At 64.7% G+C, this 106,490-nt stretch carries 137 protein-coding genes and 1 pseudogene (2 of these 138 running past the window's edge); 60 read left to right on the top strand and 78 right to left on the bottom strand.

All coding sequences use genetic code 11. The annotated features are described in order from the left end of the window. Positions 1-14, bottom strand: the 5' end (the start) of a protein-coding gene (locus tag AC3WTE_RS14820) for a Crp/Fnr family transcriptional regulator (protein ID WP_165682380.1). The gene continues 724 nt to the left of window position 1, outside the view; only the first 14 of its 738 coding nucleotides appear in the window; its start codon is at positions 12-14; its stop codon lies off the left edge, out of view. Positions 15-131: 117 nt separating this feature from the next. Here AC3WTE_RS14820 and AC3WTE_RS14815 point away from each other — a divergent pair, with 117 nt between their 5' ends. Beyond that, complete coding sequence (locus tag AC3WTE_RS14815) at positions 132-686, top strand: hypothetical protein (RefSeq protein ID WP_205895720.1); 555 nt, start codon at positions 132-134, stop codon at positions 684-686. 366 nt (positions 687-1,052) lie between these two features. On the opposite strand, the gene AC3WTE_RS14810 is transcribed toward AC3WTE_RS14815, so the two are convergent. From AC3WTE_RS14810 to AC3WTE_RS14800, 3 genes are all read right to left on the bottom strand, one after another. Continuing rightward, positions 1,053-2,282, bottom strand: a complete 1,230-nt coding sequence (locus tag AC3WTE_RS14810) for an acyltransferase family protein (RefSeq protein WP_165682381.1) — start codon at positions 2,280-2,282, stop codon at positions 1,053-1,055. A gap of 96 nt (positions 2,283-2,378) precedes the next feature. Next, complete coding sequence (locus AC3WTE_RS14805; protein WP_205895721.1) at positions 2,379-2,786, bottom strand: hypothetical protein; 408 nt, start codon at positions 2,784-2,786, stop codon at positions 2,379-2,381. Next, a complete protein-coding gene (locus AC3WTE_RS14800) occupies positions 2,783-3,130 on the bottom strand; it encodes a DUF427 domain-containing protein (protein WP_165682382.1) in 348 nt (115 codons plus the stop codon). Before AC3WTE_RS14800 ends, AC3WTE_RS14805 begins: the two co-directional genes overlap by 4 nt. Positions 3,131-3,364: 234 nt before the next feature. Between AC3WTE_RS14800 and AC3WTE_RS14795 the strand changes: the two genes are divergently transcribed. From AC3WTE_RS14795 to AC3WTE_RS14785, 3 genes are all read left to right on the top strand, one after another. After that, positions 3,365-3,916, top strand: a complete 552-nt coding sequence (locus AC3WTE_RS14795) for a carboxymuconolactone decarboxylase family protein (protein ID WP_165682383.1) — start codon at positions 3,365-3,367, stop codon at positions 3,914-3,916. Between the two features lie 98 nt (positions 3,917-4,014). Next, positions 4,015-5,592 carry a radical SAM protein gene (locus AC3WTE_RS14790; protein ID WP_205895722.1) on the top strand — a complete coding sequence of 526 codons (1,578 nt, stop codon included), beginning with the start codon at positions 4,015-4,017 and terminating at the stop codon, positions 5,590-5,592. Further along, positions 5,589-6,431: a class I SAM-dependent methyltransferase gene (locus tag AC3WTE_RS14785; protein ID WP_205895723.1), complete on the top strand. Its 843-nt coding sequence runs from the start codon at positions 5,589-5,591 to the stop codon at positions 6,429-6,431. Before AC3WTE_RS14790 ends, AC3WTE_RS14785 begins: the two co-directional genes overlap by 4 nt. A 31-nt stretch (positions 6,432-6,462) precedes the next feature. Here AC3WTE_RS14785 and trxA read toward each other — a convergent pair whose 3' ends face one another. Both trxA and trxB read right to left on the bottom strand, forming a co-directional pair. Further along, positions 6,463-6,798: a thioredoxin gene (gene trxA / locus AC3WTE_RS14780; protein ID WP_165682384.1), complete on the bottom strand. Its 336-nt coding sequence runs from the start codon at positions 6,796-6,798 to the stop codon at positions 6,463-6,465. 40 nt (positions 6,799-6,838) lie between these two features. Continuing rightward, entirely contained in the window at positions 6,839-7,804 is a 966-nt protein-coding gene (trxB, locus tag AC3WTE_RS14775) for a thioredoxin-disulfide reductase (protein ID WP_165682385.1), read from the bottom strand. A gap of 333 nt (positions 7,805-8,137) precedes the next feature. Here trxB and AC3WTE_RS14770 point away from each other — a divergent pair, with 333 nt between their 5' ends. Beyond that, complete coding sequence (locus AC3WTE_RS14770; protein WP_165682386.1) at positions 8,138-9,190, top strand: alpha/beta hydrolase; 1,053 nt, start codon at positions 8,138-8,140, stop codon at positions 9,188-9,190. 121 nt (positions 9,191-9,311) lie between these two features. Further along, a complete protein-coding gene (locus AC3WTE_RS14765) occupies positions 9,312-9,800 on the top strand; it encodes a methyltransferase (protein WP_165682387.1) in 489 nt (162 codons plus the stop codon). A gap of 60 nt (positions 9,801-9,860) precedes the next feature. Here the strand turns inward: AC3WTE_RS14765 and AC3WTE_RS14760 are convergent. Next, positions 9,861-10,061 (bottom strand): annotated as a pseudogene (locus AC3WTE_RS14760) (leucine zipper domain-containing protein); the annotation flags it as partial. A 189-nt stretch (positions 10,062-10,250) separates the two neighbouring features. Continuing rightward, the gene (locus AC3WTE_RS14755; RefSeq protein WP_165682388.1) at positions 10,251-12,254 is read right to left on the bottom strand and encodes an APC family permease; all 2,004 of its coding nucleotides are present in this window, start codon (positions 12,252-12,254) and stop codon (positions 10,251-10,253) included. Between the two features lie 137 nt (positions 12,255-12,391). Between AC3WTE_RS14755 and AC3WTE_RS14750 the strand changes: the two genes are divergently transcribed. Both AC3WTE_RS14750 and AC3WTE_RS14745 read left to right on the top strand, forming a co-directional pair. Beyond that, complete coding sequence (locus AC3WTE_RS14750) at positions 12,392-12,745, top strand: methyltransferase family protein (protein ID WP_459368300.1); 354 nt, start codon at positions 12,392-12,394, stop codon at positions 12,743-12,745. Positions 12,746-13,126: 381 nt separating this feature from the next. Then, complete coding sequence (locus AC3WTE_RS14745) at positions 13,127-13,972, top strand: patatin-like phospholipase family protein (RefSeq protein WP_165682390.1); 846 nt, start codon at positions 13,127-13,129, stop codon at positions 13,970-13,972. Positions 13,973-14,117: 145 nt separating this feature from the next. Here AC3WTE_RS14745 and merT read toward each other — a convergent pair whose 3' ends face one another. Then, entirely contained in the window at positions 14,118-14,405 is a 288-nt protein-coding gene (merT, locus tag AC3WTE_RS14740) for a mercuric ion transporter MerT (RefSeq protein ID WP_459368299.1), read from the bottom strand. Continuing rightward, positions 14,402-14,794 carry an ArsR/SmtB family transcription factor gene (locus tag AC3WTE_RS14735; protein ID WP_165682416.1) on the bottom strand — a complete coding sequence of 131 codons (393 nt, stop codon included), beginning with the start codon at positions 14,792-14,794 and terminating at the stop codon, positions 14,402-14,404. The genes merT and AC3WTE_RS14735 overlap by 4 nt, the downstream gene beginning before the upstream one ends. Before the next feature lie 197 nt (positions 14,795-14,991). Here AC3WTE_RS14735 and merA point away from each other — a divergent pair, with 197 nt between their 5' ends. Together merA and AC3WTE_RS14725 are read left to right on the top strand one after the other, a co-directional pair. Continuing rightward, positions 14,992-16,419 carry a mercury(II) reductase gene (merA, locus tag AC3WTE_RS14730; RefSeq protein ID WP_165682391.1) on the top strand — a complete coding sequence of 476 codons (1,428 nt, stop codon included), beginning with the start codon at positions 14,992-14,994 and terminating at the stop codon, positions 16,417-16,419. A gap of 710 nt (positions 16,420-17,129) precedes the next feature. Continuing rightward, on the top strand, positions 17,130-17,540 hold the full coding sequence (locus tag AC3WTE_RS14725; protein WP_205895727.1) for a hypothetical protein: 411 nt from the start codon (positions 17,130-17,132) through the stop codon (positions 17,538-17,540). 158 nt (positions 17,541-17,698) lie between these two features. Here AC3WTE_RS14725 and AC3WTE_RS14720 read toward each other — a convergent pair whose 3' ends face one another. The 8 genes from AC3WTE_RS14720 to AC3WTE_RS14685 all read right to left on the bottom strand — a co-directional run bounded on the left by AC3WTE_RS14720 (position 17,699) and on the right by AC3WTE_RS14685 (position 22,930). Next, entirely contained in the window at positions 17,699-18,589 is an 891-nt protein-coding gene (locus tag AC3WTE_RS14720; protein ID WP_165682392.1) for a cytochrome c biogenesis CcdA family protein, read from the bottom strand. Next, positions 18,586-19,134: a redoxin domain-containing protein gene (locus tag AC3WTE_RS14715; RefSeq protein ID WP_165682393.1), complete on the bottom strand. Its 549-nt coding sequence runs from the start codon at positions 19,132-19,134 to the stop codon at positions 18,586-18,588. Before AC3WTE_RS14715 ends, AC3WTE_RS14720 begins: the two co-directional genes overlap by 4 nt. Continuing rightward, the gene (locus tag AC3WTE_RS14710) at positions 19,131-19,709 is read right to left on the bottom strand and encodes a peroxiredoxin-like family protein (protein ID WP_205895728.1); all 579 of its coding nucleotides are present in this window, start codon (positions 19,707-19,709) and stop codon (positions 19,131-19,133) included. Before AC3WTE_RS14710 ends, AC3WTE_RS14715 begins: the two co-directional genes overlap by 4 nt. A gap of 229 nt (positions 19,710-19,938) precedes the next feature. After that, positions 19,939-20,139, bottom strand: coding sequence for a type II toxin-antitoxin system prevent-host-death family antitoxin (locus tag AC3WTE_RS14705; RefSeq protein ID WP_165682394.1), 201 nt, complete (start codon positions 20,137-20,139; stop codon positions 19,939-19,941). 49 nt (positions 20,140-20,188) lie between these two features. Next, the gene (locus tag AC3WTE_RS14700) at positions 20,189-21,175 is read right to left on the bottom strand and encodes a hypothetical protein (protein WP_492438564.1); all 987 of its coding nucleotides are present in this window, start codon (positions 21,173-21,175) and stop codon (positions 20,189-20,191) included. Then, positions 21,162-21,809, bottom strand: a complete 648-nt coding sequence (locus AC3WTE_RS14695; RefSeq protein ID WP_492438562.1) for a DUF6932 family protein — start codon at positions 21,807-21,809, stop codon at positions 21,162-21,164. Before AC3WTE_RS14695 ends, AC3WTE_RS14700 begins: the two co-directional genes overlap by 14 nt. Continuing rightward, positions 21,760-22,494: a hypothetical protein gene (locus AC3WTE_RS14690; RefSeq protein WP_492438561.1), complete on the bottom strand. Its 735-nt coding sequence runs from the start codon at positions 22,492-22,494 to the stop codon at positions 21,760-21,762. Before AC3WTE_RS14690 ends, AC3WTE_RS14695 begins: the two co-directional genes overlap by 50 nt. Continuing rightward, positions 22,484-22,930 (bottom strand): helix-turn-helix domain-containing protein, encoded by a 447-nt coding sequence (locus AC3WTE_RS14685; protein WP_205895730.1) that lies wholly within the window; start codon positions 22,928-22,930, stop codon positions 22,484-22,486. The genes AC3WTE_RS14690 and AC3WTE_RS14685 overlap by 11 nt, the downstream gene beginning before the upstream one ends. A 20-nt stretch (positions 22,931-22,950) precedes the next feature. On the opposite strand from AC3WTE_RS14685, the gene AC3WTE_RS14680 reads away from it, so the two are divergent. From AC3WTE_RS14680 to AC3WTE_RS14645, 8 genes are all read left to right on the top strand, one after another. Further along, entirely contained in the window at positions 22,951-23,880 is a 930-nt protein-coding gene (locus AC3WTE_RS14680) for a tyrosine-type recombinase/integrase (protein ID WP_205895731.1), read from the top strand. Between the two features lie 7 nt (positions 23,881-23,887). Next, the gene (locus AC3WTE_RS14675) at positions 23,888-25,312 is read left to right on the top strand and encodes a hypothetical protein (RefSeq protein ID WP_205895732.1); all 1,425 of its coding nucleotides are present in this window, start codon (positions 23,888-23,890) and stop codon (positions 25,310-25,312) included. 269 nt (positions 25,313-25,581) lie between these two features. Next, complete coding sequence (locus AC3WTE_RS14670; RefSeq protein WP_492438558.1) at positions 25,582-25,905, top strand: hypothetical protein; 324 nt, start codon at positions 25,582-25,584, stop codon at positions 25,903-25,905. Positions 25,906-25,924: 19 nt separating this feature from the next. After that, on the top strand, positions 25,925-26,302 hold the full coding sequence (locus tag AC3WTE_RS14665; RefSeq protein WP_492438557.1) for a hypothetical protein: 378 nt from the start codon (positions 25,925-25,927) through the stop codon (positions 26,300-26,302). Continuing rightward, positions 26,299-26,706 (top strand): hypothetical protein, encoded by a 408-nt coding sequence (locus AC3WTE_RS14660; protein WP_492438555.1) that lies wholly within the window; start codon positions 26,299-26,301, stop codon positions 26,704-26,706. Before AC3WTE_RS14665 ends, AC3WTE_RS14660 begins: the two co-directional genes overlap by 4 nt. Positions 26,707-27,092: 386 nt before the next feature. After that, positions 27,093-27,329: a hypothetical protein gene (locus tag AC3WTE_RS14655; RefSeq protein WP_492438553.1), complete on the top strand. Its 237-nt coding sequence runs from the start codon at positions 27,093-27,095 to the stop codon at positions 27,327-27,329. Positions 27,330-27,370: 41 nt separating this feature from the next. Further along, positions 27,371-27,595 (top strand): hypothetical protein, encoded by a 225-nt coding sequence (locus AC3WTE_RS14650; protein WP_492438551.1) that lies wholly within the window; start codon positions 27,371-27,373, stop codon positions 27,593-27,595. Continuing rightward, complete coding sequence (locus tag AC3WTE_RS14645; RefSeq protein WP_492438549.1) at positions 27,592-27,912, top strand: hypothetical protein; 321 nt, start codon at positions 27,592-27,594, stop codon at positions 27,910-27,912. The genes AC3WTE_RS14650 and AC3WTE_RS14645 overlap by 4 nt, the downstream gene beginning before the upstream one ends. Positions 27,913-27,961: 49 nt before the next feature. Here AC3WTE_RS14645 and AC3WTE_RS14640 read toward each other — a convergent pair whose 3' ends face one another. Both AC3WTE_RS14640 and AC3WTE_RS14635 read right to left on the bottom strand, forming a co-directional pair. Next, positions 27,962-28,648 (bottom strand): DUF2510 domain-containing protein, encoded by a 687-nt coding sequence (locus AC3WTE_RS14640; protein ID WP_492438548.1) that lies wholly within the window; start codon positions 28,646-28,648, stop codon positions 27,962-27,964. A gap of 45 nt (positions 28,649-28,693) precedes the next feature. Then, on the bottom strand, positions 28,694-28,882 hold the full coding sequence (locus AC3WTE_RS14635) for a hypothetical protein (protein ID WP_492438546.1): 189 nt from the start codon (positions 28,880-28,882) through the stop codon (positions 28,694-28,696). 149 nt (positions 28,883-29,031) lie between these two features. Here AC3WTE_RS14635 and AC3WTE_RS14630 point away from each other — a divergent pair, with 149 nt between their 5' ends. Further along, entirely contained in the window at positions 29,032-29,262 is a 231-nt protein-coding gene (locus AC3WTE_RS14630; RefSeq protein ID WP_492438544.1) for a hypothetical protein, read from the top strand. Between the two features lie 175 nt (positions 29,263-29,437). Here AC3WTE_RS14630 and AC3WTE_RS14625 read toward each other — a convergent pair whose 3' ends face one another. Continuing rightward, positions 29,438-29,788 carry a histone-like nucleoid-structuring protein Lsr2 gene (locus tag AC3WTE_RS14625; RefSeq protein WP_492438542.1) on the bottom strand — a complete coding sequence of 117 codons (351 nt, stop codon included), beginning with the start codon at positions 29,786-29,788 and terminating at the stop codon, positions 29,438-29,440. Between the two features lie 117 nt (positions 29,789-29,905). Here AC3WTE_RS14625 and AC3WTE_RS14620 point away from each other — a divergent pair, with 117 nt between their 5' ends. From AC3WTE_RS14620 to AC3WTE_RS14595, 6 genes are all read left to right on the top strand, one after another. Next, positions 29,906-30,049 (top strand): hypothetical protein, encoded by a 144-nt coding sequence (locus AC3WTE_RS14620; protein WP_492438540.1) that lies wholly within the window; start codon positions 29,906-29,908, stop codon positions 30,047-30,049. Between the two features lie 68 nt (positions 30,050-30,117). Then, a complete protein-coding gene (locus tag AC3WTE_RS14615) occupies positions 30,118-30,369 on the top strand; it encodes a type II toxin-antitoxin system ParD family antitoxin (RefSeq protein ID WP_492438539.1) in 252 nt (83 codons plus the stop codon). Further along, a complete protein-coding gene (locus tag AC3WTE_RS14610; protein ID WP_492438537.1) occupies positions 30,366-30,665 on the top strand; it encodes a type II toxin-antitoxin system RelE/ParE family toxin in 300 nt (99 codons plus the stop codon). The genes AC3WTE_RS14615 and AC3WTE_RS14610 overlap by 4 nt, the downstream gene beginning before the upstream one ends. A 122-nt stretch (positions 30,666-30,787) precedes the next feature. Continuing rightward, a complete protein-coding gene (locus tag AC3WTE_RS14605) occupies positions 30,788-31,021 on the top strand; it encodes a hypothetical protein (RefSeq protein ID WP_492438536.1) in 234 nt (77 codons plus the stop codon). Further along, a complete protein-coding gene (locus tag AC3WTE_RS14600) occupies positions 31,018-31,281 on the top strand; it encodes a hypothetical protein (RefSeq protein ID WP_492438535.1) in 264 nt (87 codons plus the stop codon). Before AC3WTE_RS14605 ends, AC3WTE_RS14600 begins: the two co-directional genes overlap by 4 nt. 19 nt (positions 31,282-31,300) lie before the next feature. Then, positions 31,301-31,972: a nitroreductase family deazaflavin-dependent oxidoreductase gene (locus tag AC3WTE_RS14595; RefSeq protein ID WP_492438534.1), complete on the top strand. Its 672-nt coding sequence runs from the start codon at positions 31,301-31,303 to the stop codon at positions 31,970-31,972. On the opposite strand, the gene AC3WTE_RS14590 is transcribed toward AC3WTE_RS14595, so the two are convergent. Then, complete coding sequence (locus AC3WTE_RS14590) at positions 31,920-32,402, bottom strand: hypothetical protein (protein ID WP_492438533.1); 483 nt, start codon at positions 32,400-32,402, stop codon at positions 31,920-31,922. The genes AC3WTE_RS14595 and AC3WTE_RS14590 overlap by 53 nt on opposite strands. Before the next feature lie 280 nt (positions 32,403-32,682). Continuing rightward, positions 32,683-33,432, bottom strand: a complete 750-nt coding sequence (locus AC3WTE_RS14585) for a hypothetical protein (RefSeq protein ID WP_492438532.1) — start codon at positions 33,430-33,432, stop codon at positions 32,683-32,685. 1,011 nt (positions 33,433-34,443) lie between these two features. Here AC3WTE_RS14585 and AC3WTE_RS14580 point away from each other — a divergent pair. From AC3WTE_RS14580 to AC3WTE_RS14570, 3 genes are all read left to right on the top strand, one after another. Continuing rightward, positions 34,444-36,144 carry a YncE family protein gene (locus AC3WTE_RS14580; protein ID WP_492438531.1) on the top strand — a complete coding sequence of 567 codons (1,701 nt, stop codon included), beginning with the start codon at positions 34,444-34,446 and terminating at the stop codon, positions 36,142-36,144. Between the two features lie 283 nt (positions 36,145-36,427). Further along, positions 36,428-36,655 (top strand): antitoxin MazE family protein, encoded by a 228-nt coding sequence (locus AC3WTE_RS14575; protein ID WP_492438530.1) that lies wholly within the window; start codon positions 36,428-36,430, stop codon positions 36,653-36,655. Beyond that, positions 36,652-36,978, top strand: a complete 327-nt coding sequence (locus AC3WTE_RS14570; RefSeq protein WP_492438529.1) for a type II toxin-antitoxin system PemK/MazF family toxin — start codon at positions 36,652-36,654, stop codon at positions 36,976-36,978. The genes AC3WTE_RS14575 and AC3WTE_RS14570 overlap by 4 nt, the downstream gene beginning before the upstream one ends. A gap of 80 nt (positions 36,979-37,058) precedes the next feature. Here the strand turns inward: AC3WTE_RS14570 and AC3WTE_RS14565 are convergent, their stop codons facing one another. The 4 genes from AC3WTE_RS14565 to AC3WTE_RS14550 are packed head-to-tail and all read right to left on the bottom strand — an operon-like array spanning position 37,059 to position 41,149. Continuing rightward, the gene (locus AC3WTE_RS14565; protein WP_492438528.1) at positions 37,059-37,226 is read right to left on the bottom strand and encodes a hypothetical protein; all 168 of its coding nucleotides are present in this window, start codon (positions 37,224-37,226) and stop codon (positions 37,059-37,061) included. Further along, the gene (locus AC3WTE_RS14560; RefSeq protein WP_492438527.1) at positions 37,204-37,935 is read right to left on the bottom strand and encodes a DUF6338 family protein; all 732 of its coding nucleotides are present in this window, start codon (positions 37,933-37,935) and stop codon (positions 37,204-37,206) included. Before AC3WTE_RS14560 ends, AC3WTE_RS14565 begins: the two co-directional genes overlap by 23 nt. Before the next feature lie 57 nt (positions 37,936-37,992). Continuing rightward, on the bottom strand, positions 37,993-40,467 hold the full coding sequence (locus AC3WTE_RS14555) for a hypothetical protein (RefSeq protein ID WP_492438525.1): 2,475 nt from the start codon (positions 40,465-40,467) through the stop codon (positions 37,993-37,995). 19 nt (positions 40,468-40,486) lie between these two features. After that, a complete protein-coding gene (locus AC3WTE_RS14550) occupies positions 40,487-41,149 on the bottom strand; it encodes a hypothetical protein (RefSeq protein WP_492438523.1) in 663 nt (220 codons plus the stop codon). Between the two features lie 166 nt (positions 41,150-41,315). On the opposite strand from AC3WTE_RS14550, the gene AC3WTE_RS14545 reads away from it, so the two are divergent. From AC3WTE_RS14545 to AC3WTE_RS14530, 4 genes are all read left to right on the top strand, one after another. Continuing rightward, a complete protein-coding gene (locus AC3WTE_RS14545; RefSeq protein ID WP_492438522.1) occupies positions 41,316-41,573 on the top strand; it encodes a FitA-like ribbon-helix-helix domain-containing protein in 258 nt (85 codons plus the stop codon). Further along, positions 41,570-41,989 carry a type II toxin-antitoxin system VapC family toxin gene (locus tag AC3WTE_RS14540; RefSeq protein ID WP_492438520.1) on the top strand — a complete coding sequence of 140 codons (420 nt, stop codon included), beginning with the start codon at positions 41,570-41,572 and terminating at the stop codon, positions 41,987-41,989. Before AC3WTE_RS14545 ends, AC3WTE_RS14540 begins: the two co-directional genes overlap by 4 nt. Before the next feature lie 130 nt (positions 41,990-42,119). Continuing rightward, entirely contained in the window at positions 42,120-42,920 is an 801-nt protein-coding gene (locus tag AC3WTE_RS14535) for a hypothetical protein (RefSeq protein ID WP_492438519.1), read from the top strand. Positions 42,921-42,980: 60 nt separating this feature from the next. Continuing rightward, positions 42,981-43,472, top strand: coding sequence for a hypothetical protein (locus AC3WTE_RS14530; protein WP_492438518.1), 492 nt, complete (start codon positions 42,981-42,983; stop codon positions 43,470-43,472). Positions 43,473-43,533: 61 nt separating this feature from the next. On the opposite strand, the gene AC3WTE_RS14525 is transcribed toward AC3WTE_RS14530, so the two are convergent. The 4 genes from AC3WTE_RS14525 to AC3WTE_RS14510 form a co-directional block, all read right to left on the bottom strand. Then, complete coding sequence (locus tag AC3WTE_RS14525; RefSeq protein WP_492438517.1) at positions 43,534-44,088, bottom strand: hypothetical protein; 555 nt, start codon at positions 44,086-44,088, stop codon at positions 43,534-43,536. Between the two features lie 230 nt (positions 44,089-44,318). Beyond that, a complete protein-coding gene (locus AC3WTE_RS14520; RefSeq protein ID WP_492438516.1) occupies positions 44,319-44,576 on the bottom strand; it encodes a Txe/YoeB family addiction module toxin in 258 nt (85 codons plus the stop codon). Further along, positions 44,573-44,860, bottom strand: a complete 288-nt coding sequence (locus tag AC3WTE_RS14515; RefSeq protein ID WP_492438514.1) for a type II toxin-antitoxin system Phd/YefM family antitoxin — start codon at positions 44,858-44,860, stop codon at positions 44,573-44,575. Before AC3WTE_RS14515 ends, AC3WTE_RS14520 begins: the two co-directional genes overlap by 4 nt. 439 nt (positions 44,861-45,299) lie before the next feature. Beyond that, entirely contained in the window at positions 45,300-46,559 is a 1,260-nt protein-coding gene (locus AC3WTE_RS14510) for an RNA-guided endonuclease InsQ/TnpB family protein (protein WP_492438512.1), read from the bottom strand. Between the two features lie 41 nt (positions 46,560-46,600). On the opposite strand from AC3WTE_RS14510, the gene tnpA (AC3WTE_RS14505) reads away from it, so the two are divergent. From tnpA (AC3WTE_RS14505) to AC3WTE_RS14490, 4 genes are all read left to right on the top strand, one after another. Next, complete coding sequence (tnpA, locus tag AC3WTE_RS14505; RefSeq protein ID WP_492438511.1) at positions 46,601-47,029, top strand: IS200/IS605 family transposase; 429 nt, start codon at positions 46,601-46,603, stop codon at positions 47,027-47,029. Between the two features lie 118 nt (positions 47,030-47,147). Continuing rightward, complete coding sequence (locus AC3WTE_RS14500; protein ID WP_492438509.1) at positions 47,148-47,375, top strand: ribbon-helix-helix protein, CopG family; 228 nt, start codon at positions 47,148-47,150, stop codon at positions 47,373-47,375. Continuing rightward, entirely contained in the window at positions 47,372-47,674 is a 303-nt protein-coding gene (locus AC3WTE_RS14495) for a toxin (protein ID WP_492438508.1), read from the top strand. Before AC3WTE_RS14500 ends, AC3WTE_RS14495 begins: the two co-directional genes overlap by 4 nt. Positions 47,675-47,763: 89 nt before the next feature. Next, entirely contained in the window at positions 47,764-49,014 is a 1,251-nt protein-coding gene (locus AC3WTE_RS14490; RefSeq protein WP_492438506.1) for a hypothetical protein, read from the top strand. Positions 49,015-49,019: 5 nt separating this feature from the next. On the opposite strand, the gene AC3WTE_RS14485 is transcribed toward AC3WTE_RS14490, so the two are convergent. Genes AC3WTE_RS14485 through AC3WTE_RS14475 form a run of 3 tightly spaced genes read right to left on the bottom strand, consistent with a single transcriptional unit; the run spans position 49,020 to position 50,634 of the window. Continuing rightward, positions 49,020-49,460 (bottom strand): hypothetical protein, encoded by a 441-nt coding sequence (locus AC3WTE_RS14485; RefSeq protein ID WP_492438504.1) that lies wholly within the window; start codon positions 49,458-49,460, stop codon positions 49,020-49,022. Beyond that, on the bottom strand, positions 49,457-50,002 hold the full coding sequence (locus AC3WTE_RS14480; RefSeq protein ID WP_492438502.1) for a hypothetical protein: 546 nt from the start codon (positions 50,000-50,002) through the stop codon (positions 49,457-49,459). The genes AC3WTE_RS14485 and AC3WTE_RS14480 overlap by 4 nt, the downstream gene beginning before the upstream one ends. Next, the gene (locus AC3WTE_RS14475; protein ID WP_492438500.1) at positions 50,002-50,634 is read right to left on the bottom strand and encodes a hypothetical protein; all 633 of its coding nucleotides are present in this window, start codon (positions 50,632-50,634) and stop codon (positions 50,002-50,004) included. The genes AC3WTE_RS14480 and AC3WTE_RS14475 overlap by 1 nt, the downstream gene beginning before the upstream one ends. 166 nt (positions 50,635-50,800) lie before the next feature. Here AC3WTE_RS14475 and AC3WTE_RS14470 point away from each other — a divergent pair, with 166 nt between their 5' ends. Beyond that, on the top strand, positions 50,801-51,097 hold the full coding sequence (locus AC3WTE_RS14470; RefSeq protein ID WP_492438498.1) for a type II toxin-antitoxin system Phd/YefM family antitoxin: 297 nt from the start codon (positions 50,801-50,803) through the stop codon (positions 51,095-51,097). 60 nt (positions 51,098-51,157) lie between these two features. Here AC3WTE_RS14470 and AC3WTE_RS14465 read toward each other — a convergent pair whose 3' ends face one another. Next, a complete protein-coding gene (locus AC3WTE_RS14465) occupies positions 51,158-51,880 on the bottom strand; it encodes a hypothetical protein (RefSeq protein WP_492438496.1) in 723 nt (240 codons plus the stop codon). Positions 51,881-52,147: 267 nt separating this feature from the next. Between AC3WTE_RS14465 and AC3WTE_RS14460 the strand changes: the two genes are divergently transcribed. Then, on the top strand, positions 52,148-52,762 hold the full coding sequence (locus tag AC3WTE_RS14460) for a hypothetical protein (RefSeq protein ID WP_492438494.1): 615 nt from the start codon (positions 52,148-52,150) through the stop codon (positions 52,760-52,762). 4 nt (positions 52,763-52,766) lie between these two features. On the opposite strand, the gene AC3WTE_RS14455 is transcribed toward AC3WTE_RS14460, so the two are convergent. Genes AC3WTE_RS14455 through AC3WTE_RS14445 form a run of 3 tightly spaced genes read right to left on the bottom strand, consistent with a single transcriptional unit; the run spans position 52,767 to position 54,547 of the window. Then, complete coding sequence (locus AC3WTE_RS14455) at positions 52,767-53,582, bottom strand: phosphotransferase family protein (RefSeq protein WP_492438492.1); 816 nt, start codon at positions 53,580-53,582, stop codon at positions 52,767-52,769. Between the two features lie 22 nt (positions 53,583-53,604). Continuing rightward, positions 53,605-54,213 carry a hypothetical protein gene (locus tag AC3WTE_RS14450; RefSeq protein ID WP_492438490.1) on the bottom strand — a complete coding sequence of 203 codons (609 nt, stop codon included), beginning with the start codon at positions 54,211-54,213 and terminating at the stop codon, positions 53,605-53,607. A gap of 22 nt (positions 54,214-54,235) precedes the next feature. Then, complete coding sequence (locus AC3WTE_RS14445; protein WP_492438488.1) at positions 54,236-54,547, bottom strand: hypothetical protein; 312 nt, start codon at positions 54,545-54,547, stop codon at positions 54,236-54,238. A 97-nt stretch (positions 54,548-54,644) separates the two neighbouring features. On the opposite strand from AC3WTE_RS14445, the gene AC3WTE_RS14440 reads away from it, so the two are divergent. The 9 genes from AC3WTE_RS14440 to AC3WTE_RS14400 all read left to right on the top strand — a co-directional run bounded on the left by AC3WTE_RS14440 (position 54,645) and on the right by AC3WTE_RS14400 (position 63,840). After that, positions 54,645-54,803 carry a hypothetical protein gene (locus tag AC3WTE_RS14440; protein WP_492438486.1) on the top strand — a complete coding sequence of 53 codons (159 nt, stop codon included), beginning with the start codon at positions 54,645-54,647 and terminating at the stop codon, positions 54,801-54,803. Between the two features lie 75 nt (positions 54,804-54,878). Then, complete coding sequence (locus AC3WTE_RS14435) at positions 54,879-56,372, top strand: site-specific integrase (RefSeq protein WP_492438484.1); 1,494 nt, start codon at positions 54,879-54,881, stop codon at positions 56,370-56,372. Positions 56,373-56,512: 140 nt separating this feature from the next. After that, complete coding sequence (locus AC3WTE_RS14430) at positions 56,513-58,207, top strand: hypothetical protein (protein ID WP_492438482.1); 1,695 nt, start codon at positions 56,513-56,515, stop codon at positions 58,205-58,207. Next, positions 58,204-60,342, top strand: coding sequence for a site-specific integrase (locus AC3WTE_RS14425; protein ID WP_492438480.1), 2,139 nt, complete (start codon positions 58,204-58,206; stop codon positions 60,340-60,342). Before AC3WTE_RS14430 ends, AC3WTE_RS14425 begins: the two co-directional genes overlap by 4 nt. Then, positions 60,335-60,733 carry a hypothetical protein gene (locus AC3WTE_RS14420; protein WP_492438478.1) on the top strand — a complete coding sequence of 133 codons (399 nt, stop codon included), beginning with the start codon at positions 60,335-60,337 and terminating at the stop codon, positions 60,731-60,733. Before AC3WTE_RS14425 ends, AC3WTE_RS14420 begins: the two co-directional genes overlap by 8 nt. A gap of 155 nt (positions 60,734-60,888) precedes the next feature. Next, the gene (locus tag AC3WTE_RS14415; protein ID WP_492438476.1) at positions 60,889-61,449 is read left to right on the top strand and encodes a hypothetical protein; all 561 of its coding nucleotides are present in this window, start codon (positions 60,889-60,891) and stop codon (positions 61,447-61,449) included. A 319-nt stretch (positions 61,450-61,768) separates the two neighbouring features. Further along, a complete protein-coding gene (locus AC3WTE_RS14410) occupies positions 61,769-62,395 on the top strand; it encodes an MspA family porin (protein ID WP_492438802.1) in 627 nt (208 codons plus the stop codon). Positions 62,396-62,410: 15 nt separating this feature from the next. Further along, positions 62,411-63,697 (top strand): hypothetical protein, encoded by a 1,287-nt coding sequence (locus AC3WTE_RS14405; RefSeq protein ID WP_492438800.1) that lies wholly within the window; start codon positions 62,411-62,413, stop codon positions 63,695-63,697. Further along, the gene (locus AC3WTE_RS14400; RefSeq protein ID WP_492438474.1) at positions 63,694-63,840 is read left to right on the top strand and encodes a hypothetical protein; all 147 of its coding nucleotides are present in this window, start codon (positions 63,694-63,696) and stop codon (positions 63,838-63,840) included. The genes AC3WTE_RS14405 and AC3WTE_RS14400 overlap by 4 nt, the downstream gene beginning before the upstream one ends. Here AC3WTE_RS14400 and AC3WTE_RS14395 read toward each other — a convergent pair. Beyond that, a complete protein-coding gene (locus AC3WTE_RS14395; RefSeq protein ID WP_492438472.1) occupies positions 63,837-64,349 on the bottom strand; it encodes a hypothetical protein in 513 nt (170 codons plus the stop codon). The two genes, AC3WTE_RS14400 and AC3WTE_RS14395, sit on opposite strands and share 4 nt — an antisense overlap. Before the next feature lie 101 nt (positions 64,350-64,450). Between AC3WTE_RS14395 and AC3WTE_RS14390 the strand changes: the two genes are divergently transcribed. Together AC3WTE_RS14390 and AC3WTE_RS14385 are read left to right on the top strand one after the other, a co-directional pair. Then, on the top strand, positions 64,451-65,575 hold the full coding sequence (locus AC3WTE_RS14390; protein ID WP_492438470.1) for an AAA family ATPase: 1,125 nt from the start codon (positions 64,451-64,453) through the stop codon (positions 65,573-65,575). A gap of 1,432 nt (positions 65,576-67,007) precedes the next feature. Beyond that, positions 67,008-67,280, top strand: coding sequence for a hypothetical protein (locus AC3WTE_RS14385; protein ID WP_492438468.1), 273 nt, complete (start codon positions 67,008-67,010; stop codon positions 67,278-67,280). A gap of 123 nt (positions 67,281-67,403) precedes the next feature. On the opposite strand, the gene AC3WTE_RS14380 is transcribed toward AC3WTE_RS14385, so the two are convergent. From AC3WTE_RS14380 to AC3WTE_RS14275, 22 genes are all read right to left on the bottom strand, one after another. Next, positions 67,404-67,955 (bottom strand): hypothetical protein, encoded by a 552-nt coding sequence (locus AC3WTE_RS14380; RefSeq protein ID WP_492438466.1) that lies wholly within the window; start codon positions 67,953-67,955, stop codon positions 67,404-67,406. Between the two features lie 214 nt (positions 67,956-68,169). Next, positions 68,170-68,343, bottom strand: coding sequence for a hypothetical protein (locus AC3WTE_RS14375; RefSeq protein ID WP_492438464.1), 174 nt, complete (start codon positions 68,341-68,343; stop codon positions 68,170-68,172). After that, on the bottom strand, positions 68,343-68,483 hold the full coding sequence (locus AC3WTE_RS14370; RefSeq protein ID WP_492438462.1) for a hypothetical protein: 141 nt from the start codon (positions 68,481-68,483) through the stop codon (positions 68,343-68,345). The genes AC3WTE_RS14375 and AC3WTE_RS14370 overlap by 1 nt, the downstream gene beginning before the upstream one ends. 79 nt (positions 68,484-68,562) lie before the next feature. After that, positions 68,563-69,036 (bottom strand): hypothetical protein, encoded by a 474-nt coding sequence (locus AC3WTE_RS14365; protein ID WP_492438460.1) that lies wholly within the window; start codon positions 69,034-69,036, stop codon positions 68,563-68,565. A 1-nt stretch (position 69,037) separates the two neighbouring features. After that, positions 69,038-69,544, bottom strand: coding sequence for an ASCH domain-containing protein (locus AC3WTE_RS14360; RefSeq protein ID WP_492438459.1), 507 nt, complete (start codon positions 69,542-69,544; stop codon positions 69,038-69,040). Between the two features lie 5 nt (positions 69,545-69,549). Continuing rightward, entirely contained in the window at positions 69,550-69,882 is a 333-nt protein-coding gene (locus AC3WTE_RS14355) for a hypothetical protein (RefSeq protein ID WP_492438457.1), read from the bottom strand. A 199-nt stretch (positions 69,883-70,081) separates the two neighbouring features. Continuing rightward, positions 70,082-70,471, bottom strand: a complete 390-nt coding sequence (locus tag AC3WTE_RS14350) for a hypothetical protein (RefSeq protein ID WP_492438455.1) — start codon at positions 70,469-70,471, stop codon at positions 70,082-70,084. Beyond that, positions 70,468-70,785, bottom strand: a complete 318-nt coding sequence (locus AC3WTE_RS14345) for a hypothetical protein (protein ID WP_492438454.1) — start codon at positions 70,783-70,785, stop codon at positions 70,468-70,470. The genes AC3WTE_RS14350 and AC3WTE_RS14345 overlap by 4 nt, the downstream gene beginning before the upstream one ends. Further along, on the bottom strand, positions 70,782-71,189 hold the full coding sequence (locus AC3WTE_RS14340; protein ID WP_492438452.1) for a hypothetical protein: 408 nt from the start codon (positions 71,187-71,189) through the stop codon (positions 70,782-70,784). The genes AC3WTE_RS14345 and AC3WTE_RS14340 overlap by 4 nt, the downstream gene beginning before the upstream one ends. Before the next feature lie 109 nt (positions 71,190-71,298). Further along, positions 71,299-71,589: a DUF7446 family protein gene (locus AC3WTE_RS14335; RefSeq protein ID WP_492438450.1), complete on the bottom strand. Its 291-nt coding sequence runs from the start codon at positions 71,587-71,589 to the stop codon at positions 71,299-71,301. A gap of 1 nt (position 71,590) precedes the next feature. Further along, complete coding sequence (locus AC3WTE_RS14330; RefSeq protein WP_492438448.1) at positions 71,591-72,838, bottom strand: hypothetical protein; 1,248 nt, start codon at positions 72,836-72,838, stop codon at positions 71,591-71,593. Beyond that, entirely contained in the window at positions 72,819-74,048 is a 1,230-nt protein-coding gene (locus tag AC3WTE_RS14325) for an RNA-guided endonuclease InsQ/TnpB family protein (RefSeq protein ID WP_492438446.1), read from the bottom strand. The genes AC3WTE_RS14330 and AC3WTE_RS14325 overlap by 20 nt, the downstream gene beginning before the upstream one ends. 3 nt (positions 74,049-74,051) lie before the next feature. After that, the gene (tnpA, locus tag AC3WTE_RS14320) at positions 74,052-74,465 is read right to left on the bottom strand and encodes an IS200/IS605 family transposase (protein WP_492438444.1); all 414 of its coding nucleotides are present in this window, start codon (positions 74,463-74,465) and stop codon (positions 74,052-74,054) included. A 130-nt stretch (positions 74,466-74,595) separates the two neighbouring features. Beyond that, positions 74,596-74,898, bottom strand: a complete 303-nt coding sequence (locus tag AC3WTE_RS14315) for a hypothetical protein (RefSeq protein ID WP_492438442.1) — start codon at positions 74,896-74,898, stop codon at positions 74,596-74,598. 68 nt (positions 74,899-74,966) lie between these two features. Beyond that, complete coding sequence (locus AC3WTE_RS14310) at positions 74,967-75,470, bottom strand: DNA N-6-adenine-methyltransferase (RefSeq protein ID WP_492438440.1); 504 nt, start codon at positions 75,468-75,470, stop codon at positions 74,967-74,969. 67 nt (positions 75,471-75,537) lie between these two features. Further along, positions 75,538-76,497 carry a hypothetical protein gene (locus AC3WTE_RS14305; RefSeq protein ID WP_492438438.1) on the bottom strand — a complete coding sequence of 320 codons (960 nt, stop codon included), beginning with the start codon at positions 76,495-76,497 and terminating at the stop codon, positions 75,538-75,540. 102 nt (positions 76,498-76,599) lie between these two features. Further along, positions 76,600-76,827, bottom strand: a complete 228-nt coding sequence (locus AC3WTE_RS14300; protein ID WP_492438437.1) for a hypothetical protein — start codon at positions 76,825-76,827, stop codon at positions 76,600-76,602. 370 nt (positions 76,828-77,197) lie between these two features. After that, a complete protein-coding gene (locus AC3WTE_RS14295) occupies positions 77,198-77,617 on the bottom strand; it encodes a helix-turn-helix domain-containing protein (RefSeq protein ID WP_492438435.1) in 420 nt (139 codons plus the stop codon). A gap of 481 nt (positions 77,618-78,098) precedes the next feature. Beyond that, entirely contained in the window at positions 78,099-78,407 is a 309-nt protein-coding gene (locus tag AC3WTE_RS14290) for a hypothetical protein (RefSeq protein ID WP_492438433.1), read from the bottom strand. 44 nt (positions 78,408-78,451) lie between these two features. Then, positions 78,452-79,105 (bottom strand): hypothetical protein, encoded by a 654-nt coding sequence (locus AC3WTE_RS14285; RefSeq protein ID WP_492438431.1) that lies wholly within the window; start codon positions 79,103-79,105, stop codon positions 78,452-78,454. Positions 79,106-79,190: 85 nt separating this feature from the next. Further along, positions 79,191-79,619, bottom strand: coding sequence for a hypothetical protein (locus AC3WTE_RS14280; protein ID WP_492438430.1), 429 nt, complete (start codon positions 79,617-79,619; stop codon positions 79,191-79,193). A 140-nt stretch (positions 79,620-79,759) separates the two neighbouring features. Continuing rightward, positions 79,760-81,037 (bottom strand): RNA-guided endonuclease InsQ/TnpB family protein, encoded by a 1,278-nt coding sequence (locus tag AC3WTE_RS14275; RefSeq protein ID WP_492438429.1) that lies wholly within the window; start codon positions 81,035-81,037, stop codon positions 79,760-79,762. A 23-nt stretch (positions 81,038-81,060) separates the two neighbouring features. On the opposite strand from AC3WTE_RS14275, the gene tnpA (AC3WTE_RS14270) reads away from it, so the two are divergent. Then, positions 81,061-81,489: an IS200/IS605 family transposase gene (tnpA, locus tag AC3WTE_RS14270; RefSeq protein WP_492438428.1), complete on the top strand. Its 429-nt coding sequence runs from the start codon at positions 81,061-81,063 to the stop codon at positions 81,487-81,489. A 58-nt stretch (positions 81,490-81,547) separates the two neighbouring features. On the opposite strand, the gene AC3WTE_RS14265 is transcribed toward tnpA (AC3WTE_RS14270), so the two are convergent. The 11 genes from AC3WTE_RS14265 to AC3WTE_RS14215 all read right to left on the bottom strand — a co-directional run bounded on the left by AC3WTE_RS14265 (position 81,548) and on the right by AC3WTE_RS14215 (position 88,026). After that, the gene (locus AC3WTE_RS14265; RefSeq protein WP_492438427.1) at positions 81,548-82,156 is read right to left on the bottom strand and encodes an exonuclease domain-containing protein; all 609 of its coding nucleotides are present in this window, start codon (positions 82,154-82,156) and stop codon (positions 81,548-81,550) included. A gap of 49 nt (positions 82,157-82,205) precedes the next feature. Further along, positions 82,206-82,616, bottom strand: a complete 411-nt coding sequence (locus AC3WTE_RS14260) for a hypothetical protein (RefSeq protein WP_492438425.1) — start codon at positions 82,614-82,616, stop codon at positions 82,206-82,208. 312 nt (positions 82,617-82,928) lie between these two features. After that, the gene (locus AC3WTE_RS14255; RefSeq protein WP_492438424.1) at positions 82,929-83,069 is read right to left on the bottom strand and encodes a hypothetical protein; all 141 of its coding nucleotides are present in this window, start codon (positions 83,067-83,069) and stop codon (positions 82,929-82,931) included. 10 nt (positions 83,070-83,079) lie between these two features. After that, on the bottom strand, positions 83,080-83,778 hold the full coding sequence (locus AC3WTE_RS14250) for a hypothetical protein (RefSeq protein ID WP_492438423.1): 699 nt from the start codon (positions 83,776-83,778) through the stop codon (positions 83,080-83,082). Positions 83,779-83,815: 37 nt separating this feature from the next. Then, positions 83,816-84,085, bottom strand: coding sequence for a hypothetical protein (locus AC3WTE_RS14245; protein ID WP_492438422.1), 270 nt, complete (start codon positions 84,083-84,085; stop codon positions 83,816-83,818). Then, positions 84,082-84,759, bottom strand: coding sequence for a hypothetical protein (locus AC3WTE_RS14240; protein ID WP_492438421.1), 678 nt, complete (start codon positions 84,757-84,759; stop codon positions 84,082-84,084). The genes AC3WTE_RS14245 and AC3WTE_RS14240 overlap by 4 nt, the downstream gene beginning before the upstream one ends. Further along, a complete protein-coding gene (locus AC3WTE_RS14235) occupies positions 84,752-85,882 on the bottom strand; it encodes a hypothetical protein (protein ID WP_492438420.1) in 1,131 nt (376 codons plus the stop codon). The genes AC3WTE_RS14240 and AC3WTE_RS14235 overlap by 8 nt, the downstream gene beginning before the upstream one ends. Continuing rightward, positions 85,879-86,295 (bottom strand): hypothetical protein, encoded by a 417-nt coding sequence (locus AC3WTE_RS14230; protein ID WP_492438418.1) that lies wholly within the window; start codon positions 86,293-86,295, stop codon positions 85,879-85,881. The genes AC3WTE_RS14235 and AC3WTE_RS14230 overlap by 4 nt, the downstream gene beginning before the upstream one ends. Positions 86,296-86,362: 67 nt before the next feature. Then, positions 86,363-86,578, bottom strand: a complete 216-nt coding sequence (locus AC3WTE_RS14225; RefSeq protein ID WP_492438416.1) for a hypothetical protein — start codon at positions 86,576-86,578, stop codon at positions 86,363-86,365. Positions 86,579-86,586: 8 nt separating this feature from the next. Then, on the bottom strand, positions 86,587-86,766 hold the full coding sequence (locus AC3WTE_RS14220; RefSeq protein WP_492438415.1) for a hypothetical protein: 180 nt from the start codon (positions 86,764-86,766) through the stop codon (positions 86,587-86,589). Between the two features lie 123 nt (positions 86,767-86,889). Next, positions 86,890-88,026 carry a hypothetical protein gene (locus tag AC3WTE_RS14215; protein ID WP_492438414.1) on the bottom strand — a complete coding sequence of 379 codons (1,137 nt, stop codon included), beginning with the start codon at positions 88,024-88,026 and terminating at the stop codon, positions 86,890-86,892. A 199-nt stretch (positions 88,027-88,225) separates the two neighbouring features. Between AC3WTE_RS14215 and AC3WTE_RS14210 the strand changes: the two genes are divergently transcribed. From AC3WTE_RS14210 to AC3WTE_RS14165, 10 genes are all read left to right on the top strand, one after another. Then, positions 88,226-89,839: a ParB/RepB/Spo0J family partition protein gene (locus tag AC3WTE_RS14210; RefSeq protein ID WP_492438412.1), complete on the top strand. Its 1,614-nt coding sequence runs from the start codon at positions 88,226-88,228 to the stop codon at positions 89,837-89,839. 5 nt (positions 89,840-89,844) lie between these two features. After that, positions 89,845-90,228 (top strand): hypothetical protein, encoded by a 384-nt coding sequence (locus tag AC3WTE_RS14205; RefSeq protein WP_492438411.1) that lies wholly within the window; start codon positions 89,845-89,847, stop codon positions 90,226-90,228. Next, positions 90,225-91,091, top strand: a complete 867-nt coding sequence (locus tag AC3WTE_RS14200) for a ParA family protein (protein ID WP_492438409.1) — start codon at positions 90,225-90,227, stop codon at positions 91,089-91,091. Before AC3WTE_RS14205 ends, AC3WTE_RS14200 begins: the two co-directional genes overlap by 4 nt. Continuing rightward, the gene (locus AC3WTE_RS14195; protein WP_492438408.1) at positions 91,091-91,306 is read left to right on the top strand and encodes a hypothetical protein; all 216 of its coding nucleotides are present in this window, start codon (positions 91,091-91,093) and stop codon (positions 91,304-91,306) included. Before AC3WTE_RS14200 ends, AC3WTE_RS14195 begins: the two co-directional genes overlap by 1 nt. 1,055 nt (positions 91,307-92,361) lie before the next feature. After that, positions 92,362-92,604 carry a hypothetical protein gene (locus tag AC3WTE_RS14190; RefSeq protein ID WP_492438406.1) on the top strand — a complete coding sequence of 81 codons (243 nt, stop codon included), beginning with the start codon at positions 92,362-92,364 and terminating at the stop codon, positions 92,602-92,604. Next, positions 92,597-93,424 carry an ESX secretion-associated protein EspG gene (locus tag AC3WTE_RS14185; protein WP_492438404.1) on the top strand — a complete coding sequence of 276 codons (828 nt, stop codon included), beginning with the start codon at positions 92,597-92,599 and terminating at the stop codon, positions 93,422-93,424. Before AC3WTE_RS14190 ends, AC3WTE_RS14185 begins: the two co-directional genes overlap by 8 nt. Before the next feature lie 31 nt (positions 93,425-93,455). Then, entirely contained in the window at positions 93,456-94,949 is a 1,494-nt protein-coding gene (locus AC3WTE_RS14180) for a MinD/ParA family ATP-binding protein (protein ID WP_492438402.1), read from the top strand. Between the two features lie 4 nt (positions 94,950-94,953). Continuing rightward, a complete protein-coding gene (eccD, locus tag AC3WTE_RS14175; RefSeq protein ID WP_492438400.1) occupies positions 94,954-96,366 on the top strand; it encodes a type VII secretion integral membrane protein EccD in 1,413 nt (470 codons plus the stop codon). Beyond that, positions 96,363-97,745 (top strand): type VII secretion-associated serine protease mycosin, encoded by a 1,383-nt coding sequence (mycP, locus tag AC3WTE_RS14170; RefSeq protein WP_492438398.1) that lies wholly within the window; start codon positions 96,363-96,365, stop codon positions 97,743-97,745. The genes eccD and mycP overlap by 4 nt, the downstream gene beginning before the upstream one ends. A 46-nt stretch (positions 97,746-97,791) precedes the next feature. Further along, positions 97,792-99,363 (top strand): hypothetical protein, encoded by a 1,572-nt coding sequence (locus AC3WTE_RS14165; RefSeq protein ID WP_492438396.1) that lies wholly within the window; start codon positions 97,792-97,794, stop codon positions 99,361-99,363. A gap of 69 nt (positions 99,364-99,432) precedes the next feature. Here AC3WTE_RS14165 and AC3WTE_RS14160 read toward each other — a convergent pair whose 3' ends face one another. The 6 genes from AC3WTE_RS14160 to eccB form a co-directional block, all read right to left on the bottom strand. Beyond that, positions 99,433-99,720 (bottom strand): WXG100 family type VII secretion target, encoded by a 288-nt coding sequence (locus tag AC3WTE_RS14160; RefSeq protein ID WP_492438394.1) that lies wholly within the window; start codon positions 99,718-99,720, stop codon positions 99,433-99,435. A gap of 48 nt (positions 99,721-99,768) precedes the next feature. Beyond that, positions 99,769-100,086, bottom strand: coding sequence for a type VII secretion protein EsxS (locus AC3WTE_RS14155; protein ID WP_492438392.1), 318 nt, complete (start codon positions 100,084-100,086; stop codon positions 99,769-99,771). An 83-nt stretch (positions 100,087-100,169) separates the two neighbouring features. Further along, positions 100,170-101,504, bottom strand: a complete 1,335-nt coding sequence (locus AC3WTE_RS14150; RefSeq protein WP_492438390.1) for a PPE family protein — start codon at positions 101,502-101,504, stop codon at positions 100,170-100,172. A gap of 16 nt (positions 101,505-101,520) precedes the next feature. Beyond that, positions 101,521-101,835 (bottom strand): PE domain-containing protein, encoded by a 315-nt coding sequence (locus AC3WTE_RS14145; protein WP_492438388.1) that lies wholly within the window; start codon positions 101,833-101,835, stop codon positions 101,521-101,523. Positions 101,836-102,019: 184 nt separating this feature from the next. After that, positions 102,020-106,183, bottom strand: coding sequence for a type VII secretion protein EccCa (gene eccCa, locus AC3WTE_RS14140; protein WP_492438386.1), 4,164 nt, complete (start codon positions 106,181-106,183; stop codon positions 102,020-102,022). A 15-nt stretch (positions 106,184-106,198) separates the two neighbouring features. Next, on the bottom strand, positions 106,199-106,490 hold the end of the coding sequence (eccB, locus tag AC3WTE_RS14135) for a type VII secretion protein EccB (protein ID WP_492438384.1). It continues 1,217 nt past the right edge of the window; the window shows 292 of its 1,509 coding nt (coding positions 1,218-1,509); its start codon lies beyond the right edge, outside the window; its stop codon occupies positions 106,199-106,201.

The raw sequence follows: 106,490 nt of genomic DNA, 5'->3' as shown, positions 1-106,490 counted from the left end.
TGTTCGCTACCCATAATGTCTCCTCGTTTCTTGTCATCCTGCTGACACATCGCGGGTGCGCGCAAGAACAACCCGGTTGTGTGGGGTGCGCACACACCTGCTTGCACCCACCAACACGGAGGAGAATCGATATGACAACCGCAGCAGCCTCAACCGCCAGCGGCAGCAGTATCGTTCGTAGTCTAGTGCGCGGCGCCGTCGCCGGCGTCGTGGCTTCGATGGCGATGGCGATGGTCGCGATGTTCGTGTCCACTGCGATCAAGCACACCGGCTTTTTCACCCCGCTCTATCACATTGGCGCTACATTCTGCGGCCCCGACGCCATGATGCAATCCGCGCATGCCGCCATGGCCGGCGATTCGTTTACCTTCATCTGGGGTCCTGCCGTGGTCGGCGCCATGATCCACATGATGGTCGGCGCCATGTACGGCGCGATGTTCGCCGTGCTGGCCCAGATGGCGCGGCTGCACGGCGCCGTCCTGATCGGTGCGGCCATGATGTGGGGTCTGGTGGTGTTCGCGATCAGCTCCTGGATCGGGCTGCCCATCGCGGCCGCGCTGTTCGGCGGCGGCGACACCGTGAGCAACATGGCGCAAATCGTCGGCTACGGGCCCTTTGCCATCGAACACCTGATGTACGGGGCGGCACTGGGCCTGGCGCTCCTGCGGCCCGCCAAGACCCGATAACCAGCCGAATCGACCATCCCCCTCCGAGAGGGGCCAGGTTGCCGTGGCCTGGCCCCTCTCCCCCATCAGGGGCAAATACCTTGCCTGACAACGTGTTTTGCCCACCCGAACACTCCATCTGCCCGGTTGGCGGACTTCCAGCACTCAGATCGTTCCGGCACCTGCAACGACCGCGACTCACCGGGCCACGCCCCACGCGCGGGCCGCATTGTTGCGTCGCGTCCTCATCGAACATGTTGACCTGCAACGGCAATCACCATTTTCGTGATCCGGGTAACCACCCGCGGCGCACCACCGCTCATACCAGCACCGCCATCACGAGGAGCACCGGGCGATCGCGGCACCCCACTGGATCGCACGACGCATTCAGGACCACCTGGTGCGGTACCGCTTGGCGAATTTCATCACCGGCTCTTCCACTGTGTAGTACGTGACGGCCGAGACCGCCAAGGTCACCGCGAGGACGAGCGCCACGTTGCGCAGCATGCCGGGCAGGGTGTCGCCGGCCATCAGGCCCCACCGGCCCGCCAGCAGCATGAGCGGGAAATGCCAGAGATACGCCGACAGCGAGACCTTGCCGACGAACCGGAAGGGCGCGGTGTCCAGCAGCTCGGCCAGCCCGGACCGCTCCGCGCGGAACAGCGGCGCGACGATCACCAGGATCCCCAGCGCGCACAGCACGGCCAGTGCCGATGTGGCATAGGGATTGGCGAGCGCGATCAGGCCCAGCATCACCACGCCGACCGGGAACATCGCCAAGAAGCTGTACAGCCGGACGCGGCGGCTGAGCTTCTCGCGAATCACCTTGTGCTCCATGGCCACGACCAGCACCGCGGCGGCCATGCCGAACGCGAAGGTGTCCGAGTTCGTCAGGAAGGTCTTCGTGTAGACGGCGACCCAGTTGGCGCCCCAGTTGATCTGGGTCGGATCGGTCAGGTGCAACGCCGAGATCATCCACGGTACGAAGGCCCGCCCGATGAATCCGAGGGCGATCAGCAGCGCCGGCCCGAGCGACACGATCAGCCACGGCCGCATCGTGGCGCGCCGGCCGAGGGCGAACAGCAGCATGCCCAGCAGCGGGATCGACAGGTAGAAGGCATATTCCAGCGTCAGCGACCACGACGGGTTCAGCCCCGTCTGGAAGTACTTCGGGATGTACGACTGGGTCAGGGTGAGGTTGGCGATCAGCTGCCACGGGTCGGTGATCATGCCGGTGCCGTCTTCGGTGCGGGTCGGCTGCAGCGACGCGTTCTGCACGTAGACGATCTGCAGCAGGTAGTTGCAGAGCAAGAAGATCACCAGGTAGCCGGGCAGAATCCGGGCGATCCGGTGGACGGCGAAGTTCGCGGTGCTCGGCAGTTCGCGCTGCTCGATCAGGTTGCGCACGTACGGCAGGAACAGCAGGAACCCGCTGAGTGCGTAGAAGAAGATCAGCGACAGCCCGACCAGGTTGGTCTTCCAGTGGTAGGCGGTCAGGGGTGAGTAGTGACCGGTGACGTGCATGACGGCGACGCCCAGGGCTGACAGTCCGCGGGCGCCGTCCAGCCCGATAATTCGGGCCCGGAACCGGGTCGCCGTGGCCACGGGCGCGTTCACTGCTGAACTCTCGGGGTCAGTGCGGGCATGCCGCCAATGACGCAGGGCTATCGGCGGCCGAACGAAGGGCCACGCCACGGCCGGCCATCGAGGCGGTCAGTGCCGAGCGCCGGCGAAGGTGCCCAGCCAGGTGGTCAACGCGTACAGCGCCGCGTAGGTGCCGACCGCGACGGCCACGGTGGCCGCCAGCCGCCCACGCCAGCGGCGGACACCGCCGATTGTGCAGTGATCGCGCCGGCGCAACGCGATCGCTGTCAGCGCGACCAGCATCCCCAGTCCGCCGAGGCGGAACCACCATGCGTAATGGTCATAGAGTTTATCGCCCCAGGCCAGCGCGGTGGCACCACTGACGACGCCGAACAGTGCCAGCACGGTGGGACCCACGCAGCACAGCAGGCCGAACGCGCCGCTGGTGATTCCGATCCGCCAGATCGGCAACGCTCGATCCGCCGTGGTGGCCGCCGGCTCGTGACCCGGTTCGGCGCCGGTAACCGCCCGTTTCATCGGGTGCCGCCCAACCAGCGTGGTAACCGTTCGGCCACGGTAGGGCCCGGCCCCTCGGGCTCGCCGTGGATTTCGACGCCATGCCAGAACGCGACATGGTTTTTGATCCGCCGCGCCAGCGGGCTGGGCTTGGGGTAATACCAGGCGGCGTCGATGTTGGCGATGCCGTCGACCTCGAGGGTGTAGTAGCGGGCCATGCCTTTCCAGGGGCACACCGACTTGGTGCGGCTGTCGCTGAAGTACTCCCGCCGTACCGACTCCGGCGGGAAATACTCGTTGCCCTCCAGCCGCACGGTTCGCGGTGCCTCGGCCACCACCACCCCGTTCCACACTGCTCGCATCACGGCCCGAACTCCTCACTAATTGTTGCGGTTCTACCGTTCAAGGACATCACCGGTGGGCGCCGGAGTCCACGACACTGTCATCGCGGTGACAACCCCGGTAGCCGGGGATGACGGGCGCACACCCTCGGTGCCGAAACGGGCGTGTCAGCGCGCTGACAGTTGGGCTGCCTGGGCGGCCCGTTCGCAGCACTGTGGGAACCGATACCACTATTTGCAATGCGATGAGGAGCCGTGATGGTCGAGTTCACCGTGCACACCCCCGACACCGCCCCGCAGGAGGCCCAAGCACTGTTGGAGCAGGTGAAAAAGCACACCGGATTCATCCCCAACGTCTACGGCGTGCTTGCCGAGTCCCCTCAGGCGTTGGCGGCCTATCAGGGCCTCTCGGAACAGTTCGGGCGCAGTTCGCTGTCCACCGCGGCCAAGCACGTGGTGTGGCTGACCGCCAGTGAACGAAACGGTTGTCGCTACTGTGTGGCCGCACATTCGGCCGCGGCGGCCGCCGCCCGCGTCGGTCAATCCGTCATCGACGCGATCCGCCACGAGAAGCCGATCGATGACCCTCAGTTGGAGGCGGTGCGCCAATTCACCGCCAGCCTGGTCGACGACACGGGCTGGGTCAGCGAGGACAAGGTACAGGCCTTCCTCGACGCCGGCCACACGCGCCGTCACGTCCTGGACATCATTACCGGGGTAGCGCAAAAGACCTTGTCCAATTACACCAATCATCTCGCGCACACACCGCTCGATGAGGTGCTGGCGCCGCTGGCCTGGACGCCGGCCTAGCCGCCTGTCCAGCGTTTCTCGCCCGCCGACGGCGCACTCCTGCGACGATGCCCGTGTCGTCTCCGCGCCACCCCGCAATGAGAGGTCACACCCCAGCCATGGCTGATGCCAAAAAGGAACGTGACGAGGTGTTCGTCGAATACACCAAGTCCATCTGTCCGGTATGCAAGGTGGTCATCGATGCCCAGGTCAACATCCGGGCCAATAAGGTGTATCTGCGTAAACGCTGCCGCGACCACGGGCCGTTCGAGGCGCTGGTGTACGGCGATGCCCAGCGCTACGTGGACAGCATGCGGTTCAACAAGCCGGGCTCGATCCCGTTGCAGTTTCAAACCGAGATCGCCGAGGGTTGCCCGTCGGACTGCGGCCTGTGCCCGGAGCACAAACAGCACGCCTGCCTGGGCCTGATCGAAGTGAATAGTCACTGCAATCTGGACTGCCCGATCTGTTTCGCCGACTCCGGGCACCACCGCGACGGCTTCGCCATCACCATGGAGCAGTGCGAACGGATGCTTGATGCGTTCGTGGCCGCCGAGGGTGAACCTGAGGTGGTGATGTTCTCCGGTGGCGAACCGACTATTCACCGCCACCTTTTGGACTTCATCGACGCCGCCCAGGCCCGCCCGATCAAATCAGTCATGATCAATACCAACGGGATTCGGTTGGCCACCGATCGGCAGTTTGTCGCCGAACTGGCCGCCCGCAACGTCGGCCGTTACGTGGGGATATATCTGCAATTCGACGGCTTCGATGAACGCACCCACCGCGAGATCCGGGGCAAGGACCTGCGTGAGATCAAGCGCCGGGCGCTGGACAACTGCGCTGAGGCGGGCATCATCGTGAACCTGGTGGCGGCCGTCGAGCGCGGTGTCAACGACCACGAGGTCGGTGCGATCATCCAATATGGCATCGCGCATCCGGCGGTGCGGTCGGTGGTGTTTCAGCCGGTGACCCACGCGGGCCGGCACCTGCAGTTCGATCCGCTGACCCGCCTGACCAATTCCGATGTGATCGAAGCGGTCGCCGCTCAGCTGCCTGACTGGTTCGGCATCGATGATTTCTTCCCGGTGCCGTGCTGTTTCCCGACGTGTCGCTCGGTCTGTTACCTGCTGACCGATGGTGAGCACGTGCTGCCGATTCCCCGTGTGCTGGAGGTCGAGGACTACCTCGACTATGTGTCCAACCGGATCGTGCCCGATGCCGCGATCCGCGAGGCACTCGAAAAGCTGTGGAGTGCTTCGGCATTCATGGGGACTGCCAGTACGACCGAGTACCTGGCCCGCGCCGCGAAGGCCCTCGATTGCGCCAACGCCTGCGGTATCAATCTGCCCGAGGCGCTCGCTGAGCTGACCGACCGCGCGTTCGCGGTCGTGGTCCAGGACTTTCAGGATCCGTACACCCTCAACGTCAAGCAATTGATGAAGTGCTGCGTCGAGGAAATCACCCCGGATGGGCGGCTCATCCCGTTCTGCGCCTACAACTCGGTCGGCTATCGCGAACAGGTTCGGGCGTCACTGACGGGGGCCGACGTCCCCGATGTCGTGCCCAACGCCACAGTGTTGCAACCGATCCTGGTGTCGACGCCGCACGGGTCCAAGAGTGTGCCTGGTGCCGTCCGCGGGCAGGCCATTTCCCCCGACACCACCAACGTGGGGCAGCGGGCGGTGCAGCCGTGAGCACACCTGAGGAGATCAAATCCTGCTGCGCGCAGTTCTATTCGTCGGACGCGGTCGCGGCGCTGCTGGGTGAGTCTTACCATCCCGGCGGTGCCCGGCTCACCGGCCGGCTCGCCGATCTACTGCAGCTGCGGCCCGGTCAACGGGTTCTTGATGTGGCCAGCGGGCCCGGCGCGACCGCCCGGCTGCTGGCTGCCGAGTATGGCGTCCGCGTCGACGGGGTGGACCTGGCCGCGCCGATCGTGCAGCAAGCCCGTGAGCGGACCGCCGCCGGGTTCGCCCAGCGGGTGAGTTTTCATCTCGGCGATGCCGAACACCTGCCGCTGCCCGACGGCAGTGTCGACGCGGTGATCAGTGAATGTGCCTTCTGCACCTTCCCCGGCAAGCCCTCTGCCGCTGCGGAATTCGCTCGCGTGTTGCGTCCCGGTGGGCGGCTGGGGCTGGCTGACGTCATCACCGCTCCCGACGGACTGCCCGGCGAGCTGCGCACCCTGGCCGGATGGGTGGCCTGCGTCGCTGACGCTCGCCCGCGCCAGTACTACACCGACCTGTTCGCCGCGGTCGGGCTGCGCACCATCCACGTCGAAACCGGCGACGACGCGCTGCTGCGGATGATCGATCACATCGAAGCGCGAATTCGCCTGCTGCACATCACCCGCGCACTCGACCGCGTCGGAATCGACGCCGACCAAGTGCTGCGCTACACCGCCATCACGCGACGCGCCGTCGCCGACGGGCTGCTGGGCTACACGCTCATCGTCGCCGAAAAATCCACCGGCGCCGGGAGTCAGCAGGCCGCCCCGCCAACAACTGCCGGCGATATCGTCGGCACGTCCTGAATTCTGGCCTCGCCTAGCGTGGGGCCAGAATTCATGAGAGCTCTTCGGCGATCTCGCGCAGCAGGGCTGCCTTGCCCTTGGCGCCGACGATGCGCTTGACCGGTCCGCCGTTCTTGAACAGGATCAGGGTCGGGATCGAGACGACCTGGAAGTTACGGGCGGTCTCGGGGTTGGCGTCGACGTCGAGCTTGGCGACGGTCAGCTCCCCGGCCTTCTCGCCGGCCAGTTCCTCGAGCACCGGGGCGATCATCTTGCACGGCCCGCACCAGGTCGCCCAGAAGTCGACCAGGACCGGGGTGCTGCTCTTGATGACATCGCTGTCGAACGAACCGTCGGTGACGGCCAGCGTTGCGCTGCCCTCGCTCATGTAATGCTCCTCTCGGGTGAACTCTGTGGGGGAAGGACGATCAGCTGTGGTCGGCCAGCCAGCGCTCGGCGTCGATGGCAGCCGCACAGCCGCTGCCGGCCGCGGTGATGGCCTGGCGGTAGGTGTGATCCACCAGATCGCCGGCGGCGAACACACCGTCCAGCGATGTGTTGGTGGTGCGACCGTGCACCTGGACGTAGCCCTCGTCATCGAGGTCGACCAGGCCGCGCACCAGGTCCGACCGCGGGTCGTGCCCGATGGCGACGAACACACCGGTAACCGGAAGCTTGGTCTCCTCGCCGGTGACGGTGTTGCGCAGGCGCAACCCGCTGACCTTCGAATCACCTTCCACCTCAACAATTTCGGTGTTGGTGACGAAGTTGATCTTCTCGTTGGCCTGGGCGCGCTCGAGCATGATCCGCGATGCGCGGAACTCGTCGCGGCGGTGGATCAGCGTGACCGAACGGGCGAAGCGGGTGAGGAACGTCGCCTCCTCCATCGCGGAGTCGCCGCCGCCGATGACGGCGATGTCCTGGTCGCGGAAGAAGAAACCGTCGCACGTGGCGCAGGTGCTGACGCCCTGGCCGATCAGCTCCTGCTCGCCCGGCACGCCGAGGTGACGGGCTGCCGCGCCCATCGCGAGGATGACCGCGCGGGCCTGATAGGTGTCGTCGCCGACTGTGACGGTCTTCACCGGACCGTTGAGGGATACCGCGTCGACGTCCTCCATGCGCAGGTCGGCGCCGAACCGCAGCGCCTGCTCGCGCATTTCGTCCATCAGCTCGGGGCCGGTGATGCCCTCCTTGAAGCCCGGGTAGTTCTCGACCTCAGTGGTGGTCATCAACGCGCCGCCGAACTGGACACCTTCGAAAACCAGCGGCTTGAGCTGGGCACGGGCCGTGTACACCGCTGCGGTGTAGCCGGCCGGGCCGGAGCCGATGATGATCACGTCGTGCACAGCCGGGGAGAGCGAAGCGACGGGGGAATCGGTATCTGGGGTGGTCATGGCCGCCTTTCATATGGCTCTGGTCAGGCTCATACCTGAAGTAGCGTCGTGCCGGGAGTCGGTACGAGGCCACCGACGCTGGGCTTGCGCGTAACGACCAATCCAGGTCGATGATGATGCGGACACGATGACGTGGCATCCACAGTGTCATTCTGCTGACACCTATGGCGAGTGGTGTTGGCTTCGACCCGGTTTCGGCCTTCAGGAGGTGTTCGATCGCTGACAATGTCGGCGGCGGGCCGTTTGCGCGATCGCTACCGTCCGCTCATGCCGTCAACGATGCAACCCCACGATGCCGCAACCCGCCGCACCCTCGGTCAGCGGATACGTCGAATGGCCTCCGCCGCCCAGCGCGATGCAAGGTCCCCGCAGCCATCGCCGTTCGGGTTCCCGTCCCCGAGTGTCACGCCGGCGCGGGCCACCAGGCGGGGTCGTTGGCGTCGACGGCTGGCAGCGGGCGCGGCGGCGGCCACCGTCCTGCCTGGCCTGATCGGAGCCATCGGCGGCTCGGCGACAGCGTCGGCCTTCTCCCGACCGGGTCTACCCGTCGAGTACCTCGATATCCCGTCCGCGGCGATGCACCGCACCATCCGGGTGCAATTCCAGGGCGGCGGTGCGCACGCGGTGTATCTGCTGGACGGCCTGCGCGCGCAAGACGACTACAACGGCTGGGACATCAACACCGCCGCGTTCGAATGGTTCTACCAGTCCAGCTTGTCCATCGTGATGCCAGTCGGCGGCCAGTCCAGCTTCTATAGCGACTGGTACAAACCGGCGTGCGGTAACACTGGCTGTCAGACCTACAAGTGGGAAACCTTCCTGACCACTGAGCTCCCGCAATGGCTCGCCGCCAACCGCGGTATCTCGACAGCGGGCAATGCGGTCGTCGGCTTGTCGATGGCGGGCAGCTCGTCTCTCACCCTGGCCGAATACCACCCCGACATGTTCACCTACGCCTCCTCGCTTTCGGGTTTTCTGAACCCGTCAGAGGGCTGGTGGCCGTTCCTGATCAACATCTCGATGGGTGACGCCGGTGGCTTCAAGGCCGACGATATGTGGGGCCCCTCGAGCGACCCGGCCTGGCAACGCAACGACCCTATGGTGCAGATCCCCCGCCTGGTCGCCAACAACACGCGCATTTGGGTCTACTCCGGCAACGGCACACCCAACGAGCTGGGTGGCTCTGACCTGCCGGCCACTTTCCTGGAAGGTCTGACGGTGCGCACCAACCTGACCTACCGCGACAATTACGTCGCCGCCGGCGGCCACAACGGCGTATTCAACTTCCCCGACAACGGCACGCACACCTGGGCTTACTGGGGCCGCGAGCTACAAGCGATGAAACCGGACCTGCAACGCACCCTGGGTGCCACCCCCACCACCTGACCGGCCAGTGACGCGATGACGCGCCCGCCGGGTCTCGGTACTGCACCGTCGGCGCGCCGCGACACCACTGCAAAAGGCCACCAACGTCCCCAGTGACGCCGCACGGAAACGGTTGCCGAATATGGCATTCATGCTCATCACCTGTTTCAGCCTGCTACTGGCCGTAGCGGTGAATTCCTGCAGTGTCTACCTGCAAAAGCACCGCCACATATACGACAAGTACCAGCACGGGTTGCTGCTGCACGCGCTCATCATTCTGCCGTTCTGGCTGCTCTTTGGGTTCTTCGCCGGGACATTGGACCGCAACTACCGGCTACCCACGGTATCCCTGCCAGCCTTAGGATATGCGTTGGCGGCCGCAGCTACATTCATATTCATTGCGGCGGTGAGCACGCTCGGGCCCGGGTCACTCATAAATAGCAACTTCTTCACGCAGACGATCGTCGCACAAAAAGGCATCTATAAATTCTTGAGGAACCCGATCTACGACAGCTACTGGTTGTTATTTTTCGCGTTAGGTCTCATCGCGTCCAACGCAGCATTTTTCATTATTTCTGGACTGAGCTTTATTGGCCTGAATGTTATCGAAAGTCGGATTGAGAGAATTTGACTGGGGCTATCGTCAGGATGCCCACGATCGGTGACGGACCTGTCGCAGGCGAATTCACTCAGGACCTGGGTGCCGTAGTGAACTGCGATCGGCCATCCAGGCCGGCCCTCGGATCGATAACGATCCGCCCGTTTCCGGGCAGTGTGGGCCGAGACTATGAACATTTTGGCTAACTGTCGCATACGTCCAACCGGATTCTACGACCAGGCGAGCAAGACACAATCGAGCACGCGGGGTCAACGCCGCGTTGGCGTGGGAAATGAAGGCCTCCTAATTGGCGAAGCGGTTCCTAGACAGCTCCCACGCCACAACCGGAGACCCTCGTCTGTCTCGTCGGCAGGGCCAATTCAAAGGCAAGCGGGAACAACGTCTCTGGACATCTAGTTAGGGCGCTACGCGGGCAACATCCATACCGCGGTTGAGTCGGCGAGGAAACCGTTGCCGTAGAATTCAGCCGGTTGCGGAGGGGTCGATTCCTCTGCGGATTTCGCCGGGCGCGTGTTCGGGGGCGGTGAGGTCGCGGTGTGCCGAGGAGTGCAGCTGCCAGGGCACGCTGGTGACCATCACGTCGGGCTCGAATAGCAATCTGCCCTTGAGTCGCAAGGAACTCTGGTTGTGCAGCAGGTTCTCCCACCAGCGGCCGACGACGTATTCGGGGATGTACACGTTGATAGCGTCGCGGGGACCGCTTTGCCTCTGTTTCTTGATGTAGTTCAAGACGGGACGGGTGATTTCACGGTAAGGCGACTCGATGACCTTGAGCGGAATATCGATGTTGAGTTCTTCCCATTCGCGCGCCAGCGCTCTGGTTTCGGTGTCGTCGACGTTGACGGTGAGCGCGGTCAGAGTGTCAGGCCTGCTTGCCCGTGCAAACAGCAGAGCGCGTTGAGTTGCCTTGTGCCAGCCCGATATGAGCACGATGGTGTGGATCCTGCTGGGCAGCGTCGGCTCGTCGTCGTCTGCGGTGCGTAGCTCGGCGCGCACCGCCGCGTAGTGCCGGTGAATGCTTTGCATCAGAACGCACAGCACCGGAATGGCGATCACCACCAGATAGGCGCCATGGGTGAACTTGGTGATCATGACCACCACCAGGACCACACCGGTGAAACAGGCGCCGAACGCGTTGATGGCCCGTGCGCGGTGGATCCTGTATCGCTGCGCGCGCGTGGTGGCATCGGCCAGCTGTCGGTTCCAATGCCGGACCATGCCCGCTTGGCACAACGTGAACGAGGTAAAAACGCCGACGATGTAGAGCTGGATCAACCGGGTAGCCGAACCGTCGAAGGCGTAGATGAGGCCGCCGGCGATCACGGCAAGCAGGAGGATGCCATTGGAGTACGCCAGCCGGTCACCGCGGGTGTGTAGTTGCCGGGGCAGATATCGGTCTTGGGCCAGGATCGAGCTGAGCAATGGGAAGCCGTTGTAGGCGGTGTTCGCGGCCAGGATCAGGATCAGCGCCGTAGCGGCCTGCATATAGAAGAACATGATGCTGTTGTTGCCGAAAACAGCGGCCGCGATCTGGGCGATCACCGTGCGCTGCGGATCGGTGTTGCAGTCGCCGGGGAACCCGACGAGGTCGCAGGTGTTTTCGACGACCCGGGTATGTGCGATCAACGCCAGCGCGGTCACGCCCGCGAACATTGTGATTGAGATCACGCCCATCGCTGCCATGGTCCGGGCGGCGTTGAGCGCCTTGGGTTTCCGGAAGGCTGGTACTCCGTTGGAGATGGCCTCCGCGCCGGTGAGGGCGGTGCAGCCCGACGAAAAGGCACGCAGTACCAAAAACGCAACGGCGACCGACGTCAGACCGACCTGCTCGGCGTGAATGCCGTAGTTCGCGCTCTCGGCCTGCGGCGCATTTCCGATCAGCGTCCGAAACAAGCCGATTGCAATCATCAACATCACGCCGGCGACGAACGCGTAGGTCGGAACGGCGAATGCCTGCCCGGATTCACGCACCCCGCGCAGATTCATCGCGGTCAGCAACACGATGAAGCCGAGATTGATTGCGACGCGATACGGATTGAGTTCGGGGATCGCCGAGATGATGTTGTCAACGCCGGCAGCGACGGACACAGCAACTGTCATCACGTAGTCGACGAGTAATGCCGCGGCCACAATCAACGCCGGCAGCGGCCCCAGATTCATGGAAACGACCTCATACGACCCACCCCCACTGGGGTAGGCCTGCACCACCTGCCGGTAGGACAGGACCACCACGGCCAGAAGCACCACGACCGCGGCGGCGATCCAGGGCGCCAGGTGCAGATAGGCCAGCCCGCCAAGCGTCAGGATGAGCAGGATCTCTTGAGTCGCATAGGCGACCGAGGACAACGGATCACTGGCGAATACCGGCAGGGCGATGCGTTTGGGCAGCAGGGTGTGGCCGAGTCGGTCACTGCGGAACGGTCGACCGACGACCAATCGCTTGAGCACTGATGTCGGTGACGGCACGACATCGGAGCCTACTGTTGATCAACCAACATTGATGTCGCCGCAGACGTATGGATTCCGTAAAAGTCCAGGTAGCGGATGTATGGATTCCGTAGGGCCTCTTCAACCTCACCGCCTGGCCCCTTAGTGTGCGTCGAATGCCGTCCCCAGGTGAATCCGACTCCGTGCCGAGCTTGCGGGAGTTGGTGAGTCATCGGCACGTCGTCGAGCTACTCGACGCGCTCGCGCACGGGCCGATGACCCTGGCAGAAATCAGGTCGAATGTCCCCACCGGGCGGCGCGGATTGGCGGCGGCGTTGCGGCTCGTTGCCGCGCGTGGACTGGTGGCCAGAAGCGACAACGGAAGCTGGGACACCGACGCGCCCATGAGCGTGGTCTATCGACCCACCGAAGTCGGCCGCCGGGTGATCAACGCGCTATCCCGCTTCTCGGTCTGGACGGCGATGCTCGAGAGTGCAGACGCTCAGGAAGATCGTGCCTGGAATCGGTAACCCAGGCCGGCTTCGGTCAACAAATGGACGCGGTGGGCCCGCCGTGAGCAGTTCCACGTGGCCGACCAGCTTGCCGCAGTTGCGCATCAGCAACGCGAGCATGCCGGCTACGACGGGCGACATTTCGCCGTGAATCTCGAGGACAGCGACGAGCGCGTCGTTGGAATGTGACACGGGAAGGGTTTCGTCAAACTCACAGCCCACCAGGCGAGCCGAATTCTGGTCGGCGCCGCCTCCATCGGGCAACGTGGACGGCAAGGTGCTCGCCATCCTGGCGCACGCGACACACGCTCACGTTCTGCTTCGAGTAGCCCGGTGCGGCAGTGTCACCACGGAGACAGTGTACGGATATTGGCGGCACGCCTCGGTGTTGACTCAGCTATGACAACGGCATTCGTGCTCTCCGGTGGCGCGAGCCTGGGTTCAGTCCAGGTCGGCATGCTGCTCGGTCTGGCCGAGGCCGGAATCATCCCGGATCTGATCGTCGGCACCTCTGTCGGCGCGCTCAACGGCAGCTGGGTCGCCGCACGGCCCGACATCGCGGGGGTCGGCGCGCTTGCCGACCTCTGGCGATCGCTGTCGCGCAACGACGTGTTCCCCACCCGCCCGATCATCGGATTGCTGGGATTTCTCGGTCTGCGCTCAAGTCTGGTACCCGATGCGGCCCTGCGGCGACTGCTCACCGACCACCTCGCGTTCACTCGGCTCCAGGACGCGTCGATCCCCTTCCATGTGGTCGCCACCGACGTGCTCTCGGGCCAGGACGTGTTGCTGTCGTCTGGAGATGCGGTCGACGCGATCACTGCCAGCGCTGCCATTCCCGCTGTCTTCCCACCGGTGAACGTCAACGGGCGCGACCTTTTCGACGGTGGCGTCGCGAACAACACCCCGATCTCGCATGCGGTTGCGCTGGGCGCTGACGTGGTGTGGGTGCTGCCCACCGGCTATGCCTGCGCACTGCGCAAGTCGCCCCGCGGCGCTCTGGCGATGGCGCTGCATGCGGTGACACTGGCGGTCAATCAGCGGCTCGCTGCCGATGTCGCCCGCTTCGAAGCGGCGGCCGATTTGCGGGTCATCCCACCACTGTGCCCGATCGCGATCTCACCCGTCGACTTCTCGCACTCGGCGTCTCTTATCGAGCGGTCGCACGCGGCGACGCGCCAATGGCTGGCCGCCGGCCATTGTATTGTCGGCCAGGCAGCACTCCTGGAACCGCACCGTCATTGACAGACGTTGCCCAGCAATGCAATTGACGAATCCAAGCTAAGACCCCTTCAGCGAGCCTGTGCGCACCGTCTAGGAGCGGCCGTCGCGTCGGTGCGCGAGAATCCAGGGCTGATGCGAAATACCTTGTGCACCACCAACCTGCGTATCATCGCCTCCATCGATCCGGTCGGTGAGCTTCGCCGTCTTGGAGGGTGCTTGCGCACCGGCGACGACGCACGGCGACTGCTGTCGCCGAGATCGCGGTGACAGTCCCAGCGGCGACCACCCAGGGGTTGGTCAGCCAGGAACCGAGTGCAGTCAGCACACCGCCGGCCAGCAACGCCGGTCCCGCGCAGCACAGGGCCGTCAGCGCCACGGCACCAGCCGCCAGACCCGCTACGCCCGCCCCGTGCTCGCCGGGGCGGCGGCGTCGCGACCGTGTAGAGATGTTCACCGCATGTCCTTCGCAATAGCAGGTGTTCCAGCGCCTCCTTGGTCGCAGCGGTCCGTGATGCGGGGACAGCACGACAGGGCCGCGGCGTTGTCGGCGGCCAGTGCTCGCGCGAGGTGCACCAGTTCGGCCACGCGGACATCACCGACCGAATACCGCAACTTGCGGCCATCGCGGCGCGCGACCACGTACCCGCAGTCGGTCAGACACGACAGGTGCACCGAGACGCGTGGCTGCGAAATCCCTACGTGCTCCACGCATTCGGCGACCGTTCTCTCGCCCGGCAGGATGAACTCCAGGAGCCGCAACCGAGTCGGGTCCGACAGCGCCCGGAAGAACCGGGCTGTGGTGTCCGAATGTCGGCACGCACCCTCAAGCGCCCCGTCGCCCACGTGGCCGGTGTGCGCCTTGGGAACTAACGCCTGGGAGGCGGCCACCGCGTCTCCTTTCCTCCAACTATTCGGCTATGCATATAGTATCGGTAGGTGTTGCTATTCGCCATAGCGAATAGCAACACCGGTCGGATCAAGCCCGGCCTCGGCCACCCCACCGCGAGTCAGCGGATCGGCATCAGCAACGGAGGCACGTCATGGAGCACCGACGGTCAGGATTCGATCTGGCGATTGTCGGGTCCGGGTCGGCGGGATTCGCTGCCGCGATCGCCGCCCGCGGGAAGGGCGCATCGGTGGTGATGATCGAATCGGGCACCGTCGGCGGCACCTGCGTCAACAATGGATGCGTGCCGTCGAAGGCATTGCTAGCCGCCGCCAGCGCCCGGCACACCGCCGCGACCGCCGACCGGTTCCCTGGCCTGGGCGCCACCACGATCCCGGTCGACGTCGGCGCGCTTATCGCCGGCAAGGACACGCTCGTGCGGCAGTTACGTGATGCCAAGTACCTCAACCTAGCTGCGACGCATGGATGGGAAATCCTTGCCGGTACAGCGAGATTCGTCGACGGCCCGGCCCTGCTGGTGAGTGGACACGACGGCCAGCAGACCCACATCGAGGCGACGCGGTATCTCGTCGCCACCGGATCGGCGCCGTGGGTCCCCTCGATCGATGGGCTCACCGAATCCGGCTATCTCACCTCGACGACGGCCATGGCCCTCGACGCCGTGCCGGGGTCCATGGTTGTCGTGGGCGGCAACGCCGTCGGCCTGGAACAGGCCCAGCTGTTCGCGCGGCTCGGCACCCGCATCACCGTGATTGAGGCCCGCGAGCGCCTCGCCCCCTTCGACGACCCGGCCCTGTCAGCCGCGCTCGAGCAGAACTTGGCGGCAGAAGGCATGACCATTCATACCGGTGCCACCCTCACCCGGCTTGACCGTGACGGCGAGCAGGTGCGCGCCACCGCCACGATTGCCGACGCATCCGTGAATTTGACCGCCGAACACGTACTCGTCGCTACGGGCCGGCGCCCCGTCACCGCAGGATTGGACCTAGATACGGTCGGAGTGAAGACCGGTCCCGTCGGTGAAGTCATCGTCGACAAGTATCTGCGCACCAGCAACAACCGCATCTGGGCGGCCGGGGATGTCACCGGCGGGCCCCAGTTCGTTTACGTCGCCGCAGCCCAAGGAACCCTGGCCGCCGACAACGCCTTCAGCGACACAGCACGCGTCCTCGACTACACCGCCCTTCCCCGTGTGACATTCACCAGCCCCGCCCTCGCCGCCGTCGGGCTCACCGAAGCCCAAGCCACCGCCGCGGGCATCCCCACAACCGCACGCACACTGCCGCTGACACACGTTCCGCGCGCGCTGGCCGACCACGACATCCGCGGTCTGATCACCCTCGTCGCACACGCCGAGACCGCACAGCTCATCGGGGCCCACATTCTGGCCGAAGGAGCCGACGAGATCATTACCGCCGCCACCTACGCGCTCGCCGCCGGGCTCACCGTCGACCAGATCGCCACCACCTGGCACCCCTACCTCACGATGTCCGAAGGCTTGAAACTGGCCGCCCAGACCTTCACCCGCGACGTCGCGACACTGTCGTGCTGCGCATCCTGAACACAATCCCGATGCCCGATGGCGCACACTCAACCCGCCAAGCCGACCTGCCGGTGCTGCCCGCCAACCTACTCACGACCCGCCGGACCGTCGACACCGCATCGGGGCAGACAGCGCCACACCTGCGATGCCATCATCGAGAACTCAGCCCGCACCTGATCAGCGGATATTGTTGTCACGCCGCGTGATTCGCCGCCCTCGGCACCGTCTCTGCACCCCGACCACGTCACCCGCACGCGGCCGTTCCCGATTCGATCTCCGCCGTCAACTCTGCTGACGAACCTGAATCGTCAGAGTGCCCGTCGTCCGGTCAAACCGGCCCGTCGCGGCTGAACTGTCGGCGCCAGGCGAGTCACCGGCCTGCGGTGAAGAATTCGCAAGCCTGCCCGGACAGGAGAATGCGCGCACCCACAGCTGTGTTCGCGAACATCCCCTACGACAGTTCGGCGTGTTGCCGCCGCGTCTGTGCAATGAGCCTTGTCAGCGGGCAGACACTTCGCTGGTGACGAGCCGGCATGGCTGATGCACTCGGTTATCGCCCCGCGAGGAGGGTCACCGCCGTGATACCGAACATGCTCTACCCCAGATCGACTGAACCGACGTCCGGTTGGTGGGTATCCCCGGACCACAACCCCATTCCCGTGGACGCCACACGCGGACTCTACCGAGCAGTGTCGCACTGTCAATGCCGCACGCTGTGAGGGCTTAACATGAACGGACGCAGCATTTTTCACCTGGCAATCAATGCGTTTGTGGCCGCCACGATGGGCACGCTGGCGACTCCTGCCATAGCAGCGGGTTCGCCGTCGTGCGACGACGCGCACTGTGTTCCCTACGTCGCCCACAATGTCACGGCCGGCACCGCGTGCACATTTCGCAGTGCCTACGTCTTCGGCTTGGACGCCGCCGGCAACACTGTGGTGTGTACGTCAGTGAACACCTGGTTTGCGTCCCCGCCGCTCATCGGTGTGCGCCTTTTGACCAGCCCCTGCGATGGGACGGCTGCAGCGCAGGCGCCCGATGGAATGCCATTGGCGTGCAACGCTCGCAGCTGGACCGATGACTCCGGCCTGCTCTACGCCCGTCAGGCCATTCCGACGTTCGCTCCGATCCTTCGGTAGTCCCGATACAAACGGTCAGCGGACGCCGCCGCTGGCCCCGCGGTCGGCGGGTGGTCTGATTTCCGGTCGTGAGATTCAGATGTGGTGGGCTGCAACGCTGTCGCCGCACACCGGACCAACATCGGTTCCTCGGGGTGAGCGCACTCCACGGCGTGCGCTCACCTCTCGCTGACCGGTTCCTCGGCAGCGTGCTCAGGTGCGGTGTGTTTGCGGCGGCGAACGCGCCAAAGCAGCGCCACCGCGGCCAGAATCAGGATGGCGGCCGCCAGGGGCCACGCGCCGATGGTATTGACGTGATCAGCCAGCCACGTCTGCGCCTGGGCGGCAGTGCCGATGACCGGATCGTCGGGGCTGGAATCGAAAAAGAACAGCCGAATCTCGTAGTAACCGTAGTAGGCAACGTACAAACCCGTCACGAGCACGAGGGCGCCGGCCGCTCGACTCACATAGGGCAGTACCCGACGAAGGCCATCTGCGGCCATGGAACCGGCCAGCGCGACGGCCAGCGCCGCGACCCCCACCGTGATGGTCATACCGCCGGCGTAAGCCGCGAAGGCCAACACGCCAGTCAGCATGGAGCCTTGCCTAAACGTTGCTCCGATCACCGCCAGAAAGGGTGCCACGGTGCACGATAAGGATGCCAGCGCATAACTGACGCCGTAACCGTACGACGACCGCAACTGTGAGGTCGGGGCGCCGCCACGCAGCCGCGGCATCACCACCGCCAGGTCTTTGCCTGCGAGCAGCCAGGCCCCCAACCCGACCAGAAGTATCCCGATAACAACGGTGACAAACGGCAAATAGCGCTGCGCTGTCGCCAACACCGGTGAGATCGCCAACCCGAAAAGCCCGAACACGGTGAGAAATCCACCCGACATCGCCGCCGTGGCAGCCAAAGCCCGGCCGACCGCACGTACCGTCGACGCCTCACCGCTTGCATCCGCCGTCACCAAGCCCAAATACGCCGGAAGAAAGGCAAACCCACACGGATTGAGCGCGGCAACCAATCCGGCCGCCAGCGCAAAACCCAGGACCGACGAATCGATCACGAACGCGAAATGCCCGAAACTCGCTGGGACAACTGCCCTTCGGGCATCGCACCACGCACGACGTCGATACCTCCGGCGGGGGTGACGAACGCGAAAGCCGGCTGCTGAGTGACGCCAAACTTCCCCCACACCACCTCGTCCGTATCGGCCAGTTGGGTAAAGCCTTGAACGCCGAATTTCGTGACGAACGCATTCATCTGGGCCGGCGCACCCAAGGCGCCCACCCCCACGAAAGTCACCGCAGGGTTGGCCGCGGCGATCCGCGCCACCAGCGGAGCCTCCCGCTGGCACACCGAACACCACGGTGCCCAGAACCACAACACCGCCGGTTTACCCGCAAGGCTGTGCCCTGAGAATGACTTCCCGTCGACCGTCATGGCGCTGAATTGCAGCTGCGCCGGAATCGAGGGGTCAGTGGCCAACCCGCCGGCGGTCGCACCGGCCGATGAGGCCGGTACGGCCGTCGGACCGGTCGCGCTCTGTGGGCTACATCCGGAACCAATGGCGGCGATCACCGCCAGCGACGCGACCAAGCGAGCGGTCATCGCGTTCCCCCACCCGCGGAGGTGCGGCCGAGTTCGAGCACCTCATCGACCGTCCACTGGTCGTCAGCGTGGCGACCGTAATGCGCGGCGGCCACCGTGCCATCGGGCAAGATGAAAAAGTCAGCGGGCAAACTCAAATGCGTCGACCCGTCGCCGCCGCCGACACCCGCATTATCAGGATCGTCACGGTGCCCCAACACATTGGCATAGCCTTTGAAAGCCGTCTTCATCGCCCGCGGATGGGCCAAAGCCCGCATCCCCGCGTCCACCCCAAATTCGCGATACACATTGCGCTCCGGATCAGCCACCACCGCAAACGGCAGCAGCGCGTGATAGCCCTCCAGCGCCGAGGCTGGCGAGTGAAAAAACACCACCTCGTTGATCCCCGCCTCAGCCACCTCGCGGTGACGCGTCGCGAAAGACCTCAAGTGCAGGTGACAGATCGGGCACCCCGCGAATCGCCTGAACTGCAGATGCGTAAGACGCGTTTGCGCAGGAACGGTGACCGAGTCACCGGTGATGGTGGCATATTTCCGGGCGGTGATCACGGCCCCGGGAGACAATTTCTCAGACATTGCATTCGTTGTACACGCCACCGGGCCGCCGAAACATCCCCATTGTCAGCACGCTGACAATGGGGACCGAACTAGCCCAAGTTTCCGACTACTTGACGGTCGGCGAGGTCGGGCTCGTCGATATCCCAACGGCCACCGCCCGCGTTCTCGCACGTCCCCGAGGTCCGCCGTTAATCCGTGCCCGCATATATGCTCTGGGGCTATCAAGGTGCGGACTCAGCGAGTCATGCTATTGATTTTCTGCTGCACGTGATTTCGCAGCGTCGCCCGTGTCGTCGGACGGCTGCGCAGGTGTCGCCCGTTCTGTCCATGCGTCGTAGTCTTCGGCGGATACCAGCACTGCGTCGCCGGTTCCCGACCTAATGAGTAACTGATCGTGGTTGGTGATGACGTGATCCAGCAGCTCCTCCCAACGGCACGGTGCCTCCACGATCTCGGGGGGAATGCCACGTAGTGCGTTCGGAAGGCGCGCCGGTGCGCTATCCCGGTGGGTCGAGCCTGTCGAAGGACTGTGCTGTGTAGGTGGTTTTTGTGTTGCCGCCGGGTGTTGTTTCAGTTTTCATGATGGCCCGCACGCGAATTCGTTCACCTACGGCCAGTCCTCGGGTTTGGCTCGGATCGATGCGGCCGAGTTTGACCGTTACCGCGTCGCCGTCGTCTTGTTGGATCACCCAGGCACTCACCGCGGATACAGTGAGATATTCACCGGTGACGACCACCGGCTGTTCGTCAAGGTTGGCATGTTCGACGACATAAGCCATGTGTCGGGCGGCGCGGGCGGTGACGCTGACCCGTCGCGTTGCCCGTGACGGCTGCCTCCAGTCGATGTCGACGTCAAAGTCGGCGCGGTCCAACGTTTTTGCCAGATCGCGCACAGCCGAGGCCGTACGCGGGCCCATATCGCCGAGCTGGTGGACAAACGCGGACTGCTCCGGTTCGGGTCCGATGTCGTTGCCGGCGGTGAAGACATCGATGGCCGCGCCGACGGCGGTGTCGAGCATCTGGTCGTCGGTTTCGAATTCGTCGAGCATCCCCGCTGGTCCCGCCTCGTCGGCCGGAGCAACCGCCGGCATGAAGGTCAGGATGATCGAACCGGGCGCGGGTGCGGTGGTCAACAGCAGCTCGGTGCGTCGCTTAATGTCGGCATTGGGCTTGCGGCCCAACGCTTTATCACCTGTCTGTGCTGCACCGACCGCGGTTGCCAAGCGTTGAAGTCCGGTCATAACGCGGGCGACCTCAGTCACCCGGGCTGCCGAACCGGTCACACCGTCGCCGGAGATACGGATACTGCCTTCGGATCCCAGGGTTCGACCGATTGGCTCACGGTCGCGCATGGACTCGATCCCGATCCGAGACAGGTCCTCAGCGGTGGTCCACTCCGGCAACGTCGCAGCGAATTCAGGATCCGCTGTCGCGGCTAACAGTGCCTCCTGTAGGCGGTCGAGCTCCTCTTCAGGTGAAGTCACGAATGATCACCTCCACATAGCCGCGCCGCGGGAACGCGTCTTCACGGACCGGTTCGGAGCCGCGCGCACCGGAGGCCAGGCGCTGCACCTGATCATCCATCTCGCCACGAAACATCGTGTAGGTGGAGTAGTACTCGTCTCGGTAGCGCATGTCGGGTTGGCAGTGCCAGTGCAACAGCCGGGTATCGACCCTCACCCCCAAGGCTTCGTGCACTTTGCCCGGTGCGGCGAAAGCGCTCAACGCTTTTGCCACCGGCGGGTGCACACCGGCGCTGTTCACTTCGATGTCTTCAGCCCAGTAGACACACTGCACCCATTCCGGCGCGGGCTCATCAGAGACGAACGGGCCGTGCAGCCAGACAGCGTTCACCGGAACCAGGCGCTCCAATACCTTGGTCGCCGCCATCCAGTCCCGCCACAATTCGGCGCGGCACTCGCCCCGACCAGCCACGAACCGCGCATGCAACTCGCCTGTGGTCGCCCGGTAACGCCCCGGCGGCAACATTCCGTCTGGCCCCAACTCTGGTAACACCGCCCACCCCCGTCGTGTGTCGGCCCCGCACCCCACGGAGCCCTCCCCGGATTCAGCCGACGGTGCACACCACCGATGCCGCACCGTCAGCCGGCGGCACATCGCTATCGATCACGCCGTCGCCAACTGTATTGAACTGCGCCACAGTGGTTTCATCGATCGCGGCAATCACCGCACGGGCCGCCAACGCTAACGGCTGGTCGGCCAAACCGCTATCAGCCAGCGCCGCCTCCAACTGGTCCCGCGCCGCCAGCAATGCGCCGAAGCCAGGTGCGGCAGCGGGAGCCTGTGAGGCAACGAACGCGCGTAGCAACTCGTCGAGGGCACGGCGCTGACGGGTGTCCATGCGCTGCGCTTCGGCGGGCAATTCATAGCGGTCGGCTGCCGGTGGACGTACGCCCACCGCCGCGAAAGCTGTTGCCTCAGGCACTTGGGCGAGATAGGCAATAGCCCGGATGGAGGCGTCGGTGGGCCGGGACGCGTACGTGCCCTGCCGCAAGCGGTTGAGGGTGGCGTGAGAAATATCGTGGCCAGCCTGCTGCGCAACCTCCGCCAAGCGCCTGCCGGACGCTCCACCATTGCGCTTGACCGCGATTTCGATCAGGTCCATCAACGATTTGCTGGTCTTGGCCATCACCGCACCTGCCTTACCTCTGCGACGGAGTTGCGCGCCTGCTAGTTCCTTATTGTTCTGCCACATGTAACACGAGTCAAGCGCAACACGCCGCGCCGCTTCACCCGCAAACGCTTTCACGATTTGTATCGTGACATACGTGTCATGTGTCACCAAATCGGACGTCGTCCTCGTTATCCGCCGGCGGTCGCCACAGCGGTCGCCCCAGGGCATGCTCGAGCTTGGCCAGGGTTCCAATGTCACACAGCACCGCGCCGGCCAGAATCCGCCCGATCGTGGTGTGGGCCACGCCGGTGGCCGACGCCAGGGCTCGCTGACCGGTCCGCGTTTCAGCCATCACCACGCGCAGAGTCCTCGCCAGGTGTTGAGCCGCGGCCGCCGACGGCGGCGCGTCGGCGGTCAGTTTCCCGTCAGGCCACGCGCCTGCAGCCAGATAGGTAATAGGCGGTTGATCGCCATGGCTGCGCGACATGAGCCGACGATAGCGCTCGCGCCCCTGGTCGGGCTGTGTGCCGTCGATCACCCTGGCCAGCGTGGGCTTGGTGCATATATGCACCACGTGCGAGGGTGCCGCGGTGACTTTACCCATTCACCTTTTGGACACCTGTCATGAGTGCGCAATTAACCTTGCCGCTGCCGTGGGGCCCGGCCATGGCTGAGGGCAGCCTGGTCACCGCCGTGGACACGGTCGTCGCCGCCTGGACCGTTGACGGCACCATGTCCGAGCAGACGCTGGACAAATTCGCCTTACTCGCACGCCGATTCACCCGGTTCGCCGCGGCCTACGACATCACCACCCTCGCCGGCGCCGACGAGGACCTGGTCACCAAATTCGTTGCCGCCAAAGGCCGCACCCGCCACGGCACGGTCGGCACAGCAGCGGTGGCGACCATGCACAACCGCCGCGCGGCCCTGCGCGCATTCTTCCGCACCGCCCGCCAGCTCGGCCTGACGCTCGATGACCCCACCACCGACATCGCCGTGCCCGACCGCGAAGCGACCACCTTGCGGCCTTTGCGCGACGACGAGGCGGCGCTGGTGCGGCTGTTCTCCGAGCACGCCACGCCCACCCGGCACGCCGCCACCACCGCGATGCTGCTGGCCGGGGCGCACACCAGCGAGCTCGGCTTCATCGCCATCGCCGACATCGACACCACCGCCCACACCGTCCGGGCACATGGCTCCAGCAAGCACCGCGCCCGCCGCCTGCCCCTGGACACCTGGGCCCGCCGGGTGATCGACGAACGCATCACTTATCTGACCGACCGTGGTCTCGGCCCCGACACGATCGTATGCACCGGGTCCGATGGGTCCGACGCCCAGCGCCAAGCCAGGGTGTGCGTCACCGTCCGCGATGTGCTGACCCGCGCCGGACTGACCGGCAACGCCGGCATCAAGCCGTCTTCGCTGACCGCCTACGCCGCGCGCTGCGTGTTCGAGGACACCGGACGTGTCGAAGCTGCAGCCCAACTCATCGGATCCGGCTCCCTCGATGGCACCGCGACCCTCATCGGCTACCAGTGGCGCCAGGACGACTGATCGTCCCATGACTGCCCAGCACCGTTCGTCGCGCCGCACCCGCGCCAACGCCTACGGTGCCCACCGCATCAATCAGCACGAGCGCGACGCGATCCCCACCCCGTTCGACCACACACTGCTGGAAATCGAACGGGTCCATGCCATCGCGTCCTACCCGGCGTTGTACAAGATCGCCGATCTGATCCCCGATCGCCCTGCCAACAGCCCCGGGCGGCCGGCGCACTATCCACCCTGGGTCTCGGTGATACACCGAGCGCTGCAGGGAGTGTTCGGTAGCGCCAACATGGCCAGCCGGGTCATGGGCAATTCCGAGTACTGGCAGATGTTCCGCGACCAGGCCGCCAAATTCGGCAAGACCGCCCGCGCCAAACCACCACGACGGCACCACCACGTGTACGCGCAGGAGCGTCTCGATGCCCACGTCGACGCGCTACACCAGGGAATGATCGACGCCGCCGCCACACTGGCCCACCAACTCGGCTGTCTTAGGCCAGATAAGCGCGTCTCTCGCACCAAGCCGAGCCGCGGGCAGTTCGTCACCGCCGACGGCACCGTCCTGGCGGCACCCGAACGTCCATCCACGACCGAGAAGAAGAAAGCCAAGGGCAGGGCCACCGTCCACGCCGGCTTTGAAGTCGAACGCGGCGAGGACTCCAAAGCATGGAGCTACGGCACCAAGTTCGCCATCATGAGCACACGCCCGGACAACACCCGCAATCTGCGCGTCGTCCTCGACACCATGCCCGTTCCGCCAGGCAAAGGCTACAAAGGTGAAGCAGGCATCGCCCTGAAAATGCTCGACCGTCTCAACGCCCGCCCTGACCTACGCATCGACGGCATCTGCTACGACGGCGCCTTCCGCGGCACCCACATCGACCACGTGATGAAACGCGGCATGATCGCCCTGGTCCCCACACACGCCGGCACCGCTGTGCCCACCGCATTCGGCACCATCAAATGCGGCTGCGGAGACGACCACGAACTCTGGACCGACAAGGGCAGACTGCACGAGCGGACCATCCTGGACACCGGTGAAACCCATCTCCATCCGTTGCCCGTGACCCGCGTCTTCGACCGCCACACTCCCAGAGGCACCTACCGCTGGTACATCGAATTCGCGCCCCTCTGCGGAACCGTGACCAAAGTACGCATCGATAACACCGAAGACGATGACAAAAAGGGCTACAAGCGCGCCGAGCACCTGCGCCAATTCACCAAAACCGAAGAAGGCACCAGCCTCTACGACCGCTGCTACGGATGGCGCGAAGACTCCGAATCACTCAACAACACCCTCGACCGCACCCTCTACGGCGGCCGCATGCCCGCACACTCCGCCACCCGACAACACGGTGTGATGATCGGATTTGCCTTGGGCCGCAACGCAATCGCCGCATACCTGCATCAAAAACAGCAGCAGCGTAAAACCGCCTGAACACCCCACAGGGGATAGATCTACCCGCAGGCCAGTCACATACAACTCACCCCTCACACCGACCACGCCAGCATCACAATCACCGCGTCGACGCGAGCCCAAATACCGTCACCGCCAGTTCGCCGTCTAGCATGAGTCGTCCCTTAGGGTTTTAGACACCTATTCCGATAGGTCCCCCAATGTGATTGCGTCGGCGAACTTTCCTTGATGCTCTGTCCCATCGGCGATGCAACAGCCCGGATGTCAGGTCCCGGCGCGAGGATGAACCCATGGCGAACAAGTCAGGCACCGGCCGACACGGCACTTCCTGGTGGTCGGGTACCCCCAGGAGGCATCGGGTAATCGCGGCCGCTATCGGCGTCTGCGTCGGGGTTGTGGTCGTCGTGATCGGTATCTGCGCGGCGGTGGCGGTGGGCCGGTTCCTCTTGGATATCGCGGCTCCGTATCCGCAGCCAGGACCACCGCTAGACCCGGCGTTCATCTGGTACGGATTTGTCCCGCTCTGCAGCCTCACCGGCATAGTTGTAGGCATCGCCGCCGGCCTTGCCGCCACTCGGTTCAGCGTCTGGCTGGCACAAGAATCCATCCGCTGAACGGACATGGGGCGAACTGATGGCAGAGCGAACAACGGCGTTGCATGAAGCCACCGCCGCCGACGCCGCACTGGCGATACTCCGCAGCGAAATCGAACGCCTGGCCGCGACGGCGGCGGCCGCCAGCCTACGAACCAAACCGCTACGCGTGGAGAAGGCTGGCTGGCATCCCAACGAATACAGCATCGAAATCTGGTACGAAGACACAACTTTCAAAGTGATCACGTGTGACGGTTCGGTTGGACTCTCCGGCGGACCCGGGCGACTACTGGACTGGTGGCCCGACTTCACTGTCGTCGAAGGCGTCCAGATTCGGGAGATTGTGTCCGCGCTGCTATCAGCCCACAACTGGACGCTCTCCCACCCGGAAAGCCCAAGCACAGGGACCCGCACATGAGCACCACGGCGAACGATCCCGACCGGGAAAACGGCCTGTACGGCTACCTCATCGAGAGAGTCGACGGCACAGCCCCCGGCCGCTGCTTCGTCCTGGCCTACGACACCGACCCGCACGCCCGCGTCGCCCTGGAGTCCTACGCCGATTCGTGCGCCGACGACGACCCACAACTGGCCGAGGATATCTACCGGGTCCTGGGCATCGATGTGGACATCGCACCGGTCGATCTGACCGAGGAACTGGCGCGATATCTCGCGAGGGCCTATCAAGGTCGGTGGGTCGCTGTCCGCGAAGGAAAGCTCCTCGCCGCCGGCGACTCCATCGAGCAGCTGCGCCGCGGCGTCACCGACGGCACAAGGTACACCGCGATCCGCGTGCCCACCGGTACAGACCAAGGAGATTGAGGGATGGCCAGGGCTCGATACAACGGCGTGCCAGTGGTGGACCTGGACCAAGCACCCAGGCCACCGAAGAAAAACCGCATCGCAGCGGCTGGACGACGAGCTCGGCGCCAGTGCGCATACTGCTTCACCAACCGGGTCTCAATCCTTCGGTGGGCGCTCACCGGCTGCGAGGACAGGGCACTACAAGCATTGCGGCGCGCACACCCCGATGAGTACGAAGACCTCTTGCAGCGCGAGCGAGATGCTGCCGAAGCTGTAACGGCACAGTCCTGGGAGCTGCATCAGGCCCACAAGTGCTCGAGCGCTTCACGGATCGCAGGAACAGCGACGGCACATCGCGACGAAGTCCGACGAACGTAAGTACGCAGGGACATAAGGGATTTGGCATGGCTAAGAAGAACGCTGGGTGCACGCGGTGCGACTCGGCTGAAGACCGCCGGTACACCGAGGCCGTCGAAGCGCTGCTTAACAGTGGCTCGGTTGACCAGGCCACCGTCCGCGCCTTCTTCGAGTACGTCGACGGCGAATTGACCGACGATGAGATGGAATTTCTCGTCGGTGGAAATGGCCGTATGTCGCTTCGGCCCGCCACGGCCGCACGGTACGGCTACAGCTCCGGCTAAGCGGACGCCCAGTAAGGGGGACAAGATGGGAAGATTCAGGCATGAGTAGCTCGGCAGATGACGCGTACAGCGCGATGCGGTTTGCGCTTGACGATGACGCCCAGGATGCCGACATGGCCGCCTTAGTCGCCCGGCTACAGCAGCCGGCAGCAGCGATGAGTGATGAGCAACTCGCCGCTGAGAAGCGGTTCGGCGAGTTGGCGGCCCGGCGGCGCTACGACCCGCCACCAACGATCACCACGACAGCCGCGGAACGTCCAGCATGAGGCCCCTCGCCGAGCTCGCCGAGGCCTACAGCTCAGCCGCGAGAAAACTGGCCGAGATCGCAGACCAACTCGCCACGAGCCCCGCCGACCCCGAAGCGATCGCGAAGGCCCTGCGCGAAACAATCGCCGTCCTCGACGACCTCATCAGCATCGAACCGGATCCGCAGACCCGCGCGGGCCTGCACCAGCTGGGTGAAAATTTGAAGACGGCGGGCACCGTCACCCCCAAGAAAATCCGCGAGATCGCCCAGGCCTGCAATGACATCGCGCAGAACTACGCGCAGCAGCTTGCCCAGTGGAACAACATCTGGACCTGACCTCAGGCAAACCTATCCCTTTGAGCCCGAACCTAGTTCGTGACTGGATTCAGACCGGGTCGCTGTAAGCCTGCCCATGAGAGGCCACCCTGTGGGTCCAGTGCTGACCGTCCCACCACCGATGCTGGAAGCGTGAGGCCGGATCGGGGTACCAGCCCGGCCCGGGCTGCGGGGCGCCGGCCGGCGGTGGCGTCAGGAAGACATCGTCAGGTAGATCGGCGAGCTGGTAGCCCATGTGGGTGATTTCGCGCAGCGCGTCCTGCTCGGTCAGGGCCTTGTTCTCGGTCATCGCAGCAGCAGCGAAGCTGCGCACATCAATGAACGTGCGATCGCCGCGCGGGCCGGTCCGATCACTGAACACTGCCATCCACCGGTAGCCGCGGTCGTAATAGTCGGCGGCATCGGTGCCGGCCTCTTCCAGGGAGAACACCCGGGTGGGGCAGTACGCGGCGATGACGTCGACGTAGTGCTGGTACCAGCCTCTGGGTAGGAGTTCGCGGGAGCCGGTGGCATGCAGCTCGGATGCGCTGATGAGGCCGGCACGGTACAGCTCGCGTTTGGTCAGATAGTCGACGTCGGCGTGCGGGCCGGCGGTACGGGCCACCTCGTCAATGATCCGACGACGCTCGGCTTCGGCTTCAGCGGCTTTACGCGCAAAAAAGTGCGGATCATCGCGTTGGGCTTTCGCCATCGCCCAGGCAATCGACTCGCGAGTGAGTTCCGGATGCTCAACCATTGCCGAATCTCCTTCCTGCACAGTCGTTCTCGGTCACGGCTGCGGTCATGATGCCGCTTCAGACGCAGACGGGTTGTGGGCTTCGCGGAAGTCGACACCGAGACTGCGCTTGTCGTGGGCGGCGCCCTTGGTGCAGGTCGCCATGTGTCCCGACCAGACTCGCTCACCACCGACAATCACTTCTCGGTAGACAAAGCAACGGTGCTCGCAGTAGCGGCAGTAGGCTCCGGCCATTTTCGGGCTCCTTCTCCCGGGGTGGGTTGATGCTGTTGATCTAACCTCGCCGGTATGACATCGGCGCATCACAGACCACGCTGGACGGCGGTCCACAGGCCCGGAAAATAGTGCATCGACCACCCCCCAGCGGGCCATACGCTTGAAACATGAACAAAAACAACAACATTGATCGCCTGTTGGACCACGTCGAAGGTGTCGTGCGAAGGTTTCACGTCGCACTGCCTGATGTACAGGTCGACGACTTTCTGCGTCGTATCGCGTACTGGCGCGAGCCTCCCGGACTGGCCGGGTCATGTGCACGGGTCTGGAGGGCTGCCGTCGCCGACATGCAGGCAATCGTCGCGGAACTGCCAGTTCGGGCTGACCCGGGCGAATAGGACGCCCCACCAGCCAGACCGGCCAGCAGTCCTTAAACAAACTGGACCGCAATGCCCAGCGAAACGATGACCAGCGCAATTCCGGCCCGATCCGCGCCACAGTGGTCGCCGGCATCGACTGGCGGTAAGGCCGCTGGCACACTTCGTGTGTCGTTGTTGACGGACCAAGCCGCTACTACTGAGCGGCGTCGAACGCCTCGGCAACCTCCGCTTTGATCCTCCCGCGTGGCGACACTTCGTAGCCGTTCTCGGCTGCCCATTCGCGAATAGCAGCATTGCGGTTTTTGGGGGTCACTGTCTTGGCAACAGAAGTGGTTTTCCCCTTTCGAGTGCGACGGCCTTTAACCTTGGTCGCTGCGGAGACGAACGGCTTCAACGCTTTATCGAACTTCGCGACATTCGACGGTGACAGATCGATGACGTAAGAAGTGCCTCGCACCGCAAATGAGATGCGCTCGCCTCTGCCTTCGGTGATATCCGAGCCATCCACATCATCAATAAGTTGGCGGATAACGCGCTCAGCCATACACACTCCTCTTCAGGCGGTTTTGCACAGGGTACCGACCCGGTAAAACGCCCCGCCTCTACTGGAGTCGTCCGCCGAGACCCGACTAAGACCACCTCCACCAAGAAATCGGCACCCGTGAAGGCCGCCGTCATCAAGAAGGTCGCGGCCCGCGCCACCGCGGCGTCGACGACGCTGGAGGACCGCGCTGTCCCAGCCGGCCATGTCCGTTCCCGCGGCGTCAAGGCGCTCCTCGCTGAGCGGCAGGCCCGCAAGCACTGATGCTGAGGCGTCGCAGCTAGCTGTGTCAGGACCGCCCAGCTAGTACCAATAGTTGGTACACTTTCCGTATGGGTAGGAACACTTCGTTCAGCCTGGATGAGCACTTCAACGCGTTCATCGACGACGAGGTCGCCTCAGGACGGTACCGGTCGGCGAGCGACGTGGTACGGGCCGCCCTGCGGCTGCTCGAGGAGCGCGAGACACGCTTAGATGCCCTCCGCGAGGCACTGGTAGCTGGCGAAAATAGCGGAGCATCAACGCCGTTCGAGTTCGACGAGTTCGTTTCGCGGAAGCGCACTGGGGAACCTCACAAGCGGTGAACCGATATGTGCTGTCCCCTGCGGCCCAGGCCGATCTGGAGCAGATCTGGAACTACACCTGCCACCGGTGGGATGACGATCAGGCCGAGGCGTACATCCGCGTCATTCAGCACGCCGTGCAGCTCGTTGCGGACAACCCGCTGATCGGGAGGCCTTGCGATGACGTTCGCGCCGGCTACCGGCGGCATACCGCGGGATCACACACGCTCTATTACCGCGTTACCGACGACGGGCACATCGTCGACGTCGTGCGCATCCTCCACAAGCGTATGGATGTCGACCAGAACCTCGACTGACGAGCGTCGCCTACAAGCCGACCAATCGGGGTCTCGTTCGATGTCGGGCCGACCGTGATCTCGGTGGATCGGCCGCCCGTCCAATCCATGCCCATTATGGGCAAATGGGCTATGGTTGGTCTATGACCGAGCTCCCCCTCGTAGAAACCGACGGCCGCAGCCGCGCCGTCCTTCCCGGCCGCCCCAACGAACGCTTCGTCCTACGCGAAAACCCCGACGGTAGCCTGCTTTTGCAGCCAGCCCGCATCGTCACCGAAGCCCAGCACGAATACGACACCGACCCAGAACTGCGCGAACTGCTCGCCCGCGCAACAGCGTCACCGACCGTCCGCCGGGCACGAACCCGCCGAACGTGAGCGCCGAGGGCGATTACTCCGCGGTCGCAGACGCGCAGCTCGACGAGCTCGAACGCGGCCCCGACATCGAGCTGTACAACAGCGTCCTGGACACCATCGAGCTCATCTTCCGGCTCCCCGCACAGGCGCAAGCCCTGTCGACCGCGATCACCACAACCGACGGCATCCGCATGCGACTCCCCGTCATCGGACACCCGCCATACAAGATCTTCTGGTCCACCGAAGGCCCCCGCATCGAAGCCGTATTCCCGCACCCCTGAACCGCCAGGAGCCCACCCCATGCACGACAACCCACTTCAGACTCCGCGCCAACCGAAACACGTTGTAGCAAAAGAAACTATTACCCGCGGTGCCCGAGCCGCCACCAACCGCCTTCGACAACTCGGCCAGAAAATCACCGGCAACAACACGGCGATACCGCCCCTGCCCCTGGATGACGTTGTCGTGAGAATGATCGGCGCGAAATCCGGACTGATCCGCGACGTATACCTCGACGCCATCCCATACCAAGACGGGATCGCCTTCATCGCCGGACCGCACGGCCCCGCCAAACGGCCCGCGTGGTTCTACAACATCAAGGCCAACCCAAACGTCGTGGTCGTGTTCGGCACCCGCAGTTCGCGCATGACTGCACGCCTCGCGACCCCTGATGAGCGCGAGGAGATTTGGGCACGAGGCGTGGAAACCGAGCGTGCGCACTTGGGCAGCGACATCGACGCGTCGTTTTTCAAACGCACGCTGTTAGATTCGCGATGGGGGCGCAGCGCTCGTGATGTCGACGCGTTTGTCCTCAAACGAGACGAACCGACCAATAGCGAGACTGCCTCCGAGGGCCAGTCCTGGGCCGAGCAGATCATGCAATTCCATAACCTCGCCGGCGGCCGCCGTCGGCCCCGGTTTAGGACCCCAGAGCGTGTGCGAAACCGGGATCACCACGCAGCAGAACGTTGACCTCGCTCGGCCCGGATATCGGGTATTCGCCCGGCGGATGGTCGAAACGGATGGTGTCGACGTCCGGTTCGACGTACACGCTGACATCGACCGTCGATGGCGATCCGCAGAGCAACTGACGCCCCGGGTCCCGCGCATCGCCGACGGCGATGATTCCGCTGGGGACAGTCAGTTGACCATCGAACGCCAAATCGCCAAGACCGCTACCGTCGAGGCCGGCCAGAACACGGACGTGCACAAGCCTGCCGACAAGGTCGCATTCATGAATGCTCATGGTGTGCACCCATAGGGCCGGCTGCGGTAGATCGGCGTCAAAGTCAATGTCGAGATGTACGTACGTTCCAGCGCTGCCGTTGACGCCCGCATCCTCGATCGTCACGACACAGCCGTCCGGCGTTAAACCGGTGTCGCACAGCAGCAGATTTGCCATTTCCCCAGCACCCCCTGTCGTAGCCCCGCCCCTGCCCAGCTGCATCCCGATCGGCGGCGACGACTGCAGCGCAGAAACAGTTGCGTTCGAGGCTACCTCCGGCGCCGAGACCCCGCGCCCTCACTGCTGAGCCGGGGACTGTCTATGGCGTAGCCGCTGATGTCCCACTAACCAGCTCGGGATCAACTGTCTGCGGTAAGTTCGCGCATTTGCTCTGGGGTAAGAGTCAGCCCGGACGGCAGCGTCACGGTGCCGCCGAAGGATGCGGTGCGCATCATCTTCAGGAAGGCCAGATCGTTCGGATCGGTGATATCCGGTGCACTGCTGGTGTTTTCACACATGGATGGTGCGCCCCTGCCTGGTCGAGAATTGGTTGCGAATTGAGTGAGTCATTGAGTAAGTTGAGGAATTCTTCCCATCGTGCGGTGTCGTCACGGTGCCGGCGTTCTAGTTCACGGCGCAGAGTTCCGCGGCTACCGAGCCAGCGTGCTTGCGCGAGGTCATCGGCGGATGGTGGTCGTGGTCGGCCGGCGGCGGCCCAAACCTTGTACTGGGTGTCCCACTTCCAGGGATCCCCGAAGAAGTAGATGGCCTCGCGTGGGGTGTCGAGCCATTCCGCGTCAACGAGGATAGACGCCAGTGAGATGACTTCGTGGTGATCGGCGTACCAGGGTTCGTTGGTTTCGGGCGGTGTTGCCGGCGCGATGGACATGGTGGTCCCCTCTTGTTGTGTGGCCGCGGATTGTCCTTTGCGCCAGCCGCGGCCGGGTCGGTTTTGGTGGCGCAGCCACACCAGCTCGGCGGGGTAGGTGTTTTCTCCGGTTCGTCCGGGGCCGCGGCCGATTGGGTGAACGCCCCAGCGGCGCAATGTGTCTCGCGCGGCTCGGGAGTCTTTAACCCCGAGGACGGTTGCCGCTTCGGTAGCAGTCAGAAGTGATCTCATCAGGAATTCGTCGGCTTCGAAGACGCTGAGCCCGCGTTCGACCAGCAGTGCACGCGCGGCTTGTCGATCGACCGACTGTTGACCCATGCCGTGCACGATACGGCGTGATGCCGCATCGTGCAACGCTGTGCGGATCACAAGTCAAGGTGGCGTCGCCTCCCCCACCTGTTCCGGGCCGGCGCCGAGGCCGGCTTCTCGAAGCGCCTAGGCAGAGACAACGCCCAGGACGCCGGCTGGGAAATACTCCGTTCGGCCGACAGCGTTTGCGCCGCGACCAAGGTTGGCATCGCTATTCTTATCGCCGTAGCGGACTGCCAGGCGGTGGCGTTCGCGTCCTTCGGCGAGCGTAGGCGGGTGGGGGCAATCATGGCTGGTCGTCGCATTTCTCAAGGTTCCGGGCGCGGCGTTGGTCGTCACCGTTCTAGGCGCCCACGACGCCAGCCGTATGGATGGCTCGGAGCTAGCGCGATCACCGTCGGAATGGGTGCGGCGATGGCATCGGGCACTGCCGTCGCCCATGCTGACGGTGCGTCGGCGACGACCGCAACTCACACCAGCTCGACCGGTTCACCGTCTCCGAGCAGCCCTTCGACAACAGGCCCGAGCTCGACAACCGCTCGGTCTGCCACCAATCCATCGACCAGCTCGACACCACCGTCAACAACGACCGCTGTGCCGGTTGTGGTGTCAGTGCAGACCCCAAAACCTAAGTCAACGACCAGCATTCACAAGAACGCACCTGCAACCGCTATCCAGCCTCCAAAGTTGCCTGACACGTCGACTGTTACGAACTCCGCGTCGAGCGTTCAACCCGAGACGGCCCCAGTGTCACCACCACACGTTGACACAACAACGCTGGCGCGAACCGTTAAGGCTGCACCGATAGCCACCGCTGCCGTTGCGACCCCACAGCCGTCCTCGCCGTCCGGCGGTACAGCTGCTACAGCCAATGTCTCTGCCCCGTCGGCGCCGGCCGCGGTGTCCGCAGTATCGGTTCAACCGGGCACGGGAGCACCGACAGCACCTGCCGGGGCTGTGGCACTACTGACCACTGTGACCGCTGGGTCGACGCGCCAAACGCCCGCCACCACAACGGCAGTGGCCGCAACCACCGTCGGTCAAACGACAAGCGGCACTGGTGCGACGCCCGCATTCGCGACGACCGCGGCAGCCGCCCCAACCGTCACCACCACCATCCCCCTCGGCTCCGCCACAGGCACAAACGATGTGGCGGTCAGCCCCAACGGCACCACCGCCTACGTGACCAACGTCGGCACCGGAACGGTGTCGGTGATCAACACCGCCACCAACACCGTCACCACCACCATCCCCGTCGGCTACGGCGCGTACGCGGTGGCGGTAAACCCCAACGGCACCACCGCCTACGTGACCAACACAAGTAATGGCACGGTGTCGGTGATCAACACCGCCACCAACACCGTCACCACCACCATCCCCGTCGGCCAACAACCACAGGGTGTGGCGGTGAGCCCCAACGGCACCGTTGCCTACGTGACCAATACCAACAGCGGCACGGTATCGGTGATCAACACCGCCACCAACACCGTCACCACCACCATCCCCGTCGGCCATCAGCCGCTCGGGGTGGCGTTCAGCCCCAACGGCACCACCGCCTACGTGACCACCTACGTAAACAACAACGGAACGGTGTCGGTGATCAACACGGCCACCAACACCGTCACGACCACCATCGCCGTCCCTGGCGTGTACGGGGTGGCAGTCAGCCCCAACGGTGCCACTGCCTACGTGACCAACGCGAATGGCGGCACGGTGTCGGTGATCGACACGGCCACCAACACCGTCACGACCACCATCCCGGTCGGCCAAGGACCGTGGGATGAGGTGGCCGTGAGCCCCGACGGTGCCACTGCCTATGTGACCAACTACGGCAGCAGCACGGTGTCGGTGATCGACACGGCCACCAACACCGTCACGACCACCATCGCAGTCGACAAAGGCCCACAGAACGTGGCGGTCAGCCCCGACGGCACCACCGTTTACGTCGCCAACCGCGGCGCGGGTGGCGGCACGGTGTCGGTGATCAGCACCGGTTACACCGGGCCATCGTCGGGTGGAAGCGGGGGCTCCCCAACGGGTTCGGGTTCGGGTACAGGAACAGGAACGGGAACGGGAACGGGTACAGGAACGGGAACGGGAACGGGAACGGGAACAGGAACGGGTGGAACTTCCTCCGGCAACGATAACGCCCGCGCCTGGATAGATTCGCTCGGCACCATCGCGGACGACCTGCACATAGGGGTGATCGGCCCGGCGCTGCACGTGGCCAACATCTACGACGACCTTTACCAAGGCAACATCGGCGGCGCACTGTTCGACACATCAGAACTGATTGCAGGCGGTCTTGAAAGCAGCCGTATCCCGGTCGCCTCGGCCTTCGGAGTCCTCATCGACGTATGGGCGCAAACCATACAAAAAGTCGCCACCACAGGCCCGTCAGACCCATCAGTGGTCTTCAACTACGCCATCCAGCATCCAATAAGCGCCTTCGGCGGAGCCGTTGGCGCAGTCTTCGACGTCACCGGCAACACGATCGGCCACGTGTTCGGCCTTCCCGAACCCTGGATTAACGGCCTCGTACAACCGGCGGTGCAGGGCATCAACGACGGCTCCAACACCCTTCAGAACCTCGCCGACACCGCTGTCAATGGCGCCGAACAGGTCGCTCAGAACGTCGTCAACACAGGTGAAAACCTAATCAATGACGCGGGGAACGCATTGAACAACATGGCTCACGGACGGCCGCCCTGGCAGAACTGACGACACCACGCGAACTGTTTCTAGCCCGTGGTCTCACCCAGCGCTGTTTCAGCAGGTCAATCTGCTCAATGATGTTCGTCGCGGGCTTCTGCACCGGGCGACGGTAACAAAAAGCCCCGCCGGTTTGGGGAAGCAAGCGCTCTAGCCCTGGCGGGGTCTGTTGGTACCAACGCTATCACAACCAGCCGACCATCCCCCGTTCTGCTCCCGCGACGGACAATCAGCATTCGCAGGCCCAGCCCGTCCACCACCAGACCATAAAGTTACATGTAACATCATGGGCATGGCCAACCGCGACATCAACAAGCGAGTCGCCGACCACCGAACCCGCCTCCGCGAACAAGGACTACGCCCCCTCCAAATATGGGTACCCGACACTCGCGCACCAGGATTCGCCGAGGAAGCCCACCGCCAGTCAGCCCTCGTAGCCGCCTCCAGCAGCGCGGCCGCGGACCAGGCCTTCGTGGACGACATCTCGCAGTTCAACGATGAGGACCTCGACGTCAAGTGATTCGCGGAGAACTATGGACCGCCTCCGGCCGCGACTACGCCGGCAAACCACGGCCAGTGCTCGTCGTCCAAGACGACCGCTTCGACGCCACAGATTCCGTCACAATCTGCCCCCTCACGACGAATGACACCGGCACACCACTGTTACGAATACCCTTGCAGCCCAACCCCTCCAATGGGCTCACGGCACCGAGCCACATCATGGTCGACAAGATCACCACGGTTCCCAGGTCCAAGATCAGCCAACGCATCGGCAGGGTATCGACAACCGAAATGCTGCAACTCGAACGCGGGCTACTCGTCATCCTCGGCATCGCCGGATGAGGCCCCAGAACCTCTATAGCCACACGAGCGTTAAGTGCCCTAAGGGCGAACCAGAACGGCGTGCCGACAAGAGGAAGGTACTACTTGGTCTTCGGATTCGGCGTCCGCGGCTGCCGTAGCCCCTGCGGAACAGGCGGAACACCCTTCGCCGGCTTCTGACCGGCCGGGTATCCGCCCTTCTTCTCGAAGCCGCCACCACCGACAGCCTTTTCCACACGCTGGCCGCTATTGCTCTGATTGCGTGTCATCACTGGTGCTCCCATCTGTGGTGCCCGATCCCGCTCCTACAAATTCTACGTACTGCACCTCAGACCAGCTGATCAGCAGGCCTACCCCGAGGTATGCCGGATTGCCCTTGTCATCAACAATGACGGACCCGTCCTCGTTCACCGCGATCTGCTCGGCGATGTACAAATCTTGGTCCTCGCCATAGGCGCTGGCATAGGACGGGGCATACCAGAGCCCACCCTTCCACCCGCCGTCGCCTGCGAGCTTCACCATGATGTAGCCGGTGCGGTCCTTGGCGAACAGCCGGTCCCACGCACGGGGCTCGTTGGCCCGGCCGGCGACGAACAGCGGTAGCCAGATAAACAGGTTCTTGAGGAAGCCGACGATGCGGCGCGGGCTCGGGGTCCATCTGCGCGCGGCTTCCATCCACAAGCCAAACGCGTAGGGCACCAGCAGGTAGCCGGCCAACCAGCCCCACCACGCCCACGGGAAGCGGTGGCCGTGATCGAACCAGTGGTCGGCCGTCGCATGTTGGTAGGCGGCGTAGCCGATCGGTGCGAGCAGCAGGTGGAAAAAGGCTGAGGCGGTCAAAAAGCGGAACAGCAGGGTTGCGCCGTCTGTGCTGCGCCAGGCCCAGCTGGCGCCGCGGCTCTCGCGGGCGATCGTGTACACAGAGCCGGGTAGCAACGCGATCGCCGTGACCAGAAGAGCCTGAAATGTGGTGGGCACAGCCAGACTCTACGGAGAGCCAGCACGGGGGCCGCCGAGCGGCGTGAATCTGCCGACCTACGCGACGGCCGCGGCCGGGTTCAACGGTGCACCGGCCAACCTGGTCGCATACAAAATATCGGCGCATCCTTCGACCGTGTTGTAGTTGCGCAGGCACGAAATCACTTCTGCTGCACGGGAAGTCCGGAATGCCCGCTCGGGGTCGGCGCCACCCTGCCCGCGCATCGCATCCGCCGACCGGTAGTTGATCGCGGCCATGCTGCGTTCCTGGTCGACGTCTCGCCACAGCTGCTCAGGGATCGGTGACTGCTCCTCGAATGACCGCATGACCTGCTCGACAGCCCGCCCGTTGAGATGCCCGGCCAGGGCAGCCATCCGCATGTGCCGGGCCGCGACGGTCAGCCGCTGCCGCTCGGTGAAGGCGTTGGCTTGGCGCCACTCCCAGGGCATCGCCACCGCACACCGGTGCGCCAGAGCAGGATTGGGGTCGCAGGCATCCACCGACCGCGGATCGATGCTGACTGCGCGGGCGCCCACGGAGCTGGCCCAGTCCGACACCCGGGCCATCGGCAGAGTGGATGCGATGACCAGCGGGCGGATGGTCGGGTCTTCGTTGGCACGCAATTCGGCGTGACGGGCGAGCATCGTCAGAGGGTCGCCGCCCCCAGCGGCGAAGGCCTCCTGCCACAACCGGCCACCGTGGACCGGGTCATTGACCGCCAGCTGCACATCGCTGGGGACACGCACACCGAGAGGAATGTAGGAGGGGCCTTCACTGGTGGCCAGCCACGCAGTGACCAGCCCGGTCGGCTCCCAGATCAGCGACATCGCCCAGGTCATCGGGATATAGCCGGTCGATCGAGCCTGCCCGACCAGCGCATTGAGCACCGACGTGGCGGCCATGGTGGCCTGCTCGTACAGCTCGTCACCGTAGGCCCCACCGGATCCGACCTGTTGCACTGCGGTGGCCGGCATAAACACCGGAGTAACACCGCCACCGGTGGGCGTCGATGCCGCAGCCAGGCTCACCGGGGTCGACGCCGCCGCGGCCGCAGTCGTCGGCACGGCAGCACCGGTAGCCGCTCCGGGCGCAGCTGCGGCCGGGGCAGCTGCAGCGCTGGCGACCGTGCCTGCGCCAGCCAGTGAGGTTGCGGCGGGCGCCATCATCATCGGCGCTCCGCCACCAAAACCCCCGGCCGCCGCTGCTGGTGCGGCGGCGGCTGCAGCAGGCGCACTCGAGGCCGCCGCGGCCGCGGCACTTTGCGCGACCTGCGAACCGACACCACCCGCGGTGGAAGCGATGTTCGCCGCCGAGGAAATAGCGCCACTGCCCATGCGGGCCGCCGATTGCGCAGCGGACGAACCGAATCCGGCAGCACTGACCGCACGCGAAGCCCCCGCACCCGACCCAGCACCAGCACCACCAGCACCTCCTGCGCCGGCACCACCGCCCGAACCCGCACCGGCACCCGACCCACTGGCGGGCGCGCCCCCGGGCATACCACGCATCGCCGACCCCGGATTCGCCCCCGAAGCCGCGTTGCCACCCGCAGACGATGCGGGCGAAGACGCCGGGCGCATCATCTGCGAGATCATCGACGACGCACCACCACCGCTGCTCGAACCACCGGAGGACGCCGGCGACGGCGACGAGGTTGCCGGCGGGCTCATCGGGCGTTCGGGCTGGACTTGGCCGTTCTTGGACGGGTCGCCGTGCATTCCGTTCTGCTCGCCGGCCTTTTGGCCGTTTTGGTCGGTTTGGGTTTTGCTGGGGTCGGTGCCGTTGGTGTTGGACGCCGCATCCTTCAAGCTATCGCCCTGTTGTGCAACTGCATCCTTAGTCATGCTGTCGCCACCGGCGTGTTTGCCGACCTGCTCGATGTTGGTCTTCAGCATGTCGGCCGGCGGCGGGGACGCCGCCCCTTCGCCAGGAAGCCCGCCTTCACCAGCCTTGGGCATCAGCGAGTTCACATACGGCTGCGACCAGCCCACCACATCTTTCATGTAACCGGCGATGGTGTCCGACCCTTGCACCGCCCGCTCCATCGCCGCCGCTTTCGCATTCGCGATCGTCGAGCTGTACGTCTGAACGAACTGTTCTTCGGCCAGCGCGATAGCGATGGGGTTGCCGCCCGCGGCCGAGATATCGGACTGCATTTTGTTCCGGGCTTCCGTGATGTCCTTTTCGGCTTTGTTCGCGAGATCCGCCAGATCGGATTTCACCGCATGCAGCTCGTTCGCTGCCCAAGACACCTGATTGGACAAATACCGGTAGCACGCCACCCGGTTTTCCAGCGCCGTCTGCCGCCCCGCGGCCAAATTGAGAGCCGTGGTGATGAAGGCCCCGGACTGACCGGCCAGCAGCGCCTTGATGTCGTGCTGCGTGTTGATCTGCTGGAACAACAGATCAGCGGTCCGGCCCAACTCCTCGGAGTAACCCGTCCAGGCCGTGACCAAGGAGAGGGGCCAGGCGCCGGTCAGAATCGCAGGGGCATTCTCGCCAGAAGGAAACGGGACTTCGCCGAAACTCACAGCGCGACAAACCTTTCCGTTAAGGCGAGAGCCGATCGCACAAATGCGCCACCGTGTCCGCCGATGCATGTACTACGTCGATAGCATCACGGGCTCCGGGCTCGAAGTTCTTCTCCGCGTAGCCGAATGACGACATTGCCAGCACCGCCGTGTTAGCGGCCGATGCCAGGATCGGCGTGGTCCCAGGGGCTATGTGGGTGCGTAGGAAGTCGCTCGCCTGCTGGTAGTAGTCGCCGGCGCTCTGCACCGCCGCCGTCCACTCCGGATTAGCGCGAACCGCGGGGTCACGGACCGTCATCCCCGGCGGCAGAATCTTGAGAGCCGTGGACGCAGCCTTAGTGAACTGGAACGCGCCGTTCCAGCCCTGCTCGCAGGTGATGTTGTCGGCCTGGGCTGCCGGCAGCGGGGCCGGCGCCGGCGGGGCGGCCGGAGCCACCGTGACCGTCATCGGAGCTGCCACCGGGGCCACCGGAGTCGTGTCCCGCAGACCGGTGGTGACCAGGGCTGCGACGGTGCCGGCGACGACAGCGCCGGTCAACGCGGCGACCACCAGGGCGAACCCGCCTCCACCCCTGCGGGGCGGTTCGGGCTGCCACGCCGGCGCAACAGGGGGCGGGTATCCCGGCGCGTAACCGGGCCACTGCTGAACCTGCGTGGCCGCGCGGTCGTTCGTGGTGGTCATCGGGCGCTCCGGTCGTTGTAGCGGGGCAACCTGGGTAACCGCCCCTTGCTTCGCATTGTCCCAGGATGTTCGGACATTGGAAACCGCAAATGGCGAAATTCCGGCGGAGGCCTTCCATATCACCACGGGCGATTCGGGACGATGCTATCATGATAGCATCGTCTGCATGGCGCAGATTCTCATTCGTCAACTTGAAGACGACACCAAAGACAAGCTGCAGCGACTGGCGCGCCAGCACGGCCGCAGCACCGAGGAAGAAGCCCGCGAAATCCTGCGCAACGCCGTCAGAAACGTCGATGACCCACCCGCGCGATTGGGCTCGCGTATTGCAGCTCGGTTTGAAGGCTCGGGCCTCACGGAGGGCGAAGAGATACCCGAGATGCGGGGTCAGGCCGTCCGTCCGGCGCAGTTCGACGAATCATGATCCTGCTCGACACGAACGTGCTGTCAGCGCTGATGCGTGAAATGCCTGATCCGGCGGTGGTGCGGTGGCTCGACAGCCAGCCCACCGAATCGATCTGGACGACGTCGGTGACGGTGTTCGAGATACGCACTGGGATCGAGCTTTTGACGCCCAGTCGGCGTCGACGACGGCTCGACGAGAAGTTCGAAGAGCTCGTTGCCGAGGATCTCGAAGGACGTGTGCAGTCGTTCGATCTGTCGGCTGCGCGGTCTGCCGGGACCATCGCCGCGAGCCAGCAGCGCGAAGGACGATCGGTCGAGATTCGCGACGTCCAGATAGCCGGTATTGCCGCGTCCCGACATGCAACTGTCGCGACCCGCAATGTTCGTCATTTCGAAGGCGTTGGCGTCGACGTGATCAATCCTTGGGATCGATGAGCCCAGGCGGGTGTCCACAGGCAATTCCATCAGATTGCAACGCATTCATTGCAACTCGTTGCAACATGCAGTAGCGTGGGTCGCATCAGCGCACGGCGCCCCTGCCGAGCATGAGCGATGGAGATCGCATATGAGCACCACCCCCATCACCCGCTGGGACGTCGAGGCCGACCTCGTGCGGGCAATCGAGGCCAGCGACGAGGCCAGCGACGCCTACGCCGAATACGACATCGACGCCGTCATCGATGATCTCGGCGGATGGGAGGCCGCCGCCATCGCCGACCACGACGCAATCTGGGCCGCCGCAGCGAAACATGCCCGGCCCTTACGTGATCGGATCGACGCCCTACTCGGCGGCTCAGCAAACTTCGGCCTCACCAGCGGCGGCACCCTGGTGGCGCACGTCTACGGCCGGGAGGTCGCAGTACAAGTGCATCGGTCGTGGCTGCGCGACTGCTGCGACTGGCAGCCACAACTGATCTACGTCGCCGCGCACGTATACGACCCCCAGGCCACAGTGTGCACCCAGTGCGAAGGCTGTGGTCACCAGTGGAGTCCGCCCGAGGCGTCGGGCCGCCCCAACACGACCGATGACCTGCGGGCCCTGATCGTCGCTGCCGTCGCCGCCGATGCTGAGCAGATAGCCATCGAGACGTCGATGATCACCGACCGCCTCAAGCGTGATCTGCGCGAGGCCCTAGCCACCGTGGCGGACAGCGACTACGCGGCAGCCGTTGCCGAGGTCGGCCGCGACGAGGCCGACAGCTGGTTCGGTATCTGGCCCGACACGTCGGAGGAACCGGGCGTCTACCGCGCCGCCGATGGCAGCCTCCGCGCGTGGGCGTGCATCGGCCCGTGGAGCAGCGGCGGCATCCACAGCGACGCCTACTTCGATCCCCAGCCTCTCGTCATCACCGAAGCGGACCTCTAACCCCACCACGGGCCTGCCCGGGAAACCACTCGCGCCATCGCCATTCAGGAGCCATTCGCCATGCCTGCCGATCGCTGGACGCTCAGCGTCCCCGCCAACCTCAAAGACGAACTCGACGACCTCGCCGAGCTCACCGGCGTCAACAGCCCCGCCCTAGCCGCCTCGACCGTCCTGAATCTCCATAGCCTGCTCATGGCCCGCGAGCTACAGCGGATCCCGCTCACCGTCGGCGAAGCCTCAGCGCTCGCCGAAGTGATGAACAGCGCCACCGTCACGGCGGGCATCGGCCCAATCCTTTACGGGGAAGTGGCCGACGCGTTCCACATCGCCCGGGCCGGCCGGCTCGGCGCCCTCAGCTCGTTCAGCGCTCACCACGGCATCGACGAAGACGCCCTGCTGGCCAAGCTGCAAGGAATCGGCCCGTCGGCGGACCTCGCGCTACGCCTGGCGCTTGCTCGGTGGTGGCGTGACCACTCAGACGACGATCTCGCCACCGGGTTCCGTGCAGCCGGGTTGCGGATCGATCCGACCGAACCGCCGCATAAACCCTGATAGCTAACGAGCCACATCGCCAGGCCGCCGAGGAAAGCGACAGGAGCGGGTTGCGGCTGGGTCACGCGGTGAAGTTCACGTCGAGAACGGCCGCGAGCAGATCGTCTAGTGCCGTGGGTATCACACCGCTATGTGGCGAGTCGGGTGTTCCGCGTCGCTCGAAGTCGGTCCGGATGTTGCCACCACGAGGACCACGAGGTTGCGTCACGTAAAAATGGCTGCCGCTGCGTTCGACGGCGATCAACGCTCGTTGTTCAACGCGGCGGGGGTTGGCGCTGAGAGGTTCGGTGTCGCGGCGACGCACGGCCTCGCGAAGTTCCTCGTCATTGTGGTACTCGACGGTCCACGCCTCACTGAAGAACGCCACACCGCACAGGCCGACGGGTACAGACCGTCTGATCTCATGGCGATGGTCGGTGGCTGCGTGGGCCAGGCTGGCGAGCACCACTGGTGGGCGGCCCAGCGTGAACATGGTCTGCATCGCAGGGATGCGGACCAGTCTGATCCGTCCTTTGGCCAGGTTGAGCCAGTACAGTTCGGCGGGTTCGTCCCAGCGGCGCCGCCCGGCGATGTTGTCGACGAGGGCGGCGGCGATGCTCTGCTCGATCTGATTCACGCGGCATCCTTCCTACGCTGATTCTTTCATTCAACCGGCGATTACTGGTCCGCTGACGCGGAGCGTCAACTGCGGCGCCACTGCCGGCTGACTGCCGCATGGGTTAGCTTGTGTCACTAGGGCTTTCGGGCCACTGCGGCTGCTGTTGGTGCCGTGGTGGTGGCGGGGAGTGTTGTCGTTGCGGCGCACAGCAAAATACAGCGACGGTAGCGTGACCACCGGCAGCTCGCTCAGTAGTGGTAACGCGCTTTGATGATCTTGACCTCATTGTCGTCTGCTCGGTATATGAGCCGGTGTTCGTCGTCGATGCGGCGGGACCAATAGCCGGATAGTTCTCCCTTGAGGGGTTCGGGTTTGCCGATCCCGACGAATGGGTCGCGCTGGACTTCGCTGATGAGTCTGGTGATACGTCTGGCCATCTTGCGGTCGGATGCTAACCAAAACAGGAAGTCCTCCCAGGCGGCGGGATCGAAGTGGATGCTCCTCACGCGGATCCGCCGGCCATCCCCTCGAGTTCTTCGATCGTCTTGGCGTACTCGGCCGGAGTGGGCCCACTGGCTGACTTGTCGCGGGCGACGGCTTCCATGAGTCGGCGGGCATTCTCCGGCGATCGCAGCAGGTAGACGGTCTCCTGCCACGAGTCGTAGTCGTCGGCCGACATAAGCACCGCGTCCCCGGCTTTAGACGCGATGCGCACGGGTTCGTGGTCGGTGTTTACCTGTTCAAGGAGTGGGAAGAGTCGTTGTCGGGCTTCGCTTGCACTGATGGTCATGCCGGCACCTTTATTCGTACGACTTTACGGTACTGACACCGTACCAGTTTTACGTACGGCACTGCGAGTAGCTATTCGAGCCAGTACTGTCGCTGGTCGTTTAGGTAGCGCGGAGCGAAGGTGCCGGCCAGTGATCCGGCCGTGGTTTCGATGGCACGGCGCCGGCTGGCTATACGGTCGTCGAGGACGGCCAGTCGTAGGTAGCAGTTGTCTTTGGGGTCGGCTGCTTCGAGGTGGCCGGCGCCGGGTGGGAGGTCCGCGGCGTAGTCTCGGCGGCCGATCGGGCCGTTGGTGGGGGTACCGAAGGTGATGGTGTTGGTTTGTCCAGGTAGAACTTTCGGGCTGAAGGCGGTGAGGGAGGCGGTGGGGGCGTTGGTCCTGGCTGTCGTATGAAGTCTCCGCCTCCTGAAGGTGGCGGTTTCCGTACTGGCTGCCGTTGTTAGGCGGCGGTTTTCGGGTTTTGACGTTTCACAGCCTGCCTGGTGGCGTTGGGCTCCACGTCCTGCAAGGCCACTTCCTGGCCCCGTTGTCTGATCACGACTGCGGCGTTGGTGTCAGCGTTTCCGGTCCACCCGCATGTCGGGTCAGCGCATCGGAACACCGCTTGGTTTTCGCGTTGCCCCGCTGCGGTGCTCCCGCATCGGTGGCACGTCTGCGACGTGCCGTGTGGCCGGACTCGGATGACCCGCGCCCCTGCTTGATCGGCCTTGTAGGTCAGCAGCGTCAGGATCTGGGTCCATCCTTGATCGAGGATGGACCGGTTCAGCCCGGACTTCTGCTTCACGTTCACACCCGGCGCGTCGAGGGTGCCTTTGGCGCTGCGGGTCATGTTCGCCACCCGCAGGTCTTCAACCACCAACACCGCGGTCCCTGCGGCGACCAGCGCCGTGGTGGCCTGGTGGGCGAACTCGTAACGACGGCGAGCCTGGCGGGCCTTGAGAGCACCGATACGGGAGTAGGTGCGCCGTATCCGTCCGCTGGGTCTGGTCCCGCGGGGCTTGCCGGCCCGCTGACGCGCGGCCTTGCACTCGAGCCGGTACAGCCGCTTCTTCTCACCCGCGGTGAGGGTGGCGGGCTGATCGAGGAACGACCCATCCGACAACGCCAGCGTGTGGCTGACCCCGCGATCGATCCCGACACTGCCCCGCTCAGCGCGCCGCGGCCGGGGTTTGACGACCTGGTTTTCACCCCGAACCACCAGCATCCAGCCGGTCGCCTCGAGCACCACCCGCGCCCCGGTGACCCGATCAGGCAGGGCGCGATGCACACGCACTTTCACCGCACCGACTTTCGGGATCGCCACCGTGCCCCATTTACCGTTGAGCCGAGTCACATTCAGGTCCCGCGCCTGGGGCACATCGACCGCGCGCCGGGCCCGGCGCGTCTTCCATGTCGGCCGGCCGTGGCTGCCGTTCCAGTAATTCGACCAGGCCTGCTTGTAGGCCTTGAGGACCTGCTGGGCGGCCTGGGCGGGCAGGAGCGCCAGCCAGTCAATGTCCTTGCGGGCCTGCCGGATCGCCGCATCGGATTGCGCCCAGGACGGCCACCTCCGCGACGGGGCGTGAAACGTGTGGTGGGCGTGGATTAGATTCCATAGCGCCCGCCCCGCGTCGGCCTGCTGCCGCAGTATCCGTTCCTGAGCAGGTGACGGGGTCAGCGGGTACTTCACGCACCGCTTCACCACCATCAGCTCGCTCACCCCGGCAGTATGGCCCACGCCACCGACCGTATCATTGGTTTATGTCACCACGGTGGGAACCAAACAAGGATGTACGCACCGGAAGACACGTCGTGTACAACCTTCATGTGCATTTGGTCTTCGTCACTAAATATCGGCGGGGTGTGTTCACCGGCCCGATGCTCAACCGATGCGAGCAGATCATGGGCGAGGTGTGCGCCGACTTCGAAGCCGAGCTCCGTGAATTCAACGGCGAACATGACCATGTGCACCTGTTGGTGCACTACCCGCCGAAAGTCGCGATCTCCAAACTGGTCAACAGCCTCAAAGGGGTTACCGCCCGCCGGCTACGCCAGGAATACCCAACGCATGTCCGCAAATACCTGTGGGGCGAACACTTCTGGTCCGGTTCCTACTTCGCCGGTTCCTGCGGCGGTGCACCCCTGACCGTGGTCAAGCAATACATCGAAAACCAGCAACGACCCGTCTAACCCAACCACCCCCGCTCCGCGGGACCCAAAGATCGGGATGCGCTACACCCCCGTCCTAAAGGACGGAGCACTGCGCAAGAATCGAGATAGACGGTCCTACTATCGGTAGGATGACTGTATGGCGAAAGATAAGGTGACCGTGACTGTGGATCAAGAAGTGCTGGCCGCGGCGGACGCGGACGCTAAGGCGGCCGGGCTCAACCGGTCCGAGCTGGTGGAGCAGGCCTTGCGTCACGAACATCTGCGGATCGCACTCGAGAGCTACACGGCCGAGACTGTTCCGGCGCTGAATATCGACGACTACGCGCAGAAGATCTACCAGGCGAACCGGGCCGCGGGTCTGTGATCGCTCCCGGCGACATTTGCCCACGTCGCGACACTAGTCATGAGTTTTACGTTGTGGTGCTGTCCAATTCGATTCACTTGGCCGCCGATACCGGGCGGGTCATCACCTGCCCCTATATTCCGGGCCAAATCCCCGATACTGCTATGGCGCTCGTCGTTCGAGTAGAGCAGCCCGAAGGTGTGGCTCTCCCGGAGCTCGTTCAGTGGCTTCCCACTGCTGCACTCGATGAGCCGATCGGCAACATCGACATCACCGCGCTGCGTGCAACAACGGCCCTCGTGACTGCTCTGGTCACCTAGCGCCCTTCGGCGCCCGGGTTGCGTGTGCATGTGTCGTTGGGAGCCTCAGCATCGTGTGATTTCCGCCCATTCCGGGTATGGTGGAAAACATGGAAACTTTCACGAATCGGCGTGAATTCGCGGAACTGATCAGGTTTCTGCGGGGCGGGACATCGTTTGATGCCGTCGACCGGCGGGGCGGCCCGTCGAACAAGTACCAGAGCCAGATCGAGGCCTGCGAAGACGCGATGCCGATCACCAGGGAGACGGTCAATAAGTACTGCACGGCCTTCGACCCTGACGAAACCGGCCTGGCCAGCTTCCTGAGGGCTCTTGCCGAGGCCTTCAGCGCGGCAGAGGCCGCCGACCCTGAGCGACCGATGGTCAGACCCTTCAAGAGCCTGACCGCGGATGGCTTCTACGTTGGGCGCCGGGTGGCCGGCGCGACGGCCATCCCGGCGGGAGGGCTGATCCCGCCCGCCGCTTCGTATGCGCGCGCCTACGTCGACCGGGCGGCCGGCGGCTACTCGGTGTTGCGTGCGGCCCAGGTCATCGTCCAAAGGCACAATTGCGTGCTGCTGGTTCCGCGGTCGAGTCGGAGCCTTGGACCATTTCTTTCTGGAGCGGCTCGTCGTATCGGGTCCTGGAGCTCGGTGGCGCATATCCCGCGGGCCCGTTTCGACCCGTTGCACGGAGTCTATCGCTTCGAACGGGCTTTGTTTCGTGCGGATGCGTTGGGCGCCACGGGAATTGATCGGACGCGCCTGGCGTGGGCGATCCTGGTGGCGAACGCTGACGGGCTGCAGTGGGGGCGGTCGCCGATGGAGTCGTGGATCGCCGCCGAGTCCGGCATAGCGGCACCACGGTGGGCCCGGCATCTGGAGGCTGTGTCCGCCGGTTTCCAGGGGGCGCCCGTGCAGATCGACGAGGTCCTCGCTACCGCTCGCAATTATCTTTTGCCGTGGTCGGAGCAGTGGTTCGTCGGGTTGAAGTTTCGCCGCGGAGAGCCGGATGACGCGGCGCCGGCCGTCGTCACTGTTACGGCGCCCGACGCCGACGCCGTGACGAACCTGGCGTGGCTCCGAGGCGCCGGAATGACCGCAGTGGAAGATAGGGATCTGATGCATGCCGCCGACGGCGAAATCTGGCCGTTCGACGATCACGCTATGCCGGCCCTTCCGGACGTGATCGCCGACAGGGGTTTCAAAGTTTTGACACTGACATCCGTGCCTGGCGGCCAGCAGCTGGCCGCCGTCGGCGCCGACGGACCGACCTACCAGTGGTGCCCGACCGCCTACCCGGGCAACTACGGCGTCATCTCGTCCGACGGCGTGAAATGGGAAGCCATACAAGCATTCTGACCATTTCACGCAAAGTAGTCATGTGAATAGCGTTCGGGCGCAAGGTCAATCAGGGCTTGCCGGTGCTCGGCATGAATGTCGCTGCCCCACCATGGTGGTGCCGTCCAGCCGGACGGGCTGCCGCGATGAATCCCCAGGTATGCCGCGCTGAGTCCGCCTCGGCGTTGCAGCTGGGCCAGCCTGCGCAGACGCTCCCCGGCCTCGGTGTCGTCGATGAGCTGGCGGGCCCGCAGCTCGTAGACCGCCCACTGCGCGTACACCGACAGCGCCGGGCCATGTTTATCCCACTCCCCCAGTGCCCCAGCCTGATTCGCCGCGAACTGCTCCAGGCGGTCGAGCGCCTCGCCGTAAGATTCGGCAAGTTCCGGATCGCGCAGGACCCGCAGAGTGTCGCGGTAGCGGTGCCCGCTGTTGGGGCCGGCGCCGGCTGAGGGAACCCAGATCATCTGGGCGCCGCGGTGGTCCAGTCGGTGGCGATCGCGTGCTGCGCATCCGCCAGGGCCATCCGTCCGGTGCAGACCAGTGACAGGAGCCGGTTCTCGATGGAGTCTTTCGGATTCGGCGAGGCACCGGGCTCAACCCACAAGTTCCGCGGATCGTTGGGGTCTCCCCCGATCGAAAGCGGAATAAGGTGGTCAAATTCTGCCTGGGACAGTGCACCGTTGTAGCTGTAAGACTGTGCGTTCAAACGCTTTTCACGGTTGGTGATGTTGAGCGGCGGGCGCACGGATTTTGAATAGCCTTTGCGGCAGACCGTGGTGCTGATGTTGTCTTGGGTGACTTTCGGGCTGACCGCGCCGGGTGTGCAGGACGGGTCGGGTAGGACGTCGCCGGAGGCGGCGGTCCGGTAGTGGCAGGTCCCTGGTGCCGGTTGCGTCTGGACGGTGTACTCCGTCGGGCCCGGGCCGACCGGTAGGTCAGCGTGGGCCAGCGGGCCGATCATCAGGGGGACGAGCAGCAGGGCGGCGGCGGGGATGGTGGGGCGCATCAGTGGCCTTTCTTGATGACGGACAGGGAGCCGGTTCGGACCGCGTCCAGCACGAGGGTCCATGCGGCGATCCGGTCGGCGTAGGCGGTCTCGGGCTGCGGGCAGCCGTCGTACCAGTCGGGTTGACGTTCGGTTTCCAAGTGGCTGGGATGCCGGTCACCGGGGTGTAGGGCGGCGGGGTCCATCCACCAGCGCCAGGATCGTGAGCGGGGCTCGCCGTAGCCGGCGGCGATCACCTGGAGCTGCTCGGTCACCTCGGGGCGACCCGCGCGCAGCTGGTCGAGTTCGGTCCAGGGAATACACCAGGACGGCCGGTAGTCCCAGCCTTTCCATGCCTGGCCGGATTCGAAGCGCAGGCCGTCGGACCACACCGCCCACGCCCACCCGGGATTACCGTTTGGGCCGCGGCGGTAGTTGGCTTTGACCTCACCGCGGTCCAGGCGCGCCTCGACGACTTCGGGGTATAGCCACCAGGACAGGAGGCCTGGCCATGGTGTTTCGACGATGAAGGCGATTGCGTCGGCGGCCGCGGCTGCGGTGGCGTTCTCGAGGGATTCTATCTCGCCGAACAGGTCGTACTGGAGTACCGTAGTTGCCGCATCTTGTTGCAGCACTGGGGTTTTGCCTGCCATGACGTTCGCCTCGGTCGCCGGTCGCGCGCCGCTTTCTCGTGGCGCTGGTTGTCTCGGCGCTAATTATGTGGTGGCGGTCTGACATCCCGGCGCAACGGAGCCGAGGCGGGCTAAGTCGATCAGACGTTGCGGCCCGTTTGTGCCACATCGGCCCTACCTTAGGTTCATGAGTGAATCGGTCGGCATCCGCGAACTGCGGCACAACACTGCTGACATCATCAGCGCCGCCGAAGCCGGCCAGGAATTCCATGTCACCGTCCGGGGCAAAGACACCGGCGTCGTCATCGCCAGACAGCCCACATCCACGCCGCCGACCGAGCGCCGTCGGGGCATCACCTTGGCCCAGATCAAACAGGCCGGCCTCTACACCCGCCCCACGTCACCCGGATACCGAGAGGCCATGCTGGAGATGGTCGAGCACGGCCGCGACGATGCCGGCCGCGTCGGAGATACCGATCGGTGAGACTCCATCTCGAATACCGGCGCCCCGCGTCGATTGCTTGAATACCGCTGCGCCCACACATTATTGGCGTTGCAGTTGCGTTCCCTGCTCGAATACGACCGGGCAATGTCCGGGGCCGGCGGTGATGCTGAACGGAGCGATGATGGGGTGGCATTCGTGGCCGACGGTGATTCCCGCGATGACGCTCGGGTCGATGTCGGCGAACCTGACGTCGTGGTCGCGCACAGTTGCGTGCGCAGGATTCCAACCGACGCTCGCAAGCGCATTCGGCTGCCAGCGTTTGCGAGCACCCGTCATGCCACGGAAAACCCGAATGCTCGTCAAGCCCATCGACTGCGCCAGATGGGTCAGTGCAGCCGAGTACAGCTGCATCCCCCGCACAGCGATAGCAGGCGGCGCGTACACGTCGCGGGAGGCGAATTCCTCTTCGTAGCATCCGGGCCACGCCCGGTGATTTCGGAATTGTGAGATCACCGCCTTGCCCCAGAGCTCGACCGCTCGGCCGCTGCCCTCGCAACCGGTGAGATAGTGCGCCTGGCAGTCAATCGCCAGGCGGTCAGTCGGTGAACCGAGCTGACCGGGGATTACCGACTCGAACCAGCGCGTGAGGCTGTCGCGGACGTGGGCGTGGCGGTCATCGTGATTTCCGCTGAGTTCCCTTGGATCCACCGCGCCGCCGCTGGCTTCCACTGCGCGCACCGCGAACTCTCGCACGCACGGGTCCAGCGGTTCATAGTCGGGGTGGAACCATGGATTGGGGATCGAGCTCACGCGCGTGCTCATGTCGGCAATTTACAGGCATATCGCGGACCCGATATGCACTCGGAGGTGGTGTTCGGCCGCCATCATTGACTCGTGAGGGTGCTAAATTCGAGGGGAATCGCCGCGCTACGTTGGCGAGACCCCGCCATCGTCGGGCTCCCATGAAGCCTGACTTCCCTTGCGGGCCAGCCCTTCGGGCGACGTAGCAGAACGCCACGCCAGTAGTGATGCCGGTCGGAGCGATCATGGGGCGCCGCCGATAAATCCGGCGTGACTGGAGGCCCACCGATGTCAGACAAGAAACGCAACAACGCACGCAAGAGCGCGGCCCGCGCAGTCCAGAAGGAGACGGGACTCCGCTACAAGAAAGCTTTGGCGATGGTCGCCGATCGGCCGCCGACCCGCGTCATCACCGCACCCGGGATCGGCGCCAGGAACGGTTCGCTTCTAGTAAGCGGCTTGGTATTCACTGTGCAGGATGCCGAAGAGACCTTGAAGATCGCAGCACCGAAACCAGTCGGACATCCCCCGATGTCCGACTGGTGGCCTTTTCCCCCCAAGCTTGGGTGCCACAACCGCGCTGCAAGCTGGGTCCTGCTCGACCTCGCCGGCGAGCTGTCTCACTGGCAACCCGCCGCGGGCGTGGCTCCGTGGTTGATCCCTGAAGATCAACCGGTGCGCTTCGAGGTGCCCGTCAACAAAACTCTCAAGTCGAGCCCGACCCGGTGGTTGGCGGAATCACTCGCAGCTCAAGACCGCGACCGTCCGTGGGTGCTGGACCTGCTCGGGCATCTGACGGCTTTGCGCCAGCAGTTAATGCCGTTTCATGGCGCACCCGTCGATGATGTGCGGGCGGTGGTTGATCACCTGCAGCGCTGGCTCGCCGGGCCGAGCGTGCGGTAGGCGCTTATTTGGGGTGGTCGTCCGGGGCGAACAGGAACGGGCGTTGCTCGCGCAGAGCATGCAGTCGGCTCCAGCCTTCGTCGAGCCAGGGCACCCAGGTGCAGGCCTGGGCACGGTTGATCGCCACGAGCTGCGCCGCAGTCCGTAGCAGCGTGGGTGTCACATCAGGGTGGTGACCGTAGGTGTCGAGCACGTGTTGTGTTGTGGCGGTGCCGGTTTCGGTCGCAAGGACGGCGACGGTGGCCACGTCGTAGACCCGTGGTCCTCGTCCGGAGAGGCCGAAGTCGAGCGCGACGGCACTCGGTGGGCCGCAGTCGACGATGTTGGTTGGGTTGGCGTCGCCGTGGATCACGACCGCGGGTAGGCCGGCGAGTTTGGCCGCCGCATCATGGGCCTGCCGGCGCCACGGCGCCAAGGCTTCGTGCAGGGCGATCGCGTCGGGGTGCGGCGGCCGCGGGGGGACCAGGAGTAGGGCTGTGGGCAGGTCCGCGGTGGGTGTGTGGTCATGCGCGGTGCGCAACCAGCGGATGGCCTTGGCTGGTGCTGCGGGCCCGTGGTCGGGGAGGCGGAGCCACCAGCTGAGCATGCCTACGCCATCCGGTGGGGCGCTCACCCCGAGCGGGACCGTGACCCTGTTGAACGCTGATTGGAAGCGTTGGGCCAGGAGCTGCTCGTGCCGGGCTTGGCTGGGGGTGGGATGCATTTTGGCGACGAGGTTTCCGCCGGCCCAGACCGGTGCGGAGACGTTGCGCAGCAAGGTGGGTATGTCGCCGCCGTGGCGTGAGGTGAATTCGTCGACCAGCCAGTCAGGGGCGTGCACAGCTGCTGTCCGTCGGCCGTTCTTAGTGGCACATGGCGGACAGTGTTTGGTCGGTCGAGTGATAGACGTTGTAGTCGTCGCCGTTGTCGGGGTCGCGGGTTTGGTAGGCCACGCTCATGGTTTTGAGCGCGGACACCATGATGTTCGCGAAGTGGCCCAGCATGGGGCTGGTGCCGGGGGCGATCTGTGCGGCCAGCTGGTCGGAGGCCTGCTGGAACTGGGCGGCGGCGCGGTCGACCGCGGCGGACCAGTCAGGGTTGGCGGCGACCTCCGGGGAGGTGATGGTTACCCCTGCCGGAAGGACCTTCAAGGTCTGCTGGATCGCGGCCGAGGCCGGGGCGACGGTGGCGCGGTAGGCGCTGCAAGTTTTCGCATCGGCCTGGGCCGCCGGCAGCGGGGCCGGTGTCGTCGGGGTCGCGGTGACCGTTACCGGGGCCGGCGCCGGCCCGGGGGTTGGGGCGCGGTTGGGGGTGGCGGCGATGGCGATCACGGTGGCCGCCACCGCGGCGATGACCGCTCCCCCGGCCGCGGCCGCGGCGAGCCTGCCCCAGCTGCGCCGCGGCGGTTGGCCGGCGGGCTGCGGGGCGGGTCCGGGTGGGTATCCGGGCCACGGCGGCGGCAGGGTGGTCACGGGGCTTTGGCCTCTTAGTCGCTTAGATGGTGTAGGTGCTTGCGGCGTTGGTCCTGGCCGCGTTGGTCTGGTCTTGCCGGAGCAGCTCGGGCGGGCCTTCGGTCAGTGCGGCGGCCTGTTTGGTCATCCAGGTGGTGTCCAGTTTGTCGGCTCCGGCGCGGCGGACCTCGGTCTCCGTCTCCAGGCACAGCAGGGCTGTGTCGACGGGCGTGGCCCCGACGGCGGGTGGAAGGGCAATGGGTGCCAGTGCGCTGCCGGTCAGGACTGCGTTGGCCTTGGTGGCCGCGTTGGCCAGCTTGCCCGGGTCGAGCTTCAATACATCGTCACCGCTCATGATTTGGATTGTTCCAGCATGAATGGACATTGACCACCACCCGGAGCGGATTCGGGTGGCTTGCGCTAGTGGCGGCAGCGGGGATAGTTTCGCAAGCGTGTTCGAATCGTGGCGGGTGGAGATGTCGCCGTCGACGCAGCGGGTGGTTGAGCCGGCCCGGCCCGTGCTGGTGAACCTGAACGCGATTCTGGGCAGCCCCGATGACGCTTTCCGTCTCGATACCGTGTCTCTTCGGGTCAAGACGTTCGGTCTCTAGCCGTTCAACTGTTGTTGTTGCACTTTATGAGCGGGTCCGCCCGCGTGCACCGGTGTCGGCGGTTATGGTGCGCGCGTGTCGGAAATGCCGCGGTGGCAGGTGTTTTGGTGTGCACCGGATTCTGGCTGGGATGGCTTCCAGGCGGATCCGGTGTTGGCGGGTTTGCCGCCGCTGCGTGAGTTAGTTCTGCTGAACGGTACTCGCGCTGGTCAGCCGTTTATTTTGCGAGCCGATGGCGTTTACGCCACGGAGGTCAATGCGTTCCTGAGATCGAATCGGATGCGTCGGGCGGCGGAGGGCACAAGAACGAAATATGCGCTCCAGCTGGCGATCTGGCTGGGTTTCTTGGATTTGGTGGGGTGTTGCTGGGCGGATGCGACCGACGATGAGGTGGACGCGTTCAAATTCTGGCGTATGAACGACGTTGCGAATCCTCGACGGGTCGCGGGCGGAACGGTCCGCTGCGGTTTGGTCGCGATCAGCGCGTTCTACGAATGGGCTGAACATCGATACGCGGTGAGAAACCCGGTAACTCGGATACCAATCAAGGCCGGGCCCAACCGTCAACAAGCGGATGCGTACAGCGCGTCACCGAAGATTGGCCGCGACCGCGACGTGAAGTGGCTGGACCCGGGCGGCTATCGCCGGTGGAACGAAGTGGGGTTGCGCGGGGTCGATGTGTCGGGCCGCGAAATTGTGTCTTGGCGAGGGCATTGCCCGCAGCGTGATTGTGCATTCGTCGACGGCCTGTACGGCACAGGTTTGCGGCTCACTGAGTGGGCCAGTGTGCTGCAGTTGGAACTTCCAACCGAGGTGACCGGTCGAGGGTTCGCGACCAGCCAGCTAGCAGCAGCATGCGCGAAAGGTGTTGTGCGACGCAAATATTGGATGCCCCACTACGTACTCAGTGCTGCGCTGTCCTACTGCGAAGGTGAACGGGCCGCCGCAGTGCGACGAGCACAGGCAGCAGGTCGGTACGAGCGTGTTGCAGACCGGCGGATTCTGCTGCGGCAACTCGGCGGCCGACGCATCGAGGTCCTCGATCCGCTCGGCGAGGCGAAAACGGTTTCGTTGGACGTGCTGGGGCCGCAGGAACGCCGGCGACTGTTCCAGCAATCCCCGTCCGGGCTCGTTCCGTTGACGTTGTGGCTCAATGAAGACGGCATGCCGAGGGTGCCGCACGGCTGGCAACACACGTTTGTCGCCGCCAACAAGCGGGTAGCTCGGGCTGGTTTGACGGGACTTGCCGCGACAGCGCACATGCTGCGCCATTCTTTTGCGCTGCGCTGGTTCTCGGTCGGCCGGCTGTTGTACGAGAAGCGATTTGCGCACCTGGATGCCGAGGAGATGCGCGATTTCCGCGCCCAGTTCGGGGACACGTGGTATTTCGTGATGACGCTGCTGGGTCACCGGAACGTGGCGACCACGATGAACATCTATCTGGAGCCGTTCCGGGACCTGGATGTGGACTTGCTGATCGAGCACGCCCACGGGGCGGCCATGTCGGGGCTGATGGCGGAGATGTTCGCCAACCACCGACTGGTGCTCACCGACCCGGTGCGGGCCTAGCGGTGGCGAGCGGACGTCGCGCGGCGTTGCCGGCGAGCGTATATCGGTCACCGGTCGGGCGCGACGAACGCGGCGCGGCGCCGGGCAGGGTGGTGGTGTATCCCGAGCACGGCAGGTACGTCCTGGAATTCGACTTCACCGTGCTGCCGGTATCGGAGGTGATGCAGCGGTGGTTTATCGACCGGTTTGTGGCCGCAACTCGTCCAGGTGGACCCTACCGTGCCGAGCACTCGGTGCGGGCGTTGATGACGGCGATCAGGTCGTTCGCTGCGTATCTCGGTTCATTGGAGCATCCGCCTGCGTCGCCGGCCGAGCTAAGTGGGGCGCAGTGGGACGGGTGGATTCTGTCGATGCGGGTCGGCGCACGCAAGACGCAGATGGTTACGTTGAGAAACTTCGCGAAGGGATGCACCGAGGTTCCGGCGGAATTTCTTGCGCGTACCCGCAGAACCCAGGTCCACGCCGAACCTGTACCGCTGCAAGCCTATTCGGCCGAGGAATTCAACAAGATCACAGCCATCGCCAAGGCCGATGTACGCGACGCGGTGCGCCGGATCCGGGACGGGCGGGCATTGTTGGCCGATTGGAAGGCTGGGCGAGTTGACCACGAGCGCGATCCGCACCGCTGGGAGCACGGCTCGCTGCTGGACTTTCTGGACTGCAATGATGATGTCCCCAAGTACCCGTCGGGGCGCACTAATCGGCGCATCTTGCGGCACGGGGGCGTGTACACCCTGTTCGCCGAGTTGTACCCGACGATCTGGGACATGTCGGCCGCTGCGGTCCTGCTGATTTGTCTGACGGGCCATAACTTGTCGCCGATTCTGGAGTTGCCCGCTGCGGCGCACCGCCCGGCCGCGCAGGGCGATCGCCGGCAATCGGCGCTGGTGGACATCACCAAGCCGCGCCGCGGCCGAACCCGGGCGCACATGAACGTCGCGCTGACGGACGCCGGCGCCGACCGCGGTGCAGCGGTGGATGTTTCGTCGGCGTTCGGGGTCTATGAAATCGTGCGGGAACTGTCCGAGCCGGTGCGCGCCCGCACGGGCAGTGATCTGGCGTTCGGTTACTTTACGGCCAAATCCGAGACCAGTTTCCGGCCACGGCTGACCGGTGGCGCCGTGGGAAGGTGGGCGCGTTCCAAAGAGTTTGAGACCCCGGCTGCGGGTGCACACGGGCCGGCGGCGGCAGTGTCGGCGATCGATACCCGCCGACTGCGTCTGACGTGGCTGCAAATTCATCAGCAGCCGGTCGCCCATACCGAACAGACCTTAGCCAATGACTATCTCGCGCGTGATCGGGGCAATCTCGCGCAATACCAGCAGGTGGTGGCCGAAACGTTGGCCGAACGTGTGGAGGCGGCGCGCCAGCAGGTCAGGGTGCAGACCGTGACCGTCCAGCAGGTGCAGCGTGCCCGCAGCGCGCCCGAACAGGTTGCCGCGGAACTAAATATCACACCGGGGCGTCTGGACGATCTTCTGGCGGGCCGGCTGGATACCGCGTTGGCCGGATGCACGGATTTTTTTGCTGGGCCGCATACCGAGGCGGGACAGCCCTGCACCGCGTCGTTTTTGATGTGCCTGTCCTGTCCGTGCGCGCGGGCGACGCCGGCACACCTGCCGGTGATCGTGGCCGTCCATGACCGGCTGCAGGACAAAGCGCGGGAAATGACACCGCTGCGGTGGGCGCAACGGTTCGCCGGACCGGTAGCGCAACTGGCGGACATCACGGGCCGCTACCCGCCGGCGATGATCGCCGACGCCCGTGAACAGCTCACCGACCAACAACACGAGCTCGTGGACCGGTTCCTCGCTCAGGCATTGGATGTCCGATGACTACCGCCGCAGCCGAACATGAACGGCAGCAATGGATTCCTGGTCCCGATTCGGTGGTCTTGGGTGATCGCCCCGTGCGTCCCGACACGAACCTCGCAGCGCTCTCGCGCTACCGTGACGCCCGCTGGGATCTGAGTCCGGCGGTCTTCGCACCGCACCACGGCGCGTGCTCGATCACGTTCGATCCTGTCTATCCAACATTCCGTGCTGCGCTCAAACACGTGTGCTGGCTGATGATCAACTATGACGGACCGGCCGTGACGCCGCTGCGCCCATCGGCACCGCGGCCTGCGGTCCTCACCGTGGTATGCGACTGGCCGTATCTGCGTGCGTTCGTCAACTGGCTGGCATCGCAGGGTCGGCGCCGCTTGGGTGAGGTGACACCGCAGGACCTCGACGACTACCTCGACGCGGTCCGCGACGGGGGTTACACCCGCGAGCAGCAGATGGCGCTGCTGGGAGCGGTGCAGAAAATCTGGATCTACCAAACCCTTCTCGACGAGCAAGACCGGCTGCCCGAACCACCCCTGTGGAGCGGGGACCGATTCCACCACTTGCTAGAGGGCGCCAGGTCATACGAATTGATGACCCCGCGGATCGCCCCCGACATCATGGATCCGCTTCTGGCGTGGTCACTGCGGTTCATCGAGGACCTCGCCGGGGACATTACCGAGGCGGCACGCGAAGGCAGGCGCATGACCGCACGTGACCGCCGTGGGGTCGGCCGTAACCAACCATGCACCGGCAGCGACGCGATACCGGAACTGCGAAAGCTGGTGCGGGCCTTCAGTAGATTGAACATCGCGCTGCCGGTGACGCCATCGCCCTCCACCGGCGCCCTCGGTTACAACTACCCATATCTGATGCGCCTGATGAATCTGCGCGCGCAAGATTTCACGCCGTCGGCCTGGGACGACGTGCTCGATGCGAGTGGCCTTGCGGTGCGCGAGGCGCGGCCGTTGCTGCTGCTCCCGGCCGGCACGATCAACGGCGAACTCTGGCGTGATCATCCGATCAACGTTGATGAGGTGCGGCCCCTGGCGCGGCATCTGTCGGCGGCGTGTTTCGTGGTGATCGCCTATCTGTCAGGGATGCGGCCCGGCGAAGTCCTGTCGCTCGAACGCGGCTGCATCCATCGGGATCCGGGCAGCGGCATTCTTCTGCTGACCGGCAGGCACTGGAAGAACGCGCGCGATGACACCGGCGCCCTTGTGGCGCAAGGACAAATCCGGCCCGACCCGTGGGTGGTCGCCGAACCGGTGGCCACCGCCGTCGCCGTCCTCGAACGCCTGCACGACGAACCGCTGCTGTTCCCGAACCGGCTCGATCCACCGCCCTGGCCCGCCAAAGTACGCAACCGACGCGGCAAAGCCCGTACCAGCAGCAAAATCTCTCAGGACCTCAATGAGTTTCGCGATTGGGTGAACGATTACTGCCGCCAGCACCGCCGTGACGATGCGATTCCGATCGACTCCGACCATCCGGCGCTTCAACCGCGCCAGTTCCGCCGGACCCTCGCATGGTTCATCGCCCGCAAGCCCCGCGGACTGGTGGCCGCAGCCATCCAGTACGGCCACTTGCGGATACAGATGACCATCGGCTACGCCGGTACCTACGCCTCCGGTTTTCCCGACGACCTCACGTTCGAAGAACTACTCGCCACACTCGACGCACTCGCCCAGGCACACGAGCACCTCGAGGACGGCGAACACGTCTCCGGCCCCTCGGCGACCGAGTACCGGCATCGCGTCGCCGGCGCGCAGCGATTCGCCGGCCGAGTCAGCCTGACCCGGCGTGACGCCAGACAGCTCGATGCGAACCCCGACCTGCAGATTTATCCCGGCGAAGGAATGACCTGTGTGTTCAACCCGCAGCGTGCGGCATGCCGCACACACCGCAACGACACCGACACGCGGCGCACACCCGATCTATCCGACTGCCGACCTCAGTGCGCCAACGTGGCCCACACCGACCGAGACGTCGCCGTCCTGGTCGAGCAGGCCCGACACCTGGAAACCATCCTCACTGATCCGCTAGCCCCGGCGCCACGAGCTGCGCGGGACCGCGGCGAACTGGCACGCCTGCGCGCGATCATCGGCCAGCACGACGCCGCCCGGACCGCCCACGATGGCTGACACCGACGCCGAACGCGCAGCTATCCGCCGCGCCATGGAGCGGCTCCTCGATGGCACACCACAACGATCCACCGGCGCATTGTCAGTGTTGCAGCTGGCCAACGAGGCCGGTGTGAAACGCTGGGTACTCACCCACAAACACACCGACCTGGCCGACGAATTTCGTTGCCGCGTCAAAGCTATCGGCCCGATACCGGTCGCATTTACTGGCCTCGAAAAGCAACTGCGCGACGCACAAGACACCATCAGCCGGCTACGTGTCGATAACCGGCAACTACGTTCCCAAGTTGCCGCGTACGCCCGAGCTATCCACGAACTGCACGCCGCCGCAGCCGCACCACCACCACCGCGACTGGCGATCCTGCACACCGATCAGGACCCAAGCAGCTAGGCGTCCGGGGCCCTGAAGTCAGATGCCCCATCGCCACCATAAGCTCCACAATCCTCACCGCCCGAATCAAGTGCACCGGCCAGATGGGGCGCGTAGCGTCAATGAAAACCGGAGTTTGGGCACCCGGGAAACGGTAGTGGACTAAAGGGGCCGCTATGCGAACGCAGACACATAGTCTGTTGTGCGACACCGAGATCGCGCCCGATGGCGCCGTGGTGGTGATCGAGGATGTTGGTGCCCACGGCATCCCCGGAACCTACGTGCACCCCGACATCGATCACGACCCGCCGCTGCCGTGCCACGCCCTATGGGTGCACACCATGAACATCGACGAATGCGCCGTGGCCGGCCGGCTCGTGCGCGTGCGGGTGCTCACCGGCACCGACCCCCGGGGACTAGGCATCCTGGCGTTCGAAGGGCAACTCGAGATCGCCAGCGGAGTCCTGGCTGTCGGCGATGCGCATAATCCCGGTCGCCAGTTGATGTTTGGCGCCCCGGCCATCTTGTCGATCAGCGTGTTGGTCGATAACCAGATCGACGTCATCTGCTTTCCCGACGCCTCGGGCGACTACCCGGTGTCCGGGCCAAGTGAGGTCACTGTGCTGCTACACAGCAATCCCGGATTCACCCCCGCGATCGTTAACACAGTGATGCGGGGGCCGCGGTGGTTGTGGCCCAGCCGGAGATACGGCCGCAGCCACACATCCACAGGCTGACGCAGTCGACGGGGACCCGCGGACCGCACCGCGGTGATCGCTGTCACCGGCAAGACCCGGCGCCCGTATCCACGGAATGTTCGCTGCGCCACGTCTACGCGACTCGTATTGACGGGTGCCAAGGAGTGTGGGACCGTTCGGCCGGTAAGCGAAATATGATGGCAAGCGGGGGCTTGGCCAGATTTCGCGGGGGGAAGGTCATTGCATGGGTGTCGGTATGGGAATTTGTCGTCCCGTGGGTACTGGTTCGGTGGTGTTCGCTGTCATCGCATCCGGATGCCTGATCACCGCGCCGGTGGTGGTTGCTGATCCGCAGCCGATGCCGGATCGGTGGACGCAGTTCGTCACCGATGACGGCTGGGTGGTCGATGTGAACACCACCAACGAGGTCATCAACCACATCGACAACCTCGCCGGCGCATCCAACTCGTGGCAGGCCCGAGTCACCTTGCGCTCAGAGGCCCGGGTCACCGGCACCGGCGGCGCGCCGATCCAAGATGCCCAGCTCGAATCTGGCTATTTCGTGGGGTGCCGCACCGACTCCTCACCCGGTGTGGAGGTCGGCGCCGATATCGGCATCAACCCGTACCAGCAGATCAACGGCCAGGTGTACGGCGGCGGGTTCGGACAGGGCCAGGGCGGTGCCGGCGGTGGTGGCGGCGGGGGCGGCGGCTTCGGTGGCGCGTCGGCCGGGGCCACGCTCGGGGTGCAGGAACATCTGGGCGGCTATATCCGGGTGCTATTGAAACCTGGTGGGCTGGCGCAAGTTCCGATGGATCGGATCAGTCTGCGCAGCATGCATGCGGTGTCGAATCTGCGCGATCAGAACATCGAAGCTGATGGCTGCGGTGGCCAGGTGAAAATCCAGTCCTACACCACCATCCGGGTGCGCACCGACAACGGCAACGACACCCAAACCCTCTACGGCGAACCCAAGGACTTGTAACCGATGGCATCGACAATGCACCAAGGACGCCACCTGCATGGCGCTCGCCGCTGTGCGTCGACCTTCGCGGCCGCGCTCCTGCTCATGGTCGGCGCTGGCGGTGTAGCCGTCACGGCCGGCGCGGACCCCGCGTCACCGGCACCGAATCCCCCCGTACCGGTGCCGGTGTCGCGGCCCATGCCTGAAGATCCTGGCCGGGTCAATCCGATTGGCGGCGCCCGGGTTTCCTCCGCCACCCCGCAAGGGGAAACGGCCGGCATGGAGCGGCCCCTGGCTGCGCAGGGGGAGCGTGGTGCGGTCACGGTGCCGATGTGGGCCAAAGACGGCATCTTCGCCCCCACCGCGCACCCGAACCGGCAGCTCGCGATCCACCTACCGGGCGAACTCGGCCTAGGTCCGGCCACCTGGACTCCTGATGGTGGCGCGATCTACGGCTCCAGTGACGTTGACTACCAGGTGATTCCGTTCGCCGGGGGCGGCGCCGACATCACCATCACGCGCAAGACCATGTTCTCAGGCAGCACCTATCCCATCGGGATCAAACTCCCGGCGGCGACGCACCTGCGCCAGGGCGTGAACACAGTCCTGGTGGAAACCGATGCCGCACCAGGCGATCCGGCCCGGGTGATCGGCACGTTCAGCATCCCCACCGCGTTCGACGCCAACCACGGTGCCCTGACAGTCACCCCGACCTTGGGGCCGGGCTTCCCGCCTGGACAATCCAACCTGACCATCGATCTGGGCCCGGCCAATATTTTCGCGTTCCCGGTCACCATCACCCTGTCCTACCGGGCCTCGGATATCCCGACCACCGGGGCACTGACCCCGGACTGGGCGGGCCTGCCCCCGGGTGTACGCGTGCCAATCGAAGTGATCGCCAAGCCGGCCAACTACGTCACCGACCCCACCGGCGCCCACCGCCCCGACGGCGTCGACCCGGCGCTGTATGCCCAGCGACACACGGGGAACTGCCAGGGCGGACCCAATCAGTACGCGTCCGCTGACGGTCGTAGTGCCGACTTCGTCGCCTCCTGCCAAACCCAACAGCTCTGTTTGGCAGGCACGCCCGCCCGCACCAGTGTCGACTCGTGTAACGACCGCCTCCTGGCCAACATGTCCGCCCAGTGCGTCGCGGTATTCGGGTCGACCGGCCAGGACTACGACGCCTGCATCCGCACCGCCTCCGACGAAGTCGGCTGGGTCAAAGCGAACATGGCCGGCGGGCCCGAAAGACCAGATCAGTTGCCAGCCGAGGATTACCCACGGTGTGGCGTGCCGGCTGGAACGAAGAGCTGCGCATGACCACCGCCACGGGCGCTGGCCCGATGATCGCGGCCGCAGCCATGACGCTGGCCGTAGTTGCGGAATTGGAACGTGATCGTGGTTGGCGCGGCAGGGAAGTGGACCAGGCGCTGCGCGAGACGACCCCCGGGCGAATGCTCTAGTTGCTGAGGCGGTCCAACAGTGTGGGACTGCGGCGCAATTTAGCGGTGGTATTGATTTGTGCATCCAAGAAGTCGGCGGCGGTAAGTTTTCTGCCGAGCCGGCCTTCCACGCAGCGAACGCAAAGGTTCCCGTCGATGTCCGGATGCGCCAGCGCCCAAACGTCGTTGTGCAGCATGTAGTACTCGCCGAGAGCATCCGTGTCGACGCCGCAGTCTAAGCATCGCCAATCGGACACATGGAGCTGCCACCTGTATTCGATTCGGGAGCCGTCCCGAAGGTAAATGTCTCGGCCTCCGAAAGTGTGGACCACCCGAACGACGTTGGACGACTGCTCTTTTAGGCAGCCAGCGATCGCTTGTTCAACCGCCAGTGTCGTCGCGCATACGTTTCGCGATGAGGCTGTTGCTGTCGTCGACTCGGCCTCGGCGAAGTGCGACATATCGAGCGCCCATTTGGCATCCACTCCAGGCGCACAGATGATCTCGACGCCGTTTGGGTCTGCCGACATTGCGTTCTTTCGATAGTTATCCGGTGTATCCCGCTTACGGACCTCATTCTATGCTCTCTGCCGGCCCGAGATTGTCAGACGTTGCGGCTACGGTCAGCACCATGCTGTCGACAGTCGCTGTGCATGGTTACCGATCCCTGCGTGACATGGTCATGCCATTGGGGCGGTTAACGGTCGTGACGGGAGCCAACGGCAGCGGAAAGTCCTCTGTGTACCGCGCGCTGCGATTACTGGGCGACTGCGGGCAGGGCGAGGTGATTGGGTCCCTGGCTCGCGAAGGTGGACTACAGTCGGCGCGCTGGGCAGGGAAATTGTCAGCCGATCGGCGGGTTGAACTTCAATTAGGTTACGCTGCAGATGATTTCGGATACGCGATCGATCTCGGTTTGCCCATCCCGGGCAGTTCTATGTTCGATCGCGACCCGCAGATCAAATCTGAGTCAGTATTTGTTGGCCCGACTCTACGCCCGGCGTCCACTTTGGTTCGACGAAGGGGTCCGCTCGCTGAGAAACGGAACGATTCAGGTGCGGGCTTCCAGACGCTGGCTCGAGGGGTGGAGTCATACCGCAGCGTTCTGACTGAGTTCGCTGATCCTCGGCAACTCCCGGAGTTAGCCGCCATTCGAAATCGCTTGCGCAGCTGGCGATTTTACGACGGGTTCCGTGTGGATGCCGACGCGCCGGCGCGGCGCCCGCGGGTGGGTACCCGCACTCCGATACTTGCCGACGATGGGGCAGATCTTGCCGCCGCGATTCAGACGATCATCGAAGCCGGCTCAGGCTCTGGTTCGGCGGAGCTCCAAGGCGCAGTCGCTGATGCTTTCGGCGGGGCCACGCTTGAAGTGGTCAACACCGATGGGATGTTCGATCTGCTGGTGAAGCAGCCAGGGCTGCGTCGGCCGCTGCACGCTGCAGAACTGTCCGACGGCACTTTGCGGTTCCTACTTTGGGCCGCGGCACTGCTCGGTCCTGAACTGCCATCGTTGATGGTGCTGAACGAACCCGAGACCTCCCTGCACCCTGACTTGATCAAACCGTTGACGTCCCTGATCAGTTCCGCCGCGACCCGCACCCAGGTGATCATCGTTACGCACTCGCGTGTATTCACCGAAGGTTTGGCACACGACGGCGTTCGACATGAGTTGGTCAAGGACGAGGGCGGCGAGACGCGCATCGCAGGCCGCGGGCTCCTTGACGTGCCCGCCTGGCATTGGGCGTCCCGTTGACTTTGCTTAGTCGCTAGTCGGGTATTTCCGGGAGTACGGGTGTCAGCCCTTTGTCGACGCAGTCCTTGCAATAGTTTGGGTGGTACAGGCCCGGGTGAGGTCCAGTGCAGACCAAACACCGGTGGGTCCAGTCGGTGCCTTGTTGCCACTCCGCGGACATTTTTGTGGTCGTAGCGTCGGTGACACCGTCATAGTCCAAGGGTTGAGTCCCGTTGGCTGGTGTCGAGGATGATCCCGGCTCGGGTGCGGCCGAGTTCCCCGGACTGCCGTACGCCGGTGGGGATGCATTGTTGTAGATGCTGATCCCGTTCTGCTGATTCAGACCCGGGTAGTTGTTGGCCGAACCGTATTGCGGAGGCGCCGAAGGCATTTGCGGGGGCTGGAACTGGCTCCCACCCCCGAGGTCGAGACCATTCCCATTCCCACTACCGCCGCCGCACCCAGACCCGCAAGGATCAGCGGCCGCACGCGGCAGAACGGTGCTAGGACCGCACAGGCTCAGCGTCACGACACATATCAGCAGCGCAAAGACCGCCGTGACCACCTCCACGAACCGCCCGACTACAGCGCGCTCGCATGTCGTGTACAGCGACACAAGTACCACCCCCATCTAGACTTGGTCGTTGCCTTCACGGCAAGCCAGATACCAACCCCGTTCCCCACAGCAAACAATAGCCTGCTGGGGTCATCTGTGCCAGATACTCAGTCGCCGCTCGTCGCAAGCCACTGGCGTTGAGAAAGTCGTGCAGATCGGTTGCGACGGCGAACCCGAATCTGATCGGCCCGCGAGCGCCGAATCTTCTACTTTCCCGGGGCCTGGCCGGGCAGGCCGGTACCAGGTTCGGCGCCCGCGGCCTGGTTAGCACGCGGGTTGGGCTCGCTCTGTAACCGCGGGCTTCGGCGCAGGCGCGCTCGGACGCGCCTCGTGATCGGCGGCGCGGTGTTGGTGGTTGTGGGCAACATCGGTGCGATAGCGTCCGAGTCAGTGGATTCGACAGCGGTGTCCGCTGAACCGGCACGGCGGCAGAATGTCGGTCAATCAGTGGAATGCGCTGCTCACTATCAGCGTCAACGACACCGGCGACCAGAAACAAGCACGCGCCCCAATCGACGCGCATCAGGTCACTGTGCGCACCAACGAACACAATGCGCGTACACGCGTAGCGCACCACAACAGCGCCGAACCGGCTAGAGAATGGAGGGCCTGGACGTGTTCTGCGACCGGGTGCCGGGGCTGCTGCATGCGTGGGCGCAGACGACCCGCGGCGGGTGGCTGGCCCTGATCTCGTGTGACGTGAAGAGCGGTAACGGTAAGGGGCACTTGCCTATTGGGCAGTGGTGTCCGGCCCGGGCGGTCACCCCCGACAGGGGACGTTAAACAGTGGCGGTTCGGTTGAATGTGATTGACCTCGGGGCGTCGCGGTGGCGGTGCGTGGTGTTCGACGACGCGGGATTCGCGTGGAGTCGCACCGTGTCCGGGACATTGGTGGAGGGTCAGGCCTACGGGCAGGGCAAGGTCAGCGCCCCTGGCGCTGAAGTGGTGCTGCGGCGTGTCGGCGGCGAGCTCGTCGCCGAGGTCCTCGACAACCACGGCGGCAGGTCGCAGATTGTGCGCTCGTCGGCGTCGGCGTGGGAGTTCCGCCTGGTTGAGGTTAGCGCGGATACAGACGCCGATCCGCGGACAACTCAATCCGGTCGGCATTGATCAGTGCGAGAAAGGTTTTACTGACATCAGCACGGTCGAAGCCCGCGTCGCGGCAGGCGTCGAGGGCCGCTCCGAGACGAATACCTGGGCTCTCCCCGACCAGTCGGAGAACGGCGTCGGACGTCAGAGGTGTGGCTGCTCGCATGGTTCCTCTCCAGGGGCAGCACGAGTACGTGAATCGGTGCGTGTGGTCTCGTCGATCGCAACGACTACCGCGCGGGCCGCCACCGCAATCGGATCGTCGACCGCATCGCTCGTGGCGAGCGCGGCCTCGAGTTGGTCGCGTGCGGACAGTAGAGCTCCGAAGCTCGGCATCGCCGGGGTCCTTGGATGAACAACGAACGCGCGGAGCAAGGCGTCGAGTGCTTTGCGTTGCTGGGTGTTCATCCGCTGGGCCTCGTCGGGCACCTGGTAACGCTCGGCGGATGGCGGGCGTACTCCGATCGCTGCGAACGCTACTGTTTCGGGAACCTCGGCCAGGTACGCGATCGCGCGGACTGACGCGTCTGCCGGGCGCGAGGCGTAGGTTCCTTGGCGCAGCCGGTTGAGGGTGTTGTGAGATACGTGGTGGCCGGCCCGTTGAGCGAGGTCTGCCAGGCGTCGGCTGGATGCGCCGCCATGCCGTTTGACCGCGACTTCGATCAGGTCCATCAACGATTTGCTGGTTTTTCTCACCATCGCACCTGCCTCGCCCCGTGTTCAGGGTTGTGCATCTCTCTGTTCGGTATCGACGAGGTTTCTGGCCCTACCAGGGCGGGGCGGAACGATGTCGGCAAGCCGGTCCGCAGCGCTTGCCCGAGTTCGCGGGCTTGCTTTGCGATGCGGATTTTGTCCCGCCAGTAGGGATCGGCCGGCCACGCATGGTCGGTCGGCCCTTGGGACATGTCGATCACCATGTGTCGTCGGGCTTTCCCACGAGATACGGGCCGATCCACAGCCACCAGCGGCCGCGTTTGATCGGCGGGACTTCCAGGGAAGGCCAGCCCGCGCGCCAGATGCCCCAGCCGCCAACGGAAACGTCAGGCAGTGATCGGACGATCCGACTATCGAGGTAGTTGCGCATCAGTCGTCCCGATCGAGCGGGGCGGTCACCGTGAAGGTTCCGTTGCGGGGTGGGTTGTCCGGATCCAGCCCGAACACAGCGCAGAGGCACTCGTCGCCGCCCCACATCGGACAGAGCTCCGCCTTACACGCTTGGGTCATCCTCACCACCCTTTCGATGCACTTGGAGTGCAGCGTTGCACGATTTTTGCTCAGTGCCACCGGTAACGGAAACCTCGCCTCACCGAGGACTGCGATCGAGGGGTCTCTCGTCGATCCAGCCCCGATCGGGTTGCCGTGGAGCCGATTCCGGGTCCAACCATGTATGGGACAGGCGTCCGAACTCGGTGAGGACGCCGGCATCGGGGTCGATCGCATCGGGTTCGTCGTCATAGCTCACGAAATAGACCATCTCGATCTCGACGCCGAGCAGACGGGCGATATCGCCGAGCCCGGCAGTGGCGATGTTTCTGACGTCAGCTTTGCGGTGAAGATCCCCCAGTGCCACGGGCCCGTCGACGCTGATCACGGTTCCCGTCCGGCCGCGCAGCGCGTTCGGGATGGGATGGCCGAGACGGTCGCGGTTGCGGATCCGAAACCGTTCGCCGGGCCCGTACAGGGAGACCCCTGGCCATATGGCACCGATGATCGCGGCGAACTTGTCGACGTCTGGATGCTGGCCCTTGTTGGTGTCTGTCGTGATGGCTTGTTTCATCTCACAATCCCTTCTTGTTGTTGTCGCCAGAGATGCTGTGCGGCAAGGTGTCTGGCGTCGTTGTCGTGCACGGGATGTGCGCGTTGATCACCCTTTGACGGACATCAACTCGAGTAAGGGGCTTGTGCGCGTAGTCGACGCCGACCTTCAGTGGCTTGTCGTCGTAGGACCATTCGATGCGCGTGATTTCGGTGTCCGGGTCGACGCCGCGGTGGGTTCGGCAGAAGAAGGCGATGAACTCGGCGGGGGTCCAGTCGGGAAAACCTTCAGCGACGACGTCGGAGGGTGTGATCGCCCGCAACGGTTCCTGCCTCACCGAGAGGACGTCGACAATGGTGATCAGCTCGCGGTTCTCGCGGCGGACGCCCCGGTATTTCGGGCATAGTGCCAGCTGGTCGCCCGGGTGTAGCCGATGCCAGCCGTGTCGCCTGGTCTGGGTCTTGACTCGGTCGCGTACCGCTTGGGTGGTCAGCGCTACTGACATCCACCACAGTCTCGTGTCACTCATCGCGTTCAATTCCCTTGCACCGCTGCGGGATAGCCGCCATTTGTGGCGGCATTGTGGGATCGAAAGTTGCGGCGTTTGGCCACGCCGGCTCCCAGGCCTGCGGCGCCGATCACGTTGCCGATGGACCAGAACGCTGCGGCGGGCATGCCTGGTATGGCGTGGGGCCGGAGTGAGAGGACCTCGTACGCGAGCGAGGCTATGAATGCTGTCTTGGCGAGTTCGTATGCTGCTCGCTGCAGTGCGAGGTCTGTGGCGCTGCGGTCCCAGGTTCGCCGTGCTGTGCTGATGCCGGCAGCCGCGAGCAGTGCTCCGTCTGTGACGGCCAACAACAACGACATGCCCTGATCCTCCTACGTGGGCATGACATCCGGGTGCGGGCCGTTGCCACCATCACGGGGGTATATGATTGCCGGTAGATGCAGCCGATCGGCTGTTCGTGAAGACGCCTCCCTCCTTTGAGGGGGGCGTCCTTGTTTGTTTGTGACTTCTCTGGCGGCTGAAGCCGCCAGCTTCTTTTACGCTGCGGGTGCGGCATGTTCATGGCAGTTCGCTACAGGCTGGGGCCAACCGCGCGATTGTGGTGTGCAGGTCGTCCACCGGGTAGCGCTTCATCAGCTCGGCCGCGGTGTACTTGCCAGACCTGTAGTCGTCGATCAATTGCCGCAGCTGCGTGGCGGTGAGGATCGCGACGCCGTCCTTGCGGTAGTAGCCGTCGGCGCCGAGGGCGTATCCGAGCATCTCCGGGGTGTAGCCGTCGCGGACCCAGCGCCGCACACGCAGTTCGCAGCCCCACATCAGGGCGATGCCGTTGGTGCCCAGGCCGCTGTGGGTTGCGGTGCGGCCGCAGCCGCATGGGCATCGGCGACGCATGTGTGGGACGCGGACCATAGACCGGTCCCCGTCTGCGTGGCCGACGATGCCGCTCACGGCTTTTCGGTGACCGGTCCGGGGAAATGTGGTGCTGTCTCGTCGAGTTCGGCCTTGACCACGCGACGGTAGAGGCTGTCGCCTTGGCTGATCAGCACGAGGCCCGCGAACGCTGTCCCCGCGGAGGTGAGAACCGTGGTAGTGCCTATCGGCTCGACGGCGGATGCGGCAATCGCAAGGAACATGACGAAGAGGCCGCCGACGGTGATTGCGAAACCGACGGCGTGCAGCAGGTGGGCCGCGAAGCCCAGGGGGTGTTCGTCGATGCGGGCGCGCACCTCTGGCGGTAGCGGTTCACTGACGATTCGAATCATGTTGCCTCCGTTGGTTGGAGTTCGTGTGTCTGCTGGGCTGGCTGCTCGTCGGCGAGTACTTCGGCCAGGCCCGCGAGATCGAATCGCAGGCCGTCGATCTGTGGGCCCAATATTGGGTTTTCGCAGGCGGTGAAGTAGGTGAATGCGCGGGAGCCGGTTGTGCTGATCTGTTCGAGGAATTGGTTGGTCCGGTCGGCGTCGGTGCTGTCGCGGAACGTTAGGTAGGCGGTGTCGAGGTCGTCAATGAAATGGCTGATCGTTGCGGCTTCGTGGGAGTGGCGGCCGAGTCGGCGGAGGCCTTCGTCGATGTGGCTGGAGAGTCGGCGGCGCCAAGCGTCCGGGTTGGTGGGGCGGTGTTCGGCGGGGGTGGGTCGCCATCCTGGCCACCAGGTGTTCGGGTCCATGGGTTTTGCCTGTTCCTGTCTTGGGTGTGGTCAGCAGAAGTTGCTGTGTATCAACGGCTTTGCATGATCGTCCTACTGCGGTGTGACATCCGGAGTCTCGCCGGCCGTTTTAGTAACCGACGACTCTTCCGTCTGGGTGCAGGCCGTATCGCATGCCGTTCGTCGGGTCCGGTGGGCCGATCTTTGTTACCGAGATTTGGTAGGTGAGGCCGCCGTCGTAGTCGACTTGGACGGCGCCGTCGAATTGGCGCAGGACGTACTCGGCGACGGACAGGACGGCGTTGTCGGTGACGTCTTCGCGGTCCTCTGTGAGGTCGGTTTGTTCGTCGTTGACTGTGCCGGCCATGACGCGGCCGGTGTCGGAGCGGAACTGGACGGCGTATTTTCGCGGCGCGGTCATTTTATGCAGCATGCCAGGCTTCGGTTGCGCCGGCGGAGTGCTGGCGGAGAAGTTTGACGAGCGCGGTGAGCGCGGTGAGGTCGGTGTCGAAGAGCTTCGACTGCAGGCATCGCGGCAGGTCTAGGGTTTCACCGTCGCGCCAGAGTCGTACGTTGTCGATGGCGGGCCGGGCAGCGTGATCGGGGGGCGCTGGCGGGATGAACCTCAGGGTCAGTGTTGTCTGGCCGGAGATGAGAGTGCAGCGGCCTCCCCATTCGTCTTCGATTCGCCATCCAGCGCGCAGGGCGGCGCCTTTGATGCCGCGTGTGGTGTTGGTGTCGTGGGCGTCGGGTTTGAACCCGTCTGGGCAGATGTCCCAGGCGGTCGCCAGTAGCGTGTTGATGTCGTCGTCGAGTTCGTGTGTGACGGCCACGCGGATACGGGGATTATCTTTGTGGCGGTTGATGATTGGCTTTGCTTGGTGTTTCGGCGCGAGGACTTGCCCCTGGGGTCCGGTGCTCAGGTAGGCGGCGTTGAGGATCGCCAGCCAGGTTTGTGGCGGCGGGCTATAGGTGCGCAGGCGGCGTGCCGCGCCTTGTGTGGAGGCGTCGAAGCTGGTGCCGCCGTGGAAGGCGATGAGGTCCACAACGGAGGCGGGCAAGCCGGCGTTGCGGGCGAGTCGGGCGCTGTCGAGTGCCGGCAGCCCAGGGCCGTTGGCAGTGCGGGGTGTGTCTGCGATGTCGTGCGCCCATGCTGCGGCAGCGAGGATGCCGACCACGCCGGGATCGATAACGTGGGCAAGCCACTTGACTTCCGCGACGACCATTTTGGTTCGGGCCAGTCTGGCGGGTTCCCGGTGCTCGAGTCGGTCGTATGCGAGTTTTCGTGCCGCGGCGTGCAGCCTCATGCCTGGGCTATGGAGGGGTACTTGGTCCCAGCGGCTGTAGTCCCCGGCGATTCCGCGGCGGCGTTCGGCTTCGCGTAGCTGGTTGACGTGGGCCGCTAGGTCGTCGAAGGTGGCGAAGTCGTGGCCGCGAGCGACGTCTTCCCGCGCCCAGGCTTGTCGGCGGTCGTCGGCTTTCCTGTTGATTCGGTGCCGGCACGCTCTGGCGTCGCCGGCGATGGCTGCGGCGAGGTTTTCGATGGTGCGGCAGGCCTGGTCCAGGGCGCGCACGGTGATGTCGTGGGCGCGTTCGTAGTACGGGAGCTGCTCGTTGACCTTCTCCCGCGACTGAAGATCGCGGGATTCCCTATGCCGCATGCGCGTCATCGGGTCTTCTCGCTTGCGCGAGCACACCCGCGGGTGCGGGTGTTGCCTCCGGTCCGGAGGTGAGCGCGGGCGCGGTGGCCCGGGCGAGGATGGTGTTCGCTGCCTGAAGGTCCGCGTGGTCTTGGTGGCCACAATGCACGCAACAGAATTCCGCTTGGCTCTTGCGGTTTTCCTTCACGCTGTGGCCACAGTTGCGGCACTCCAGACTGCTGTACGCGGCCGGCACCACGATCAGTGCGGTGCCGGACGCGGACATCTTATGGTCGAGCCGCTGAGCGATCACACCCCAGCAGTTCGCGTAAATCCCCTTATTGAGGCCGGCTTTCGCGGCCCTCCCGTTCGGAAGGTATCCGCCCTCGTTGTCGGGATCAGGTTTAGGTTTCGGCGCCCGCACCATATTGAGAGCCGCGAGTTTCTCCACGGCCACCACGGCGTAGGTGGCCGTGATTCGGGTGGTGGTCTTCTCGACCCAGTCCCGGCGCCGATCAGCTACCCCGGCGTGCAGCCGCGCGATCCGGGCTTTGACCTTGCTGCGGCGGATACTGCCTTTGCGGCAACGCGCTAGCTGACGCTGCAACCGGACGAGCTTCTTCTGCTCACCGCGGCGCATCACCGGTGCCCGCAACATCGTGCCATCCGAGAGCGCGAGCGTAGTTTTCACGCCCCGGTCGATACCGACCGCCCGCTCATCTCTGCCCGGCGCGGCAGCGACCGACGATTGCGGGGCAGGGAACGCCACATGCCAGCGGCCCGCCTTACACGTGATCCTGGCCATCCCCAACTTGCCGGGCGGCAGCGGGCGCGACAGCCGCAACTTCACCAGCCCGAGCTTGGGCACAAACAGCCACGCCCATTTACGATTCACCAGCTCGACACGGCTATCGCGGACACAGAATCCCTCATTGAGGTGCTTACGCCGCCATGTCGGCCGCCGGTGGGTACCGGCGAAAAACCGGGCCACAGCGCGGTCGAAGTCCCGCAATGCCTGCTGCTGCACCGACGACGACCCAGCGGCCAGCCATTCAAACGCTTGCCGGGCCTGGGCGAGTTGCTTCTGCCGGACAGCCGGCCCCGGCGCCGAACGGCCCGTCCGGCCCCAATTGAACTGCTCGACAGCCAGATTCCACACATAACGGGCATCAGCACAGTGCCTGGCCAGCATGAACGCCGCTTGTTCGCTGGTGGGATACAGCCGGTACTGGTGCGCCATGCGCTACGCCACTTCCGCTTTTCGTGCGGCGGTGACTTTGTGGTTCTGCACATACCGCTTGACCACTTCCAGCGGTGCGCCACCGAGGGTGGACACGAACCAGGACGGCGACCATAAACACTTCATCCGCGCCAGATGCGCGAACTCCTGTCGAAGACGCCGCGACGAGCGCCCTTTCAGAATCTGGACGAGTTTGGACACCGCCACCTGCGGTGGCAGCTCGACGAGCAGATGCACATGATCGGGCATCGTCTCGACCTCAATCGCCATTCCGCCGAACTCGTCGACCACCTCATCGATGATCTGCTTCAACCGCGTCTGGATTGGCCCACGCAACACATCACGGCGGTACTTCGGGCACCAAATCACGTGGTACTTCACCGAAAACACCGATTTACGGGTCGACCGGTACTGCATGAACCTCACGATAAACCCCGCCTATGACAACACGGTCCGCTACGCGGACCGAAACGACGGGATCGGCTATCCCCCGACTGAAGTCGAGGGCTTGCGCCGAAGAAGACGGCGGTCATCGTGGTTTCCTCCCCTACGTTCGGGTGGGCAATGTTGTTTGCTTGTAGGAGTTTTCGACATTGGTGATGCGGTCTTGGTGGCCGTGTTCGCGGGCGACAGTGGTGACCGCGTCCCAGACGCATTCGGGTTCGTCGAGGGTTTCGCCGGTGAGCACGTAGCCGATGTCTTCAAGGACGCGGCCGAGGCGGTCGAGGGATCGCATGCTGATGTCGGCGCAGTCTTTGTAGTACCTGGCCCACTGGGCGATTGTGTCGGTGGCCTGGGCGGCGACGGCGTCTTCGAGGGTGCCGGTGGGGCGTTGCATGAACTCGGGCATGGCTGGTCTTCCAGGGTCGGGGACTTGGTGCGGTGTTCGGGCACTGGGATTTTCGATCGGCACGTCGGTCATCCGGCTTTCGCGTGGGGGCGGCGCAGGTCCACATACGTTCCGGTGAGTCCGGAATTGCGCAGCTGGGCGGCGTCGTTGTCGCCGTAGGCGGCGAGGCAGGATGGTGCGCCGGCGTTGGCTTTCGCCCGGGTGCCGTCCGCGTGGTGGAAATGGAGGCGCCCGTGGATGAACAGGACGGATGCTGCCCGCTGCCAGACGGTTTCGACGAACCACATGGTTTCGGTGCGGGCGAAGATCAGTGCTGTGCCGGTGCCGTGGTCGGCGAGGCGGCGTAGCCATTTGACGGCTTCACGCGAGTACGGCGGGTTCAGCCACACTCTGCCGTGCCAGGGGGCTGTGAGGCCGTTGGTGGGGCGGGTGTAGTGGGTGTGGGCTGTTGGCCATGGTCGTGGTTCGGGTGCGGCGCACGGGTCAAGGTCAAATTCTCCGAGCGGGGTGAGGAGTTCGGCTGGGGTGAGCCAGGTGTCGGTGATCATTGCCGCCGACTGATGGCCTCCCATCGCCCTACCTGTGCCCATAGTGTCGGTGTCTTTCCGTGTTCGATCGTCACTTTGACGGGCCACGAGTTCACCGAGTTGCGACTTCATCATCGGGGTGCAGCGGGCGGCCCGTTGCTGCGATATAGGCAGCGCCGCAACGGCTGTAAGCCTCCTGTGTCCATCGTGCTGTGGTGCCTATGAGGTGACGTGCTTGCAGTGCGATGTATTCGGTGCCGAGCGTGTCGTCCACCCCACCGGGCGGGAATGGTTGTCCCCACCAGGTGATTTCATGCTGTGCCCAGAACGGGTGCCCTGACTGTTTGAGGGCTTCAATGGCCGCTGTGGTGTCGTCGTTGAGCTGCTGGACGAGTTCTTCTGACCAGTTCGCGTTGAGCCTGTCGGACTGGTCTCCGTGCCTTGGTGGGTTCACAAGAGTGTCGTAGATGGCGCGCATCGGTGTGCCTTTCGGGCCGTAGATGTCGCACGGCAAATAAGCGGCGACGACCCGGTACTCGAGCAGCACCTCCGCCGCGGCCTCCTCGTCTTCATCAGCCTCGTCGGCGGATACGTAGATCAGACCGCCCGTGAAACTCATCCACAGCAGAAACCCGTTGCCGTCCTCATCGTCGTTCCAGATGTCGTCGCCAAAAATCTCCCGGTGTCCGGCGTCGAGCATCAGCGACGTCGGATCAGAATCGTTAGATCGGTCGATGTGATCGGCCGCCTGCTGCGGGGTAATCCACAACGATCTCCCGACGATGTCGGCGGGGTCGCCGACGTATGCAGCTACCCTGCGGCAACTCTCGAATCTCATGTCCGGTGGGTTTAGGGCGGAATAGACCGGAAATCCTTCCGGGAAGAAATCCTCTTCGGGAAACGTGTTGTCAAAAGCGGTCGTGGTGTGTACCCAGCCCGTCAACGGGACCCGGACGTCAGCATAGGACGCTGCGTCTCCTGGATCGGCGTCGCTAGCCACAGACCTCACGTAGTCTTCCGATATCCATTTCCGGCCGCGGCGGATTTGCATGGTTGAGTGCTCTGTGGTCATGAAATATGGTCCTTTCTCTCGGTTTTCGACGACCCCGGGTGTAAGGTTCCGGAGCCTCATCGGCTCCGGGTAGTAGTGGACCAACGTCATGGAACGGCACATCTAGGTGGCGCGGATGAACCGTCCGCCGCACGGGTACCCGCCGGCACTGTTCATGCGGTCCTCGGTGTTGACGGAAGCGTGGGACCAGCTTTTGCGGCCGCAGCGGTTACAAGTGGCCACCGGCGGGGCGCTCAGTCCGGGCTCGCCGGTGACCGTGATGGTGGCGGTGTCGCCCGGGCCGTGGATGTGCGGCCAGGTGATGTCGATCGGCGATCGGGTGTCGGGCATGGTCGAGAATTCCTGTTCGCGGGCGGTTTGGTGTTGTGGTTCCTATCGTGCCGCGACGATGTGACATCCCGTTCTGCGCCGGATTGGGCTGTCCAGGGCGCGCCCCGCGGCGGCTACATCGGCTGTAGAGTTTCTACACGCAATGTTGCATTTCGCGGCCAGCGCGGACATCGCTGTTGTGCTCGTTCGCTGCCTCGAAGGCTGTTCCATGACATTGGCTACGCGGTGAGGTCATCGAACGGGCCGGACGTCGCACTCTTGGAGTGCGGGCCGTCGCCCTCAACGCGAAGTCGCGAACAAACCGATAATCCGGCGCCTCAGCTTAGATTCGTCCGCCGGCAGATCGCCGTTACTGGCCGGCCGAGGCTAATCAGGCACTACTGGAGCCGTAAAACTCGATGCCATCCACGATGGGGGTTGCGCCGGTGGGCGCCGGGTAGACGACGATGGCGGCCCGGACGGCGTGCGCGTAGCGCAGGATGGTGGACATTCGTGGATCTGAGGTGTTGTTTTCGAATTTCGTGACCACGCTTTTGTCGACGCCCATGTATCCCGCGACGTCGGCGATCGTCATACCTCGCGTGGTGCGGGTGTCTTTGAGCAGTTGGACGATTCGGCGGATTTCCGTATCCAGGGTGGCTTGGGTTGGCGTGTCACCGGCCGCCCATGTGGGAATCCGCCCGCGATGCGCGTTTGCCATTGCCCTGTCGAACGCAGGCCGCTTGTCTTCCTCCGGCAGATTGGCATAGAACTGCATGAACTCGTCGATGATGGCGTCGAGCGTGGGCATCGGCAAGACATCCGATGCTGAATCTGCGACGTCGTCGTGTTCTTTGGTCATTGATCCGCCCCTTTGTTTGATTGAGTATCGCACCTGGCGATAGGTGCAGAGTAATGCACCTATCGCTGGTGTGCAACATATTTCGGCGACTGCGCGGGGCCGTGTCGACGTCGGCCCAACCCTGAGCCGCGTAACCAACGTGGTGGAACACCACAGCTAGTGCATCGCTTGGTCGAACGCGGCAACGAGGATTAGTACGACAGCGCAAAACAACCAGTCCACGACATAGTTGAGTAGGGGCGTTTGGCCCAGGAGTACAGAGGTTGTGAAAGTCACCGCGGTTACTGTGACGACTACCGCGATAAAGACCCAAAAGCCGTTACGGTCCCACCAGTTCCATTGATCGCGAGGCTTGGTCACTGCGCTCTCCTTCAGTTTGTACAGTCGTTCGACCAACTCACCGCGTAACCAATGTCATGCAATGGCACAGCTAGTGGTGGGCGGGGCGCAGGTCCAGGCCGATCACTATCAACGCTTCTATAGTGACGCCGGCGAGCCACACCCAGAAGGCCCACGGTGAAACATGTTCGGTGAGCATGATTTTGGTCGCGCCGCATGCGATCGTAAGGGGCAGTGTCGCCAGCGCCATGTAGAGGATGCGGCGGCCGGCGTTATGGAGTACCTCGGGGTCAGTGGGTTGGCGGCGCATTCGGCGCAGCCGCACCAGCTGGCCGGCTGCGGCCACGGACAGCACGGCGGCGATGACGAACAGGGTATCTATAGCCAATGTCGCGATCATCTACTTGTCTCCTTGCTGCGTCGGCACTTTCGTGATGTAACCGTCTATTCCGGGCCGTTCCCTGGCATGGCTGCGTCCCACCGTTGGCTCAGCGTCTGTTGCAGGTAGGTCTCTTGGGCGTCTTTGAGGTCTTGCCGTCGGGCTATGACGGCGTTGGCCGCGGCGATCAGTGGTTTGTCGTTAAATGTGCCCCAGATGGTTGGGCCGACAAGTCGCACTTGGCTTATGGCGCTTAGGGGCCCGCCGAATGGTTGTGGGCTTATGGAACTCGGATCGGCCGCGAATAGGCCGACTTCATCTACGTCCTTGTTGATCTTCTCCACGTACTGGCTGACGTGTTCTTCGAGGCTCTGGCCTATCTGGTAATCAGTTTCCGAGTACTTCGCTACTAGCGCGGTGGGCCTCGCGGGCGGTAGTTCGGCCGTTACTGGCCAGTCCGGGGTGTGTGCCAGTTCCCGGACGGCTTCGGCGATCTTGAGAGCTAGGTAATTGATGCGATCGCGCAGGTTGCGCACGGCGGCATCGGACAGCTTTGCGGCGGCGTCAGGGTGGGAGAGGAATGTCGCTTTCGCCCATGCGGTGATGTTCGGTTCGCACTGAGCGGCAATGGATTCGGTGAACTCCGTGCGTGCCTGTTGCAGTTTTTCTTCTGCATCGTTGAGCGCTTCGGTTTCTTCGGTGAAATCTGGTCCTGGCATGTGGTTCTCCCCCCGGGGTTGATGATCGATCGACCGCCAGTATTGCGTGGCGGTATGACATCCGGGCCCGCAACCGGTGGTGCGATCAGGCAGCGTGAGTGAGCGGGCAGGACACCGATCCGTCGTGCATGTAAAACGTCTTGTCGTATTTCCCGCTGGTGTCCAGGATGAACGAGGTCTGCCCGTTCGCGGTGCTCCACACGGCGCCGTCGGGGAGGGTTTCTTTGCCATGCGGGCCGTCGATGGTGATGTTCGCCGTCTGGGCGCCGTCGGCTCCTTGGGCGGTGATCAGGCGGGTTCCGTCCGGGGCGGTGAGCTGGATCTGCACTCCCCCGCCACTGGCGTTGGCGCACAACACCTTTATGTCCGTCGTGGAGTACTGCTTGTCGTAGAACTCGACTTGATCGACGTGATTTTCGATGGTGCCGGGCCAGGTGACCGGCGGCTTGGACCCGCATGCCCCGACCAGAACTACCGCCAACGCCGCTATGAACACTGCTACCGCACTGCGCATCCCCATCCCCTCCCCCGGTTTTAACTGGTTTAACCATGGCACCGGGGGCTGTCGGCGTCCAGCGCTGGCTGGCTAGGCTGCTGTGCGCCCATGAAGTTTCCGCTTCCTGAAGGAGGCGGTTTCCGTACTGGCTGCCGTTGTTAGGCGGCGGTTTTCGGGTTTTGACGCTTCGTTGCCTGCCTGACGGCGTTGGGCTCCACGTCCTGCAAGGCCACTTCCTGGCCCCGTTGGTCGATCACGATCGCAGCGTTGGTGTCAGCGTTGCCGGTCCACCCACATACAGGGTTCGCGCATCGGAACACCGCTTGGCTTTCGCGTTGCCCCTCCGCGGGAGACCCGCATCGGTGACACGTCTGGGACGTGCCATGTGGCCGGACCGCGATGACTCGCGCTCCTGCCTGATCTGCCTTATAGGTCAGCAGCGTCACGGTCTGGGTCCATCCCTGATCGAGGATGGACCGGTTGAGCCCGGACTTCTGCCTCACATTCACCCCGGGCGCCTCGATGGTTCCTTTGGCGCAGCGGGTCATGTTCGTCACCCGCAGGTCTTCGACCACCAGCGTCGCCACCCCGGTGCCGACCAGCGCCGCGCTCACCTGGTGGGCGAACTCGTAGCGGCGGCGGGCCTGCCGGGCCTTGAGCCCGCCGATCTGGCTGTAGGTGCGGCGCAGCCTGCCACTGGGCCTGCGCCCCCGGGGCGTGCCGGCCCGCTGACGCGCGGCTTGGCGCTCAAGCCGGTACAACCGTCTCTTCTCCCCCGAGGTGAGCGTGGCGGGTTGGTCCAGGAACGACCCATCCGACAAAGCCAGGGTATGGACCACGCCCCGATCGATCCCGAGGCTGCCCCGCTCGGCCCGCCGCCGCCGGGGTTTGACTACCTGGTTTTCGCCGCGAACCACCAGCACCCAGCCGGTCGCCTCGAGCACCACCCGCGCCCCGGTAACCCGCTCGGGCATCGCGCGATGCAAACGCACCTTCACCACACCGACTTTCGGGATCGCCACGGTGCCCCACTTGCCGTTGAGGCGAGTCAGGTTCAGGTCCCGGGCTTGGGGTACGTCCACCGCGCGGCGGGCCCGGCGGGTCTTGAACGTTGGCCGGCCGTGGCTGCCGTTCCAATAGTTGGACCAGGCCTGCTTATAGGCCTTGAGGACCTGCTGAGCGGCTTGGGCGGGCAGGATCGCCAACCAGTCAATGTCTTTGCGGGCCTGCCGGATCGCCGCATCGGACTGCGACCACGATGGCCACCGCTTCGACGCTGCGTGGAATGTGTGGTGGGCGTGGATCAGATTCCACAACGCCCGCGCCGCGTTGGCCTGCTGGGCCAGGACCTGCGACTGGGCTCGTGACGGCGACAGCGGGTACCGCACGCACCGCTTGACCACCATCGACTCACCCACGCCGGCAGTATCGCCCACGCCACCGACAGTATCATTGGTTTATGTCACCACGGTGGGAACCGAATCAAGACGTACGCACTGGAAGACATGTTGTTTATAACCTGCATGCGCATTTGGTTTTTGTCACCAAATACCGGCGTGGGGTGTTCACCGACGCCATGCTCACCAGATGCGAGCAGATCATGGGCGAGGTGTGCGCTGATTTCGAAGCCGAACTCCGCGAATTCAACGGTGAACACGATCACGTCCACCTGCTGGTGCACTACCCACCCAAAGTCGCGTTATCCAAGCTGGTCAACAGCCTCAAGGGCGTTACCGCTCGACGATTGCGCCAGGAATACCCCGAACACGTCCGAACATACCTGTGGGGTGGCCACTTCTGGTCAGGTTCCTACTTCGCCGGCTCCTGCGGCGGAGCGCCCCTGACCGTGGTCAAGCAATACATCGAACACCAACAACGGCCCGTCTAACCCAACACCGCCCTCGCTGCGCGAGTCCGACAAGACCGGGATGCGCTACACCCCCGATCTAAAGGACGGAGCACTGCGCAAGAAACGAGGTAGGTCGGGTACGGCAGCGAGCTGGGTGCCGCAGCGGCAGGGGCACGTTATGGGCGTTGGCGGCCGCCAACACGCGCGGCAGGATGCGCGAGAGGACCATGGCGTCGTCGTGGGCGTCGTGTGGGCGGGTCTGGGTGATGTTCCAGTGCCCCGCGAGGGTGGCCAGTCGGTGGTTGGTGACGTTCAGCGGGAGCCTGGTGGCCAGTTCGAGGGTGCACAGGACGGTTTCGACGGGTAGGCGCACGCCGGCGCGGTGGGCTTCGGCGGCGAGGAATGCGTAGTCGAATGCGGCGTTGTGCGCGACCATTGTTCGGCCGGTGAGGATTTCGGTGAGGGCTGGCGCGATGTCGGTGAAGGTGGGTTGGCCGGTGAGCATCGCTGGGGTGATGCCGTGGATGTTGGTGGGTCCGGGGTCGACGCCGGGGTTGAGCAGTGTGCTCATGGTCTGTTCGATGGTGCCGTCTGCTCCGATGGTCAGGGCGGCGATGCTGATGACGCGGTGTGTCTGTGGTTCGAAGCCGGTGGTTTCGACGTCGACGACGGTCCATCTCGGTGTGGTGGGTTGGGCTGTCGTCATGGGTTCGATGATGACACCGGGTACCGACAAGTTCTTGCGTTCCTTGCCTTTAGGGGTGTGGGAGTGGTACTGCGCCGGGCTGGACCTCGGTGGGCCAGCGTCGCGGCTGGAAGATGCCGTCCAAGCTGCGGCCTGCGTGCGATTGGTCTGAGTCGCGGATGACGGGGTGCTCGCCGCCGCTCTGGTGGGCGAGGTCGCAGGCGAGCCAGAGGTAATCGATGTGCCGGCTCTGCACGGGTTGGTCGGGCTGGGGAGGCTGGTCCGGTTCCCCCGTCCAATTGGTGATCCACTCGTATCCGGCGGCGATGCTCAGGCGTTCGGCCAGTGCCCGGATCGTCCGCACCAGCTGGGGATCGTGAGCGACAGCGGGATACCGCTGGGTGATGTAGAAGCGGTCCCAGTCGGTCAGCGTGAAGTCGTTGCCGATGATCACGTTGTCCGGGTGGATGACCCTGCTCATTTCGCAAATGATGGTGTGGGGTTCCGGATGGGCTGGAAACCAGAAGCCGTCTGCCATCAAGGCCCGGACTGACCCATGGCCGCTGGCATCGCAGACGAGGTACCAGTGTCCGGCTCGCAGTTGACGTTGCATCGAGCTCCTATGTGGAATGCGTGGATTCGACGGTAAACGCGGATGCGGCTGCAAAGCCAGCGGTCCCGGCGTGTCGTAGGGCTGTGGAAGCGGGCTTTGGGGGGCCGGTGACGTTCGCAACGGTTCATGGCGAAATACGTGGAATCCGTTGTGCCTCATCGATATCACGGAAGCGCCCTATTAGTGGCGCGGAGGACGGCCTGGCTGGACCCAGTGGATGACGAGCATGGGCACAACGCAGACGTAGTGGTGGGTGCCGTCGTCGCGACGGTCCCAGAACCATCCGACCCAGACGTCACGAGGCTCAAATTTGATGGTCATGACTTGCTGGCTACCAGCCCTGATTTCCTGGAGTCCAGGCCGTAACTCGGGGGTCTTCCCACTCGTCGCCGCTGTTCTCACATTCAGGGCCGTCGCTGCTCGTGAGGCTGCCGGTGACCGTGTGCCGAGCCCAGTGCAGGCCTTCATGACCCCGGCTGGACACGATGGGGATTTCGTGCCCGCATTCCGGGCACGTCGGCTTTACGCCGGCGTGCACCGTCTCGGGCATATCCGGTGCGCCCTGTTCCGTATCGCTGGGCGCCTGACGAATCAGGTTCGCCATAGTGGGGTTGATGTGCAGGATCGGTGACGCGTCGGGGTCGCCGATTGCTGCCGGGTTTTCTACCGTGACGGCGCTGACATGCATCCCGGTTGCCACCAGAGTGGGTTCATCGACCGGAACCCATGGTGACTCAAGGGTTGTGGCGACAAACGGGCTCTGGTCGCGGTAGTAATCGTCGCTGAGCATGACGGCCAATTCGCGTGCCGCCTCGCCGGGTGTGGCGAATGTTGCCGACAGGGCGCGGGTACTCCCGTCGCGGAGCCTGGTGGCCACGGCATAGGTGCGGCGTTCGGCTTGGGCTTTGACGGTCACTCCGCGGTTGACGAGGGCCTCGGCGAGGGCCGCGGCCCCGAGCTCGTGGTTGCCGTCGACCTCGCGGATCACCGCAGCGACAGTCTCGATGACACCGCGGTGGTGGTCAGACATGGGAATCTCCTTGAGTGCGTTGGGATTACTAAATTTTTCACACACCGGTGCGGTCCTGCTCGGGGCGGGGGAATTCTGCTGAAGCGGACTGCGGCATCAGCGATTCCACGGCTTCAATCGCGCGCAAGGCGACGGTGACGGCGCCGTGATTGGTCAGGCATTCGACTGTTTCGGTTCCGACGTGCCGGACTACTCCACGGGTGATCACGTGGCCGCCTGCGAGATAGAGGTTGACGGGGTGCGATCGGTAGCTGGCCATGACTGCGTAGTCGATCGGCGGATTGGTGCTGCTCCGTCTGCGCATCATTGCGCGTCGCTCTGTCGAGGGCTGCTGGTGGCTGCGGCAGTGAGGTAGCGGAGTGCTTCGTCCTGGGCGCTGTCTAGGCCGGCGGCGATGTCGAACACGGTGTAGCCGTGGCGTGTGGCGAGGTCGGCGATGGTCATGCTGCGAAACAGGTTGTATGCGGCCCACTTTCGGACTTTTTCCTCTGGCCATCCGCGTTGGGCCATCCAGTTGCGCGGGTCGGTGCGTGTGATATCGACGAGCCGGTCGGCCATGTCGTCGGCGGTGTCGATGATGAAGATCGCGGTGTGGTCCCGTTCGAGAGTGCTCACCCAGTCCGGCCACAGGCCGCCCTCCATGAGCAGGTCGCCGTGGGCGGCGGTGGCGTAGGCCTTGGCGGATGTCCAGAGCACAGCGTCGCGGCATCGCAGTTCGGCCAGCCACTCGGTGGGGTTGTAGGTGTTGATGCTGGGCGCCTTGTGTAAGGCGGTGAGGGCGTCTGCGGTGGCTACTGTGGCCACGGCGTGCAGGAGGTGGTCGAGGTGTACTAACTCGGTCGGACGGGTGGCTGCCCAGCGGCGTGCGAGGGTGGTCTTGCCTACCCGGGCTGGGCCACCGATCATCATGATCGAGTCAGTGGTGGGCGCTGCTGGCGAGCTCGGGTCGGTTCGATCGGGGGTATTCATGGCGTCAGGCATGGGGCCAGCGCGCTCCCTCGATTGTGATGCCTTGTGGGAGGTCTGATTCGGGGACGCGTTCAACGTTGACGTGACCGTCCGGGTCCTCGTCGTCGTCAAGTCCGATGTCCTCGGGTTCGATGCGCGACACCACATCGGTGAAGTCGTAGTCGCTGTACGGGCTGGCGCTGGCATGCGCTGTGCGTCCATTGTCGGCGCGGATGCACCACACGTGTCGCTCTGCGCGGGCGGTCAAGATGTCCAGGAACGTTTTGGCGCAGTCGGCGACCCACGTTCCGCTGCTTCGGCTTTCGTCGGGCAGATACGGCAGGAGCAAGGTGAGTACACGTCGGGCGTAGTCGGCTTGTTCCGGTGTTGCGTGAACCTCGATGTCGGTGATGCCGGCGCAGGACGGTTTCCCGGACACATACAGGGTGGCGGTGCTATCCCGGCCGTACGCGGAGGTTCCCAGCATGCCGGCGCTGTGCACGGTCGTGATGTCCTCGCCGTAGTGGAAGAGAACGCGAATTGGATTGTCCTTCAGCGCAGCACCCAGCAGGACAGGGCTGGCGTCGGCAAAGAAGCCCAGCGTGTCAGGGCCTGTGGTTGTCGTTGCGGTCATGGGGTTTGTCACTCCTGGACGCGGAACGTCGTCAGGGTGAACTGAACCAATGGCTTTGCGCCAGGGGCTGGTGAGGAACTCGTAGTGCTCCTGGGTGAAGACGTCGCCAATCAGATCGCGTGCTAGGAGCGCGCGTCCGGCCTCGGCGCCTGCGGGGCGGGGGTACCCGTGCGGGCGATGATCGAACAGCGCTTTCGCAACTGAAGTGCAGCGGCGGGGGTCCGTCGCCAGGCTATTTGACTGCTTTACCGCAGTTGCTGCTGCAGCCATGGCGGTAAACCAGGGGGTGAGTTCGCAGTCTTCGCCCCAGAACGCGTCGTCGCGTGCGGCGCGGATGTCTTTGACCTGTTCGGCGGTGAGACTGTCGGCGGCGCGCGCTATTCGTTGAATCGCTTCACGTTGGGGGCCTAATCCGTCGGTCTCGGGGTCAGGGCAGGAACACACCGTGTAGGGGCTCCACTGGTGTTTATGGGTGCGCGTTGTTGGCGGATCGGCGGCGGGGGGCTGCGGGGTGTGGGTCACGACGAGGGTCTCCGTTGGCGGGCGGCGCGGCGCCGGGCACGACGATTGAGGCGCGGGCCGCTGGCCGTCTTCTCGAATGGCGCCGGAAATGCGGACTGGTGCGGAGCGTTGAGAGGGTTCCATTGGGGCTGTGCGTCGTGGTCGTTCTCGACGCGCATCGGATCGGTGTTCGGCCGGGTGATCTGTATCCGGTGGGTGCGCGCCTCGGTGAGGATCGATCGGGGGTCGGTGGCCAGTTCTTGGTCGCCGGTTGTAGCCGGGGCGTTCGCGGCGGTCTTGAGTTTCTCGATGGTGGTGGAGTACTCGTCGACGTAGATGAGTAGTGGGGTGTCGTTGACGTAGAGGTGTGGTTTGAGCGCGCCGAGCCGCAGTGCGTCGAGCGGGCCGGAGGTGCGGTGAGGTTGTTCGGTCATGATGCGGTGATCCTTGGCGATCTGTTGATCAGGGTTCGGTTCGGTTGGCCGGTGGTGACGCTGTGGGTTACTGGTTGCCGCGGCGGCGTTTGATGAAGGCTGCGATGGCGAAGGCGATGACGCCCACGACGATGAGGATGACGAGCCAGTCCGGGACCATGCGGGCGGCGTCGGTGCCGATGTGCCATCCGAAGCCGCGGGCGATGGCGTCGACGAGGTGTTGCAGGAGGTGGCCGCCGGCGGTGGTGGTGTGGTGGGTCAGGGGCGCGAAGTGGTGGTTCACGAAGGGTCCTATCGGTCGATTTCGATGATCACGTTGTGCACGGTCACTGGGGTGCCGTGCTGGTCGGTGGCGTCGATGAAGATCGGGGTGTCGTTGATGGCGGCGGCGTGGCGTGCGTGGTCGACGAAGTCGGCGAGGCGTTCGAGGGTGAGGTCTTCGGCCGGCAGGGTGATGGATTCAAACGCCATGGGTGGCCTTCGCGTGGATGGTGGGCTGGGCTGTTGTGGCGTGTGGGGTGGGTGCTCCTCCCCCACTGCCGGTGTGTGGTGCGTGCATGTGGTGTCCGTTTCGTTGTTGGGGTCGCGGGTGGTTTATGTGGTTAGGGCCAGCAGGCTGGTGGGCTCGTTCAGGGCAGCGCGCAGGTAGTCCTTGCGTGCCCGGAGTGCTTCGGTGAGGTCGGCCAGTTGGGCTGTGGCTTCGCGGACGGTGTCGGTGTCGATCTCGTTGGCTGCGGCGTCGATGTAGAGCTGGCGTACGGCGTTGTCGTTGGTGCGGATGGTGCTGAGTTGGAGGTCTTCGATCTCTTTGAGGACGCTGGCGATGGGGGCCAGTTGGTCGTGGTAGGCGATGAGTTGGCGGACGAGTTCGACGAGGGTGTCCCAGGCGCGGGCGGCGGCGGCGGTGATCTCGGCGTTGCGTTTGGCTAGGGCGCTGTCGGTGTCGCCGGCGGGTGTGGGGACGAGGTTGGCGCGGGCGTGCCAGATGCGGTATGCGCGCAGTTCGATGTCCAGCAGTGGGCTGTCGAGGTCGATGTGGATGTTGTTGGTCAGGGCGCTGTTCCATGCCCGGCTTGCGCGGATGTCGGCGGCGACGATGTGTGCGATGGCGACCAGGCGAGGTTCGCGCCATACCAGGGCGGCGGTGCCGGGCTCCCCTGTGTCTGGGAGGCCTTGGCTGGCCCAGTCGATGTGCAGGGCTTGTTCGTTGGGGTACTCGTCGAGCTCGCTGGACAGGCAGGGCCAGTTGACGGCGGCGTTGGTGAGTTCGGCTACTTCGGTGTCGGTGTAGGCGTATCTGGTCTTGGCTAGGCGTGAGCATCCGAGGCTGGTCAGGCCCAGGCTGACGGCGGTGATGGCGCCGGTGATGAGGTGTCGGGCGAGTTCGTCGAGGTCGGCGGAGGTTATTGGCGTGGCGTGCACTAGCACGATGATCATGCTGGTCACGGCCAGGAGTGCGCCTATTCGGGCGAGGAAACCGAGGACGATGCCGCAGCCGGCGAGCTCATAGCGCACGCCGCGGCGGCGTTGGAGGGAGGCGTCGATGTCGGTGAGGTCGTCGCCGAGGGTGGTGGCTTTGGCGCGCAGGGTGTCGCTGAGTGCGGTGGGGTCGATGGCGCCGGTGTAGCGCAGGGCGCGGACGAGGGCTTTGTTGGAGTAGCGGCGGGCTGGTGCTGGCAGGCTGGTCTCGGCGATGAGGTCGAGGTCCGGTTCCGTTCGGTATTGGTCCACGGCTGTCCTTGTTCGGGTGCATGCGGGGTGTTGGGTCCACTATCGGGCCGGGATCTGACATCCCGTTGTTCGCCGGTGTGGCTGTTGGTGATTCGTGGTGAATCACAGCGGGGTGGGTTGTGTTCGGCGTGTTGGGTGGTGATGACTCCAACACTCTGATACATGTATTACATGTATCAGAGTGTGAATGGAGTGGCGTATGACTGCTAAGACCGCGGGCACTCCCCTACCCAAGGCACGTACCCCCAAGCGCGGCGCGGCAGCGAACGGCCGGCGCTCGCCAACGCGCGTCGTCGACGACGCCGACCTGGCGCCAAGAAGTAGCCCTCTGGGAATCATCAAAGGCATGCGCCTCACTGAAGAGGAGGCCCAAGCCGAAGGGTTGCAGGTTCTGCAGGTCCCCCCGTCACGGCTGATCCCCCACCCATTCAACGACCCCACCCGGTCGCAGGTCCGCCCTGACGATCCCGGCTGGAAGGACCTGTTGGAATCGGTGGCGGTCAGCGGCGTGCGGATCACGGGCGCTGCGGTTACGAAGGAGGCGTTCATCCGCCGCTGGCCTGATCTTCTGGCCGGCGATGTTGACGGTGACTACGTCCTGGTCTATGGGCATCGGCGGCGGGCTGCGGCACTGCACACCGGGGCCGCGACCATGCCGATCATCCTCGATGACACCGAGCTCGACGACCCCAGTGGTGGCCTGCGGACGATGTTCGAGGAGAACCAGCGCCGTCAGCCTCTTACCCCTCTTGCCGAGGCCGAACTGCTGGCAAGGTTCATCGACGACGCCAAGATGACGCAGCGCGAGCTCGCGTCGATGCTGGGGATGTCGCAGACGACGGTGCACCGCCGGATGTCGCTGCTGTCGCTCGACAGCAGCCTGCGTGCACTGGTGGCCGATGGCAAGTGGTCGCCGACCCAGGCTGCACGGGTCGGGTCCGAGTTGCCGTACGGGCCGATCCGGTCCTGGCAGGAGCCCGACCAGGACCAGGGCAGCGAGGCGCGGCGAGCTGAGCAGTTGCGGGCTTACGAGCTGACCCAGTCCCCCACCAAGATGATCGCGGAGGCCGCCGTCGATCGGGTGGTCGCCGAGCGGGAATCGCGCGCAACGGCCGCCGCCAAGGGTATCGAGATCGTGGACCCTGCGGCGCGGTTCGGTGATGCCGCTACCGCTCGGCGCCACCGGATCTACGACGATGCAGACGCCGTCGGGATCGAGGTGGTCGGCGCCATCGACGAGACCGGCACCCTGATGCTGTACCGCACGGCGCTGCCCGATGCGGCCGACCCCGGCAGCTCGGGGCCGAACGATGGAAGCGGGGTCGACTCCGACGGTGGCCAGTGGCCCGACGACGACGAGCGCAGCGGGAGCGGCCCGGCGGCCAAGTCCACCGCGGCACCGAAGCCTGTTCCCTCGCGCAAGAAGTCATCGGCGGTTGATCGTGCCGCGGTGCAGAAGGCGCGCCGGGCAGCGGCGGCGACGATCGCCTTGACTCCCCCGCCGCGCACCCAGCTGCTGCAGGTGCTGGCCGACCAGTACGCGCTCGGCGTGCATGCACACTCGGCGGGTACGGCGGCCGAGAAGCTCGCCGCTGCGTGGGGTCTGGACGGGGCGGACCTATCGGTGGCCAAGACGCGGGTGGAGATGGCCTGGACGCTCGCCCTGGCCGCTTATGAGACACGTGCGTCGGCTGACGGTGCGTGGTCGCGGGCGCACAAGCTGTACTACGAGATTCTGCGGGAGCGCGCGGGCTATAAGCCCGGGCCGTGGGAGTCCGAGCAGCTCGATACGATCGCGGCTGATTCGTGGTGAATCAGATGGCTGTGATTCGTGGTGAATCGCAGCCCCCTCGTTCGAACCGGATGATTCATGGTGAATCACCGGAGGCATTTTCTTCAGGTGCCACGCCCGTCCTGATTCGTGGTGAATCACGGCGGCGGTGCTGCTGGTTGATTCGTGGTGAATCACCGAAGACGCTTCTCTTGCCTGCCGCGTCGGTTCTGATTCACGACGAATCAGGTTCGCATCGGGCGGGCGCGCCGCGGGCTTTGATTCGTGGTGAATCAGCCGATGCGTTGATCCGCCGGACCCGCCGTGGCGGGGCTCGTCCTGTTTCTGACATCTCATCCTGGGCCGCGCCTACGGGCGGCCATGTCGTGATTCATGGTGAATCACCCTCCGCGAAAGGCATCCATTCATGAGCATCTACACGTTCGCCAACATGGCCGGGTCGGCCGGCAAAACGACGACCGGGACGACCCTGGCGGCCTTGGCGGCCCACCGGGGCGCTCGGGTGCGGTTGATCGATTTCGATCCGCAGGCCAATGCGTCCAAGCAGCTCGGGTACGCGTATATGGAGGAGGGTGTGCCCACCATCGCTGACGTGGTCAATGAGACGGCGACGATCGCCGATGTCGACTACCCGGCGCTGGTGCCGGCGGGCATCGACGAGAACGGCGAGCCGGTCTACGACGAAGATTCGGTGATCGAGAATCTGACGGTGGTTCCGGCGGTGACGGCCACGCTGGGTGAGTTCGCGCCGCGGCTTCCCCTGATTCGGGGTGGACTGACACGGCTGCGGCGAGCAATTGCGGCGGCCCCGCCTGTTGATGTCACGATCATCGATTCACCCGGTGCGGCCTCGAACGCGTTGACGGTCAGCGCGATGATGGCGACACGGGCGTTCCCCGATGAAGTCAGCTCGGGGGTGATCACGTGCACGTGGCCTCAGCCCAAGGAAGTTGAGGGAATTGTGGCGTTGCGGCGGGAGATCGCCGCGATCAACGAGGAGTACAACACCGATGTTTCGTTCCGGGGGATTGTGATCTGCTCGGTGCCCAATCGGCGGGGGCAGTTGTACTCCGAAACGATCGAGGACCTCCAGGCAGGTTACGGTGCACTGGTCGCTCCATCGGTCAAGCAGTCGATCCACGTCCCGGAGGCCTACGGGTTGTTCACTCCGGTGCCGCTGTACAGCCGGGCCAAGACGACGACCAAGGAGTACGCGGCCGTGCTGGAGCACTTCCTGGAGCAGGGTTTGTTCCCGGAGGTCAAGAAGGCGTGATGAGGGCGCGCAACTACTCCAGCGTCAATGTTGATCTGGATCGACAGGCCAAGATGCGCGCGGCAGTGAAGTTGGTCCGGGAGGTCACCGGGCAGACGTACACGGTAGCGGCGTTCGTGCGTGACGCGTTCGATGCGCAGCTGAGGATGATCCAGAAGGAGTACAACGACGGCCGGCCGATCCCGCCGGCGGACCCGGGCGAGTTGTTGGATTGACCGGCATGCCCCGGTGGGGGAGGGGAGTGGTTGGCACCCCGTCGGGCATGCCGAGTTCGGAGTGCCCAGTCGCGCCAGGATGCGGTTGAGTCCGGGATACGTTCGAGCGCCGCGTGCCAGTGCGGCTCGTCGACGGCGTCCATGAGCCACCCCGCGCCGCCAATGGTGCGGTGCCCCATCCGGCGAAGGTATTCGGTTGCCAACTCCCGCGACCGATCTGAGTCCAGTTCGGTCCGCCGTCCACGTGAATTTTCGCGCCCACACCTGGGTGCGGATGTGCGGGCGCTGTATTGCTGCTGTCCGTCGTCACTGAATCTGGGGCAGGTCGTGGTCCCTGACCTACGGTGCCCCAACATGATTGAGAATTCTGTTGGCAGCAGTTCTCAGGCAATCTGGGGCAACTCAACTCGTCTGGTTTTCGCGCCAGGTCGATTGACTTGGGTATTGGGCGAGTCTGCACCAGATTTGATGAGAAACCGTCGGTGTTGCCCCATCTATGGTGAGAATGCCTCGGGGTCATCTGAGACCGGACAGCTGCTGCATTCGTGGGGTCACGCGCATTTGCTCGCCAGTCCGTGCGGTTGACACGGCAGGGGAGGGCCGGTTCGTGGTGGTGTGACTGAATTTGGGGCCATTTGGCCGTCACTGTGACGTTTTTATGCTGTCTCCTTGTCGCCGGGGTAGCAGTTTGTTGACTGTGTGGCATTCTGTGGCGCATTTAGGCCCGCAAGCGGAGATACGTGGTGGCATCCCATGCGCATACGGTGGTATGCGTTACGGGGGTATGTGTGTATGTCTGTCTCGCTGGCGTCCGCAGTCGCTTACATATCGGTGCGTGGTGGTCGGCATCATCTATGGCTGGCCGACTGCCTTCGGTGCCGGAATTAGGTGATCTAGCTATCGGCTGGATGGGCATAGGCTCGTATTGCAGGGGTGGTGCAGTGTGTATGAGCGGCAGTAGCCGCTGTGGGGATAGCGATCGCTTCGGGATGTCAGATTGATGTGCTCTACTGCGATCGCATGGGACAAAGTCCCAGCATGGAAAGGGTTTCCTAATGAGCGATCCAGACATCATCGCCGAGTTGCGGGCGCTCGCGCATGAGCAGGACGAGACCGTCCGCACAACGTTCTCCCTGTCGCGTCGGACGATGCGCCGCCTGAAAAAGGCGCACCAGGACTGGGGCCAACCGATGAGCTGGTTCGTCGAGAGGGGCCTGGCACCGATCCTCGACCAACTCGAGAAGGCCGACCCGCCAGGCCGGACCCACGACGATGACGAGGATGCTCACGATGAGTGAATTCCCGGCAATCGAGGTCACCGCCGCCCAGGCGTGGTTCCTGGCCGAACATCTACAGGCCGGCGGCTACCCGTGGATGCTGGCCATTACCGCGCCGTACAGCGATCCGGCCGAGCGCGCATCGTTCAACAAGCGCTGTCTGCAGGAACTACAGGCGATGGGCCTGATGGACGGACAGGGTCGGGTGCATCAGGCGCTTGCTCACAGCGTGACCACGGTAGGGCGGGCCACGCAGTGGCTGGAGTGGTACACCACAGTCACTCCGGAACGCATCCTGCGCGGTGTACTGGCGCGCACCGGCGAGCCCGACGCGGTGTGCGTTCTACGGTTCGCCCAGATGGTGACGTTTACCCCGATCCAGGTCTCCTACACCGAAGCGCTGATCCCGTACCTCACCGCCGGCCTGCCCGACCAGCCACCGGCACGCTTCAACGAGTTCTCCCTTCCGATGGATCTGGGCGTGACCATCGACCATCGGGTGGCCAACGGTGCAGACATCGTCGATGAGCTGATCGACGCCGGTGTTCCCGAAGGCGCAGTCCATGTCATCGCCACCGCCCGCGGTGGCACGTTCACCAATGCCGAGATCACCGCTCACGAGTCGATTCACGGGGTTCGGCGCTCGACCGATGTAGGTGTGAGCCTGCTCGGCACCGATGTGGGCCGGATTCTTGTCAGCCCGCCGCCAGGTGAGCCCCGCGAGGGCGGCGAATCGGTGTGGGCGCCGGCTGATCCGTTTGCGGTGGCCGCGGCGCTGCACCACCTCACTGGCCGATTGTCTTCTGGCTCTTGGTTTCCCCACGACCCCTTCAGCAACTGACCTCCACCTTTTGGAAGGAATTCGCAGACCCATGAGTGACTTCATCTTTCCCGGCAACGAGCCGCGTCACGATCAGAGCACGGGCGCTCACCATCAGGCTCCCGACGACGGGCAGACCGAAACCGGTGCGCAGCAGAGCAATTGGAACGGCAGAGCGGCGGACAGCGGGCCGCAGCGAGCCGTGGGCGGATCGTTCCTCGAGGACACCGATCCCAACGAGGTGACCATGGTCCATGGTCAGTACTTCACCGACAACGGAGCGGTTCAGGTGGTGCCGGTCGAGTCATCCGAGCCGCGCTGGACGCCGCCGGCAGGGAGCCCAGCGTCCGCCGCCTCGGAATATGAGCAGCCCCCTGCTCAACAGGCCCATGATCGGCAGTACGCCCCGGCGCATCAGCAAGCCCGGCCCGCGCCTCAGCCCCAGTTTCAGCCGCAGTATGCGCAGCACCCTCAGCAGCAGCCGCAGTTTCAGCCGCAGGCGCAGCTCCCCGGCAACACGGCCCCGGCTGCGGCTCCCGTTGCGGCGCAGCCGAGCCCGGCCGGAACCTTCGGGCTGCAGTCGGGTTCGAGCAGCGCCGGGCCGCTGCTGCCCGAGTCACCTCGGCGCACACGGCGGGCCGAGCCGGACCGCGGGTGGCGCAAATTCGTGTTCGCCTCCACGTTCGGGCTGATCAATCCGGGGCCGTCGGTCAAGCAGGAACACGACGAGCATATCGATGAGATGATCCGCCGCACGCTGAACGGCGTGCACAAGATCGCGGTGATGTCGGTCGGCGGCGGCGTCGGGAAAACCACGGTGACCGTCGGCCTGGGCAACACGATCGCCTCCAAGCGTGGCGACCGCGTGATCGCGGTGGACACCGACACCGACATGGGCAACTTGTCGCGCCGGTTCAGCGAGCGGGGCGCGACGATCGAGCATGTGGCGGCAATGAATGATCACTGGCAGTACTCCAACGTGCGCCAGTACACGGCGCAGAACATCGACCGCCTGGAAATGCTTGGCTCCCAAAACGATCCAGCGTCGAAGTACACGCTCAATTCGCAGGACTACAGCACGACCATGTCGATTCTGCAGACGCACTACAACGTGGTGCTGCTGGACTGCGGGACAGCGATCACCTCACCGCTGTTCCAGACGATCGCCACAGACGTGGCGGGGCTGGTCGTGGTGGCCGCGGTGAACGACAAGGGCGTACGGGCCGCCGACGACACCATCAAGTGGCTCAAGGCTCACGGGTACCAGCAGCTGCTGCAGCACACCGTGGTGGTGCTCAATGGGACCGACCGGGGCCGGGCGATGATCGATGCGGACCAGTGGGAGAACTACTTCCGGGATTTGTTGCCGCGCAACGAGGCCACCCACGGGGAGCGTGTGCTTTCCATTCCGTACGACAAGCATCTGGCTGAGGGGCAGGCGGTGGAGCTGGAGGCGATGCGCTCCAAGACACGTAAGGCGTTCGTCGCGCTCGCCGGCGCGGTGGCTGAGTTCTACCCGGTGAGCCCGGGACGTGGGGGAGCGTAGGTCCATGGATTCCTCGAATGTGCTGAAGGTGGCACGGGTTTCGGTTTTTGACAGCGACCGCCTTGTTGATCTAGCACTGCCAACCGGGTTGCAGGTGCGGGATCTGATTCCCCGGATTCGGACGATGCTTGCCGGCGGCGGAGACGACGATCCAGTGCTCGCCGACGAGCAGACCGTGTTCCGTCCGTACTCGCTATGCCGCATCGGGGGCACGCCGTTCAGCGTGGAAGCCACTCTGGGCGCCCTGGGAGTCACGGACGGGGAGCTGTTGGCGCTGGTGATGTTGCCACCGGGGCCGACGGCCCCGCCTGTGGTCGAGGACCTGGCTGACGCGGCAGCCATTCACGCTGCGGAGCAGTCGTCTGAGTTTCGGCACGCCCTGCTGGCCCCGATGGCACAGGTCTACGCGCTGCTGGTGTCAGCTCTGGTGGTGGGTGTGTCAGTGTTTGCGTGGCACAGCGGTTTTCACCACTGGGCGGCCGGAGCACTGGGTGTGGTGACGCTGGTGGCGGTGCTGGCCGCGGTGGTGCTGGCCCGACGCGGCCAAAGTGCCATCGCCGGTCATGTGGCGCTGGCTACTGTCGTGCCGCTGGGGCTGGCGTCGGGGTTGGCGTTATCCGGGGATGCCGCGGCACCGCGGGTGTTTTTGGGCGCTGCGCTGGTGACGGCCTGGTCGATGGCGCTGGCATTTTTGGGCCGGCAGTGGACTGCCGTGCATGCGGCGATTTTCGCGACGGCTGGAGCGGTCGCTGCGGCCGCGGCGTGCCGGACACTGTGGCATCTGCAGTACGCGCCGCTGGGCTGTGGGTTGATCGGGGTGGCTTTGATCGTGTCGTCGGCGGCGCCGACGTGGTCGACGATGGCCGCGCGGTACCCGCTGCCGAACGTTCCCGCGCCGGGGGAGCCGACTCCGTCGCCCCCGCCGCTGGCCGAGTTGGAGGAGTTGCCGCGGCGGGTGGCGCTGACTCAGTCGTTTCAATCCGGGTTGCTTGCGGCCGCGGTGCTGATGACCGTTATCGGGTCGGTGCTGGTGGTGTGGCCACCTGCCCGGCCGGGGTGGTGGAACTGGGGGCTGGTGGTGGCGATCGCCCTGGTGATGGTGCTGCGGATGCGGTCCTACGACGTGGCTGCGGGGTGTTTGTGGCTGTTGTCGACGCCGTTGTTGAGCGCGGCGTCGGTGTCGGTGGTGTTCCTGGCCACCGGGCACGTGATGGCCGGGGTGTACGGGATGGGTGTGCTGATTGGGTTGCTCGGTGTTTTCGTGGCGGTGGCGGCCAATGCTCCTGGGGCGCTGTCGATTCCTGGGCGCGGTCAGCTCGACAAATTTGAAAGTGTGCTGCTGTGGTCGGTGCCGGTGGCCATGCTGGTCTTGTCTGGAGTGCTGACGCTGATCCAGGAACACGGGGTGGTCCGATGATTCGTCAGATGGGTGCTGTCGCAGCTGTGCTGATGCTGTTGTCGCTCAACAGTGCGCCGGCGGCTGTGGCCATGACGATCCCCGTGGTCGATCCTGGTGCGGTGCCGCCGGATGGGCCGCCGGGGCCGGATCATCCGATGCGCCAGCAGTCGCAGCAGTGTGCGCTCAACGGGGCGCTGCCGGGGTTCGATCCGGCGGCGGTCCCGCCGTCGCAGGCCATGCTTGATCTTCCCGAGGCGTGGAAGTCCTCGCGGGGGGCTGGGGTGGCGGTGGGCATCATCGATTCGGGGGTGGCGCCACAGCCTCGGCTTCCGCACCTCACTGGTGGCGGCGACTACATCGATCCCGCTACTGGCGCCAACGGGCTGGCCGACTGTGACGGCCACGGTACGGCGGTGGCCGGGCTCATCGGCGGTGCGCCCGGGCCCGATGGATTCTCCGGGGTGGCCCCGGATGCGGCGCTGATTTCGGTGCGGCAGACCTCCGAGCAGTTCGCGCCGCAGAACCCCCAGGGCGGGGATCCGCAACAGATCAAGACCACCGGCAGCGTGGCCTCGTTGGCGCGGGCGGTGCGGCATATGGCCGATATACCCGGGGTGCGGGTCATCAACATCTCGGTGGTGGACTGCATCGCGGCCTACAAGACGGTGGACCAGGCAGCGTTGGGTGCGGCGTTGTACTACGCGTTCGTGGTCAAAGACATCGTGGTGGTGGCGGCGGCCGGAAACGGCGGTGAGAACACCTGTGCGTCCAATCCGTTGACTGATCCGGCGCGGCCGTCCGATCCGCGCAACTGGGCGGGTGTCACGACGCTGTCGACGCCGTCGATGTGGCAGCCGTTTGTGTTGTCGGTGGGTTCCCTGACTCCGGCCGGGCAGCCCTCGCCGTTCACGATGGCGGGCCCGTGGGTCGGGATCGCCGCTCCAGGGGAGCAGATCGTGTCACTCGGCAACGCCCCCAACAGTGGACTGGTCAACGCCCAGCCGTCACAACAGCAGCCCCTGGTGCCGATCAACGGCACCTCGTTTGCGGCCGCCTATGTGTCGGGTGTGGCCGCGCTGGTGAGGTCCAAGTTCCCCAACTTGTCCGCTCACCAGGTGATCAATCGTCTTGTCTCATCGGCACATAACGCTGCGCGGGCCCCGTCCAATCTCATCGGAGCCGGGGTGGTCGACCCGGTCGCGGCGTTGACGTGGGACATCCCCGACGGGGATCGGGTGCCCAATTCGATGCCGGTGATGCGGATCGCGCCGCCGGCGCCGGTGCGCCGTGAGGACCCGATGCCGCGGCTGATCGCGTTCGGGGTGGGTGTGACGGCGGTGGCTGCGGTGATCATCCTGGTGGCTGCGAAGGGGGGCCGTCGTGACCGCAACGTCTAGCCCCCGTACGCGCAGGATCGCCCCAGCGGTGCCGGGGTGGCGGCGGATGGCCGTCCTGACCTGTCTGCTGCTGCTGGGGTGGGCCTGGCTGGTTCCTGCCGGCCATCAGCGGCCGTGGTGGCTGCAGCTGCAGTGGTGGCACGCGGTGATCGGCGTGGTGCTGGTGGTCCTGTTTGTGGGGTCCTGGCATGGGCTGCACCTGAGTACCACTGTGGCGCGGTGGATTCCGATGGCATGGCGTAACCGTGTGCTGCGCCGCTCGGGCACGAGCGCGGCCGCCGGCGGCGGACCGCAGGAACTCGAGGCGGCACAACCGGATCCGGAAGGTGCGCGACTGCGCGCCCAGATCGTGATCCATCTGCGGCCTCAGCCGCACGCGGTGTGCACCGCCGCGTCCCGCGAGGATGAGATTCCCTGGGACTTCATCACAGCGTGGCTGAATCGGTATGGGGTACGGGCTGATTCGGTAACGGTGTGTTCAGTGACCTGCACGCCGGCGGCGAGCGGGTTGCGCGGTGAGGCGGCCGCGGCACTGGAGGGCCAGGACCAGCAGCGCGATACGTGGGTGACCTACGCGCTCAGTGCGGCAAGCAATGTCGATGCGCTCAAGGCCCGGGGGACCGTGCTGGGCGCGGTGGCCACTGCCGATGACCAGCCGGAGGACGCCCGGGTTCAGGGGCCGACGGCGCTGGCAGACACGGTGACCCGGCGCCTGGTGGCCGAGCTGCGCGAGCGCGGTTGGGTGGCCACGGTGTGCGATCAGGCGGCGGTTCCTCGTTTTGTGGAGCCCGGGGCGGGATTGAGGCGCGAGTGCTGGACTGGGGCGGAGTACTCCGACGGTTTCCGGGCGGTTTATGCCGTCGATCCGCAGCGGCTCAAAGCCGTTGTGAGCGCATTGCCGTCGCTGCGGGCACATACCACTTGGCTTAGTGCGACGATCCGCTCAGTGGGCCGTCAGCCCACGACAATCGAGGCCTGTGTAGGGACGCTGACCACGAATCGGCCGCCCCTGCGGCCGATGGACGGGCTGGTTCCCGTCCACGGGGCGCACCGGCAGGCCGTTGAGGCGCTGCAGGTGGCCGGGCTGTCGGGCCTGGATTGCGATCGTGCGCTGGTGGCGCAGCTGGCCGCGGTGGATTTGGCCGACCTGGGCTGGCACAGCGCCGCGAGCGGTGTCCCGATCGGCCGTAACCGCGAGCGTCAGTGGGTGTACCTGGGGTTGTCCTCGCACGAGTCGGTGCGCATCACGATTACAGGGACGCCGCAGTTTCACCAGCTGATGATGGCCCGGCTGGCGTTGTCTGGGTTGCCGATCGCGATGTACACCAGCACGCATAACTTGTGGGTTCCGCTGATCGATCATGCTGGCCCGCAACAGATTCAGCTTGCCCCGCCGGTTGACGCTTTGCCGGCGGGCGCAATCGTGGTCAGCGACGAAGATAGTGAGGCTCCAGTGACTTCTGGGCCGGGCGCGATCGCGGTGTCGCTGCGGCGGCCGCAGGCTGGGGCGGCACCGCTGACGACGGTTGTCATTACCCAGAATCCGCAACGGCTGGAGCTGTTCACCATCCGGACCACGAACGATCCACGGGGGCAAATGCTGCACAGTCAGCTGTAGCGCGCGAATAGCAATGTGGGCGGTCACCTTTCGGTGGCCGCCCACATTCTTTGTGTCAGGACTGCGGGATCAGACCCACTTGCCGCCCTGGACCTGGTCGGTCCCGTGCATTGCGTTCGTGTTGTCCTGATGCGTGGTGGTCATCTGCTGGTAAGCCTGGACCAGCTCGTCCATCGCAGAGTTCCACTGCATCTGCCACTGCTGGTACGTCGTCCCGGTGTCACCTTGCCACTGGGCGGCCAGCATGCCCTGCGTGCTGGAGATTTCCGATCCGACGCCGCGCAGCGCGCCGACGTATCCCTGCATCTCCCCGGCGTGGGCGAGCATTGCGGGGTAGTTGTACATGACGTTGCTCATGATGCTTCTTCCTTTTCGGTTGGTTTGTGTTTGGGGTGCTGCCGGCGCTTAGACCGAGTGCGGCACCAGGCCGGCGGCGGCGGCGGTGGCGCTGGCGTTGGCGGCGTCCTTGGCCGTGTACTGGGCCGCGCCTTCACCGAGGTTGGCGCTGGCGATGTCAAGCAGCGCGTTGATCTTGGTGGAGGCTTCGACGAACCGAGCGTGGCCGACCTGGAACGCGGCCGCGGATTCGCCCTGGTGGAACGCCTGGGAAGCGACCGCGGACTGCTCGGCCGACTGGATGGTGGAACGCATGAGGTTGGCCTGATCCTGGAAGCTGTTCTGGCCGGTCGACAGGGCGGCGGTTGCGACGTCGAGGAAAGACATGATCGGTGATCCTTTCGTGGATGTGAAACTTCTTGTCTGCGTGGTGTTTTCAGTGTGACGTAGGGCGTTTGTGGGTTAAATGGTCATGGGGAGCTCCCCCTGACCTCAGCTTCTTCGAGCTCGTCGACGTCTTCGTCGTCGGAGTAGGTGTTGCGCCGGACTGCGCCGCGGCGGTTGCGGGCTGCAGCGTTGCCCATCATTCCCGCGCCGCCGGCGCCCGAGCTAGAGCTGGCACCACCTGCCCCGCCCATGGATGAGGGCACTGGAGCCAGGTTGCGGGCGGCCGCTGCTTCAGCGGACTCGGATTCGGCGACGGCAGCGCCCCAGCTGGAAGGCATCAGCGCACGTGTCGGGCCGGAGCCGTACGCACCGCCAGCCAGGCTGGTCATCCCTGCGGGGTTCATTCGGGCCAGCGCAGAGGTGCCGGCGAAACCGACGGGCATGTTGGTCACGTTGTCGGGCAGGCCGCCCGCGCCGGGAAATCCCGTCTGCTGGATCAGCTGCCCAAGTGTCGACGGCGCCTGCGATAGCAGCTCAGGGGCCTGCTGAAGCAGTTGCTGCGGGCCGGCACTCTGCAAGGCCGATGCGGCGGCCTGGCCGGCCTGCGGGGCGGCCGATGTCATCTCCTGTACGACGTTGGAGGCCATGTTCTGGGTCTGGCTGCCGGCCTGGTCCTGCTGCTGCGCCTGGTTGGGCTGTAGGCCGGAGGCGATGTCATCGGCCGACGTAGGACTGGAAGCGGCCTTGCCGACCAGCAGCTTGTTGCCCATCATGTCGGAGGCATTCATCGCGACACCGCCGGCCGCGGCCGGGCCGATCGCCGCGGCGGCACCGGCATCGATCGCGGCATCGCTGGCTTCTGCCGGGCCAGGCATCACCATGATCGGCGACAGTGGGGTCAACGGGATGGAGTCCGGGACCGCGGTAGTGACACCGTCCCATCCGGTCATCACGTCGGCGGCCTGCACCCACATGCGGTGGTAGTCGCCCTCGTTGAAACCGATCGGAATGGTGTTGACCCCAAGGAAATTCGTGGAGACCAGCACACCATGAACAGCGTGGTTTGCGACCAGTTCCGCCATGGTGGGCATGGCGGCCACGGCGGTGTCGTAACCGGCGACGGCGGCGGCGTGGGCTGCGGCGGCCAGTTGGGTCTTGACCAGTCCGGCCTCCAGCCACACCAAATAGGGGCTGTGAGCCTCGATGAACTTGGCTGACGATTCCCCTTGGTAGTTGGCCTGGACGTTCTGCAGGACTCCTTCCACTTCGCCGATTGACGCCAGGAAGTGCGCGGAAAGTGCTTCCCATGAGGCCCCGGACAGTGTGATGCCCGCGGTGGTGCCGCCGGTGGTCAGCATCAGTGAATGGACCTCGGGGGGCGCCGCCATCCAGATCGGTGGGGTCGGAACAGCAAGCACGCGCGGCTACCTGGTGTCAGACCCCGGCTGCGGCGCTGTTCGCGGCCGCGCCGAGATTGTCGACGATCGTGTAGTTGATCGCCGATTCGGCGACCTCCAGCCCGGACGCGCCCAGGGCCAGGTTGCCGAGTTGGGCGGAGGTTTCGTGGGCGACGCCGTGCCCGATCAAGGAGAGCGCCAGGTTGATCGACGGCAGGTCCGATCCCGGGGGCAGGACTTCTGCCATTGCCACGGCGTGCGTGGCGTGGGCGGCGACCATGCGGCCGACAATCCCGTTGATCTGTGCCGATGCTCCGAGAAGCGCTTCGGGAATTACGTTCAATTCGGTCATGAGAATCTCTCCCCTGTGGTGGTGTGCCCTATTTGATTGTCCCCGCCCAGCTGGTCTTCACCTGACAGTTCTTTTGTGAACCGCTTCCGGACCGGGCCCGGAAGCCGGTGGCGGATGGTGATGACTCCTCCGTCTGTCATTGCAGCACGGCTTTATGACATCCCGACACCGCTGCCGTGGCCATTTAACGTGCTGGTAACAATTGATCGTCGCACGCGGCCAGCTGTACGTACCCGACATCGGCGGCATTGGGGGCAAGGACCCATCCGCGGCCGGGATCGAGCTGCTCGAATTTGCGCGCGTTGACTTTTTCCTCGGTTGGACCGCTCAGCAGGATCTGGTAAGACGGCGTCTTCGAGATGCGGCTGACCAGCGACCCCGGGTCCATGTCGATGTTGAAGATGCCGGCAGCAGGATGGTTGACGATCACCCGCAGTCCCTTGTTGGCCGCCTGACCCAGGTGGCCCAGCATCGTCGGCGTGAACATCGGCAGTCCCTGGCCCGGCACATGCTTGGGGACCAGATCGAGATTGTTGATGAACAGCCAGACGGTCGGGCCGTCGAATTGCCAGCTGCCGACCTGGCCCCAGTCCGTATCGGCTGGGGGCACCCGCCGCTGCAACTGCTGGTCCAGCTGGGCCAGCCTGAGGGCCAGCTCATCGGCGTTGGTGATGTACAGGTCGGTGTCGCGGTCCATGGCTGCGGTTTCGTCCTGCATGTCTTTTTTCAGATCGACCAGCATCACCATCGTTTTATCCAGGTCGGTGCGGTTGCGCAGCACACCGCGCAGGATGTGGCGCATCGTCATGGTTTTGCCGGTCCGCGGGCCGCCGAACAGGCCCAGCAACGGTGTCTGCGCGAAATCGACAATCAGGGGAGTGATGTCGCTGCCCCGCAGGCCCAGGGCGTGCTGCTCGGCGCCCAGCGATGTGCCGTTGACCATGCCGGCCAGCTCGGTACTGGTCAGTAACGGGGGAAGAAGGCGGGGTCGGGGCGTCGAGGGCAGGTTGTGCTCGTGCACCCGGCTGGTGATCTTTGCGACGGTGTGCCGAATCTGTTCATCCAGGTCGTCCGTGCTGGCCTTGCCGTCGGTGCGGCCGACGGCAAACCGGATGGTCTCGCCCGTGCTGGCCAAGCCGCGGCCGCGGTACTGCTCGCCTACGGGAATCTTGTCGTTGGGCCGCAGCATGTCGAGCTTCTTGTTGTCCTCTTCGCGCGGGCGCACTTCGGAGGACATGCTGGCGTTGGCCAGCTTGAGCTCCCATTTGCAGGTGAGTGCGCCGAGCATGTCGGGGCTGAAGCAGGTGATGCGATCGGCGCTGGTGACCGCCACGTGCAGGCCACGGGTATCGGTGGCCAGCGCTTCGACTTGCTTGATCTGGGGGTTCTTGATCACCATGTCGGAGGTCGCATCCTTCATGAAGGTTTCCCAGCCGTCGATGATCAGGAAGATGTCGATCGGGTAGCCGTCGTTGAGCTCGCGGTCATGCGGGTCGGCGTACCGGCGGCGCCGGTATTCGTTCATCGTCAGATCGAGCTTGCTGAACAGCCTGCGACGCCGGTCGGCTACAGCGGCCAGGTCGGACAGGATGCGCGTGTTCAGCTCACGGCGGTCGCGACCGCCGATCTGGCCGACGTGCGGGAGGTCCTTGACCAGGCCCAGCTCGTCACCACCGTAGGCCAAGGCGTAGAAGCCGACCTGTTGCGGGGCGTAGCGAGATGCTGCCGAGAGGACGAAGGTGCTCATGACCAGCGACAGGTCCTCCCGCTTGGCGCCGATCACTGAAACATTCCCCTGGTCAAGGCTGTAGTTGAGCAGGTCGTGACGCAGCTGCCGGGGGCGATCGATGAGCCCCAGCGGCCACCACGGCAGCCGGCCCGGGCCAGCCTGCTGGGCTTTGTCGAGCACAGCATCGAGAGGAATCGGATCGTCCAGCGGCGGGGCCCACAATTGAGGTCGCTCAGCGGGCAGGCCTTGCTTGATCCGGAGCTGGCGGTCATAGGCGGCCAGCTGCGGCCCTACGGTGAGTTCCAGCGACCGGGGTGGGCCGACGATGACCGATTCGGCCTCAATCGTCGTGGTGACCACCGTGCCAGGGTCGGCCTTGACCGGGCCGGCAAGGAAGGACCGCACCCGCGGTTTGGCGGCGGTCACGGTACGGATGGTTTTGGTGGGTGCTTCGACCTTCTCGGGCAGCAGGGGCCCGCGGAATTTGATCGGTTCGGCGCCCGGGGCGCGGACGAAAAACCCCGTTCCTTTGAAGTTCGGGCCGTCGGGCAGGTGGAAGGCCTCCTCGGTGCCGATGATGCGGCGCGAGATCGATTGGCCGGCGACTTTCAGACCGATCTTGTACTGAGTGTTTTCCGGGATCTTCCCGATCTGTCCTTCGTCGAGGGTCTGGCTGGCGAACAGGAAGAAAATCCCGTAGCTGCGGCCTTTTCGGGTGAGGATGTCGAACACTTCGGCCATGTGCTTGTGTTCTTTGATCATCAGGGAGAACTCGTCGACGATGATGAACATCGTCGGCATCGGGGGCAGGTGTGCGCCGGCCGGGGTTTGGCGGGCGGCGTTGTACTGCGACAACTTCTCGAACGCTTTGCCCTGGATGCGCTGGCCTTCGGTTTTGAAGATGCGGCCGCGGGCATCGAGCATGCCCAGCAAGGTCTCGCCGAAGCGATCCACCAGGCTCTTTTTTTCCTCCATGTTCGACACCACGCCGACGGTGTGGGGAAAATCAGCGAAGGCGTCGAAGCCCGCTTCATCTTTGAAGTCGCCCAGGAACAGTTGGACGACGTCTGCGGAGTGTCTGGCCACCAAACCGAAGACGAGCGCTCGCAGCAGAGTCGTCTTACCCGATCCGGTCATGCCGATCATCAGCCCGTGCGGCCCGTTACCGCCGTCAGCCTCGTCTTTGAGGTCGATGATCAAGGCTGACCCATCGGGTTTGAACCCCAATGGTGCGCGCAGCTGTTCTTCCCATGGCCGGTCGGCCCACATGGCAGGGACGTCGACTTTGAGTGGGTTGTCTATCCCCAGTAGCGACTGATAGTTCTGTGCCGCTTCGACTTCGGCGCTTAGGGCGCCGCCGCCTTCAGCGTCCCATTTGGCCATCAGGCGGGCCGTATGGCGGGCGGTGGCGATGTCCATCATGTCGGGGTCATCGCAGAATGCCTTGTCAGCCCAGCGGTAGCGGGACCACTGCCGGATGTGCGGGGCGCCGGCGGTGTCGACGCAGTCGATGGACAGCACCAGTTGGCGTTGGCCGGGGTTGTGGTCGCGGTGGGGGCCGCCGGTTCCGCGGTAGGCGATGACGGTCACTCCGGCGTGGTGGGACAGGCGGGTCAGCTCGTCCTCGGGCACCGATGGGTCGTCGACGACGACGACGACGTTCACTCCGGGCTCGGTGTCGGTGTCTGGCTGGGCCACTGTGGGATCGAATGAGGGCCGGCCCTTGGTCAGTGGGGCGATCGCCGTCATGAGCTCGGCATAGTTGGTGGCCAGGTATCGGGCTTGACCGGCGCCGTCGATTTCCTCGCTTTCGGTGTGGGCGTACCACTTCACCCAGCCCCACTGGTCTTCCAGGCGGGTGGAGGTGACGGCGAGGCGGACCATGGTGGGTGCATGCCAGCATGTCAGCTGGGCGACCCAGGCGCGCAGCGCTGATGAGGTGAGGTCGCGGTCGCCGTAGATCGAGATCAGCGAGTGCCCGCGTAGGTCAATGACCTTGGGGCAGTGTGGGATTGATTGCTGGACGGTGCGCAGATGGTGCAGTGCGGTGCGGGCGACCGGTTCTTGGTCCAGTTCGGAGTCATGGGTCTTGACCTGGATCGCGTTCTTGAGTTTGACGGCGCTTCGGCCGATCCGAATCTTCAGGTAGTCGTCTTCGCGGGCGTTGCCACGTTCCCACATCCGTCGCTCACCGACATGGGCGGGCAGGTCTTCGGGGTCGGGGTGTGACCACTCGGCGAGGGCGCGCTGGCTGGCCCCGGCTTGGCGGTACTTGGCGCCGGCTTGGGACAGGTAGCGCAGATAGTCGGCGCGTTCGGCGTCGACTTCTTTCTTCGACATCTCCTGGTTGCCGCCTCCGGTGGCCTGCGACATGACCATCGAGGCCGCCATCAGACCCATGAAGATCAAGCTGGTGACGTTCATGGTGCGGGCACCGGTGACGACGAGCCAGCCGACCACCAAGAGAAGCACGCCGCCAACGATCCACGGCATTGCTTTGCGCAGGTCGTGGGTTTCGATGACGCGGGGCAACTCTGGTGGCGGGGCCAGGGAGTCTTTGACTTCGATCAGCGCAGGGCCTGGCAGTCGGCGGCGCTCTAGCTTGAATCGTTGGCGCATCGGTGTGGTCTTTCGTTAGTGCGCCACGAGCGCATCGGATTTGGACAACGTGGGGCCGGCGGTGAACAGGCTGAGCACCGCCCAGGGGATAGGGAGGGGCTCGGCGCCCATCCCTAATGTCTCGGCAGTCTTGGATGCCTGGTGCTCGGCATCTTCCATGCCGTAGCGCACGCCGAGGTCCGACAGCCAGAACAGTGCCTCTTTGGTGGTGGACTGGGGTTGTTGCCCGGTGACTTCTAGGTAGTAGCCCTGGCCGCGGGGGATGACCACGCGGGTGGCGTTCATCGGTCCGGGGTCGATCAGAGGC

The organism is Mycobacterium sp. FW102-FHT13B02, assembly GCF_058790275.1.
The sequence above is the reverse complement of the archived record's forward strand: the minus strand, read 5'-3'. Positions and strand labels throughout refer to the sequence as shown.

What these genes read in the sequence shown, in the direction of transcription:
- AC3WTE_RS14145 (WP_492438388.1), bottom strand. Translation starts at nt 101,835, where the DNA reads ATGACCGAATTGAACGTAATTCCCGAAGCGCTTCTCGGAGCATCGGCA.
- AC3WTE_RS14370 (WP_492438462.1), bottom strand. Translation starts at nt 68,483, where the DNA reads ATGACCCAAGCGTGTAAGGCGGAGCTCTGTCCGATGTGGGGCGGCGAC.
- AC3WTE_RS14535 (WP_492438519.1), top strand. Translation starts at nt 42,120, where the DNA reads ATGAGCACCACCCCCATCACCCGCTGGGACGTCGAGGCCGACCTCGTG.
- AC3WTE_RS14345 (WP_492438454.1), bottom strand. Translation starts at nt 70,785, where the DNA reads ATGATTCGAATCGTCAGTGAACCGCTACCGCCAGAGGTGCGCGCCCGC.
- tnpA (WP_492438428.1), top strand. Translation starts at nt 81,061, where the DNA reads ATGTCACCACGGTGGGAACCGAATCAAGACGTACGCACTGGAAGACAT.
- AC3WTE_RS14390 (WP_492438470.1), top strand. Translation starts at nt 64,451, where the DNA reads ATGCTGTCGACAGTCGCTGTGCATGGTTACCGATCCCTGCGTGACATG.
- AC3WTE_RS14245 (WP_492438422.1), bottom strand. Translation starts at nt 84,085, where the DNA reads ATGATGCGCAGACGGAGCAGCACCAATCCGCCGATCGACTACGCAGTC.
- AC3WTE_RS14315 (WP_492438442.1), bottom strand. Translation starts at nt 74,898, where the DNA reads ATGCCCGAGTTCATGCAACGCCCCACCGGCACCCTCGAAGACGCCGTC.
- AC3WTE_RS14460 (WP_492438494.1), top strand. Translation starts at nt 52,148, where the DNA reads ATGTCAGACAAGAAACGCAACAACGCACGCAAGAGCGCGGCCCGCGCA.
- AC3WTE_RS14360 (WP_492438459.1), bottom strand. Translation starts at nt 69,544, where the DNA reads ATGAGTGACACGAGACTGTGGTGGATGTCAGTAGCGCTGACCACCCAA.
- AC3WTE_RS14805 (WP_205895721.1), bottom strand. Translation starts at nt 2,786, where the DNA reads ATGAAACGGGCGGTTACCGGCGCCGAACCGGGTCACGAGCCGGCGGCC.
- tnpA (WP_492438444.1), bottom strand. Translation starts at nt 74,465, where the DNA reads ATGCAGTACCGGTCGACCCGTAAATCGGTGTTTTCGGTGAAGTACCAC.
- AC3WTE_RS14485 (WP_492438504.1), bottom strand. Translation starts at nt 49,460, where the DNA reads ATGATCTGGGTTCCCTCAGCCGGCGCCGGCCCCAACAGCGGGCACCGC.
- AC3WTE_RS14410 (WP_492438802.1), top strand. Translation starts at nt 61,769, where the DNA reads ATGCCGGATCGGTGGACGCAGTTCGTCACCGATGACGGCTGGGTGGTC.
- AC3WTE_RS14475 (WP_492438500.1), bottom strand. Translation starts at nt 50,634, where the DNA reads ATGGCAGGCAAAACCCCAGTGCTGCAACAAGATGCGGCAACTACGGTA.
- AC3WTE_RS14255 (WP_492438424.1), bottom strand. Translation starts at nt 83,069, where the DNA reads ATGACCATCAAATTTGAGCCTCGTGACGTCTGGGTCGGATGGTTCTGG.
- AC3WTE_RS14595 (WP_492438534.1), top strand. Translation starts at nt 31,301, where the DNA reads ATGCACGACAACCCACTTCAGACTCCGCGCCAACCGAAACACGTTGTA.
- AC3WTE_RS14750 (WP_459368300.1), top strand. Translation starts at nt 12,392, where the DNA reads ATGCCGTCCCCAGGTGAATCCGACTCCGTGCCGAGCTTGCGGGAGTTG.
- trxA (WP_165682384.1), bottom strand. Translation starts at nt 6,798, where the DNA reads ATGAGCGAGGGCAGCGCAACGCTGGCCGTCACCGACGGTTCGTTCGAC.
- AC3WTE_RS14605 (WP_492438536.1), top strand. Translation starts at nt 30,788, where the DNA reads ATGACCGAGCTCCCCCTCGTAGAAACCGACGGCCGCAGCCGCGCCGTC.
- AC3WTE_RS14285 (WP_492438431.1), bottom strand. Translation starts at nt 79,105, where the DNA reads ATGCCAGGACCAGATTTCACCGAAGAAACCGAAGCGCTCAACGATGCA.
- AC3WTE_RS14405 (WP_492438800.1), top strand. Translation starts at nt 62,411, where the DNA reads ATGCACCAAGGACGCCACCTGCATGGCGCTCGCCGCTGTGCGTCGACC.
- AC3WTE_RS14635 (WP_492438546.1), bottom strand. Translation starts at nt 28,882, where the DNA reads ATGGCCGGAGCCTACTGCCGCTACTGCGAGCACCGTTGCTTTGTCTAC.
- AC3WTE_RS14645 (WP_492438549.1), top strand. Translation starts at nt 27,592, where the DNA reads ATGAGGCCCCTCGCCGAGCTCGCCGAGGCCTACAGCTCAGCCGCGAGA.
- trxB (WP_165682385.1), bottom strand. Translation starts at nt 7,804, where the DNA reads ATGACCACCCCAGATACCGATTCCCCCGTCGCTTCGCTCTCCCCGGCT.
- AC3WTE_RS14190 (WP_492438406.1), top strand. Translation starts at nt 92,362, where the DNA reads ATGAGCGATCCAGACATCATCGCCGAGTTGCGGGCGCTCGCGCATGAG.
- AC3WTE_RS14240 (WP_492438421.1), bottom strand. Translation starts at nt 84,759, where the DNA reads ATGCCTGACGCCATGAATACCCCCGATCGAACCGACCCGAGCTCGCCA.
- AC3WTE_RS14230 (WP_492438418.1), bottom strand. Translation starts at nt 86,295, where the DNA reads ATGACCGAACAACCTCACCGCACCTCCGGCCCGCTCGACGCACTGCGG.
- AC3WTE_RS14710 (WP_205895728.1), bottom strand. Translation starts at nt 19,709, where the DNA reads ATGTCTGAGAAATTGTCTCCCGGGGCCGTGATCACCGCCCGGAAATAT.
- AC3WTE_RS14725 (WP_205895727.1), top strand. Translation starts at nt 17,130, where the DNA reads ATGAACGGACGCAGCATTTTTCACCTGGCAATCAATGCGTTTGTGGCC.
- eccCa (WP_492438386.1), bottom strand. Translation starts at nt 106,183, where the DNA reads ATGCGCCAACGATTCAAGCTAGAGCGCCGCCGACTGCCAGGCCCTGCG.
- AC3WTE_RS14680 (WP_205895731.1), top strand. Translation starts at nt 22,951, where the DNA reads ATGAGTGCGCAATTAACCTTGCCGCTGCCGTGGGGCCCGGCCATGGCT.
- AC3WTE_RS14340 (WP_492438452.1), bottom strand. Translation starts at nt 71,189, where the DNA reads ATGGACCCGAACACCTGGTGGCCAGGATGGCGACCCACCCCCGCCGAA.
- AC3WTE_RS14650 (WP_492438551.1), top strand. Translation starts at nt 27,371, where the DNA reads ATGAGTAGCTCGGCAGATGACGCGTACAGCGCGATGCGGTTTGCGCTT.
- merA (WP_165682391.1), top strand. Translation starts at nt 14,992, where the DNA reads ATGGAGCACCGACGGTCAGGATTCGATCTGGCGATTGTCGGGTCCGGG.
- AC3WTE_RS14795 (WP_165682383.1), top strand. Translation starts at nt 3,365, where the DNA reads ATGGTCGAGTTCACCGTGCACACCCCCGACACCGCCCCGCAGGAGGCC.
- AC3WTE_RS14490 (WP_492438506.1), top strand. Translation starts at nt 47,764, where the DNA reads ATGGAAACTTTCACGAATCGGCGTGAATTCGCGGAACTGATCAGGTTT.
- AC3WTE_RS14630 (WP_492438544.1), top strand. Translation starts at nt 29,032, where the DNA reads ATGAACAAAAACAACAACATTGATCGCCTGTTGGACCACGTCGAAGGT.
- AC3WTE_RS14375 (WP_492438464.1), bottom strand. Translation starts at nt 68,343, where the DNA reads ATGCGCAACTACCTCGATAGTCGGATCGTCCGATCACTGCCTGACGTT.
- AC3WTE_RS14445 (WP_492438488.1), bottom strand. Translation starts at nt 54,547, where the DNA reads ATGAGCGGTGACGATGTATTGAAGCTCGACCCGGGCAAGCTGGCCAAC.
- AC3WTE_RS14365 (WP_492438460.1), bottom strand. Translation starts at nt 69,036, where the DNA reads ATGAAACAAGCCATCACGACAGACACCAACAAGGGCCAGCATCCAGAC.
- tnpA (WP_492438511.1), top strand. Translation starts at nt 46,601, where the DNA reads ATGTCACCACGGTGGGAACCAAACAAGGATGTACGCACCGGAAGACAC.
- AC3WTE_RS14655 (WP_492438553.1), top strand. Translation starts at nt 27,093, where the DNA reads ATGGCTAAGAAGAACGCTGGGTGCACGCGGTGCGACTCGGCTGAAGAC.
- AC3WTE_RS14280 (WP_492438430.1), bottom strand. Translation starts at nt 79,619, where the DNA reads ATGCGCAGTGCGGTAGCAGTGTTCATAGCGGCGTTGGCGGTAGTTCTG.
- AC3WTE_RS14575 (WP_492438530.1), top strand. Translation starts at nt 36,428, where the DNA reads ATGGCCAACCGCGACATCAACAAGCGAGTCGCCGACCACCGAACCCGC.
- AC3WTE_RS14540 (WP_492438520.1), top strand. Translation starts at nt 41,570, where the DNA reads ATGATCCTGCTCGACACGAACGTGCTGTCAGCGCTGATGCGTGAAATG.
- AC3WTE_RS14500 (WP_492438509.1), top strand. Translation starts at nt 47,148, where the DNA reads ATGGCGAAAGATAAGGTGACCGTGACTGTGGATCAAGAAGTGCTGGCC.
- AC3WTE_RS14770 (WP_165682386.1), top strand. Translation starts at nt 8,138, where the DNA reads ATGGCCTCCGCCGCCCAGCGCGATGCAAGGTCCCCGCAGCCATCGCCG.
- AC3WTE_RS14640 (WP_492438548.1), bottom strand. Translation starts at nt 28,648, where the DNA reads ATGGTTGAGCATCCGGAACTCACTCGCGAGTCGATTGCCTGGGCGATG.
- AC3WTE_RS14530 (WP_492438518.1), top strand. Translation starts at nt 42,981, where the DNA reads ATGCCTGCCGATCGCTGGACGCTCAGCGTCCCCGCCAACCTCAAAGAC.
- AC3WTE_RS14335 (WP_492438450.1), bottom strand. Translation starts at nt 71,589, where the DNA reads ATGACCGCGCCGCGAAAATACGCCGTCCAGTTCCGCTCCGACACCGGC.
- AC3WTE_RS14590 (WP_492438533.1), bottom strand. Translation starts at nt 32,402, where the DNA reads ATGGCAAATCTGCTGCTGTGCGACACCGGTTTAACGCCGGACGGCTGT.
- AC3WTE_RS14185 (WP_492438404.1), top strand. Translation starts at nt 92,597, where the DNA reads ATGAGTGAATTCCCGGCAATCGAGGTCACCGCCGCCCAGGCGTGGTTC.
- AC3WTE_RS14585 (WP_492438532.1), bottom strand. Translation starts at nt 33,432, where the DNA reads ATGGGTCAACAGTCGGTCGATCGACAAGCCGCGCGTGCACTGCTGGTC.
- mycP (WP_492438398.1), top strand. Translation starts at nt 96,363, where the DNA reads ATGATTCGTCAGATGGGTGCTGTCGCAGCTGTGCTGATGCTGTTGTCG.
- AC3WTE_RS14470 (WP_492438498.1), top strand. Translation starts at nt 50,801, where the DNA reads ATGAGTGAATCGGTCGGCATCCGCGAACTGCGGCACAACACTGCTGAC.
- AC3WTE_RS14250 (WP_492438423.1), bottom strand. Translation starts at nt 83,778, where the DNA reads ATGTCTGACCACCACCGCGGTGTCATCGAGACTGTCGCTGCGGTGATC.
- AC3WTE_RS14765 (WP_165682387.1), top strand. Translation starts at nt 9,312, where the DNA reads ATGGCATTCATGCTCATCACCTGTTTCAGCCTGCTACTGGCCGTAGCG.
- AC3WTE_RS14670 (WP_492438558.1), top strand. Translation starts at nt 25,582, where the DNA reads ATGGCGAACAAGTCAGGCACCGGCCGACACGGCACTTCCTGGTGGTCG.
- AC3WTE_RS14400 (WP_492438474.1), top strand. Translation starts at nt 63,694, where the DNA reads ATGACCACCGCCACGGGCGCTGGCCCGATGATCGCGGCCGCAGCCATG.
- AC3WTE_RS14665 (WP_492438557.1), top strand. Translation starts at nt 25,925, where the DNA reads ATGGCAGAGCGAACAACGGCGTTGCATGAAGCCACCGCCGCCGACGCC.
- AC3WTE_RS14815 (WP_205895720.1), top strand. Translation starts at nt 132, where the DNA reads ATGACAACCGCAGCAGCCTCAACCGCCAGCGGCAGCAGTATCGTTCGT.
- AC3WTE_RS14415 (WP_492438476.1), top strand. Translation starts at nt 60,889, where the DNA reads ATGCGAACGCAGACACATAGTCTGTTGTGCGACACCGAGATCGCGCCC.
- AC3WTE_RS14790 (WP_205895722.1), top strand. Translation starts at nt 4,015, where the DNA reads ATGGCTGATGCCAAAAAGGAACGTGACGAGGTGTTCGTCGAATACACC.
- AC3WTE_RS14290 (WP_492438433.1), bottom strand. Translation starts at nt 78,407, where the DNA reads ATGATCGCGACATTGGCTATAGATACCCTGTTCGTCATCGCCGCCGTG.
- AC3WTE_RS14180 (WP_492438402.1), top strand. Translation starts at nt 93,456, where the DNA reads ATGAGTGACTTCATCTTTCCCGGCAACGAGCCGCGTCACGATCAGAGC.
- AC3WTE_RS14395 (WP_492438472.1), bottom strand. Translation starts at nt 64,349, where the DNA reads ATGTCGGCAGACCCAAACGGCGTCGAGATCATCTGTGCGCCTGGAGTG.
- AC3WTE_RS14480 (WP_492438502.1), bottom strand. Translation starts at nt 50,002, where the DNA reads ATGCGCCCCACCATCCCCGCCGCCGCCCTGCTGCTCGTCCCCCTGATG.
- AC3WTE_RS14210 (WP_492438412.1), top strand. Translation starts at nt 88,226, where the DNA reads ATGACTGCTAAGACCGCGGGCACTCCCCTACCCAAGGCACGTACCCCC.
- AC3WTE_RS14300 (WP_492438437.1), bottom strand. Translation starts at nt 76,827, where the DNA reads ATGCCCGACACCCGATCGCCGATCGACATCACCTGGCCGCACATCCAC.
- AC3WTE_RS14625 (WP_492438542.1), bottom strand. Translation starts at nt 29,788, where the DNA reads ATGGCTGAGCGCGTTATCCGCCAACTTATTGATGATGTGGATGGCTCG.
- AC3WTE_RS14660 (WP_492438555.1), top strand. Translation starts at nt 26,299, where the DNA reads ATGAGCACCACGGCGAACGATCCCGACCGGGAAAACGGCCTGTACGGC.
- AC3WTE_RS14615 (WP_492438539.1), top strand. Translation starts at nt 30,118, where the DNA reads ATGGGTAGGAACACTTCGTTCAGCCTGGATGAGCACTTCAACGCGTTC.
- AC3WTE_RS14330 (WP_492438448.1), bottom strand. Translation starts at nt 72,838, where the DNA reads ATGACGCGCATGCGGCATAGGGAATCCCGCGATCTTCAGTCGCGGGAG.
- AC3WTE_RS14745 (WP_165682390.1), top strand. Translation starts at nt 13,127, where the DNA reads ATGACAACGGCATTCGTGCTCTCCGGTGGCGCGAGCCTGGGTTCAGTC.
- AC3WTE_RS14305 (WP_492438438.1), bottom strand. Translation starts at nt 76,497, where the DNA reads ATGACCACAGAGCACTCAACCATGCAAATCCGCCGCGGCCGGAAATGG.
- AC3WTE_RS14465 (WP_492438496.1), bottom strand. Translation starts at nt 51,880, where the DNA reads ATGAGCACGCGCGTGAGCTCGATCCCCAATCCATGGTTCCACCCCGAC.
- AC3WTE_RS14200 (WP_492438409.1), top strand. Translation starts at nt 90,225, where the DNA reads ATGAGCATCTACACGTTCGCCAACATGGCCGGGTCGGCCGGCAAAACG.
- AC3WTE_RS14195 (WP_492438408.1), top strand. Translation starts at nt 91,091, where the DNA reads ATGAGGGCGCGCAACTACTCCAGCGTCAATGTTGATCTGGATCGACAG.
- AC3WTE_RS14265 (WP_492438427.1), bottom strand. Translation starts at nt 82,156, where the DNA reads ATGACGACAGCCCAACCCACCACACCGAGATGGACCGTCGTCGACGTC.
- AC3WTE_RS14425 (WP_492438480.1), top strand. Translation starts at nt 58,204, where the DNA reads ATGACTACCGCCGCAGCCGAACATGAACGGCAGCAATGGATTCCTGGT.
- AC3WTE_RS14715 (WP_165682393.1), bottom strand. Translation starts at nt 19,134, where the DNA reads ATGACCGCTCGCTTGGTCGCGTCGCTGGCGGTGATCGCCGCCATTGGT.
- AC3WTE_RS14260 (WP_492438425.1), bottom strand. Translation starts at nt 82,616, where the DNA reads ATGAGCAGGGTCATCCACCCGGACAACGTGATCATCGGCAACGACTTC.
- AC3WTE_RS14325 (WP_492438446.1), bottom strand. Translation starts at nt 74,048, where the DNA reads ATGGCGCACCAGTACCGGCTGTATCCCACCAGCGAACAAGCGGCGTTC.
- AC3WTE_RS14550 (WP_492438523.1), bottom strand. Translation starts at nt 41,149, where the DNA reads ATGACCACCACGAACGACCGCGCGGCCACGCAGGTTCAGCAGTGGCCC.
- AC3WTE_RS14155 (WP_492438392.1), bottom strand. Translation starts at nt 100,086, where the DNA reads ATGTCTTTCCTCGACGTCGCAACCGCCGCCCTGTCGACCGGCCAGAAC.
- AC3WTE_RS14515 (WP_492438514.1), bottom strand. Translation starts at nt 44,860, where the DNA reads ATGACCATCAGTGCAAGCGAAGCCCGACAACGACTCTTCCCACTCCTT.
- AC3WTE_RS14165 (WP_492438396.1), top strand. Translation starts at nt 97,792, where the DNA reads ATGGCCGTCCTGACCTGTCTGCTGCTGCTGGGGTGGGCCTGGCTGGTT.
- AC3WTE_RS14695 (WP_492438562.1), bottom strand. Translation starts at nt 21,809, where the DNA reads ATGTGCCGCCGGCTGACGGTGCGGCATCGGTGGTGTGCACCGTCGGCT.
- AC3WTE_RS14205 (WP_492438411.1), top strand. Translation starts at nt 89,845, where the DNA reads ATGGCTGTGATTCGTGGTGAATCGCAGCCCCCTCGTTCGAACCGGATG.
- AC3WTE_RS14310 (WP_492438440.1), bottom strand. Translation starts at nt 75,470, where the DNA reads ATGGGAGGCCATCAGTCGGCGGCAATGATCACCGACACCTGGCTCACC.
- eccD (WP_492438400.1), top strand. Translation starts at nt 94,954, where the DNA reads ATGGATTCCTCGAATGTGCTGAAGGTGGCACGGGTTTCGGTTTTTGAC.
- AC3WTE_RS14355 (WP_492438457.1), bottom strand. Translation starts at nt 69,882, where the DNA reads ATGTCGTTGTTGTTGGCCGTCACAGACGGAGCACTGCTCGCGGCTGCC.
- AC3WTE_RS14420 (WP_492438478.1), top strand. Translation starts at nt 60,335, where the DNA reads ATGGCTGACACCGACGCCGAACGCGCAGCTATCCGCCGCGCCATGGAG.
- AC3WTE_RS14220 (WP_492438415.1), bottom strand. Translation starts at nt 86,766, where the DNA reads ATGGCGTTTGAATCCATCACCCTGCCGGCCGAAGACCTCACCCTCGAA.
- AC3WTE_RS14685 (WP_205895730.1), bottom strand. Translation starts at nt 22,930, where the DNA reads ATGGGTAAAGTCACCGCGGCACCCTCGCACGTGGTGCATATATGCACC.
- AC3WTE_RS14545 (WP_492438522.1), top strand. Translation starts at nt 41,316, where the DNA reads ATGGCGCAGATTCTCATTCGTCAACTTGAAGACGACACCAAAGACAAG.
- AC3WTE_RS14295 (WP_492438435.1), bottom strand. Translation starts at nt 77,617, where the DNA reads ATGCCCACGCTCGACGCCATCATCGACGAGTTCATGCAGTTCTATGCC.
- AC3WTE_RS14675 (WP_205895732.1), top strand. Translation starts at nt 23,888, where the DNA reads ATGACTGCCCAGCACCGTTCGTCGCGCCGCACCCGCGCCAACGCCTAC.
- AC3WTE_RS14160 (WP_492438394.1), bottom strand. Translation starts at nt 99,720, where the DNA reads ATGAGCAACGTCATGTACAACTACCCCGCAATGCTCGCCCACGCCGGG.
- AC3WTE_RS14565 (WP_492438528.1), bottom strand. Translation starts at nt 37,226, where the DNA reads ATGACACGCAATCAGAGCAATAGCGGCCAGCGTGTGGAAAAGGCTGTC.